The sequence below is a fragment of the Microbacterium sp. MEC084 genome (assembly GCF_004514465.2).
GTDB lineage: Bacteria > Actinomycetota > Actinomycetes > Actinomycetales > Microbacteriaceae > Microbacterium.
In genome coordinates, this window is record NZ_MYFP02000002.1 from 171,974 (window position 1) to 283,801 (window position 111,828).

General features: G+C 71.8%; 111 protein-coding genes, 1 tRNA gene and 1 pseudogene (2 of these 113 only partly in view). 32 read left to right on the forward strand and 81 right to left on the reverse strand.

The annotated features are described in order from the left end of the window. The 5 genes from glgX to dnaK all read right to left on the reverse strand — a co-directional run. Positions 1-1,254 carry the 5' portion of a glycogen debranching protein GlgX gene (gene glgX / locus B5M43_RS03435; protein WP_134745234.1) on the reverse strand. The gene continues 891 nt to the left of window position 1, outside the view, so 1,254 of the gene's 2,145 nt are visible here — the first part of the coding sequence; its start codon is at positions 1,252-1,254; its stop codon lies beyond the left edge, outside the window. 57 nt (positions 1,255-1,311) lie between these two features. Then, a complete protein-coding gene (locus tag B5M43_RS03440) occupies positions 1,312-1,764 on the reverse strand; it encodes a heat shock protein transcriptional repressor HspR (RefSeq protein ID WP_134745235.1) in 453 nt (150 codons plus the stop codon). A gap of 90 nt (positions 1,765-1,854) precedes the next feature. Continuing rightward, a complete protein-coding gene (locus B5M43_RS03445; RefSeq protein WP_055988011.1) occupies positions 1,855-2,838 on the reverse strand; it encodes a DnaJ C-terminal domain-containing protein in 984 nt (327 codons plus the stop codon). 11 nt (positions 2,839-2,849) lie between these two features. Beyond that, on the reverse strand, positions 2,850-3,503 hold the full coding sequence (locus tag B5M43_RS03450) for a nucleotide exchange factor GrpE (RefSeq protein ID WP_055988009.1): 654 nt from the start codon (positions 3,501-3,503) through the stop codon (positions 2,850-2,852). Next, positions 3,503-5,362: a molecular chaperone DnaK gene (gene dnaK, locus B5M43_RS03455; protein WP_055988007.1), complete on the reverse strand. Its 1,860-nt coding sequence runs from the start codon at positions 5,360-5,362 to the stop codon at positions 3,503-3,505. The genes B5M43_RS03450 and dnaK overlap by 1 nt, the downstream gene beginning before the upstream one ends. A 174-nt stretch (positions 5,363-5,536) precedes the next feature. Here dnaK and B5M43_RS03460 point away from each other — a divergent pair, with 174 nt between their 5' ends. Beyond that, complete coding sequence (locus B5M43_RS03460) at positions 5,537-6,934, forward strand: MFS transporter (RefSeq protein ID WP_055988005.1); 1,398 nt, start codon at positions 5,537-5,539, stop codon at positions 6,932-6,934. On the opposite strand, the gene B5M43_RS03465 is transcribed toward B5M43_RS03460, so the two are convergent. Beyond that, positions 6,935-7,468: a MarR family winged helix-turn-helix transcriptional regulator gene (locus B5M43_RS03465; RefSeq protein WP_230667601.1), complete on the reverse strand. Its 534-nt coding sequence runs from the start codon at positions 7,466-7,468 to the stop codon at positions 6,935-6,937. Positions 7,469-7,558: 90 nt separating this feature from the next. Here B5M43_RS03465 and B5M43_RS03470 point away from each other — a divergent pair, with 90 nt between their 5' ends. From B5M43_RS03470 to B5M43_RS03490, 5 genes are all read left to right on the forward strand, one after another. Beyond that, the gene (locus B5M43_RS03470; protein ID WP_134745236.1) at positions 7,559-8,170 is read left to right on the forward strand and encodes a hypothetical protein; all 612 of its coding nucleotides are present in this window, start codon (positions 7,559-7,561) and stop codon (positions 8,168-8,170) included. A gap of 187 nt (positions 8,171-8,357) precedes the next feature. Continuing rightward, positions 8,358-10,646 carry an immune inhibitor A domain-containing protein gene (locus B5M43_RS03475; RefSeq protein ID WP_230667603.1) on the forward strand — a complete coding sequence of 763 codons (2,289 nt, stop codon included), beginning with the start codon at positions 8,358-8,360 and terminating at the stop codon, positions 10,644-10,646. A gap of 92 nt (positions 10,647-10,738) precedes the next feature. Continuing rightward, positions 10,739-11,083 (forward strand): TfoX/Sxy family protein, encoded by a 345-nt coding sequence (locus tag B5M43_RS03480; RefSeq protein WP_055988001.1) that lies wholly within the window; start codon positions 10,739-10,741, stop codon positions 11,081-11,083. Next, positions 11,080-11,463 (forward strand): YchJ family protein, encoded by a 384-nt coding sequence (locus B5M43_RS03485; protein ID WP_055987999.1) that lies wholly within the window; start codon positions 11,080-11,082, stop codon positions 11,461-11,463. Before B5M43_RS03480 ends, B5M43_RS03485 begins: the two co-directional genes overlap by 4 nt. 77 nt (positions 11,464-11,540) lie before the next feature. Continuing rightward, a complete protein-coding gene (locus B5M43_RS03490) occupies positions 11,541-12,281 on the forward strand; it encodes a glycerophosphodiester phosphodiesterase family protein (protein ID WP_134745237.1) in 741 nt (246 codons plus the stop codon). 50 nt (positions 12,282-12,331) lie between these two features. Here the strand turns inward: B5M43_RS03490 and B5M43_RS03495 are convergent, their stop codons facing one another. The 3 genes from B5M43_RS03495 to dcd all read right to left on the reverse strand — a co-directional run bounded on the left by B5M43_RS03495 (position 12,332) and on the right by dcd (position 15,181). Continuing rightward, positions 12,332-13,492 carry a zinc-binding dehydrogenase gene (locus tag B5M43_RS03495; protein ID WP_230667607.1) on the reverse strand — a complete coding sequence of 387 codons (1,161 nt, stop codon included), beginning with the start codon at positions 13,490-13,492 and terminating at the stop codon, positions 12,332-12,334. A gap of 1 nt (position 13,493) precedes the next feature. Next, a complete protein-coding gene (locus B5M43_RS03500; RefSeq protein WP_055987992.1) occupies positions 13,494-14,228 on the reverse strand; it encodes a phosphonatase-like hydrolase in 735 nt (244 codons plus the stop codon). Positions 14,229-14,575: 347 nt separating this feature from the next. Then, the gene (dcd, locus tag B5M43_RS03505) at positions 14,576-15,181 is read right to left on the reverse strand and encodes a dCTP deaminase (protein WP_134745238.1); all 606 of its coding nucleotides are present in this window, start codon (positions 15,179-15,181) and stop codon (positions 14,576-14,578) included. 152 nt (positions 15,182-15,333) lie between these two features. On the opposite strand from dcd, the gene B5M43_RS03510 reads away from it, so the two are divergent. The 5 genes from B5M43_RS03510 (at position 15,334) to B5M43_RS03530 (ending at position 17,572) form a co-directional block, all read left to right on the forward strand. Further along, complete coding sequence (locus tag B5M43_RS03510; RefSeq protein ID WP_055987988.1) at positions 15,334-15,846, forward strand: hypothetical protein; 513 nt, start codon at positions 15,334-15,336, stop codon at positions 15,844-15,846. Positions 15,847-15,984: 138 nt separating this feature from the next. Beyond that, positions 15,985-16,058 (forward strand) — tRNA-Gly (locus B5M43_RS03515). 54 nt (positions 16,059-16,112) lie between these two features. Further along, complete coding sequence (locus B5M43_RS03520; RefSeq protein ID WP_134745239.1) at positions 16,113-16,679, forward strand: CDP-alcohol phosphatidyltransferase family protein; 567 nt, start codon at positions 16,113-16,115, stop codon at positions 16,677-16,679. Between the two features lie 58 nt (positions 16,680-16,737). Then, the gene (locus tag B5M43_RS03525; protein ID WP_055987984.1) at positions 16,738-17,037 is read left to right on the forward strand and encodes a DUF1905 domain-containing protein; all 300 of its coding nucleotides are present in this window, start codon (positions 16,738-16,740) and stop codon (positions 17,035-17,037) included. 46 nt (positions 17,038-17,083) lie between these two features. Continuing rightward, the gene (locus B5M43_RS03530; protein WP_134745240.1) at positions 17,084-17,572 is read left to right on the forward strand and encodes a MarR family winged helix-turn-helix transcriptional regulator; all 489 of its coding nucleotides are present in this window, start codon (positions 17,084-17,086) and stop codon (positions 17,570-17,572) included. A 1-nt stretch (position 17,573) separates the two neighbouring features. Here the strand turns inward: B5M43_RS03530 and B5M43_RS03535 are convergent, their stop codons facing one another. Both B5M43_RS03535 and B5M43_RS03540 read right to left on the reverse strand, forming a co-directional pair. Further along, complete coding sequence (locus tag B5M43_RS03535) at positions 17,574-18,080, reverse strand: NADPH-dependent FMN reductase (RefSeq protein WP_134745241.1); 507 nt, start codon at positions 18,078-18,080, stop codon at positions 17,574-17,576. Between the two features lie 46 nt (positions 18,081-18,126). Continuing rightward, positions 18,127-18,615 (reverse strand): hypothetical protein, encoded by a 489-nt coding sequence (locus B5M43_RS03540; RefSeq protein WP_134745242.1) that lies wholly within the window; start codon positions 18,613-18,615, stop codon positions 18,127-18,129. Between the two features lie 66 nt (positions 18,616-18,681). Between B5M43_RS03540 and B5M43_RS03545 the strand changes: the two genes are divergently transcribed. Both B5M43_RS03545 and B5M43_RS03550 read left to right on the forward strand, forming a co-directional pair. Continuing rightward, complete coding sequence (locus tag B5M43_RS03545) at positions 18,682-19,512, forward strand: oxidoreductase (RefSeq protein ID WP_055987976.1); 831 nt, start codon at positions 18,682-18,684, stop codon at positions 19,510-19,512. 88 nt (positions 19,513-19,600) lie between these two features. Beyond that, positions 19,601-19,942: a hypothetical protein gene (locus B5M43_RS03550; protein WP_134745243.1), complete on the forward strand. Its 342-nt coding sequence runs from the start codon at positions 19,601-19,603 to the stop codon at positions 19,940-19,942. A gap of 6 nt (positions 19,943-19,948) precedes the next feature. On the opposite strand, the gene B5M43_RS03555 is transcribed toward B5M43_RS03550, so the two are convergent. The 4 genes from B5M43_RS03555 to B5M43_RS15025 all read right to left on the reverse strand — a co-directional run bounded on the left by B5M43_RS03555 (position 19,949) and on the right by B5M43_RS15025 (position 23,813). Beyond that, positions 19,949-20,845: a DMT family transporter gene (locus tag B5M43_RS03555; RefSeq protein WP_230667614.1), complete on the reverse strand. Its 897-nt coding sequence runs from the start codon at positions 20,843-20,845 to the stop codon at positions 19,949-19,951. Then, the gene (locus B5M43_RS03560; RefSeq protein ID WP_134745244.1) at positions 20,830-22,101 is read right to left on the reverse strand and encodes a serine hydrolase; all 1,272 of its coding nucleotides are present in this window, start codon (positions 22,099-22,101) and stop codon (positions 20,830-20,832) included. Before B5M43_RS03560 ends, B5M43_RS03555 begins: the two co-directional genes overlap by 16 nt. A gap of 92 nt (positions 22,102-22,193) precedes the next feature. Continuing rightward, on the reverse strand, positions 22,194-23,582 hold the full coding sequence (locus B5M43_RS03565) for an ATP-dependent RecD-like DNA helicase (RefSeq protein WP_374198149.1): 1,389 nt from the start codon (positions 23,580-23,582) through the stop codon (positions 22,194-22,196). A 108-nt stretch (positions 23,583-23,690) separates the two neighbouring features. Next, a complete protein-coding gene (locus tag B5M43_RS15025) occupies positions 23,691-23,813 on the reverse strand; it encodes a hypothetical protein (protein ID WP_268993081.1) in 123 nt (40 codons plus the stop codon). Between the two features lie 144 nt (positions 23,814-23,957). Between B5M43_RS15025 and B5M43_RS03570 the strand changes: the two genes are divergently transcribed. Next, entirely contained in the window at positions 23,958-25,079 is a 1,122-nt protein-coding gene (locus tag B5M43_RS03570; protein WP_230667616.1) for a hypothetical protein, read from the forward strand. Between the two features lies 1 nt (position 25,080). Here B5M43_RS03570 and B5M43_RS03575 read toward each other — a convergent pair whose 3' ends face one another. Next, positions 25,081-27,051, reverse strand: a complete 1,971-nt coding sequence (locus B5M43_RS03575; RefSeq protein ID WP_134745246.1) for a cytochrome c oxidase assembly protein — start codon at positions 27,049-27,051, stop codon at positions 25,081-25,083. A gap of 109 nt (positions 27,052-27,160) precedes the next feature. Here B5M43_RS03575 and B5M43_RS03580 point away from each other — a divergent pair, with 109 nt between their 5' ends. After that, the gene (locus B5M43_RS03580) at positions 27,161-27,412 is read left to right on the forward strand and encodes a DUF6458 family protein (RefSeq protein WP_055988226.1); all 252 of its coding nucleotides are present in this window, start codon (positions 27,161-27,163) and stop codon (positions 27,410-27,412) included. 91 nt (positions 27,413-27,503) lie between these two features. Here the strand turns inward: B5M43_RS03580 and B5M43_RS03585 are convergent, their stop codons facing one another. The 6 genes from B5M43_RS03585 to B5M43_RS03610 form a co-directional block, all read right to left on the reverse strand. Then, positions 27,504-27,791: an HU family DNA-binding protein gene (locus B5M43_RS03585; RefSeq protein WP_055987964.1), complete on the reverse strand. Its 288-nt coding sequence runs from the start codon at positions 27,789-27,791 to the stop codon at positions 27,504-27,506. Positions 27,792-28,108: 317 nt separating this feature from the next. After that, entirely contained in the window at positions 28,109-28,504 is a 396-nt protein-coding gene (locus tag B5M43_RS03590) for a tautomerase family protein (RefSeq protein ID WP_134745247.1), read from the reverse strand. 85 nt (positions 28,505-28,589) lie between these two features. Beyond that, positions 28,590-30,758, reverse strand: a complete 2,169-nt coding sequence (locus B5M43_RS03595) for an alpha-galactosidase (RefSeq protein ID WP_134745248.1) — start codon at positions 30,756-30,758, stop codon at positions 28,590-28,592. 80 nt (positions 30,759-30,838) lie between these two features. Continuing rightward, entirely contained in the window at positions 30,839-32,167 is a 1,329-nt protein-coding gene (locus B5M43_RS03600; protein ID WP_055987958.1) for a sugar ABC transporter substrate-binding protein, read from the reverse strand. A gap of 22 nt (positions 32,168-32,189) precedes the next feature. Next, positions 32,190-33,110: a carbohydrate ABC transporter permease gene (locus B5M43_RS03605; RefSeq protein WP_134745249.1), complete on the reverse strand. Its 921-nt coding sequence runs from the start codon at positions 33,108-33,110 to the stop codon at positions 32,190-32,192. Between the two features lie 10 nt (positions 33,111-33,120). After that, a complete protein-coding gene (locus B5M43_RS03610; RefSeq protein ID WP_134745250.1) occupies positions 33,121-34,056 on the reverse strand; it encodes a carbohydrate ABC transporter permease in 936 nt (311 codons plus the stop codon). A 155-nt stretch (positions 34,057-34,211) separates the two neighbouring features. On the opposite strand from B5M43_RS03610, the gene B5M43_RS03615 reads away from it, so the two are divergent. The 3 genes from B5M43_RS03615 (at position 34,212) to B5M43_RS03625 (ending at position 37,590) form a co-directional block, all read left to right on the forward strand. Next, on the forward strand, positions 34,212-35,453 hold the full coding sequence (locus B5M43_RS03615) for a Gfo/Idh/MocA family protein (RefSeq protein WP_055987954.1): 1,242 nt from the start codon (positions 34,212-34,214) through the stop codon (positions 35,451-35,453). A gap of 1 nt (position 35,454) precedes the next feature. Further along, positions 35,455-36,501 (forward strand): LacI family DNA-binding transcriptional regulator, encoded by a 1,047-nt coding sequence (locus B5M43_RS03620; RefSeq protein WP_134745251.1) that lies wholly within the window; start codon positions 35,455-35,457, stop codon positions 36,499-36,501. A 69-nt stretch (positions 36,502-36,570) separates the two neighbouring features. After that, entirely contained in the window at positions 36,571-37,590 is a 1,020-nt protein-coding gene (locus B5M43_RS03625) for a sugar phosphate isomerase/epimerase (protein ID WP_134745252.1), read from the forward strand. Positions 37,591-37,703: 113 nt separating this feature from the next. Here the strand turns inward: B5M43_RS03625 and B5M43_RS03630 are convergent, their stop codons facing one another. Further along, the gene (locus B5M43_RS03630) at positions 37,704-39,167 is read right to left on the reverse strand and encodes a sugar porter family MFS transporter (RefSeq protein WP_134745253.1); all 1,464 of its coding nucleotides are present in this window, start codon (positions 39,165-39,167) and stop codon (positions 37,704-37,706) included. A gap of 312 nt (positions 39,168-39,479) precedes the next feature. Here B5M43_RS03630 and B5M43_RS03635 point away from each other — a divergent pair, with 312 nt between their 5' ends. The 3 genes from B5M43_RS03635 to B5M43_RS03645 are packed head-to-tail and all read left to right on the forward strand — an operon-like array spanning position 39,480 to position 42,441. Beyond that, complete coding sequence (locus B5M43_RS03635; protein ID WP_055987943.1) at positions 39,480-40,472, forward strand: substrate-binding domain-containing protein; 993 nt, start codon at positions 39,480-39,482, stop codon at positions 40,470-40,472. 59 nt (positions 40,473-40,531) lie between these two features. After that, on the forward strand, positions 40,532-41,587 hold the full coding sequence (locus B5M43_RS03640) for an ABC transporter permease (RefSeq protein ID WP_055987942.1): 1,056 nt from the start codon (positions 40,532-40,534) through the stop codon (positions 41,585-41,587). After that, positions 41,584-42,441, forward strand: a complete 858-nt coding sequence (locus tag B5M43_RS03645; protein WP_374198150.1) for an ATP-binding cassette domain-containing protein — start codon at positions 41,584-41,586, stop codon at positions 42,439-42,441. Before B5M43_RS03640 ends, B5M43_RS03645 begins: the two co-directional genes overlap by 4 nt. Before the next feature lie 57 nt (positions 42,442-42,498). Here the strand turns inward: B5M43_RS03645 and B5M43_RS03650 are convergent, their stop codons facing one another. From B5M43_RS03650 to iolC, 8 genes are all read right to left on the reverse strand, one after another. Next, the gene (locus B5M43_RS03650; protein ID WP_134745255.1) at positions 42,499-43,365 is read right to left on the reverse strand and encodes a sugar phosphate isomerase/epimerase; all 867 of its coding nucleotides are present in this window, start codon (positions 43,363-43,365) and stop codon (positions 42,499-42,501) included. Between the two features lie 31 nt (positions 43,366-43,396). Next, entirely contained in the window at positions 43,397-44,410 is a 1,014-nt protein-coding gene (locus B5M43_RS03655) for a Gfo/Idh/MocA family protein (RefSeq protein WP_134745256.1), read from the reverse strand. A gap of 24 nt (positions 44,411-44,434) precedes the next feature. Next, positions 44,435-45,385, reverse strand: a complete 951-nt coding sequence (locus B5M43_RS03660) for a sugar phosphate isomerase/epimerase (protein WP_055987935.1) — start codon at positions 45,383-45,385, stop codon at positions 44,435-44,437. A gap of 27 nt (positions 45,386-45,412) precedes the next feature. Next, positions 45,413-47,326, reverse strand: a complete 1,914-nt coding sequence (gene iolD, locus B5M43_RS03665) for a 3D-(3,5/4)-trihydroxycyclohexane-1,2-dione acylhydrolase (decyclizing) (RefSeq protein WP_134745257.1) — start codon at positions 47,324-47,326, stop codon at positions 45,413-45,415. Positions 47,327-47,330: 4 nt separating this feature from the next. Beyond that, positions 47,331-48,239, reverse strand: a complete 909-nt coding sequence (gene iolB, locus B5M43_RS03670) for a 5-deoxy-glucuronate isomerase (RefSeq protein WP_134745258.1) — start codon at positions 48,237-48,239, stop codon at positions 47,331-47,333. Between the two features lie 79 nt (positions 48,240-48,318). Next, on the reverse strand, positions 48,319-49,872 hold the full coding sequence (locus B5M43_RS03675) for a CoA-acylating methylmalonate-semialdehyde dehydrogenase (RefSeq protein WP_055987930.1): 1,554 nt from the start codon (positions 49,870-49,872) through the stop codon (positions 48,319-48,321). 28 nt (positions 49,873-49,900) lie between these two features. Further along, positions 49,901-50,806, reverse strand: coding sequence for a class I fructose-bisphosphate aldolase (locus tag B5M43_RS03680; protein ID WP_055987928.1), 906 nt, complete (start codon positions 50,804-50,806; stop codon positions 49,901-49,903). 1 nt (position 50,807) lies between these two features. Further along, complete coding sequence (gene iolC / locus B5M43_RS03685; RefSeq protein WP_134745259.1) at positions 50,808-51,752, reverse strand: 5-dehydro-2-deoxygluconokinase; 945 nt, start codon at positions 51,750-51,752, stop codon at positions 50,808-50,810. A 160-nt stretch (positions 51,753-51,912) separates the two neighbouring features. Here iolC and B5M43_RS03690 point away from each other — a divergent pair, with 160 nt between their 5' ends. The 3 genes from B5M43_RS03690 to B5M43_RS03700 all read left to right on the forward strand — a co-directional run bounded on the left by B5M43_RS03690 (position 51,913) and on the right by B5M43_RS03700 (position 55,182). Next, positions 51,913-52,674 carry a GntR family transcriptional regulator gene (locus tag B5M43_RS03690; RefSeq protein WP_055987924.1) on the forward strand — a complete coding sequence of 254 codons (762 nt, stop codon included), beginning with the start codon at positions 51,913-51,915 and terminating at the stop codon, positions 52,672-52,674. A 106-nt stretch (positions 52,675-52,780) separates the two neighbouring features. Further along, positions 52,781-53,983 carry a Gfo/Idh/MocA family protein gene (locus tag B5M43_RS03695; protein ID WP_134745260.1) on the forward strand — a complete coding sequence of 401 codons (1,203 nt, stop codon included), beginning with the start codon at positions 52,781-52,783 and terminating at the stop codon, positions 53,981-53,983. Next, positions 53,980-55,182: a Gfo/Idh/MocA family protein gene (locus tag B5M43_RS03700; protein ID WP_134745261.1), complete on the forward strand. Its 1,203-nt coding sequence runs from the start codon at positions 53,980-53,982 to the stop codon at positions 55,180-55,182. Before B5M43_RS03695 ends, B5M43_RS03700 begins: the two co-directional genes overlap by 4 nt. A gap of 158 nt (positions 55,183-55,340) precedes the next feature. On the opposite strand, the gene B5M43_RS03705 is transcribed toward B5M43_RS03700, so the two are convergent. The 16 genes from B5M43_RS03705 to B5M43_RS03780 form a co-directional block, all read right to left on the reverse strand. Further along, positions 55,341-56,465: an alpha/beta hydrolase gene (locus B5M43_RS03705; RefSeq protein ID WP_134745262.1), complete on the reverse strand. Its 1,125-nt coding sequence runs from the start codon at positions 56,463-56,465 to the stop codon at positions 55,341-55,343. Between the two features lie 90 nt (positions 56,466-56,555). Continuing rightward, positions 56,556-56,861, reverse strand: coding sequence for a 30S ribosomal protein S14 (gene rpsN / locus B5M43_RS03710; RefSeq protein ID WP_055987918.1), 306 nt, complete (start codon positions 56,859-56,861; stop codon positions 56,556-56,558). Positions 56,862-56,863: 2 nt separating this feature from the next. Beyond that, on the reverse strand, positions 56,864-57,034 hold the full coding sequence (rpmG, locus tag B5M43_RS03715) for a 50S ribosomal protein L33 (RefSeq protein WP_055987916.1): 171 nt from the start codon (positions 57,032-57,034) through the stop codon (positions 56,864-56,866). After that, positions 57,034-57,270 (reverse strand): 50S ribosomal protein L28, encoded by a 237-nt coding sequence (gene rpmB, locus B5M43_RS03720; RefSeq protein ID WP_055987914.1) that lies wholly within the window; start codon positions 57,268-57,270, stop codon positions 57,034-57,036. The genes rpmG and rpmB overlap by 1 nt, the downstream gene beginning before the upstream one ends. Before the next feature lie 445 nt (positions 57,271-57,715). Next, positions 57,716-58,387 carry a DNA-3-methyladenine glycosylase gene (locus B5M43_RS03725; RefSeq protein ID WP_134745263.1) on the reverse strand — a complete coding sequence of 224 codons (672 nt, stop codon included), beginning with the start codon at positions 58,385-58,387 and terminating at the stop codon, positions 57,716-57,718. Further along, complete coding sequence (locus B5M43_RS03730; protein WP_134745264.1) at positions 58,384-59,811, reverse strand: hypothetical protein; 1,428 nt, start codon at positions 59,809-59,811, stop codon at positions 58,384-58,386. Before B5M43_RS03730 ends, B5M43_RS03725 begins: the two co-directional genes overlap by 4 nt. Then, positions 59,801-60,631, reverse strand: a complete 831-nt coding sequence (locus B5M43_RS03735; protein ID WP_134745265.1) for a TIGR03943 family protein — start codon at positions 60,629-60,631, stop codon at positions 59,801-59,803. The genes B5M43_RS03730 and B5M43_RS03735 overlap by 11 nt, the downstream gene beginning before the upstream one ends. Positions 60,632-60,638: 7 nt before the next feature. Next, positions 60,639-61,667 (reverse strand): permease, encoded by a 1,029-nt coding sequence (locus B5M43_RS03740; RefSeq protein ID WP_134745266.1) that lies wholly within the window; start codon positions 61,665-61,667, stop codon positions 60,639-60,641. Then, positions 61,664-62,062: a Fur family transcriptional regulator gene (locus B5M43_RS03745; protein WP_055987910.1), complete on the reverse strand. Its 399-nt coding sequence runs from the start codon at positions 62,060-62,062 to the stop codon at positions 61,664-61,666. Before B5M43_RS03745 ends, B5M43_RS03740 begins: the two co-directional genes overlap by 4 nt. 9 nt (positions 62,063-62,071) lie before the next feature. After that, positions 62,072-62,962, reverse strand: coding sequence for a metal ABC transporter permease (locus B5M43_RS03750; protein WP_055988213.1), 891 nt, complete (start codon positions 62,960-62,962; stop codon positions 62,072-62,074). 23 nt (positions 62,963-62,985) lie between these two features. Next, positions 62,986-63,810, reverse strand: coding sequence for a metal ABC transporter ATP-binding protein (locus B5M43_RS03755; protein ID WP_230667620.1), 825 nt, complete (start codon positions 63,808-63,810; stop codon positions 62,986-62,988). A 66-nt stretch (positions 63,811-63,876) separates the two neighbouring features. Beyond that, positions 63,877-64,905 (reverse strand): metal ABC transporter solute-binding protein, Zn/Mn family, encoded by a 1,029-nt coding sequence (locus B5M43_RS03760; RefSeq protein WP_134745267.1) that lies wholly within the window; start codon positions 64,903-64,905, stop codon positions 63,877-63,879. A gap of 66 nt (positions 64,906-64,971) precedes the next feature. Next, a complete protein-coding gene (locus B5M43_RS03765; protein ID WP_134745268.1) occupies positions 64,972-66,297 on the reverse strand; it encodes a dihydrolipoamide acetyltransferase family protein in 1,326 nt (441 codons plus the stop codon). Between the two features lie 56 nt (positions 66,298-66,353). Beyond that, positions 66,354-67,343 carry an alpha-ketoacid dehydrogenase subunit beta gene (locus tag B5M43_RS03770; RefSeq protein ID WP_055987900.1) on the reverse strand — a complete coding sequence of 330 codons (990 nt, stop codon included), beginning with the start codon at positions 67,341-67,343 and terminating at the stop codon, positions 66,354-66,356. A 2-nt stretch (positions 67,344-67,345) separates the two neighbouring features. Further along, a complete protein-coding gene (locus B5M43_RS03775; RefSeq protein WP_230667622.1) occupies positions 67,346-68,494 on the reverse strand; it encodes a thiamine pyrophosphate-dependent dehydrogenase E1 component subunit alpha in 1,149 nt (382 codons plus the stop codon). Further along, positions 68,491-69,606 carry a histidinol-phosphate transaminase gene (locus tag B5M43_RS03780; protein ID WP_134745269.1) on the reverse strand — a complete coding sequence of 372 codons (1,116 nt, stop codon included), beginning with the start codon at positions 69,604-69,606 and terminating at the stop codon, positions 68,491-68,493. Before B5M43_RS03780 ends, B5M43_RS03775 begins: the two co-directional genes overlap by 4 nt. Before the next feature lie 66 nt (positions 69,607-69,672). Here B5M43_RS03780 and B5M43_RS03785 point away from each other — a divergent pair, with 66 nt between their 5' ends. Beyond that, complete coding sequence (locus B5M43_RS03785; protein ID WP_055987897.1) at positions 69,673-70,068, forward strand: phage holin family protein; 396 nt, start codon at positions 69,673-69,675, stop codon at positions 70,066-70,068. Between the two features lie 13 nt (positions 70,069-70,081). On the opposite strand, the gene B5M43_RS03790 is transcribed toward B5M43_RS03785, so the two are convergent. Continuing rightward, positions 70,082-71,374, reverse strand: a complete 1,293-nt coding sequence (locus B5M43_RS03790) for an alpha/beta hydrolase (protein ID WP_134745270.1) — start codon at positions 71,372-71,374, stop codon at positions 70,082-70,084. Further along, the gene (locus tag B5M43_RS03795) at positions 71,374-71,640 is read right to left on the reverse strand and encodes a hypothetical protein (protein ID WP_134745271.1); all 267 of its coding nucleotides are present in this window, start codon (positions 71,638-71,640) and stop codon (positions 71,374-71,376) included. The genes B5M43_RS03790 and B5M43_RS03795 overlap by 1 nt, the downstream gene beginning before the upstream one ends. 133 nt (positions 71,641-71,773) lie before the next feature. Between B5M43_RS03795 and B5M43_RS03800 the strand changes: the two genes are divergently transcribed. Both B5M43_RS03800 and purB read left to right on the forward strand, forming a co-directional pair. Then, on the forward strand, positions 71,774-72,289 hold the full coding sequence (locus B5M43_RS03800; protein ID WP_134745272.1) for a low molecular weight protein-tyrosine-phosphatase: 516 nt from the start codon (positions 71,774-71,776) through the stop codon (positions 72,287-72,289). Next, complete coding sequence (gene purB / locus B5M43_RS03805) at positions 72,286-73,668, forward strand: adenylosuccinate lyase (RefSeq protein WP_134745280.1); 1,383 nt, start codon at positions 72,286-72,288, stop codon at positions 73,666-73,668. Before B5M43_RS03800 ends, purB begins: the two co-directional genes overlap by 4 nt. Positions 73,669-73,795: 127 nt before the next feature. Here purB and B5M43_RS03810 read toward each other — a convergent pair whose 3' ends face one another. From B5M43_RS03810 to B5M43_RS03910, 21 genes and pseudogenes are all read right to left on the reverse strand, one after another. Beyond that, complete coding sequence (locus tag B5M43_RS03810; protein ID WP_134745281.1) at positions 73,796-74,518, reverse strand: hypothetical protein; 723 nt, start codon at positions 74,516-74,518, stop codon at positions 73,796-73,798. Positions 74,519-74,736: 218 nt separating this feature from the next. Continuing rightward, a complete protein-coding gene (locus tag B5M43_RS03815; RefSeq protein WP_055987891.1) occupies positions 74,737-75,132 on the reverse strand; it encodes a hypothetical protein in 396 nt (131 codons plus the stop codon). Positions 75,133-75,140: 8 nt separating this feature from the next. Further along, positions 75,141-75,803, reverse strand: coding sequence for a DNA/RNA non-specific endonuclease (locus B5M43_RS03820; protein ID WP_055987888.1), 663 nt, complete (start codon positions 75,801-75,803; stop codon positions 75,141-75,143). 1 nt (position 75,804) lies between these two features. Beyond that, a complete protein-coding gene (locus tag B5M43_RS03825; RefSeq protein WP_055988203.1) occupies positions 75,805-76,503 on the reverse strand; it encodes a hypothetical protein in 699 nt (232 codons plus the stop codon). Positions 76,504-76,599: 96 nt separating this feature from the next. Next, positions 76,600-77,238 carry a hypothetical protein gene (locus B5M43_RS03830; protein WP_055987886.1) on the reverse strand — a complete coding sequence of 213 codons (639 nt, stop codon included), beginning with the start codon at positions 77,236-77,238 and terminating at the stop codon, positions 76,600-76,602. Between the two features lies 1 nt (position 77,239). After that, complete coding sequence (locus tag B5M43_RS03835) at positions 77,240-77,941, reverse strand: hypothetical protein (protein WP_055988201.1); 702 nt, start codon at positions 77,939-77,941, stop codon at positions 77,240-77,242. Positions 77,942-78,052: 111 nt separating this feature from the next. Then, a complete protein-coding gene (locus B5M43_RS03840) occupies positions 78,053-78,316 on the reverse strand; it encodes a hypothetical protein (RefSeq protein ID WP_055987884.1) in 264 nt (87 codons plus the stop codon). Between the two features lie 20 nt (positions 78,317-78,336). Further along, positions 78,337-79,053, reverse strand: coding sequence for a TNT domain-containing protein (locus B5M43_RS03845; protein WP_055987882.1), 717 nt, complete (start codon positions 79,051-79,053; stop codon positions 78,337-78,339). Next, positions 79,053-79,754, reverse strand: coding sequence for a hypothetical protein (locus B5M43_RS03850; RefSeq protein ID WP_134745282.1), 702 nt, complete (start codon positions 79,752-79,754; stop codon positions 79,053-79,055). Before B5M43_RS03850 ends, B5M43_RS03845 begins: the two co-directional genes overlap by 1 nt. An 85-nt stretch (positions 79,755-79,839) precedes the next feature. Continuing rightward, entirely contained in the window at positions 79,840-81,609 is a 1,770-nt protein-coding gene (locus tag B5M43_RS03855; protein ID WP_134745273.1) for an ABC transporter substrate-binding protein, read from the reverse strand. Positions 81,610-81,619: 10 nt separating this feature from the next. Beyond that, a complete protein-coding gene (locus B5M43_RS03860; RefSeq protein ID WP_055987878.1) occupies positions 81,620-81,844 on the reverse strand; it encodes a hypothetical protein in 225 nt (74 codons plus the stop codon). An 85-nt stretch (positions 81,845-81,929) separates the two neighbouring features. After that, positions 81,930-82,226, reverse strand: a complete 297-nt coding sequence (locus B5M43_RS03865; protein WP_230667624.1) for a WXG100 family type VII secretion target — start codon at positions 82,224-82,226, stop codon at positions 81,930-81,932. 99 nt (positions 82,227-82,325) lie between these two features. Next, on the reverse strand, positions 82,326-86,984 hold the full coding sequence (locus B5M43_RS03870) for an FtsK/SpoIIIE domain-containing protein (RefSeq protein ID WP_230667627.1): 4,659 nt from the start codon (positions 86,982-86,984) through the stop codon (positions 82,326-82,328). 31 nt (positions 86,985-87,015) lie between these two features. After that, positions 87,016-88,398, reverse strand: a complete 1,383-nt coding sequence (locus B5M43_RS03875) for an RDD family protein (RefSeq protein ID WP_167626787.1) — start codon at positions 88,396-88,398, stop codon at positions 87,016-87,018. Positions 88,399-88,525: 127 nt separating this feature from the next. After that, positions 88,526-89,389 (reverse strand): metal ABC transporter permease, encoded by an 864-nt coding sequence (locus B5M43_RS03880; RefSeq protein ID WP_134746005.1) that lies wholly within the window; start codon positions 89,387-89,389, stop codon positions 88,526-88,528. Continuing rightward, entirely contained in the window at positions 89,386-90,126 is a 741-nt protein-coding gene (locus tag B5M43_RS03885) for a metal ABC transporter ATP-binding protein (protein WP_134746004.1), read from the reverse strand. Before B5M43_RS03885 ends, B5M43_RS03880 begins: the two co-directional genes overlap by 4 nt. After that, positions 90,123-91,046, reverse strand: coding sequence for a metal ABC transporter substrate-binding protein (locus tag B5M43_RS03890; protein WP_134746003.1), 924 nt, complete (start codon positions 91,044-91,046; stop codon positions 90,123-90,125). Before B5M43_RS03890 ends, B5M43_RS03885 begins: the two co-directional genes overlap by 4 nt. Before the next feature lie 112 nt (positions 91,047-91,158). Continuing rightward, a complete protein-coding gene (locus tag B5M43_RS03895; RefSeq protein ID WP_082542887.1) occupies positions 91,159-91,473 on the reverse strand; it encodes a hypothetical protein in 315 nt (104 codons plus the stop codon). After that, positions 91,470-92,111, reverse strand: coding sequence for an acyl-CoA synthetase (locus B5M43_RS03900; protein ID WP_134746002.1), 642 nt, complete (start codon positions 92,109-92,111; stop codon positions 91,470-91,472). The genes B5M43_RS03895 and B5M43_RS03900 overlap by 4 nt, the downstream gene beginning before the upstream one ends. 222 nt (positions 92,112-92,333) lie before the next feature. Then, positions 92,334-93,488 (reverse strand): cystathionine gamma-synthase, encoded by a 1,155-nt coding sequence (locus tag B5M43_RS03905; RefSeq protein WP_055987862.1) that lies wholly within the window; start codon positions 93,486-93,488, stop codon positions 92,334-92,336. 14 nt (positions 93,489-93,502) lie between these two features. Beyond that, positions 93,503-94,543, reverse strand: a pseudogene (locus B5M43_RS03910) (pyridoxal-phosphate dependent enzyme); the annotation flags it as partial. A 311-nt stretch (positions 94,544-94,854) separates the two neighbouring features. On the opposite strand from B5M43_RS03910, the gene B5M43_RS03915 reads away from it, so the two are divergent. Then, positions 94,855-95,376: a flavin reductase family protein gene (locus tag B5M43_RS03915; protein ID WP_134746010.1), complete on the forward strand. Its 522-nt coding sequence runs from the start codon at positions 94,855-94,857 to the stop codon at positions 95,374-95,376. A 55-nt stretch (positions 95,377-95,431) separates the two neighbouring features. Here B5M43_RS03915 and B5M43_RS03920 read toward each other — a convergent pair whose 3' ends face one another. The 3 genes from B5M43_RS03920 to pdhA are packed head-to-tail and all read right to left on the reverse strand — an operon-like array spanning position 95,432 to position 99,008. Beyond that, on the reverse strand, positions 95,432-96,889 hold the full coding sequence (locus tag B5M43_RS03920; RefSeq protein WP_055987861.1) for a dihydrolipoamide acetyltransferase family protein: 1,458 nt from the start codon (positions 96,887-96,889) through the stop codon (positions 95,432-95,434). Continuing rightward, positions 96,886-97,908 (reverse strand): alpha-ketoacid dehydrogenase subunit beta, encoded by a 1,023-nt coding sequence (locus B5M43_RS03925; protein WP_134746001.1) that lies wholly within the window; start codon positions 97,906-97,908, stop codon positions 96,886-96,888. Before B5M43_RS03925 ends, B5M43_RS03920 begins: the two co-directional genes overlap by 4 nt. Continuing rightward, positions 97,905-99,008 carry a pyruvate dehydrogenase (acetyl-transferring) E1 component subunit alpha gene (pdhA, locus tag B5M43_RS03930; RefSeq protein ID WP_134746000.1) on the reverse strand — a complete coding sequence of 368 codons (1,104 nt, stop codon included), beginning with the start codon at positions 99,006-99,008 and terminating at the stop codon, positions 97,905-97,907. Before pdhA ends, B5M43_RS03925 begins: the two co-directional genes overlap by 4 nt. Before the next feature lie 151 nt (positions 99,009-99,159). Between pdhA and B5M43_RS03935 the strand changes: the two genes are divergently transcribed. Next, entirely contained in the window at positions 99,160-99,603 is a 444-nt protein-coding gene (locus B5M43_RS03935; RefSeq protein WP_134745999.1) for an Lrp/AsnC family transcriptional regulator, read from the forward strand. Positions 99,604-99,607: 4 nt separating this feature from the next. Here B5M43_RS03935 and B5M43_RS03940 read toward each other — a convergent pair whose 3' ends face one another. The 4 genes from B5M43_RS03940 to B5M43_RS03955 form a co-directional block, all read right to left on the reverse strand. Continuing rightward, positions 99,608-99,856: a DUF4287 domain-containing protein gene (locus B5M43_RS03940; protein WP_055987855.1), complete on the reverse strand. Its 249-nt coding sequence runs from the start codon at positions 99,854-99,856 to the stop codon at positions 99,608-99,610. A 224-nt stretch (positions 99,857-100,080) separates the two neighbouring features. Beyond that, the gene (locus B5M43_RS03945) at positions 100,081-101,082 is read right to left on the reverse strand and encodes a sugar phosphate isomerase/epimerase (RefSeq protein ID WP_134745998.1); all 1,002 of its coding nucleotides are present in this window, start codon (positions 101,080-101,082) and stop codon (positions 100,081-100,083) included. 30 nt (positions 101,083-101,112) lie between these two features. Next, entirely contained in the window at positions 101,113-102,258 is a 1,146-nt protein-coding gene (locus B5M43_RS03950; RefSeq protein ID WP_134746009.1) for a Gfo/Idh/MocA family protein, read from the reverse strand. Between the two features lie 90 nt (positions 102,259-102,348). Then, on the reverse strand, positions 102,349-103,398 hold the full coding sequence (locus B5M43_RS03955) for a substrate-binding domain-containing protein (protein ID WP_055987851.1): 1,050 nt from the start codon (positions 103,396-103,398) through the stop codon (positions 102,349-102,351). A 310-nt stretch (positions 103,399-103,708) separates the two neighbouring features. Here B5M43_RS03955 and B5M43_RS03960 point away from each other — a divergent pair, with 310 nt between their 5' ends. The 3 genes from B5M43_RS03960 (at position 103,709) to B5M43_RS03970 (ending at position 107,522) form a co-directional block, all read left to right on the forward strand. Further along, positions 103,709-105,184, forward strand: a complete 1,476-nt coding sequence (locus tag B5M43_RS03960) for a sugar ABC transporter ATP-binding protein (protein ID WP_134746008.1) — start codon at positions 103,709-103,711, stop codon at positions 105,182-105,184. Further along, positions 105,181-106,239, forward strand: coding sequence for an ABC transporter permease (locus B5M43_RS03965; protein ID WP_134745997.1), 1,059 nt, complete (start codon positions 105,181-105,183; stop codon positions 106,237-106,239). The genes B5M43_RS03960 and B5M43_RS03965 overlap by 4 nt, the downstream gene beginning before the upstream one ends. Before the next feature lie 104 nt (positions 106,240-106,343). After that, the gene (locus tag B5M43_RS03970; RefSeq protein WP_134745996.1) at positions 106,344-107,522 is read left to right on the forward strand and encodes an ROK family transcriptional regulator; all 1,179 of its coding nucleotides are present in this window, start codon (positions 106,344-106,346) and stop codon (positions 107,520-107,522) included. A gap of 10 nt (positions 107,523-107,532) precedes the next feature. On the opposite strand, the gene hutI is transcribed toward B5M43_RS03970, so the two are convergent. The 4 genes in view from hutI to hutU are tightly spaced (each overlapping or abutting the next) and all read right to left on the reverse strand, a layout consistent with a single transcriptional unit that may run on beyond the window. Continuing rightward, on the reverse strand, positions 107,533-108,705 hold the full coding sequence (hutI, locus tag B5M43_RS03975; protein ID WP_134745995.1) for an imidazolonepropionase: 1,173 nt from the start codon (positions 108,703-108,705) through the stop codon (positions 107,533-107,535). Then, complete coding sequence (locus B5M43_RS03980; RefSeq protein WP_055987841.1) at positions 108,702-110,009, reverse strand: formimidoylglutamate deiminase; 1,308 nt, start codon at positions 110,007-110,009, stop codon at positions 108,702-108,704. The genes hutI and B5M43_RS03980 overlap by 4 nt, the downstream gene beginning before the upstream one ends. Then, the gene (locus B5M43_RS03985) at positions 110,006-111,214 is read right to left on the reverse strand and encodes an allantoate amidohydrolase (protein ID WP_134745994.1); all 1,209 of its coding nucleotides are present in this window, start codon (positions 111,212-111,214) and stop codon (positions 110,006-110,008) included. Before B5M43_RS03985 ends, B5M43_RS03980 begins: the two co-directional genes overlap by 4 nt. Beyond that, positions 111,211-111,828, reverse strand: partial view of a urocanate hydratase gene (hutU, locus tag B5M43_RS03990; protein WP_134745993.1) — the 3' portion only. It continues 1,035 nt past the right edge of the window; 618 of the gene's 1,653 nt are visible here — the last part of the coding sequence; the start codon falls outside the window, past its right edge — the gene reads right to left on this strand; the stop codon is at positions 111,211-111,213. The genes B5M43_RS03985 and hutU overlap by 4 nt, the downstream gene beginning before the upstream one ends.

The window sequence follows — 111,828 nt, forward strand, 5'->3', positions numbered from 1 at the left end:
GTCGTTCCACTCGACCCACGGCGGCGGCATCTTGCCGACCAGGTAGCCGTCCATCGACGTGTCCCACGGCTCGGCGATCAGCTTGACGTGACGCAGGATCGGATCCTGATCGATCGCGATGAGCAGCGCGTTCTGGAAGTCGACGTCGTAGCCGGTGCGGGTGAGCGCCGACATCAGGTCGAATCGGAACCCGTCGACGTGCATCTCGGTCACCCAGTACCGCAGGGAGTCCAGGATGAGGCGCAGCGCGAGCGGGTTCCAGGTGTTCACCGTGTTGCCGCAGCCCGTGACGTCCCAGTACCGGTCGTCGAAGCCGCCGTCCTCGGCGATCACGCGCTTGTAGAAGCCGCGGTCGTCGAAGCCGCGGAACGACAGTGTCGGGCCGTTGGGGCCGGCCTCCGCCGTGTGGTTGTAGACCACGTCGAGGATGACCTCGATACCCGCCCGGTGCAGCGACTTGACCATGTGCTTGAACTCGGCGACCTGCTGCCCACGGTCGCCGGATGAGCTGTACGACGCATCGGGGGCGAAGTAGCACAGGGTGTTGTAGCCCCAGTAGTTCACGACCCCGCGCTCGAGCAGGGCCGGCTCCGAGAAGAACTGCTGCACCGGCAGCAGCTCGACCGCCGTGACGCCGAGGTCGCGCAGGTACTCGACCACGGCGGGCTCGGCGAGGCCCGCGTACGTGCCGCGCAGGTGCTCCGGGATCCGGTCGTGCAGCTTGGTGAAGCCCTTGACGTGGAGCTCGTAGATGACCGTGTCGCGCCAGCGGCGCTTCATCGGCGTGTCGCCCTCCCAGTCGAACGACGGATCCACGACCACGCTGCGCCCGGTGTAGCCGGCGGAGTCCGTGTCGTCGCGCACGGCCGGGTCGTCCTCGCGCGCTCCGTAGATGGGCTGCTCGGCGATGATCGTGCCGCTCGTCGCGAGCCCGTACGGGTCGAGCAGGAGCTTGTGGGGGTTGAACCGGAAGCCGTTGTCGGGATCCCACGGGCCGTCCACCCGGTAGCCGTACCGCTGGCCGGGCGCGATGTCGGGAAGGGCGCCGTGCCAGATGCCCTGCGAGTGCTCGGTCAGCTCGTACTGCCGCTCGGAGCCGTCGTCGTCGAACAGGCACAGCGTCACGCCGGTCGCGTTCGGCGAGTACACCGCGAAGTTCGTGGACTCGGGCGTCCACGTCGCGCCGAGCGGCCAGTTCCGACCGGGCCAGACCTTAGCGGTCTGACCCCAGCTCGTCCAGCTCTGAGGGCTCATCCCGCCCATTCTGCCCGCTCAGTGGAACCGCTCTCTCCACCGGCGCGCGAGATGCCGTCATCCGGATCGCGCGGCGCGCCAGTTCTGCGGCGGGTGCCACAGCACGAGCTCGGCGCTGCGACGCACGCGCGTCTCCGCCCGCAGCGTCACGACCGACCCGGTCGCCCCGGCCGCGAAGACGCGCGCGCCCGGGCGGCTCTCGATCTCGGCGCGCAGGCGGTGCTCGAGCTCGGCGACGCGGCGCCGCAGGTCGCGCACCTCGTCCTCGAGGTCCAGCACGCGCGCGATCGCCGCGAGGCTCATCCCCTCGCCCGACAGCTTGGCGACCTCGCGCAGCTGCTGGATGTTGCGCGCCGAGTACCGGCGCGACCCTCCGCGCGTGCGGCTGGGGACGACGAGCCCGATGCGGTCGTACTGCCGCAGCGTCTGGGGGTGCATCCCCGCCAGCTCCGCGGCGACGGCGATCGCGAAGACGGGCGCGTCCTCATCCACGTCGTACGTGTCGCTCATCCGTCCCACCTCCTCGCTGTCCTCGCCGTGTCTCACTTCGTGCCGGAATCCGGGCCGGATTCCGGCACGAAGTGAGACATCCTCCTCAGGCTATGAGCCCTGTGCCTTGGCCATGATCTCGGCGCGCGGGTTGCCCTGCGGGCCGACCTCGACGAAGCGCTCGAGCGCCTCGCGCGCGGCGTCGTCGAGGTGCGAGGGCACCACGACCTGGACCTCGGCGAGCAGGTCGCCGGTGCCCTTCTGCGTCGTGATCCCCCGACCCTTGACGCGCAGCACGCGCCCCGACGGGGTGCCGGGGGCGACGCGCAGCTTGACCGGCTCGCCGCCGAGCGTCGGCACCTCGATCGTCGCCCCGAGGGCGGCCTCCGCAAACGTCACCGGCACCACGACGCGGAGGTTGAGGCCCTCGCGCTTGAACACCGGATGCGGCCGCACCGCGACCTCGACGACGATGTCGCCGTTCTCGCCGCCGTCGGGCGACGGGCGCCCCTTGCCGCGCAGGCGGATCTTCTGCCCGTCCGCGACGCCGGCCGGGATCTTGATCTTGAACGGCTTGCCGTCCTCGCTCTGCAGCGTGATCGTCTCGCCCTTGGCCGCGGTGATGAAGTCGATCGTGGTGCGCGCGCGGACGTCGGCGCCCTTGTGAGGCCCGCCGTAGCCGCGGAAGCCTCCCGAGGGCTGGCCGAATCCGCCCGTGCCGAACCGGCCGCCGCCGCCCTGGTTGAACATCGCGAAGATGTCGTCGAAGTCGGCGGCCGACCCGCGGTTCTGCGTGAACATGCTGAACACATCGTCGAAGCCGCCGGCCGAGCCGCCGCCCGCCGTGAAGCGCGCGCCCGAGCCCATGGCGCGGATCTGGTCGTACTCCTCGCGCTGGGCCGGGTCGGACAGCACCGAGTACGCCTCGCTGATCTCCTTGAACTTCGCCTCGGCGGCGGTGTCGCCGGGCTTGGAGTCCGGGTGATACTGCCGCGCGAGCTTGCGGTAGACCTTCTTCAGCTCGGCGGCGCTGACGTCCTTCGACACCCCCAGGACCTTGTAGAAGTCCTTCTCGAACCAGTCCTGACTGGCCATCGGCGCCTCGCTTACTCTGCCGGCACCGCGACGACGACCTTCGCCGGACGCAGTTCGACGTCGCCCAGGCGGTAGCCGACCTCGACGACCTCGAGCACGGTGGTCTCGGTCGCGCCGGGCGTCGGCTGCTGGAAGATCGCCTCGTGGTGCTGCGGGTCGAAGGCCTCGCCGGCCTCGCCGAACGCGATCACGCCGAGGCGCTCGGCCACGCCGCGCACCTTCTCGGCGATCGCGGCGAAGGGCGTGCCCTCCGCGAGGTCGCCGTGCTTCTCGGCGCGGGCGAGGTCGTCGAGCACGGGCAGCAGGCCGCGGGCGGCCTCTCCCTTCGCGCGGGCGACCTCGACGTGGCGCTGGTCCTCGGTGCGACGCCGGTAGTTGGCGTACTCCGCCTGGAGGCGCTTCAGGTCGTGCAGCAGCTGCGTCTCGTAGTCGCTCTTCACCTGCTCGGCCGCCTCCTCCAGCTGGTCGGCGTTCAGGATGTCGTCGACGGTGAGCTCGAACTCGGCCGTCTCCTCGGCGGTCGGCTCGGCACCGGCATCCGCGGTCTCCTCGGAGACCTGCTCCTCCTGCGCCTCGGGGGCGGCGGTGTCCTGCACCTCCGCCCCCTCGGCTGCGGGCCGGACCTCGTCGCCGTCGTTCACGGGCTTGCGGTCCTTGTCGCTCATCAGGCCTTCTTGTCCTCGTCGTCCTCGACCACCTCGGCGTCGATGACGTCCTCGTCGGCGGCGGTCTGCTCACCGGCGGGGGCGTCGCCCGCGGGCGCTGCCTGCTCGGCCTGCGCCTGGGCGTAGATCGCCTCGCCGAGCTTGGTCTGGCTCTGGTTCAGCTTGTCGAACGCGGTCTTCACGGCCTCGTCGTCGTCGCCGGCGAGAGCCTTCTTGAGCTCGTCGACGTCGGCCTGCACCGACTCCTTGACGTCGGCCGGGAGCTTGTCCTCGTTGTCCTTGATCAGCTTCTCGATCGAGTACAACAGGGTCTCGGCCTGGTTGCGGGTCTCGGCGGCCTCGCGGCGCTTCTTGTCCTCGGCCGCGTGCTCCTCGGCCTCGCGCACCATGCGCTCGATGTCCTCCTTGGGCAGCGAGGAGCCGCCCGTGATGGTCATCGACTGCTCCTTGCCGGTGCCCTTGTCCTTGGCGGACACGTGCACGATGCCGTTCGCGTCGATGTCGAACGTGACCTCGATCTGCGGCACGCCGCGCGGGGCGGGCGCGATGTCGTTCAGGTCGAACGTGCCCAGCGGCTTGTTGTCGCGCGTGAACTCGCGCTCGCCCTGGAACACCTGGATCGACACCGACGGCTGGTTGTCGTCGGCCGTCGTGAACGTCTCGCTGCGCTTGGTCGGGATGGCCGTGTTGCGCTCGATGAGCTTGGTCATGATGCCGCCCTTGGTCTCGATGCCGAGGCTCAGGGGGGTGACGTCGATCAGCAGCACGTCCTTGCGCTCGCCCTTGAGGACGCCGGCCTGCAGGGCGGCGCCGACGGCGACGACCTCGTCCGGGTTCACGCCCTTGTTGGGCTCCTTGCCGGTCTCGCGCTTGACGAGGTCGCTCACGGCGGGCATGCGGGTCGAGCCGCCGACGAGCACCACGTGGGCGATGTCGGACACCTTGATGCCGGCCTCGCGGATGACGTCCTCGAACGGCTTGACGGTGCGCTCGAGCAGGTCCTTCGTGAGCTCCTCGAACTTGGCGCGCGTGAGGGTCTCGGACAGCGAGACGGGGCCCGACTCGGTGAGCGACAGGTAGGGCAGGTTGATGCTGGTCGAGGTCGAGCTCGACAGCTCCTTCTTCGCCTGCTCCGCGGCCTCCTTGAGGCGCTGCAGGGCGATCTTGTCGCCCGAGACGTCCACGCCCGTCGTGGCCTTGAACTGCTGGATCAGCCAGTCGACGATCCGCTGGTCCCAGTCGTCGCCGCCGAGGCGGTTGTCACCGGCCGTGGCGCGGACCTGGATGGTCGAGAAGTCGTCGTCCTTGCCCACCTCGAGGAGGGAGACGTCGAACGTGCCGCCGCCGAGGTCGAAGACGAGGATGAGCTCGTCCTCCTTGCCCTTGTCGAGGCCGTAGGCCAGGGCGGCCGCGGTGGGCTCGTTGATGATGCGCAGCACGTTGAGGCCGGCGATCTCGCCCGCCTCCTTGGTGGCCTGGCGCTCGGCGTCGTTGAAGTACGCGGGCACCGTGATGACGGCGTCGGTGACCGTGTCGCCGAGGTACTGCTCGGCGTCGCGCTTGAGCTTCATCAGGATGCGCGCCGAGATCTCCTGCGGCGTGTACTTCTTGCCGTCGACCTCGAACGTCCAGTCGGTGCCGATGTGGCGCTTGACCGACGCGATCGTGCGGTCGACGTTGGTGACGGCCTGGCGCTTGGCGGTCTCGCCGACGAGGACCTCGCCGTCCTTGGTGAACGCGACGACCGAGGGGGTCGTGCGGAAGCCCTCGGCGTTCGCGATGACCTTCGGCTCACCGCCCTCGAGGACGCTCACGACCGAGTTGGTCGTTCCGAGGTCGATACCCACAGCACGTGCCATGTTGTTCTCCTTTCTGCTGGACAGCCGGTAAGCCTGCACGCGATCTTGAGCCGCGCTGGCTCAACTGTACTGCGGGCCGCTCGGGCTGTCAAACAAAGTTGATACACCTCGGCTCAACTTCGGCCGACCGCGTGGCGGTACCGTCCGTTCACCGCGCGGTCCTACGCTCCACTCATGACGTCCGACCCGTCCCCCGTCACCCCGCCGCCGACAGCGGACAGCGGCGCCGTGCCCGTCATGGGCCTCGACCTGCGCGAGGGACGCCCCGCGCCGAAGCGCCAGGTCTACTCGTGGGCGCTGTGGGACTGGGCGACGCAGCCGTTCAACACGGTCATCCTGACGTTCATCTACACCGCGCTGTTCCTCACGACCGACGCGTTCCTCCCCGCCGGCCTGCAGTCGCTGCCCGACGGGGACCCCGCGAAGACGGCGGGGCTCGCCGACCTGGCATCGGGCCTCGGCTGGGGCGGCACGATCGCGGGCCTGGCGATCCTCGCGGTCGCGCCGGTGCTCGGCCAGCGCGCCGACGCGGCGGGCCGGCAGAAGCTGTGGCTGGGGATCGGCACGGGCGCGCTGATCGCGTGCATGCTCGGCCTGTGGTTCGTCGAGCCCACGCCCGCGCTGTTCTGGCTGGGCGTCGCGCTCATCTCGGCCGCCACGGTGTTCGGCGAGATCGCGGCGGTCAACTCGAACGCCATGCTGATCGGCATCGCGACCCCGAAGACCATCGGCCGCATCTCCGGGCTCGGATGGGGCTTCGGCTACCTGGGTGGCATCGTCGCGCTGGTGCTGGTCGTGGTGTTCTACTCCGCCGACTGGTTCGGGCTCTCCGAGGAGGGCGGCCTGCCGTTCCGGATCATCGCGGTCGGCTGCGCACTGTGGGCCCTTGTCTTCTCGATCCCGATCTTCCTCGCCGTGCCGGAGCCGTCCCGTGGGCGCCCCGAGCGACGGGTCGGGTTCTTCGCCTCCTACCGCCTGCTGGTCCGCGACGTCGCCGGCCTGTTCCGGAACCCCGAGACGCGGCACACCGGGTGGTTCCTGCTGGCGAGCGCGGTGTTCCGCGACGGCCTGGGCGGCGTGTTCGCGTTCGGCGCCGTGATCGCGGCCCAGGTGTTCGGGTTCGAGTTCCTGGATCTGGTGATCTTCGGCATCGCCGCGAACCTGATCGCGGGTGTCTCGACGATCGTCGCCGGGCGCTGGGACGACCGCTTCGGCGCCAAGACGGTCATCGTGTTCGCCCTGTCGGCCATGGTGGTCGCGGGCCTCGCCGTGTTCTTCCTGGTCGACCTCGGCACGATCGTGTTCTGGATCGGCGGGCTCATCCTGTGCGCGTTCGTCGGACCCGCGCAGGCGGCGTCGCGATCGTTCCTCGCCCGCGTCACGCCCGCGGGCCGCGAGGGCGAGATCTTCGGCCTCTACGCCACCACCGGCCGCGCCGCGAGCTGGATGGCCTCGGCGATGTGGTCGATCCTGATCGTCGCCGGCGGAGCGACGTCGTTCGGCATCCTGGGCATCATCCTGGTGCTGCTGGCGGGCCTGCTGCTCCTGCTGCCGGTCAAGCCCGTGCGCTGATCAGCGGGGCCAGGCGTCGGCGAGGCGCCCGAGGAGGGCGGCGAGCTGCGCGCGCTCCTCGGGGGCGAAGCCCGCGAGCGCGCGCTCGACGGCCTCGACGCGCGCGCCGGTGGACTGCGCGACCGTCGCGCGGCCCGCGTCCGTGAGGGCGATGAGGGTGCGGCGCGCGTCGGCCGGATCGGCTTCGCGGCGCGCCTCGCCCGCATGCACGACCGCCTGGACGAGGCGGCTCGCGCGCGGCTGATCCACCCCCAGGCGCTCGCCGATCTCGCCGACCGACAGCGGCGCCTCCGCCGACGCGAGCGTCTCGAGCAGCCGGATCCGCGCCGCGCCGCGACCGAAGGGACCGGGGCCGAACGGGCCGGGCCCGTGGCCGTGCGCATGCCCGTGGGGCCCGAAGCCGTGGCCGCCGCCATGACCATGCGGCCCTTCCCCGCCGAAGGGACCGCCGACCGGCCCGCCCGGGCGCCGCGGCAGCCGCACGCGGGCGAGCGCATCGGCGATGCGGGCGGCGTCTGAGTCGTTCACGGCCATGCCCCCACGATACATGCGACTTGACATACATTCGAATCCATGTCACTGTGCATATACATGCCAATAGACATACAACGTGAGGAGCTCCCCATGGAGAACACGAACGACATCCCCGCCTCCGCCGACGGCCGCCCTCTGGGGTTCTGGCTGCGGGCGGTGGACGGCCTCATCGGCCGCGGGTTCGAGGCCGCCTTCGCCGGCGAGCGCGTCGACCGACGCGACTGGATGATCCTGAACGCGCTCGCGGGCGACATCGACCCGGCGCTCGCCGAGCGCATCCGCGGCCGCGTCTCGCGCCGCCCGAAGCGCCTGGTGCGCCTGGCCGAGCGCGGCTGGGTCGCCGCGGTCGACGGCGAGTGGACCCTGACCGACGAGGGCCGCGCGGCCAAGGCGCGTCTCGCCGAGAAGGTCGACGGCGTGCGCGCCCGGGTCTCCGGCGTCGTCCCCGACGAGGACTACGCGACGACGCTGCGGACGCTCGAGGCGATCGCGCGCGAGCTCGGCGGCGACGATGCGGCGGTCCTCCGATTCGGGGCCCGCGGGCACCGGCGCCGCGGCTTCGCCCACCGCGCCCACCGCGGCGACCACGGCCGCGGCTCCCGGGGCCACCGCACCCACCACCACGGCTTCGACGTCGACCACGGCCACGGCCACCACGGCCACCATGGCCACCACGCCTTCGGCGGCCATCGCGCCTGCTGAGCGGCGCTTTCGGCATGGCGGATGGGAACCTCTCCCCATCCGCCATACCGATCTACTTCTCCGAAATGACTTCCTGTGAAAGTGTGGGGAAACGACTGTGCAAGTCCCCTCCGGGCATCCGGTGGTGCCCGGGGTGCAGTCGGTGCGGACGGCCATGGTGGCCGCCCGGATCATCCCCGGAGGAACAGTGAAGACACGTACCACGTGCGCGCTCGGCACAGCAGCGATCCTGCTGGCCGGCTCGCTCCTCGCTCCGACCGCCGCGACCGCGGCACCGGCGACCGCCGCCCCCGAACCCGAGGGCGAGACCCACAGCCACAACCGCCCCGATCCGCTCGCCGAGAAGCGCACTGCAGAGAAGCAGAAGGCCGCGCAGCTCGTCGCGACGGGTGAGGCCAAGGTCAAGACGCGAGGCAAGGGCAAGGCGGCGACCGATGTGGTCGAGCTCAAGGCCGGCCAGTTCGTCGAATACGGCACCGCCGACACAGCGCAGCTGTTCACGATCCTAGTGGAGTTCGGCGACGCGATCGACGAGCGCTACCCGGACGCCCCGGCCGGTCCCGTGCACAACGAGATCCCGGAGCCCACAGCCGAGGACAACTCCACCTACTGGGTTCCGGACTTCTCGAAGGCCCACTTCGAGGACATGTTCTTCGGCGACGGTGAGTCGATGGCGGGCGTCTACGACGAGATGTCGTCGGGCCGCTTCGACCTCGCCGGCGGCGTGTCCGACTGGGTGCAGGTCGAGAACAACGAGGCCTCGTACGGCCAGACCGAGTCGCACGCCGACATGACGCGCTTCATCCAGGACACCGCGAACGCCTGGTACGACGCTCAGGTCGCAGCGGGCAAGACGCGCGACCAGATCGTGGCGGAGCTGCAGACGTACGACGTCTGGGACCGCTACGACGTCGACGGCGACGGGATCGCGAACGAGCCCGACGGCTACATCGACCACTTCCAGGCCGTGCACGCCGGCACGGGCGAGGAGGCCGGGGCACCCGAATGGGCCATCTGGTCGCACCGCTGGGCGGTCGGCCAGGACGGGCTCTGGCAGTGGGGACCCTCGGCGTACGACCCGCTGGGCGGCATCCAGATCGGCGACACCGACATCTGGATCCGCGACTACACGACCGAGCCCGAGAACGGCGGTCTGGGCGTGTTCGCGCACGAGTTCGGCCACGACCTGGGCCTTCCCGACTACTACGACACCGCGGGCGGCGAGAACGGCACCGCGTTCTGGACGCTCATGAGCTCCGGCTCGTGGCTCGGCCACGGCGACGGATCGATCGGCACGACCCCGAACCAGATGGGCCCGCACGAGAAGCTGTTCCTCGGCTGGCTCGACTACGAGACCGTCGAGCCCGGCACGTCCGAGACCCTGACGCTCGGGCCGGCGTTCCACGCCACGACGCTCGGCGCGCAGGCCGTGCTGGTCAACCTGCCCGACGGCGAGGAGTTCATCGAGGTCGGCGACGCCTACGAGGGCACCAAGCACCTGTTCTCCGGCTCGGGCGACAACCTGGACAACACGGCGACGAGCCCGGCGTTCACGGTTCCGGCCGGCGGCCAGCTGACCGCCCAGGTGAACTACGACATCGAGGTGGACTGGGACTACGCCTACCTCGAGGTCAGCACCGACGGCGAGACGTGGACCCCGGTCGAGACGAACCTGTCGACCACGACCGACCCGAACGGCCAGAACGCCGGCTTCGGCATCACCGGTGCGACGGAGGGCTGGACGACGCTCACGGCCGACCTGTCGGCCTACGCCGGCGAGACCGCGCAGGTCCGCTTCCGCTACTGGACCGACGTCGCGGCCACCGAGCCGGGCTTCCAGGTCGACGCGATCGCCGTGGGCGACGCGCTGACCACGGATGACGGCGCGAGCGACTGGACGCTCGACGGCTTCTCGGTGATCGAGGGCGGCGGCTACCACCAGCCGTACAGCCACTTCTACCTCGCCGAGAACCGCGTCTACGGCGGCTACGACACGACGCTCAAGACCGGCCCGTACAACTTCGGCTGGCTGACCTCGAGCCCGGACAAGGTCGAGCACTTCCCGTACCAGGACGGCCTGCTGGTCTGGTACGTGAACTCGCTGTACGCCGACAACAACACGTCGCAGCACCCGGGCGGTGGCGAGGCCCTGCCGGTCGACGCGCGCGCCAAGGCGCTCACGTGGCCGGATGGCACGAACGCGCGCAACCGCATCCAGTCGTTCGACTCCACGTTCGGCCTCGACAAGACCGACGCGATCTCGCTGCACCGCGAGACGGCCGACGGCCTGCAGACGCTGAACGTGCCGTCGCAGAAGGCCGTGCCGGTGTTCGACGACACCGACCCGTACGCCTACTACGACGGCTCGAACCCGCGTCACTCGGTGATCGTGGGCGGCACGGGCACGACGATCGAGGTCCTGGGCGCCAACCAGCGCAAGGGCACCATGCGGATCGAGGTGAACGCGGCGGGCTGAGCCCGTTCGACGCAGCGCGGACGCCGCGTCCCGGTTCTCCGGGGCGCGGCGTCCGTCGTTCCCGCGCCGCGACCGCGACGTACGCTGATCCCGTGGCCTACGACGAGGAGCTCGCCGACCGCATCCGCGCCTACGCGCCGGTGTCGGACGACGCGACCGAGATGAAGATGTTCGGCGGCATCGCGTGGATGCTGCGCGGGCACATGTATGCGGGCATCACGCGCTCGTCGCTCATGGTCCCGGTGGGCCGGGACGGGATGGACGAGGCGATCGCGCGCGGCGCGAAGCCGATGACGATGGGCTCCAAGACCATGGCCGGCTTCGTGACGGTCGACGACCCGACCGACGAGCAGCTGGCCGAGTGGATCGGCGCGTCGGTCGAGCGGGTCGCGCAGCTGCCGCCCAAGGAGAAGAACCCGAAGAGGGCCACGGCGTGACGTTCGATCCTTGCCCGTGCGGCAGCGAGCGCGCGTACCTGGCCTGCTGCGGCGCGCTGCATTCCGGCGCGCGGCTCGCCGAGACCCCCGAGGAGCTCATGCGCTCCCGTTACAGCGCGTACGCGCGGCACGACGCCGACTACCTGCTGCGCACGTGGCATCCGCGCACGCGGCCGGCGGCGGGCGAGCTCACGTTCGACGACCGGCTCCGCTGGATCGGGCTCGAGATCGTCGGCGCCTCCGGATCCGAGGTCGACTTCGTCGCGGTCTACGAGACCGAGCACGAGGGCGAGCGGACGATGGGCGCGCTCGCCGAGCACGCGCGCTTCGAGCGGCGCGGCGGGCGCTGGGTGTACGTCGACGGAGACGTCACGGCCTGACGCGGGGCGGCGGCGCCGACGCCTCGGACGCACAGCCCGAGATCGCCTCCGTCGTCACCACCGCGCACCGCGGCGCGATGGGCTATGCGCCCGAGAACACGCTCGCCGCGTTCCAGGTGGGCATCGAGCAGGGGTCCACCTGGATCGAGTCGGACGTCCAGCTCAGCAAGGACGGGGTTCCGGTGCTCATGCACGACACCACGCTCTCGCGCACCACGAACGTCGAGGAGGTCTTCCCCGACCGCGCGCCGTGGCGCGTCGCGGACCTCACCGTGGCCGAGATGAAGCAGGTCGACGCGGGCTCGTGGTTCGGCCCGGAGTTCGCCGGCGAGACCGTGCCGACCCTCGCCGAGATGATCGAGCAGGTCCGCACGAGCCGCTCGGGCATCCTGATGGAGCTCAAGGCGCCGGAGCTGTACCCCGGCGTCGAGCAGAAGGTCATCGACGTGTTCGAGTCCTACCCCGCGTACGTCGACTCGGCGCTCGCGAGCGGCCGCCTCGCGGTGCAGAGCTTCAACAGGGTGTCGATGAAGACGTACTCCGACCTGGCGCCGGAGACGCCGGTCGGACTGCTCGGCGCCCCCGCGGTCGCGACGCTGCCGGCGTACGCCGAGTGGGCCGACCAGATCAACCCGAACTGGGCCCAGGCCACGCCGGAGTACATCGACGCCGTCCACGCGCAGGGCATGGACGTGCACGTGTGGACCGTCAACGACACGGCCACCATGACGCGTCTGCTGGACTCGGACGTCGACGGCATCATCACGAACTTCCCCGACCGCCTCGAGAACCTGCTCCTCGAGCGCGCGAACGACTGATCGCACCTGGCCTGGATCCCCGTCGGCGTCGCGCCGGCGGGGATCCGGCGTCAGCGGCGGCGCTGCGCGTCGCGCGGGTCGATCGCCACCCGCACGGCCTTGCCCGCGGCCGCGGCCGCGAGCGCCTGGTCGACCTGGGCGAGCGGGTAGCGGGCGCTCACCAGCTCGACGAACGGGTGCTCCGCCGCGTGGTGGCGGAGGTAGCCGAGGGCGCCGTCGAGGTCCCGCGGGGTGTAGTTGTGCACGCCCCGGATGGTGGCCAGCCCGCGGACGAGCCGCTCCGGGTCCAGCGGCACCGGGTCGGACGGGAAGACGCTGCCGACCAGCACGACCACTCCCCCGACGCCCACGGCGTCGATCGCGGCCTGCACGGCGCGCGGCGAGCCGGAGGCCTCGAGCACGACGTCGAACTCCGCGGCCCCGGTGGCGGCGAGCGCGGAGTCCAGCGCCCGGCGTCCCGTCGGGTCCACGGCCTGGGCCGCGCCGAACCGGGTGGCGAGCGCGCGGCGGGCCGGATCCGGATCCGCGACGACGACGGTCGCGCCGCGGTCGCTCGCCATCGCGCACGCGGTCAGGCCGATGAGCCCGGCGCCCATGATCAGCACCGTGGCGTCGTCGACGTCGACCACCTCGTCGGCCCGCGCGAGCGCCGCCCATGCGGTGGCGGAGCCGCATGCCGCGGGCGCCAGGACCTCGGCGGGCAGCGCCTCGCCGACGCGCACGATGGTCGTGCCGGCGCGCAGGTGAGCGTGGGTGGCGAAGCCGCCCGTCAGCTCCCACCGCGGCTGGATGCGCTCGTGCCCGTACTTGACGAGCGAGCGGCACTTCTGCGGCACGCCGTGCCGGCAGCGGTCGCAGTCGCGGCAGCTGGCCATGATCGACCACACCACACGGTCGCCGACCTGGACCACGGCGCCGTCGACGGCCCGCACGCCCTCCGCCACGTCGACCACGCGGCCGACGTACTCGTGGCCGAGGACGAGCGGCGTCGGCGCGGCGCGGCGTCCTTCGACCGTGTGGATGTCCGATCCGCAGACCGTGGCCAGCTCGATCTGCACGAGCGTCTCTCCCGCGCCGAGCCCGACGCCCGGCACGGCGACGGTCTCGTGCGGGCGACCGGCGCCGGTCCACACCATCGCGAGGGCGGGCGGCGTGAGGCAGACGCTCCGCGTCGTGGGGGCGGGCGTCTGGGTGAGGGCGGGCGAGGCCACGTCAGCCCCGGTGGCGCTCGGGCAGGCCGAGGAGCGCGCGCAGCCCCGTGACGTCGTCGATCACGGCGTGCGCGCCCGCGGCCTCGAGCGCCGCGCGGTCGTGCGCCCCCGTGAGCACTCCGACCACCAGGCCGGCGCCCGCGGAGAGCCCCGAGGCCACGTCGCTCGCGGTGTCCCCCGCGACGACGATCGCGCCGACGCCGGAGACCTGCGCGACGAGCGCGGCTCCGAGCACGAGGTCCGGCGCGGGGCGGCCGCGCCCCACGTCGACGGGCGAGAGCGCCTCGTCGACGAGGTCGCGCCACCCGAGTCCGTCGAGGATGGCGTCGCGCGTCACGGGCGCGAAGCCCGTGGTCAGGACGACGCTCACGCCCGCGTCGCGCAGGTCCTCGAGAAGCTCCCGGGCGCCGGGGATCGGCTGCACGCCGTCCTCCGTGATGAGCTCGGCGTAGGCCCGCTCGAACGCCGAGGTGGCCTCCTCGGCGCGGGCGCGGTCTCCCCCGGCGAGATGCGTGAAGACGTCGATCTTCGACTGGCCCATCGTGTCGCGCACGTACTGCAGCGCCTCCTCCCAGGGCATCCGGTCGGCGACCCCGGTGCGCTCGTTGGCGCGCTGGAAGGCGCGCTCGACCACGCCGTCGTCGCGGACCGTCGTGCCGGCCATGTCGAGCACGACCAGCTCGACGGTCGACAGCGGCTGCGCGACGGGGACGGCGGCCTCGGCTACCTGGGACATGCGGTGGATCCTCTCTCGGGGCCCGCTCCGCCCGGCAGCGGATGCCAGTCGATCCGATGTCGATCCGAGAGCCGTGCCGAGAGTGGTGCGAGCGCAGTGCGCCGCCCGTCGCCTGCGCTGCCGGGACCGCCCGGGGGCGGGTCCCGGCCCGCTTCCGCCGACGGGCCTTCTCCAGCGTCGCACCCCGTACGGACCGGAATATTCCGCTCGCGGCATTGTTCAGCCGCCGTTCACCGAGCCTTCCGCGGAGGGCTCGGCGGGCGTCACGCGCCGGCCGCGGCCGCGCCGGTCAGCGGGATCGCGCGACCGTCAGGACCCGGCGGAGCCGGCGTCCGTCACGGAGACGCCTAGGACCCGGCGGAGCCGGCGTCCGTCACCGAGACGTCCGTGCGGTGGAAGCGCTGGAACGAGCGCGACGCAGTCGGACCGCGCTGGCCCTGATAGCGGTTGCCGTACGCGCCCGAGCCGTAGGGGCTCTCGGCCGGCGACGTCAGGCGGAAGAAGCACAGCTGGCCGATCTTCATCCCCGGCCAGAGCTTGATCGGCAGGGTCGCCACGTTCGAGAGCTCGAGGGTCACGTGGCCCGAGAAGCCGGGGTCGATGAAGCCGGCGGTGGAGTGCGTGAGCAGCCCGAGGCGGCCGAGGGACGACTTGCCCTCCAGGCGCGCGGCGACGTCGTCGGGCAGGGTGACCGCCTCGAACGTCGAGCCCAGCACGAACTCGCCGGGGTGCAGGATGAACGGCTCGTCGGGCTCGACCTCAACCAGGTGCGTCAGGTCGGGCTGGTCCTCGGCCGGGTCGATGAACGGGTACTTGTGGTTGTCGAACAGCCGGAAGTACCGGTCGAGCCGCACGTCGATGCTCGACGGCTGCACCATCGCCGGGTCGTAGGGGTCCAGGCGGATGCGGCCCGAGTCGAGCTCAGCCTTGATGTCGCGATCCGAGAGCAGCACGGCACCAGCCTATTGGGCGGCGCCGGCTCGAGCCGTCGCGGCGACCCCCGTCGGACCCCGTGGCACACGCCGGGCTCTCTCGTCAAGTGGGAGGCGCACGGCGGCCGGTTCGCGTTACATCGGTGATCAAGCCACGTCGGAAGGAGAAGCGCATGTCGCAGGACCAAGGCCAGACGCACACCGGAGGCGCCGACACGACGGCCCCGACCACGGCCGAGGAGGCGAAGCAGGCGGCCGCCGAGACCACCGGCACCGCCCGCGCGGAGGCGGAGGCCTCGGGCGCGAGCGCCCGCGAGGAGGCCGCCGCCACGGTCGAGGAGGCGAAGGAGCGCGCCGCGGAGGCCGCCGCCAAGGCCGAGGACGAGCTGACGGATCAGGCGGCGACGGGGCAGCACAAGGTCGCCGAGGGGCTGCGCACGGCCGGCGACAAGGTCGGGTCGCTGTCGCAGAAGGAGGGCGTGGTCGGCGATCTCGCCGGCAAGGCCTCGGAGGGCCTCAAGCAGGCATCCGACTGGGTGTCGCAGCGCGACCCCGAGACGATGATGACCGAGGCGAAGTCGTTCGCGAAGCGCAAGCCCTGGGTCGTCGCCGCAATCGGAGCCGTCGCGCTCATGGTGCTCAACCGCCTCACCCGCGCCGCGACCGGCGGCCGGAAGAAGCGCTGAGCCCGGCACCCCGGCGCCGAGCCCGCGTCCCATCGCCGAACCCGCGTCCCATCGGATGCGGGTTCGGCGATCGACCGCGGGTTGGACGAGCCTCGGATGAGCGCTGTTATGCTGGCTGACACGCGCTCCGGCGCGTACGGGGCTGTAGTTCAATGGCAGAACTTCTGCTTCCCAAGCAGACAGCGCGGGTTCGATTCCCGTCAGCCCCTCCATATGACATCCATGGATCCGCGGATGTCGTCTCGTCACCGAAGGCGGGTTCTCGGATGAGCACAGAGCCGAGCGGCGGGCGTTCGCGGGACTGGGCAACGATCCCGAACGCGATCACGCTCCTGCGACTGGCGCTCGTCGTCCCCATCGTCATCCTGCTCGTCGGCCACGGCGATCCGGTGCTGACGGTCGTCCTCCTCGTGCTCTTCGGAGGGTCGGACTGGATCGACGGCCATCTCGCCCGCCGGCTCGGACAGACCAGCAGGACCGGCGCGATGTTCGATCCGATCTCGGACCGCATCGGCGTCGTCGCGATCGTGGTGGCGCTGGTCATCGCCGGCCATCTGCAGATGTGGGTGGCCCTGGCCGTGGGGGTGATCGACATCGCGCTCACCGCGCTGTACCTGAGCGTGCGCCCGGCGCAGCCTCCGCAGGTGACGCGGCTCGGCAAGATCCGCACGGCGGTGATGATGACGGGCATCGCGCTCGTCGGCTTCGGGCTGCTTCCCGGCGCGGGGGCCGTCGCCACCGCGGGCCAGGTGATCTGCGCGGTCGGGGCGGTCATCCACGTGGTGGTCGGCGTCGGCTACATGCGCACGATCCTGCGATCGCCGCGGCGCTGAGCGCGGGCCGGGTGTCCGCACTGCGGCAAGGTCGGCACCGCGCGGTAGGGTCGGCGCCGTGATCTTCGAGTTCGAGTCGGTCGTGTTCCGGTGGCAGGCGCGAGACGACTCGCCCTGGTACTTCACCGCGGTTCCGCCCGAGCTGAGCGAGGACATCCGCGAGATCCCCCGGCCGCGCAGCGGCTTCGGATCCGTGCGCGTGCGGGTGCGGGTCGGCGAGACGGAGTGGGCGACGTCGATCTTCCCCGACTCGAAGAGCGGCTCATATGTGCTTCCGCTCAAGAAGGCCGTGCGCGAGGCGGAGGGCCTCCACGACGGCGGGAGCGTGACCGTGCGGCTGCACGTGCTCGACGCGTGAGCGCGCGCGGGCCCCGCCCCGATGGCGCGCCCGCTACCGTGGATCCATGCCCGCCGATGCCCGCGATGACGAGGTCGATCTGCTCATCGACGCGTGGTCGCGGCGCCTGCCGGATCTCGACCTGACGCCGCTCGACGTGATGTCGCGGCTGCGCCGCGCCGCAAACCGGCTGGCGAAGCTGCGCGCCGAGGTGTTCCGCGGCGCGGGGCTCGCCGCATGGGAGTTCGACGTCCTCGCGGCGCTGCGGCGCGAGGAGCCGCCGCACGAGCTCACGCCCATGCAGCTGGTCGGAGCGACGATGATCGGCAGCGCCGCCATGACTCACCGGATCGACAAGCTCGTCGAGCGCGGGCTCGTCGAGCGCCGGCCGAACCCGAGGGACGGCCGCGGGGTGCTGGTCCGGCTCTGCCCGGAGGGGTCGGCGCGCGCGGACGCCGCGATGACCGCACTGGCCCTCCGCGAGGCCGAGGAGCTTCGGGGTCTCAGCCGCGAGGACCAGGCGACGCTCGCGCGTCTGCTGCGCGTGCTCGCCTGACTCAGCCCGCCAGCACGGGCTCCAGGCGGCGCCACTCCGCGTCGAGCCACTCCGCGACGATCCGCGCGCGGTCGTCCGTCTCCGCGGCGGGGAACGCGATGCCGCGCGTGGGCACGCTGGCGCCGAGCTCCACCAGGAGGGGCCGCAGCGTGTGCTCCACCGCCAGCGTGTGCGCGGGCGAGCCGATGGTGAGGATCGGCACCGCGGCCACGCGCGACAGGCCGTTCGTGCCGTACCGGTCGAGGAACGCCTTGAGCAGTCCCGTGTACGCGCCCTTGTAGGTGGGGCTCGCCACGACGACCAGGTCCGCGGTCGCGACGTCGTCGCGGAGCACGTCGACCTCGGGCTCGGGGAAGCGGAAGATGCGGTCGGCCAGGTCCGCGAGGTCGATGGTCGGGCGCACGGTCGCGCCGGAGCGCTCGGCGACCTGCGCCGCCACCTCCTCGGCGACGACGCGCGTGCGCGACGACGGCTGCGGGTTGCCCACCAGGACGGCGATCTCGGTCATGCCCCGATCCCACCGCGTCGCGCCGCCGCGCGGCAAGGGATCCGACTCACTCGGTAACGGGGGCGGCCGCCCGGAGTCGGCCCCGCGCATCCGCCACGCACAGGATGACGACGAGCGCCACGGCGAGCGCGCTGACCGCCGCGAGCGCGTACGGCACCGGCGTGCGGCTCGCGCCGCCGATCAGGAACGCATCGGCGACCGCCATGCCCATCGGGAAGCCCGCCCAGAAGTACGCGATGGGTCCGAGCGCGACGATGCCCAGGATCCAGACCGTGGCCGTGAGCGGCCGCATGCGCCCCGCGATCGCGAGCGCGGCGAGCGCGACCGCGGCGATCGCTCCCGGTGCGAGGCACACGACGGCGGCGGTCGCGCCCGCACTATGGCTCTCGCCGCCCGCCGCGATCCCCGCGACGATCTCGTCGTGGCTCAGCCCCGGCATCGCGGCCATCGGCTCCCACACCGTGATCGACAGGATGCCGACCGCCGCGTACGCCACGGCGGCGCGCGCGGCGAGGACGGTCACCGGCTTCGTCATGGCGCCACCCTAGCCGTGGCGGTCCACGCGAGGATGGACGCACGGACTCGACGGAAGGGACCCCACATGACCGGGAACAGGATCGCGCTCGTCACCGGCGCGTCGTCGGGCATCGGCGAGGACGCCGCCCTCCGCCTGCAGGCCGCGGGGTACACGGTGTACGGCGCCGCGCGCCGCGTCGACCGGATGGCGGGTCTGAAGGAGCGGGGCGTGAGGATCCTGCCGCTCGATCTCACGGACGACGAGTCCGTGCGCGCCGCCGTGGACGCGATCATCGGCGAGTCCGGGCGGATCGACGTGCTCGTCAACAACGCCGGCTACGGGTCCTACGGGGCGATCGAGGACGTGCCCATGGACGAGGCGCGCGCCCAGATCGAGGTCAACGTGTTCGGCCTGGCGCGCCTGACGCAGCTCGTGCTGCCGCACATGCGCGCGCAGCGCACGGGCACGATCATCAACATCAGCTCGATGGGCGGCCGGTTCGTCACGCCGCTCGGCGGCTGGTACCACGCGAGCAAGTTCGCGGTCGAGGCGCTGAGCGACGCGCTCCGGCTCGAGACGCGACCGTTCGGCATCCGGGTCGTCGTGATCGAGCCGGGGTCGATCCGCACGGAGTGGGGCGCGATCGCCGCCGACACCCTGCGGCGGACGTCGGCCGGCGGCGCCTACGCCCGGGTCGCGGACCGCGTGGCCACGACGCTCGAGGAGACCTCCGGGCCGGGCGCGCGGACCTCGGATCCCGCCGTCATCGCACGGACGATCGTGCGCGCCGCGACGGCGCGCCGCCCCCGGACCCGCTACCTGGTCGGCTTCGGCGCGGCCCCGGCGGTGCTCCTGCGCCGGGTGCTCCCGGATCGGGCGTTCGACGCCGTCATCCGGCGCGTCTTCCGCGTCTGAGCGCGCGGCGTCCGCGCCGCCGTGTCAAGCCCATCCCCCGCGTCCTCGCGCCCGCCTACCGTGGGAAGCCCGGATGAAGGAGGCGACCGTGAACAGCGTGGGACCCTCGAGACACGGCGATCCGAACCTCGTGCGCAATCAGCCGGCGCTGCACACGCCGAAGCGGTGGATCTGGCTGGTGCCGGGGCTGCTGCTCGCCGTCGCGGCGATCTTCGCGTTCGCCGTGTCCATGCCGATCAACATCGCGCTCGCGTGGATCGGGATCGCGTTCGTGACTGCCGCCGCGGTCGCCCTGGTCGTCACCGCGCTCAGCGTCAGGGACGACCGGCAGCGCAACCTCGTCATGGCCGGGCTGATGGCGATCATGGCGGCCATGTCGCTGGTGCTGCTGGTCGCGATCCTGTGGGCGAACGCGCTTCCGCGCGCGTGACCCCGATCAGGCCGTCGGCTCGGCGACGGGCTCGTGGCCGGGCCGGTGACGCGAGGTCCACACCGCGCCCGCGCTCGCGATCATGACCAGCGCGACACCGGCGACCTCCAGCACCGTGAGGTGCTGGCCGAGCAGGAGGAACCCGGCGAGCGCGGCCGTGGCCGGCGCCAGGCTCATCAGGATGCCGAACGCGGCCTCCGTGAGGCGCCGCAGTGCGATCAGCTCGAAGGCATACGGGATGGTCGACGACAGCACGGCCACGGCCAGGCCCATCGCGAGGAGCTCGGGGCGCAGCAGCACCGGCCCCGCCGCGAGGATGCCGGACGGCAGCGAGATCAGCGCCCCGATCGACATCGCGAGCGCGAGCCCTTCCAGCCTCGGGAAGTCCCGGCCCACGCGCGCCTGCCCGCGGATGTAGAAGGCCCAGCTGGCGGCCGCGCCCAGCGCGCACCCGACGCCCACGGGATCGAGCCGGTCCCATCCCCCGCCACCCAGCGCGAGCACGCCGAGGAGCGCGATCGCGGCCCAAAGCCAGCGGGATCGCGTGCGCCCGACCAGGATCGACAGCGCGAGCGGTCCGAGCACCTCGATCGTGACCGTGACCCCCAGCGCGAGCCGCTCCAGCGCCACGTAGAAGAACCCGTTCATGACGGCGAGCGCGATGCCGAGCCGCGCGACCGACCACCACGCCTCGCGCGTGCGACCGCGCAGCGCGGGCCGCGCGATGGCCATCAGGATGACCGCGGAGAAGACGAGCCGCAGCATCACCATGCCGAGCGGGCCGGTGTGCGGGAACAGCAGGACGGCGATCGCGGCGCCGACCTCCTGGCACGCGAGGCCCAGCGCGACCAGGCCGACGGCAGGGCCCGAGCCCGGGCCGCGGCCGCTCACTCGATCGGGCACACGGCGCGGTCGGCGATGCGCTGGTGGTAGTCCTCGGCGGTCCAGGGCAGCCCGAACTCGGGGGCCGTCCCCCCCTCGCGCGCGGGCACCTTCGACACGATCGCCGCGAGCTCCTTCGCGAGATAGCCGACGAGGGACTCGGGAGCCGCGGAATTGTTGAGCACGACCGCGACGGTGAGCCCGTTGTCCATGTCGGCGTAGGCGCTCGTCATGTATCCCGGGACGGTCCCCTGCTGCCCGACCATGGAGCCGGCGATGAACGTGCCGCCCGCGTACTGGTACCACGAGTCGCTCTTGGTGCTGATGGGCTTCGCGTCGGCCCAGCGCGGGGCGAGCGCATCGCCGTCCTTCGCGCGGGCGGCGAGAGACGCCGTGTAGGCGCCCAGGTCGTCGATGGTCGAGACGGCGCCCGAGTCGGTGTAGCCGAAGCTCGCGGACATCTCGGTGTACTCGCGCGGAGCGACGCAGCCCGCGTCGCGGTCCTCCTGGTCGGAGTAGTAGCCGGGGAGCGCGGGTTCGCCGGGCGCCTCGGCGCGCGCGCCGGGAAGCCGGGTCTGGTCCAGGCCGAGCGGGCCGGTGACGTACCGGCGCATGAGCGCGGCGGGCGTCTCGCTCGCGGCGTTCTGCAGCGCCACGCCGAGCAACAGGTAGCCCGTGTCGGAGTCGGTGAACGCGACGCCCGCCTCGGTGCGGTCCTTGCCGAGGCCGGCGGCCGCGACCTCGCGGGCGTTCCACTCGCGCTCGGGCGTGCGGAGGTAGTTGTCCAGCAGGGTGTCGTGCGACCGCGCGAGACCCGACGTGTTGTCGCACAGCTGCTTGAGCGTGACGTCGGTCAGGTCCGGCGTGCTGGGCACGTACTTCGACACCGGGTCGTCGAGCTCGACGATGCCGTCCTCGACCATCCCGTACAGCACGTCGCATGTCATGGGCCGGGTCATCGACGCGATCCGGAACGCCATGTCGGTGCTCACCTCGGAGCCGCCCTCGTGCGCGGTGGATCCCAGACCCGTGACCCAGGCGCCCGCCCAGGGCACCCAGACGCCGACGATCGCCCCGGATGATCCGGTCGCGGCCATCGCGTGCTCGACCGCGCCCTGCAGCTGCTCGACCGTGTCGCCCGGGAGCTCGCCGCTCACCAGGTCGGGCGTGGTCGCGTCGCGCGGATCGCCGCCCGTGCAGCCGCTGATCGCCACGGCGATCGCCGCCGCCCCCGCGAGCGCCGCCACCGCGCGACGCCACCGACTTGTGATCCGCATGTCACCCCCGAGACTGGACTTCTCCCGAGTCTAGGCTGTGGCCGCCGCGAACCCGTGCGTCAAGCGGCCGACCCGGCCGGAGCCGGTTCGCCTCAGGTGGTGGCGGCCGCCGATCCGGCCTGCTTGCGGGCGGCGGCCTGGCGCTGCTCCCACACGTCCTTCATGAAGCGGCGCACGTCCTGGTCGACCCGGATGTCGCTGGGCCGCAGCGGCCGGGACAGGTACAGCCCGTCGAGCGACGTGAGGCGGCTGAGCGCGACGTACGTCTGGCCGGGCGCGAAGGCGCCGGCGCCGAGATCCACGATCGCGCGGTCGTAGGTCTTTCCCTGCGACTTGTGGATGGTGACGGCCCACGCCAGGCGCAGGGGGAACTGCGTGAACTCGGCCACGACCTCGCGGCTGAGCTTGCGCCCGATCGGGTCGTACGCGTAGCGGTACTTCTCCCACACCGCCGGCTCGACGTCGAACTCCTCGTCGTCGACTTCGACGCGCACGGTCTCGCCCACGATCCGGGTGACGGTGCCGATCGTGCCGTTCACCCAGCGCGGCGGCTCGCCCGGCGAGCCGGTGTCGTTGCGCAGGAACATCACCTGCGCGCCGACCTTGAGCTTGAGCTCCTCGTCGGCCGGGTACACGTCGCCGCGGCCGAAGTCGCCGTTCACCTCGGCCTTGGCCGTCTGCTCCCGCCCCGGCAGCTGCGCGAGGTGCTTGGCGTTGATCGCGTTGACGCGGTCGTTGCGCGTCGCGAGCGTGATGATCGGATGCTCCGGATCGTCCGGGGGCGTGCGCGCGCCGGTCGCGTTCAGGACGTCCGCGATCTCCTTCGTGACGCGCCCGTACCGGACCGCGTTGAGCATCGCCTTGAATCCGTCGTCGGCCTGACGGTGGATCTGCGTCAGCTCGCGGATGTGCAGGTGCGCACCGTGCCGTCCGAGCTCGATCAGGCCGTCGCCCTCGGGCTCCCGCCCCGCCCACACGTGCGCGTCGAAGAACCAGAACGAGCGGTAGTGGTCCGCGATGTAGCGGGCCTCGTCGCCGCGCGGCGGCACGGGCGCCAGCTGATATGGGTCGCCGAACATCACGACCTGCACGCCGCCGAACGGCTCGCCGCGGCGGCCGCGCGCCTGGCGGAGCGACCGGTCGATCGCGTCCATGAGGTCGGCGTTCACCATCGAGATCTCGTCGATCACGAGCGTGTCGATCGCGTTGAGGAGCTTGCGGGTGTTGTCGTTCTGCTCGATGTCGCTGTCGGCGATCAGGCCGATCGGGAGCTTGAACAGCGAGTGGATCGTCTGGCCCTCGACGTTCAGGGCCGCGACGCCGGTCGGCGCGCACACCGCGATCTGCTTGCGGGTGTTCCACGCGAGGTGGTTCAGCAGCGTGGACTTGCCGGTTCCCGCCCGCCCGGTCACGAACACGTGCTCGCGGGTGTCCTCGATGAGGCGGAAGAGCTCCTCCTGCTCGGACGACAGCGCGGGCATGGGATCCATCCTCCCATCCCGGCATTCGAGGACGCCGCATCACCCTCCGAGACGGGCGCCGGCCCCGGTCGCGCACGACCGGGGCCGGGTGATCCGATCCGCCTTGGATCAGCTGCCGTAGAGGGCGACCACGCCGGCGCGATCCTCGCTCGTCATCGACAGGTCGTCGGACGTGCCGTTGCACTGCGGGTAGTGCATGATCGACTCCCACAGCGCGGCCCCGCTGGCCATCGCGCTGACGACGTCGGCGTGACGGGCCCCGAACTTCGTGCTGACGCAGTCTCGCTCCCGCCCTCGACGTACGCCGAGGGGCGGACCGCGGCCGCGCCGACGGCGCTCAGGGTGAGCCGGGCGGCCCTTTCGTAGACTGGCGCAATGGATCAGGCCACGGCGAGCGCGGCGCCCGCGGCGATCCCGCAGGACGGGGCCGGATCCGCGGCGCCCCCGCGGCGCACACCGCGCCAGCAGCTCACGCGCGACCTGATCCTGCTCGGCGTTATCTTCGTGCTGCTGGCCGCGGCGATCTGGGCGGGGTTCTCGGCCCTGTACCGCCAGTACTGGGGACCGAGCGCGTTCGTGGAGCGCTACCTCGAGCTGATCGCGGAGGGACGCGCCGCCGACGCGCTCACGGTGCCGGGCGTCGCGATCGACAGCGCCGACCTCGAGGCGGCCGGCCTTCCGGTCTCGGCGAGCGAGGCGCTCCTGCGCAGCGCCGCGCTGACGTTCGGCCTGCGCGACGTCGACATCACGCAGGAGCGCCCGGTGGCGGGCGGCTACGAGGTGACGGCCGCCTACGCGATCGACGGCACCCGCGGGCAGACCGTCTTCACCGTGCGCCGGTCGGGCACCGAGGGGATCGTCCCGCGCTGGAGCTTCGAGACGAGCCCGCTCGGAATGCTGGAGGTCGGCGTGCGCGGCTCGATGCAGTTCGAGGTGAACGACTTCGAGATGGATAAGCGGCAGGTCTCGCCGGACGGCGTGGACGCCGATCCGCTCGCCCCGGTCTCGCTGCTGGTGTTCTCCCCCGGTCTCTACACGGTGGAGGTCGACACCCCGACGGCCGAGGCCGAGCCCGTGCACGTGCTCGCGGACGCCGCGCTGCGCAAGGTGCCGCTCGACATCCAGGCCCAGCCCACCGAGGCGTTCGCGGACGTCGTGCAGCAGCAGGTGGGCTCGTTCCTCGCGGAGTGCGCCACGCAGAAGGTGCTGCAGCCCACCGGATGCCCGTTCGGCATCCAGATCGACGACCGGGTGTTCCCCGAGACGCTCGCGTGGTCGATCCTCGCGACGCCCGGCGTCGAGATCGTGCCCGACGGCGCCCACTGGGCCATCTCGCCCGCGACCGGCACCGCGCACATCGAGGTCGACGTGCAGGCGCTCTCGACCGGCGCCGTCTACCACCTGAGCGAGGACGTGCCCTTCGTCATCGACGGCACGGTCGAGATCCTGCCCGACGGCACCGCCTCGATCCTCGTCGGCAGCCCCGCGCTGCGCTGAGTCAGCGACCCGCGGCGGCGTCCCTCTCCGCGATCCGGGCCAGGCGGGCGTTGTAGGCGTCGAGCTCGGCGTCCTCGGTGCGATCGGCGTGACGGTCGGCCCGGCGCTGCTGGCGCTCGTCGCTGCGGCTCCACTGGATCGCCACGATGATCGCCGTGATGAGGGTCGGGATCTCGCCGATCGACCACGCGACCCCGCCGCCGATGTACTGGTCCTCGAGCGGCGTCGGGCCCCACGTGCGGCCCATCGCCCCGAACCACTCCGGCACCATCAGGCCGGTCTGCATCATCATCGCGACGCCGAAGAACGCGTGCATGGCCATCACCACGATCAGCGTCACCAGGCGGCCCGCATACGGCATCCGGTACGGCAGCGGATCGATCCCGGTCAGCGTCATCACGAACAGGAACCCGGAGATCAGGAAGTGGGCGACCATCCACTCGTGGCCGAGGTGGTCGTACAGCGTCCAGCGGAACAGGTCGGTGTAGTAGAAGATCCACAGCGACCCGATGAAGATGCCCGCCGCGACGAGCGGATGCGTCACGACCCGGGCGAACGGGCTGTGCACGGCCCACATGATCCACTCGCGGCCCCCGCGCGTGCCGTCGTCGCGCTTCTCGACAGCGCGCAGGGCGAGCGTGATCGGCGCGCCCGGGACCAGCATGAGCGGGATCGCCATGGTCAGCAGCATGTGCCCCAGCATGTGCATGCTGAACAGGTAGTCCTGGTACGCGTTGACGGGCCCCGAGGTGACCCAGAACAGCATCAGCAGGCCGAGGATCCACAGCACCGTGCGGTACAGGGGCCAGCGGTCGCCGCGGCGGCGCAGACGGATGACGCCGGCGACGTAGAAGAAGATGCCGAAGCCCGCCGCGAACGCCCACAGCAGGTCGACGTCCCACGCGGTGAACCAGCGCTCGACCGTGAGCGCCGGCGGCAGCGGCTCGTCGGTGAGGATCTCGGCGGGCGTCGAGCTGTACGGCGTCTCGGTGAGGGGCGGCGAGGTGCGCGCCAGCGCGGCGGCCGCGCCCGACGCGACGCCCATGAACGCGAGCTCGACCGCGATGAGGGTCCAGAACACGCGCGCGGGCTCGCCGCTGGTCCGGCCGATCAGGCGGCCGCGGTACCAGGAGGCGAGCACGCCCATGAAGACCAGCGCGGCCACCTTGAGGCACACGATCGCCCCGTAGGGGGTCGCGAGCTGATCCCACGCGCCGATCGACGAGAGCGTGCGCGCGAAGCCCGACAGTGCGACGACCACGAAGGCGACCAGGGCGAGGGTCGAGTATCGCGCCAGGACCGCGCCGATGCGGCCGGCGGGCAGAACCGGGCGCAGGGCGGCCAGCGTCACGAGACCGCCGAGCCACACCCCGGCGGCGATCACGTGCAGGCTGAGCGCCATCACGGTCGCATCGTGGCTGGCGAGGTCGCCCGAATGCCCCTGCGTCGCCATCGGGACGAGCGACGCGATCGCGAGGAGGGTGGTGAGCAGGGCCGCGGTCCACGACCGGATGGCGAAGGCCAGGACGGTGACGACGGCCGCCGCGATCGTCGTGATCAGCCAGGTGCGACCGAGCTCGACCTCGGTGAGGAACGCGCCCAGCTGCGAGCCGAACTCGGGTCCGGCCGACAGCTTCGGATTGAAGGAGTCGAGGAACGTGAGGAACCCGACGGTGCCCGAGGCGACCGTGAACACGGCCGCGCCGATCGAGGCGACGTCCAGCGCGCCGTCGAACTCCCGCTCCCCCGCACGCAGGGCGTACAGCGCGAGCACGAGAGCACCGACCATGACGGCGGCCGACAGGTTCACGAGCAGCTTCGCGAGCGGCAGCCCCCAGCGCACGAACGGACCGGGATCTCCCGTGGCGAGCGGCTCGGCGGCACCGCCGTACGCGAGCGCCGCGAGGGCCGTGAGCACCGCCGCGACGAGCAGGATGACGGGCCCTGCGGCCCGCAGCGCGCGCGGATTCACCCGTCCAGCCTAGGTCGTCCGAGCGTGGCGTCGGCTGGGAGCGATCCGGCTCCGACAGCGCTTGTCAACCCCATTCACCGGGAATCGCGGCGCCCGTAACGTGACGGGCATGAGTATCGGAACCGGAGTAGTGCTGTTCGTCATCGGCGCCATCCTCGCGTTCGGCCTGGAGCTCGACATCCCGGCCGTCAACGACGACTTCATCGGCTACCTGCTGATGGGGGCAGGGGTGGTCGTCTTCATCGTCGGCATCGTGCTGCTGACCCGCCGCCGCTCCGCCGTGGAGCGCACCCGCACCGTGGGTGACGCAGGGACCTCGCAGCAGGTGACCGAGCGACGCACCGACGTCGACCCGCTGTGATCCGTTCGCGCCCGGCCGCGCGCCGGGCGCCCAGAGACACGAGAAGGGGATGCCTCCGTAGCGGGAGGCATCCCCTTCTCGATGCGGCTGCTTACTTGCCGGCGGCCTTCAGCTTCGAACCGGCGGTCACCTTGACGCGCTTGCCGGCCGGGATCTTGATCTCCTCGCCGGTCTGCGGGTTGCGGCCCGTGCGCGCGGCGGTCTCGACCTGCTCGAAGGCGATCCAGCCGGGGATCGAGACCTTCGCGCCCTTGGCGACGGCCTCGGAAACCGTGGTGAACAGGGCGTCGAGAACGCCCGAGACGGCGGCCTGGCTCTGACCGGTGGCGCTGGCGATGCTCGCGACGAGCTCGGTCTTGGTGATGGACTTGTCGGCCATGTCATCCTCCAGCGGCGCCACCAGGACGCCGCATTGTGATCAATGGACCGGCGACGGATGCCGCCGGGCGGTCGTTCGACCGCGGCTCGACAGTACCAACGCGGCCCGGAGTTCCGCGGATTCCCGCGGTTCTTCGGGCGATTCGGACGGCGTGTCGCCCCCGAATGTGACGGATGTGACAGAAGTGAACGATCTCGGCCGCGATCCGCGTGATTCCGCGGCTCGCGGCCGGTCGCAGCCGCGAGACCTCACATCCGCGTCGAGACCGGCGTCGCCGACGGCGGTCTCGACGGCGATCTGCGGTCTCGCCACCGCGCTCAGGCGCGCGGCACCGCCAGCTCGCCCGTCAGGTACTGCGCGCGGCCGAAGCCGAAGCTCCAATCCTGCGGGCCGTTCTCGACGTAGCCGATGAAGACATCCTGCGATTCCACGCCGACACCGCCCAGAGACTCGGCGATCGCCGCGTACAGCTTCTGCTTCTGCTCGTCGCTGCGACCCCGCTGCGTGAAGATCTGGATGACCACCGGGTCCGTGCGCTCGAAGCCGAGTCCCGCGTCCTCGGCCACGATGGTCGCGGCCGGGCGGGCGGTGATCACCTGGAAGCGGTCCCGCTCGGGGATGCCGTAGACCGACACGATGGCCTCGTGCACGGCCGCGGCGATCTCGGTCGAGTTTGCGCGGGAGTCACTGTGGTCGATGCGGACGAGGGGCATGGGCGGGCTCCAATGTCGGAATGTACTTTGTCCGGACATTCTGTCATATGGATGCATCGACCACAACGCGCCGGCCGGACGCCGCTCACACCCGCTCGAAGTGCAGCAGGACCGCCTGCTCGGGGCGCAGCACCGGCATCGGCAGACCGACCTCCGCGAGGAAGCGTCCCGTCGAGGTCAGGCCCTCGTCGAACCACCGCGGACCGGCGATCTGCACGAACGGGCTGATCGCATCGCCCTCGGTCGTCCGCGGGAAGTCCGCGACCGTGGGCATCAGCGGCGCGACGCGGTAGGTGTGATCCGCGTTGAGCCCGGGCACGCGAACCCGCCCGGTCACCTCGGCGACCGGGGTCGCCTGCATCACGACGGCGAACAGCGCCTCATCCGCACCGACGACTCCGTGCACGCTCAGGGCTGGCTCCACGACGTCCGCGTTCACGCGGCGCCCGGTGTGGATCAGACCGCGGAATCTTTTGTACGTCTCGATGCCGCGCCGCAGCACGTCCCGCTCTCGCTCAGATGCCTGCCGGATGTCCCACTCGATGCCGAAGTGACCGAACAGGGCGGTCACGACGCGGAACATGATGTCGTGCACGCGCCCGGTGGTGTGCGAGTGCGTGGGCCCCACGTGCGCTCCGACTAGCTCGGGGGGCAGCACGGCCTGCGTCCACCGCTGGATCGTCTGCCGCTCGAGCGCGTCGTTGCAGTCCGACGCCCACACCCGATCGGTGTGCTCCAGGATGCCGAGGTCGACCCGCGCCCCGCCCGACGAGCACGACTCGATCTCGACGCCCGGGTGTGCCTGCTTCAGCGCCGCGAACAGACGGTAGGCCGCCAGCGTCTGGGCATGGACGGAGGGCCGGCCATCGCGCCCATGCTCGGGCAGGTCGCGGTTCTGGTCCCACTTCAGGTAGGAGATGTCGTTCTCGCGCAGCAGGTGATCGAGGCGCTCGAACACGTACTGCCAGGCCTCGGGGTTCACGAGGTCGATCACGTGCTGGTGCCGCCACTCGAGCGGCAGACGGCCACCCTCGGCGAGCGACCGGGCATCCGGACCCACGATCCACTCCGGATGGCTGCGCACGACGTCCGAGTCCAGGTTCACCATCTCGGGCTCCACCCAGAGCCCGAACTCCATGCCGCGCGAGGTCACGGCCTCGATGAGCGGCGTGAGACCCTCGGGCCAGAGCGCCTCGTCGACGTACCAGTCGCCGAGACCGGCCGTGTCGTCGCGGCGCCCGCGGAACCAGCCGTCGTCGAGCACGAAGCGCTCCACCCCGATCGCCGCGGCCGCGTCGGCCAGCTCGATGAGCGGCTCGATGCGGTGGTCGAAGTAGACCGCCTCCCAGGTGTTGAGGACGACCGGCCGCGGGCGCACGCCATCCACGTCCACGTGCTGGGGGCGCGCGCGGAACCAGTCGTGGAAGCGCGCACTCACGCCGTCGATCCCTTCGGCTGAGAACGACGCGTACAGCGCCGGAGTGACGTACTCCTCCCCCGGCGCCAGCACGACCTCTCCGGATCCGAGCAGCTCGGCCGCTCCGATCGTGTGGCGGCCGTCGGCGAGCGCGTCGAAGAACAGCTCATGGTCGCCCGACCACGCGAGGTGGGTGCCCCACACGCTGCCGTGGCGGTTGCCGAAGCCGCGGGAGCCGGCGGCGAACAGCAGCGACGAGTCGTGCCCGGTGCGGCCGTGCCGCCCGGTGCGCACCCATGTGCCGCGCCGGATGTCCTGGCGCTGCGGGTGGTTCTCGCGGCACCAGCGGCCCGTGAGGTCGAGGAGTTCGGCGGCGTGCGCGGGGACGGGCAGGACGACCGCGAGCTGGTCGAGCTGGTAATCGCCCCGGCCGGTGTTGCGCAGCGTGTTGCGCGCCTCGAGCAGCCCGGACGGATGCAGCACCAGCCGCGACGTCACCTGGAGTCCGGCATCCGCGTCCTGCTGCACGATCTCGGCCAGGCCGTCCGCGGCGGTCGCCGAGACCACGCGCATCGCGGGCGAGAAGTCCCGCCCGGGGCCGTCGATCACGCGGCTGCCGCGCAGACCGGGGCGACCGAGCCAGCCGGACGACGCCTGCGGCAGCAGGCCGGCGACCACCGGGACGTCGAACGCGGAGTGCGGGATCGGATCGGTGAGCAGCTCCAGGTCCGGCACGTCGGCGCCGAGGTCGGCGCCCCAGTGGACGATCGCCGCCTCCCCCGATCGGAAGGCGATGAGCACGCTCACGCCGGCGGCGCGGAGGTGAAGGGGTGACATGGACGTTCGCTTTCGTCTCTGGGGGCGGATGTCGCAGCGCGGGGCCCGGCACAGGCCGGGCCCCGCGGGGGTGCCCGCGACTACTGGAACAGCGCGTTGACCTGCTCGTTCGCCTGATCGAAGGAGCTCACGGGCGCGGTGCCGGCCAGCACCGCGTCGGACGCGGGCTTCATGATGCCGACGACCTTCGCGGCGTTCTCGGCGATCGGGAACAGAAACGTGGTGCCCTCCTCGACGTGGACCGTGAAGGCGGAGACGTCGACGCCCTTGGCTGCGAAGGCCTCCGCGGCACGCTCGCTCGACGAGGTGATCGCGGGGAACACCACGGCGTGGTCGGCGACGACGTCCTGGCAGTCGGTCGACGCGAGGTACTCGACCCAGGCGAGCGAGCCCTCCGGGTTGTCTGTGCCGGCCCAGATGGAGTCGGCGAGGCCGTTGAACATCGAGGCCCGCTCACCCGACGGGCCGACCGGCGTCGGCGCGATGCCCACCTCGATGCCGTCGTAGCCGGTGTACTGCCCGATCATCCAGGAGCCGTGCACATTGATCGCGGCCTTGCCGGCGCCGAAGTTGTCGGAGACGGATGCGCCCACGGTCGTCTCGAGCGGCGGGACGTAGCCCTTCTCGATGAGCGACGCCCACCACGCCATGGTGTCCTGGAACTCGGGCTGGTCGTAGTTGTAGTGCGTGCCCCATGGGTTCTTATCCGTGTGCGTCCATCCGAGTGTCGCGGTCAGGAACGACCACTCCGTCTGCCCCATGCCCTCGCCGGAGCCGTTCAGGCCGAGGCCGTAGACCGCCACGTTGTCCTTGTCGAACCCGGGCTCGTCGCCGCGCACGCCGTTCTCGTCGACCGTGAGGTGCGCGATGACGTCCTCGTAGGTGCCGCCATCCTCGGGGTTCCACTCGAGCGACGCCATCTGCTCCGCCGTGATGCCCGCTTCGTCGGTCATCGCCGTGTTGTAGAACAGCGCGACCGTGTCCCAGTCCTTCGGCAGGCCGTAGCGCTTGCCGTCCTGGCCGACCCACAGGTCCGCGAGGCCCTCGTTGTAGATGGAGGTGTCGGCGTCGAGATCGTCGAGCGAGAGCAGCTGGTCCGTCTTGACGAAGTCCGGGTACTTGCTCAGGTGGTCCGTGAAGACATCCGGGGCGGTGCCGGACGCCATCCCGTTCGTGAGCTTGCTCCAGTAGTCGTCCCAGCCCGTCTGGGTCACCTTGACCTGGACGTCGTCCTGCGACGCGTTGAAGTCCTCCGCGCACTGCTGGTACGCGGGAAGCTGGTTGGCGTCCCACAGCCAGTAGTCGATGGTGCCGCTGCCGCCGCCGGAGCCGGCCGCGCCGCTGCAGGCCGTGAGCGCGAGAGCGGATGCGCCGAGGAGCGCCGTCGCTCCGAGTGCCTTCTTCTTCATGGGTTGTTCTCCTTCCGAGAGATCACTTGGTGCCGGTGAAGCCGATGGAATTCACGATCCGCTTGCCGAAGATCGCGAACAGGATGAGGACGGGCAGGGCGGACACGAGCGTGGCGGCCATGAGTCCCGACCAGTCGGGTGCGCCCTGCGGCGCCTGCGATTTGAAGACGCCGAGCCCGACCGTCAGCACGCGCGTGCTGTCGTCCGACGCGACCAGCAGCGGCCAGAAGTACTCGTTCCACTGCGTCATGAAGGTGAGCAGGGCCAGCGTCGCCAGCGGGGCGGCCGCGTTGGGGAGCACGACCTGGAAGAAGATGCGCCAGTGCTTCGCGCCGTCGAGCATCGCCGCCTCCTCGACCTCGCGCGACATGTTCAGGAAGAACTGCCGCATGAAGAAGATCGCGAACGGCGTCATGAAGAGGTAAGGCAGCACCATGCCGAGCATCGTGTTGAGCAGGCCGAGATTGCGCACGAGCAGGAAGTTCGGCAGCGCCGTGAAGATCGGAGGGATGAGGACGGTGGCCAGGAACAGGCCGAACACCTTGTCGCGCCCCTTCCAACGCAGCCGCGCGAATGCGTAGGCCGCCATCGAGCTGAAGAACACCGCGCACACGGTGGTGGCCGTCGCGAACACGGCCGAGTTGAGCAGGTAGGTCCAGAAGCTGATCGAGGCACCCGAGCCGCCCTGGGCGATGGCCTCGGCGGGCGACTGCAGGCCGAACACCCGGGCGAACGCCCCGAGGTTGAAGCCGGCGGGCAGCAGGCTCCCCGAGTGGGACGCGAGCATGCTGTTGGTGGACAGCGCGGTGCGCAGCACCCAGTAGAACGGCAGGACGCTCACGGCGACGGCGAGCGTCACCAGGATCCACGGGAACACGAGGCGCCACTGGAACCGGCGGGACCGGCGGCGGGCGGCGGTGAGGAGGGCTCGGGTCTCGGACATCTCGGGCTCCTTACGCCAGATCCGACTCGTTGCCGCGCAGCACCCTCATCTGGATGAAGGCGACGATCGCGAGGATGAGGAACAGCACGACGGCGATCGCGGAGCCGTAGCCGAACTCCTGCTCGGCGAACGCCCTCTGCCAGATGTAGAACTGCAGCACCCGGCTGGCGTTCACGGGCCCGCCCTGCGTGGTCACCGCGACCGTGTCGAAGACCTGGAACGACCCCGTCACGGTGAGGATCAGCACGAGCGCGAGCACGGGGCGCAGCAGCGGCAGGGTGATGCGGGTGAACTGCTGGAACGGGTTCGCGCCATCGAGGTTCGCGGCCTCGTACACGGTCTCGGGGATCGCCTGGAGGCCTGCGAAGATCAGCAGAGCGACGTAGCCCATGTGCCGCCAGGTGTTGATGAGCGCCTGGGTCGGGATGGCCCACTCCTGCGAGCCGAAGAACGCGACCCGCGGGAGCCCGAGGCCGTCGATCAGCTGGTTGACGACCCCGATGTTGTAGTCGAGCATCCAGAACCACAGCAGCGCCGCGATGACGTTCGCCATGAGGTAGGGCATCAGCAGCATTCCGCGGATGACCGTGGAGTGCGCCACCCGGTGCATCAGGAGGGCGAGTCCGAGCGCGACCGCCGTCTGCAGCACGATGTTGATGAGCACGTACTGGATCGTCACCACGAGGGCGTTCCAGAAGAGGGGGTCCGCGAGCAGTCGCTGGTAGTTGTCCGCCCCGACCCACTCGGGGCTGCCGAGGATGCTGTACTCGGTGAAGCTCAGGTACAGACCGCGCACGGTCGGCACGATGTAGAACGCGATGAGGCCGAGCAGCGCGGGCGCCACGAACAGCAGCGCGATCCGCACGTCGCTGCGCCCGGTGCGCAGTCGCGCGCCACCATCGCGCAGCGCGCCTCTGCGGCCGAGGACGATCGTCGTCGTTGCCATCTTCCTACTCCGTCGTGGTGGGATGGGCCGGGTTTCGGATGAAGTTACACGAGTTACCAGATCCCGGCAAGAGTCGATTCAGATGGATTATTTCGCCAGATACTGGCACCTCACGGTTCGTTGACTCGAGTAACCGAAACTGGGACACTGCCCGCATGACCTCTCAGACCTTCACCCTCGGCATCGTCGGCGCGGGACAGTTCTCCGGGCAGTTCGCGAAGCTCTTCCGCGCCCATCCGCTCGTCTCGGAGGTGTGGGTGACCGATGTCCTGCCCGAGCGCGCGGCTGCGCTCGCAGAGCGCGAGCGCCTCACCGGGACCATGCCCGACTTCGCGGCGATGCTCGCGTCACCGCTCGATGCGATCGCGATCTTCACCCAGCGCTGGACCCACGGGCCGCTCGTGGTGCAGGCGCTGCGCGCCGGCAAGCACGTGTACTCGGCCGTGCCCATGGCGGTCAGCGAGGAGGAGATCGCCGCGATCATCCAGGCGGTCTCGGAGACGGGGCTGACCTACATGATGGGCGAGACGAGCTACTACAACCCCGCGACCGTCTACGCGCGCGGGCGTCGCGCCGAAGGCGCGTTCGGGCGGATCTTCTACGCCGAGGGCGACTACGTGCACGACATGGACCTCGGCTTCTACGCCGCGTATCAGTTCAGCGGCGGCACCGAGTGGAAGCGCACCGCGAGCTACCCGCCCATGCTCTACCCGACCCACTCAGTCGGCGGCGTGCTGGGCGCCATCGGCGGCCACGCGGTGAGCGTGAGCTGTATCGGCGTGCGCGACGACCGCCGCGACGGGGTGTTCGACCGCGAGGTCAGCATGTTCGACAACGACTTCTCGAACGCCAGCGCCCTGTTCGAGCTCGCGGGCGGCGGCAGCATGCGGATCAACGAGTTCCGCCGCGTCGGCTATCCGTCTCACCTGCGCGAGTCGCGCTTCCGCTACTTCGGCACCGAGGCGAGCTTCGAGCAGCTGGTGCGGACCGCGGTGTGGCAGGACAAGCAGGGCTTCACCGATGTCACGGCGCTTCTCGAGACCCGGCCCAGCATGTCGCCCGACGACCCCTCGCTCGCCGGCGTGGATCCCGCGCTGCGCGACGCATTCATCTCGGGACTCGCCCCGGTGCACGACGCCTCGCGGCTGCCAGAGGCGCTGCGTCGCCTGCCGAGCGGGCACGAGGGAAGCCACCACTACCTGGTCGACGACTTCGCGGTCGCGGTCTCGACGCGCTCCCTGCCGCCGGTGAACGCGTGGGAGGCCGCGCGCTACACGCTGCCCGGGATCGTCGCCCACCGCTCCGCCCTCCGCGGGGGAGAACGCCTGACGATCCCCGATTTCGGGGACGCCCCGGCCGCGCCCGGCGGCGGCCTCGCGCCGGACGCCCGCGGCTAGGATGTTCGCCGTGCCCCGTTCCTCGTCGCCCGCCCCATCGAGCCGGGCGACGAGGAACGACGTCGCACGGCTCGCCGGCGTGAGCCCCGCCGTCGTCAGCTACGTGGTCAACGGCACCAAGAAGGTGGGGCCCGACACCGAAGAGCGGGTCCGCGCGGCGGTCGCCAAGCTCGGGTACCGCCCGAACCCCTCGGCCCGCGCCCTGCGGCTCGGCTCGACCGAGATGCTCGGGATGGTCATGCCGAGCGTCATCAATCCGTACTTCGCCCAGCTCGCGCACGAGGTCGAGCTCGCCGCCTCGAAGCGCGGCTACACGCTCATCACCGCGAACTCGGACTCGTCGATCGCGACCGAGCGGACCCAGCTGGAGCACCTGGCGGCGCGACTCGTCGACGGCATCTTCCTGTGCAGCAACGTCTTCGAGCCGGATCTGCGCGACCTGGAGCTCGCCAGCATCCCGGTCGTGCTGCTGAACCACAGCGCCGAGACCCCGGCCCGGGACTCCGTCGGCGTGGACCTGCTGCACGGCGCCGACCTCGCGGTCGAGCACCTCGCGTCGCATGGCTACGACGAGGTCGGCATCGTCATCGGGCGCACTTCGGGCGACGAGGAGGACGGGCGCGAGATCGGCTGGCGCGAGAGCGTGGACCGACTGGGGCTCACGCCCGGACCGGTCGCCCGCGGGCCGTTCAGCCCCGACGGCGGCTACGACGCGATGCGGCGACTGCTGCGCGCGGGCACGGTTCCGCGCGCGCTGTTCGTCAGCTCGGATCAGATGGGCCGGGGCGTGCTCAAGGCCGCACACGAGGCCGGATTGCGCGTGCCCGAGGACCTGGCGATCGTCTCGTTCGACGGCTCGGTCGACGCCGCCTACAGCTGGCCGACGCTCACCAGCGTGGCCCAGCCGCTGAGCGAGATGGCGGAGGCGGCCGTCGAGGCCCTGCTCGGGCCGCCCCACGAACCTCGTCATCTGGTGATGGACACGCGTCTGGTGATCGGCGCTTCCTGCGGATGCGGGCCTTTGACAGGACATTCTGCCAATCGCTAGCGTTGTCGTGCGCGCACCCGCGCGGCAAGGCCATCGCGCGCGCGGCGCGCACAACGAAGGAGTCGGGCGATGAAGCTGGGCGTCTACAACGCGATCCTCCACGACCGGACGCTCCCCGAGGCGATCGAGGTCGTGGCCGGCCTCGGCCTCACGGGGATCGAGATCAACACCGGCGGGTTCCTGCCCGCCGCGCATGTCCCCGCGTTCGACGACATCCTGGCCGGCGATGCCGCGCGCGACGACTTCCTCGGCGTCTTCGAGGGCACGGGCGTCGAGATCGCGGGGCTGAACTGCAACGGCAACCCGCTGCACCCCACCGCGGCCATCGGAGACAGGCATGCTGAGGACGTGCGTCGCGCCATCCGTCTGGCCGCGCGACTCGGCCAGACGCGCGTCGTCACGATGTCGGGCCTCCCCGGAGGCGAGCCCGGCGCGACCCGCGTGAACTGGGTGGTCAACGCATGGAATTCCGCGGCGCTCGACGTGCTCGACTACCAGTGGGACATCGCGGCCCGCTTCTGGCGCGAGATGGACCGCTTCGCCGCCGACCACGGCGTCAAGGTCGCGCTGGAGCTGCACCCGCAGAACCTCGTGTTCAACTCGGCGGACGTGCACAAGCTGATCGAGCTGACCGGGGCGACCCATCTCGGCGTCGAGATGGACGCCTCGCACCTCTTCTGGCAGCAGATGGACCCCGTCGCCGTCACCCGGCACCTCGGCGAGCTGATCTTCCACGCGGCCGCGAAGGACGTGCGGATCAACCGCGAGCACGCCGAGCTCTACGGCGTGCTCGACAACCGATTCCGCCGCCTCTCCCCCGACGAGAAGCGCACCAACCTCGGCGGCGACGAGTGGGCCAACGAGTGGCCGAAGGACTCCGCGTGGGACTTCGTCGCGCTCGGCCGCGGACACGACGTCGCCTATTGGACCGAGTTCCTGCGAGCGCTGCACGAGGTCGACCCCGGCATGCTCGTCAACATCGAGCACGAGGACGTGTCGCTCGGCCCGGTCGAGGGGCTCGCGGAGGCCGCCGCGGTGCTGCGCCAGGCAGACGCCGCGCTCGCGGCGTCGCTCGCCGCGAACGACTGACGCGGTGCGCACCGGTCTCGTCGGCCTCGGATTCGGCGGGCATAAGTTCCACCTGCGCACGCCCATGAGGACGCCCCCGGCCAAGTGGCCGGGGGCGTCGTCGTGCACGGGGATCAGCGGCGGGCGAGGCGTGCCTGGCGCTTCGTGACCGTGTAGATCGCTCCGGTCGAGACGGCCTCCTCGAGCGCCTCGAGGGTGCGGCCGCGCGTCTCGGGCACCTGCGTCGCGACGAAGAGCAGGGCGAGCGCGCCGACGGCGGCGAACAGGAAGAATGTACCCGTGATGCCCATGCCCGCGACCAGCGACGGGAAGTAGAGCGAGAGGAAGCCGTTCGTCACCCACAGCATCAGCACCGAGATGCCCATGCCGAGACCGCGCATGTGCAGCGGGAACACCTCGGACAGGTACACCCACACCGCGATGTTGAGGAACGTCTGCATCGAACCGACGAACAGCACCACGAGCGCCAGGATGACGAACGGTCGCGCGGGGTTGCCGACCTCGAGCGTCATCGACGCGAATCCGATCAGCAGGTGCGAGATCGTCGTCAGGCTGAGACCGATGATGAACGTCTTACGGCGGTCGAGGCGATCCATCAGCATCAGGGCGATGACCCCGCCGATCACGGCGATGACTCCCGGAGCGATGTTGGCGATCAGCGCGGCGCTCTCGTCGAAGCCGGACTCCACGAGCACCGTCTGGCCGTAGTACATGATCGAGTTGATGCCGGTGAGCTGCTGGGCGATGCCGAGGCCGATGCCCACGAGCAGGATGCGCAGCGTCCACTTGTCGGTGAAGATGCCGCGCAGATCCGTGCGCTGCTCCTCGCGCTCCTCCTGCGCGATGTGCTCGACCTCGCCGAGCTCCGCGACCGCGCGGTCGTCCGAGCGCACGGTCTTGAGCACCGCGAGGGCCTCCTCGTGGCGGCCCTTCTCGACCAGCCAGCGCGGCGACTCGGGCATCCGGAGCATGCCGACGAACAGCGCGACGGCCGGAAGCGCGCAGACCGCGAACATCACGCGCCACACCCCGGTGAAGTCGCTGAACGCGTTGCCGATGATCGCGTTGATCACGAACGCCGCCAGCTGACCGATCACGATCGCCAGCTCGTTGCGACCCGCGATCGAGCCGCGGATCTCGTACGGCGCGAGCTCGGCGAGGAACACCGGCACGACCGTGGAGGCGCCGCCGACGGCAAGGCCGAGCAGCACGCGTCCGATGACGAGGACCTCGAAGCCGGGCGTGAAGACGACCACCAGCGCGCCCGCGAAGAACAGGATCGCCAGCAGCAGGATGGTCTTGCGCCGGCCCCACGCGTCGGAGAGCCGGCCGCAGACCAGCGCGCCGACCGCGGCGGCGAAGACGAGCGAGCTCGTCACGATCCCTTCGGTGAACGGGGTGAGGCCGAGTTCCTCCGTCATGGGGCGCAGCGCGCCGTTGATCACACCGGTGTCGTAGCCGAACAACAGTCCGCCGAACGTCGCGACGAGCGCGACGAGACCGAGGCGCTTGCGGTGCGGCCCGGCGGTGAGCGGCGGGAGGGTGGTACTCGAGCCCTCCGTAGTCGTATGGGACATCCGTGACTCCTTCGTCCGTGGCGCCCGTGGCGCCGTCTCCTGCAGCCAGTCTGACAGCGTGACTTTGTCCTGTCAAATGAACAAAGCCGGGGCGGTCGACCCGATAACGAAAATGACACAATGTCTAGACAATAGGTTGACAGGGTCACGGTGTGGCTGGATCCTGTCCCCGGAACCTCGACGATGCGGTTCCCGTCCCCGGCGAGCAGTGCAGCCCCGGGACACGCATCGTCGGCCTCCGTTCGCGTCCCTCGCGAACTCCGCACGCCCCCAGGCCGAGCACAGCGCCCGGCCCACCCGAAAGGACCACCGATGACGCTGATCACACCGCGGAAGCTGCTGGGCGCCGGCGCCCTCCTCACCGCTCTGGCCGCCCTGACCGCATGCAGCGGCGGCGGCGCGCAGCCGGCCGACACGGCCGACTCCTCCGGCGGAGGCGGCGGTGACTCGGGCTACACCATCGCGATGGTGACCCATGAGACCCCGGGCGACACCTTCTGGGACAAGATCCGCGCGGGCGCGGAGCAGGCCGCGAAGGACGTCGGCGCGACGCTGCAGTACTCGAACGACCCCGCCGCGGAGAAGCAGGCGCAGCTCATCCAGACCGCGATCGACTCGGACGTGGACGGCATCGCGACCACGCTGGCCACCCCGGATGCGCTCGCGGAGTCGGTGCAGGCCGCGGGCGCGGCCGGCATCCCGATCGTGGGCTTCAACTCCGGCATCGATCAGTACAAGGACGTGGGCGCGCTGATGTACTTCGGCTCGGACGAGAACCTGGCCGGCGCGACGGCCGGCGAGCGCATCGCGGAGGCCGGCGGCAAGCACCCGCTCTGCGTGATCCAGGCCGCCGGATCGGTCGCGCTCGAGGCCCGTTGCGCCGGCGTGAAGAGCGCGGTGCCCGGCACCGAGAACATCCAGGTGAACGGCGCCGACGACTCGGCCGTGGTCGCGAGCCTGCAGGCCAAGCTGCAGCAGGACCCGTCGATCGACTACATCGTGACCCTCGGCGCACCGATCGCGATGGACGCGCTCGACGCCATGGAGCAGTCGGGCAGCGAGGCCAAGCTGATCACGTTCGACCTCAACGCCGATGCGGCGCAGGCGATCAAGGACGGGCGGATCGAGTTCTCGATCGACCAGCAGCCGTATGTGCAGGGCTACCTCGCGGTGACCTCGCTGTACCTCAAGGTCAAGAACGGCAACGACATGGGCGGCGGTCTGCCCGTCCTGACCGGCCCGTCGTTCGTCGACGCGTCGAACATCGACACCATCCTCCCGTTCGCCGAGAACAACACGCGCTGATCCCCACGGAGTGCGGGGCCGGGCAACCGGCCCCGCACTCCCCGATCCCAGGAGTCCCCATGTCTCAGGGCTATGCCTCCTCCGCGCCGGCGGAGGACTCGAACCGCGTGAAGCTCGGCTGGTCGAACCGCCTCCTCGCGCGTCCGGAGGTCGGCGCCGCGGTCGCGGCCGCCGCCATCTTCGTGTTCTTCCTGGTCGTCGCGCCCGCGTTCCGGTCACCGGACGCGTTCTTCACGATCCTCTATCAGGCGTCCACGATCGGCATCGTCGCGGTCGCGGTCGGCCTGCTCATGATCGGCGGCGAGTTCGACCTCTCCGCCGGCGTCATCGTCACCAGCGCTGGACTGTTCAACGCCCTCTTCTGCTACTACCTCGGCATCAACCTGATCGTCGGCGCCGTGCTCTCGCTGGTGTTCTCGCTCGCGATCGGCTTCATCAACGGCTACCTCGTGATGCGCACGGGCATCCCGAGCTTCCTCATCACGCTCGGCTCGTTCTTCATCCTGCAGGGCGTCAACCTGGGCGTGACCAAGCTCGTCACGGGCGCGGTCGCGAGCCCGAACATCTCGCAGATGGACGGCTACGGCGCGCTCAAGGCGATCTTCGCCGGCTCGTTCGACGTCGCCGGCGTCACTGTGTGGAACAGCGTGATCTACTGGCTGGCCTTCGTGGGCCTCGCGGCGTGGATCCTGCAGCGCACGCGTCTCGGCAACTGGATCTACGCGGTCGGCGGCAACGCCGCGTCCGCACGGGCCGTCGGCGTCCCCGTCGTCCGCGTCAAGATCGGCCTGTTCATGGCCGTGTCGTTCCTCGGCTGGTTCGTCGGGATGCACACGCTGTTCCGCTTCAACACGCTGCAGGCCGGCAACGGCGTCGGCAACGAGTTCCTGTACATCATCGCGGCGGTCGTGGGCGGAACGCTCCTCACCGGCGGCTTCGGAAACGCGCTGGGCGTCGCGATCGGCGCGTTCATCTTCGGCATGACCTCGCTCGGCATCGTCTACGCCGGGTGGGACCCGAACTGGTTCCGCGCGTTCCTCGGCGTGATGCTCGTGCTCGCGGTGCTCGTGAATCTCTACGTCAAGAAGCTCTCCACCGCCAGGAAGGTCGGATGATGACCATGTCGGACACGCCTCAGAGCGGTGCGCCGCTCATCCAGATGACGGACGTCGGCAAGAGCTACGGCGCCATCCGCGCCCTCAAGGGCATCAACCTGCGGGTCAATGCCGGCGAGGTCGCGTGCGTGCTGGGCGACAACGGCGCCGGCAAGTCGACCCTCATCAAGATCATGGCCGGCCTGCACGCCCATACAGAGGGAACGCTCGTCGTCGAGGGCGTCGAGAAGCACTACGAGTCGCCGCGCCAGGCGCTCGAGGACGGCATCGCGACGGTCTACCAGGACCTCGCGGTGGTCGGCCTCATGGAGGTGTGGCGCAACTTCTTCCTCGGCTCGGAGCTGGTGCGCTCGAAGATCCCGCTCGCCAGCATGAGCATCCGCGACATGAAGGCGATCGCGGATGCCGAGCTGCGCAAGATGGGCATCGTCGTGAAGGACCTGGACCAGCCGATCAGCGAGCTGTCAGGCGGCCAGCGCCAGTGCGTCGCGATCGCGCGCGCCGTGTACTTCGGCGCCAAAGTCCTGATCCTCGACGAGCCGACTGCCGCGCTCGGCGTCAAGCAGTCGGGCGTCGTGCTCAAGTACGTGGCCGCCGCGCGCGACGCGGGCCTGGGCGTCGTGTTCATCACGCACAACCCGCATCACGCGTACATGGTGGGCGACCACTTCGTCATCCTGAAGCTCGGCCAGGCGGTCCTCGACAAGAAGCGCGACGAGGTCACGCTCGACGAGCTGACGCGGCAGATGGCGGGTGGCGACGAGCTCGCCGAGCTGAGCCACGAGCTGCAGCAGCTCGGCGGCCGCACCGAGGCGATCCGGACGGTCGTGCAGGACACGCGCCGACGTCGTTGACGCACGAAAGAACGGGCCCGGCTCACAGCAGCCGGGCCCGTTCTTTCGTGTGCGGGGTCAGTCGATCAGCTCGCGCAGCCGCTCCAGCTGGTAGCGCGAGACCTCGTCGCGCGCCTCGTCCTCGGCGAACACGTTCGACACGATGAGCGCGTCGTCGCGGTCGAGGTAGCCGGTCGCTCGCAGCGTCGAGAACAGCTCCTGCCAGTCCACGTCGCCGTCGCCGATGCGCAGGTGCTGGTGCACGCGCACGGCGTTGCCGGGCGGGTTCGTGATGTACCGCAGACCGTGCGACCGGTGGTGGTCGAACGTGTCCGCCGTGTACACCGCGCCGAGGCGGTCGCCCAGCTCCGGGATCAGCGTGGTCGCGCGATCGCCGTAGTGGAAGGTGTGCGAGGCGACGTAGACGAAGCCGATGGCGCGCGAGTTCAGCCCGCGCAGCACGCGCCACGCCTCGAGCCCGTCCTCGACGAAGTCGTCGGGGTGCGGGTCGATGTTGAGCCGGATGCCCTCGCGCTCGACGATCGGCAGCAGCTCCTCCATCGAGGCGTAGAACGCGGCCTCCGAGTCCTCCTGCCGCTCCGGGCGACCCGAGAACTCCGTGTTGATCACGGGCACCTCGAGCTCGACCGCGAGCTCGATCACGCGGCGGAAGTTGCGCACGGCGGCGAGCCGCTGCGGCTCGTCCGGCCACGAGATGCGCTGCACGGGCAGCAGGGCCGGGATCGAGACGCCCGCATCCTTCGCCGCCTTCTTCAGCTTCGCGACGAGGTCGTCATCCGCCTTGGGGTAGCGGAAGAACGGCGCGAAGTCGGCGTGCGGCGTGAGCTGCAGGTGCTCGTAGCCCAGCCGCGCGGCGATGTCGGGGAACTCCAGCAGCCCGTGGCCGTCGTGATACGGCGTCGGGTCCAGCGCGATGCGCACCATGTCGTGTCTCCTTGTGATCCGGGATCGTCGCTCAGGCGTAGAACGCGGGCCGCTCGGCGGCCTCGACCGGCTGCACGCCGCCGTCGAGCGCGCGCACACCGGCCTCGCAGGCCAGCGCCACGAGGTAGCCGTCCCACGCATTGGGGCCGTCGACCAGACGGCCGTCGCGCACCGCGTCGACCCAGCGCTGGATCTCGTTGTCGTACGCCGCCGCGAAGCGGGTGGTGAAGCTCGTGTGCTCCGCGGTCGAGACCCGGCCGTCCTGCCACAGCTGCAGGCCCGACGGCTGGCCGATGCGGGCGATGCCCTGCTGGAACACGGCCTCGGTCGCCACCTGGTAGCCGAACTGCACGCTGACGTTCATCTCGACGTCGACCAGCACGCCGTTCTGCAGCTCGATGAGCACCAGGATGGGCTCCCGCAGTCGCTCGGGCGACAGGTCGTTGCGCCGCGGGTACTTGACCTCGACGCTCGTGATGGGCGATCCCGCGAGCCACGGCACGACGTCGAACTCGTGCACCACCGAGTCGGTGATCAGCATGGTCTGGCCGTAGCTGTCGGGCACGCTGGGGTTGCGGTGCACGCCGCGCAGCATCAGCAGATCGCCCGCCGATCCCGAGGCGATGAGCTCGCGCAGCTGGGCGTACTCCGGGTCGAAGCGGCGCATGAAGCCGACCTGGATGTGCGGCCGGTCGAGCTTCTGCTCGAGCTCGAGCACGCGCCACGATGTCTCCGAGTCGGGAGTGAGCGGCTTCTCGCACAGGATGGGCAGTCCCGCGGCGAGCGCGGGCTCGAGGACCGGCAGGTGGAACTGGCCGGGAGTCGCGATCAGGACCGCGTCGACGGCCTCCGCGGCGATCGCGTCCTCGACGCGGGTGAACGTCTCGGCGCCCGGCGCGGTGGCTGCGGCGGCCGACGCCCGCGTGGCGTCGGGTTCGATGACGGCCGCCACGCGCGCGCCGCTGACGCGGTTCGTGATGCGGGCGATGTGGTCGGCGCCCATGGCGCCGGCGCCGACGACTCCGATGCGGAGGTCCTGGCTCATGTCTTCTCCTGTGGGGGATGGTGCTCAGTGCTGGCGCGCGAAGTGCGTGCAGCCGAAGATGTGCTGGCGGGTGCGGGCCGCGATCGGGAACGGGGTGTCGACGTCGCAGCCGTACATGTCCTGCTCCACGATCGCGAAGATCTCAGGGTCGATCGCTGCGACCGCCTCGATGATCGGGCCGAGGTCCGGCACGCCGTGCGGCGGCTCGATCATGATGCCCTGCGAGACCGCCTCGGCGAACGGGACGTCGTTCTTGAGCACGTCGAACAGCAGCGACGTGTCGACCTGCTTGAGGTGCAGGTACCCGATGCGGTCGGGACGCTCCTCGATCAGCTTGAGGTTGTCGCCGCCGTAGTACGCGAAGTGGCCCGTGTCGAGGCACAGGTTGGTGTAGCGCGGGTCGGTCTCGTCCAGGAATCGCAGCACCTCGCGCGTCGTGCCGATGTGGCTGTCGGCATGCGAGTGGAACTGCTGCTTGACCCCGTACTCCTCGAACAGCGCCTTGCCGAGGCGGTCGTGGCCCGCCGCGAGCTTCGCCCACTGCTCGTCGGTCAGCGTGCGCGCCTCGAGCACCTCGCTCGTGGCGTCGCTGCGCCACAGGTCGGGGATGACCACGATGTGCTCGGCACCGAGCTGCGATGCGAGCCCGGCGACCTTGACGGCCTGGTCCCACGCGCGCTGCCACTCGTCGTCGCTCTTGTGGAAGCCGGTGAAGACCGTGCCGCCCGAGAGCTTGAGCCCGCGGCTGCCGAGCTCGTCCTCGAGCTGGTGCGGGTCGGTCGGCAGGTAGCCGTAGGGGCCCAGCTCGATCCAGGTGTACCCGGCCTGGACGACCTCGTCCAGGAAGCGCTGCCACGGCACCTGCTTCGGGTCGTCCGGGAACCAGACGCCCCACGAGTCGGGGGCCGTGCCGATGCGGAGCGCGGCGTCGTGCCGCACCGTGATGTCCGCGTCCTCGGGGATGCTGTCGGTCATTGCTGTCGTCTCCTGTGGGTGTGCTGCTCAGCCGAGCAGCGGCTTCTGCGCCTGGACCTGCTGCTCGTACTCGGTGCGGGCGGCCTGGGTCGACGCGATGGTCGACACCTCGGCGACCGGCACGTCCCACCAGCCCGCACCGTCCGGCGCGTAGATCTGCGGGTCGCTGTTGATGTGGATGAAGGTCGAGCGATCGGACGCCTTCGCCTGGGCCACCGCGGCGCGCAGGTCGTCGATCGCGCTCGCGCCGGGCTCGATCTCGACCACGTCGAGGCCGTAGCTGCGAGCGTTCATGGCGAGGTCCACCGGGAGGACGTCCTCGCCCTGGAAGTTGCGGGCCTGCGGGTCGTACGCGCGGTACTTCGTGCCGAATCGCTCGGAGCCGACGGTCTCGGACAGGTGCCCGATCGACGCGTACCCGTGGTTCTGGATGAGGATCACGATGATCTTGATCCCCTCCGCGACCGCCGTCACGAGCTCGGTGTTGAGCATCAGGTACGAGCCGTCGCCGACCATGACGATCACGTCGCGGTCGGAGCCGTCGGCGACCGCGCCGCGCTTGACGCCCAGGCCGCCCGCGATCTCGTACCCCATGCACGAGAAGGCGTACTCGACGTGGTAGCCGAGCGGATCGCGCACGCGCCACAGCTTGTGGAGGTCGCCCGGCAGCGATCCGGCCGCCTGCACGACCACGTCCTGCGGGCCGCTCGCCTGCTGCACGGCGCCGATGATCTCGGGCTGGCCCGGGAGCGCGAGCCCGGAGGGGGCGAACGCCGCGTCGACCGTGGCGTCCCACTCCGCCTTCTCCCGCGCGATGCGCTCGCCGTACTCCGGCGCGACGCGCAGACCCGCGAGCGCGTCGGACAGCTCCACCAGGGCCTCGCGCGCATCCGCCACGACCGGCAGCTGCGTGCCGTGCTTGTAGGCGTCGAACGAGGCGACGTTGATGTTGACGAATCGCACGTCGGGGTTCTGGAACGCGGTGCGCGACGCGGTCGTGAAGTCGCTGTAGCGCGTTCCGATCCCGATCACCACGTCGGCCTCGGCCGCGAGGCGGTTCGCCGCGAGCGTGCCGGTCGCGCCGACGCCTCCCAGGTACTGCGGGTGGTCCCAGTTCAGCACGCCGCCGCCGGCCTGCGACGTCCCGACCGGGATGCCCGTCGCCTCGACGAGCGCGCGCAGCTGCTCCTCGGCTCCCGAGTAGAGCACGCCGCCGCCCGCGACGAGGAAGGGCCGCTTGGCGCCGCGGATCGCCTGCACGGCGAGCGCGAGCGCGTCGCGGTCGGGGCGGGGCCGGCGGATGCGCCACTCGCGGTCCTGCAGGAACTCGAGCGGCACGTCGAGCGCCTCGGCTTGGACGTCCTCGGGGAGCGCGATCGTGACCGCGCCGGTCTCGGCGGGGTCGGTGAGCACGCGCATCGCCGCGAGCGCGATCGAGAACAGCTGCTCGGGCCGCTGCACGCGGTCGAAGAACCGCGACAGTGGCCGGAACGCGTCGCTGACCTGGATGCCGATGTCGTGCGGGTGCTCGAGCTGCTGCAGCACGGGGTCGGCCACGCGCGTCGCGAACGTGTCGCTCGGCAGCAGCAGCGCGGGCAGGCGGTTCGAGGTGGCGAGCGCCGCGCCCGTCAGCATGTTGGCCGCGCCCGGACCCACCGACGCCGCCGACGCGAACGTCGCGCGCCGGCGGTGCATGCGCGCGTAGCCCACCGCCTGGTGCACCATGGCCTGCTCGTTGCGGGCCTGGTAGTAGGGCATCAGGTCGGGCTGCTCCTCGTTCACCTGCTTGAGGGCCTGACCCACGCCCGCCACGTTGCCGTGCCCGAAGATCCCGAACACGCCGGGGATCGTGCGCTCCCGGATGTCGCCGTCGACCGTCCACTGGTGCGCGAGGAACTCCACGAGCGCCTGGCTCACGGTCATCCGCTTGGTGCTGCCCATGGGATCAGCCTTTCTTGTTCTCGTCGGTCGTGTACGGGAGCCGGGAGTCGAACTCCTGCCCGTCCCAGGTCTCGCGCACCCAGGCGTGCGCGGGGTCGTCGCTGATGAGCCAGACGCGCTCGGCGTCCGGCCCGGCCATGACGTTCAGGTAGTAGAGGTCGTAGCCCGGCGCCGCGACGGCCGGGCCGTGGTAGCCGTACGGGACGAGCGCGACGTCGCCCGTGCGCACCTGCGCGTTGATGTCGATCTCACCCGCGGGCGACGAGTAGGTGCTGAACATCCCGAAAGACGCCTCGGCCGTTCCCCGGCCACCGCCGACCCGCGACGGCGCGGTTTCGAAGTAGTAGATCTCCTCGAGGCGCGACTCGTGGCCCGGCGTGTGCTCGTCGTGCTTGTGCGGCGGGTACGACGACCAGTTCTCGGCCGGCGTGATGACCTCGCACACGATGAATCGCGCGGCGTCGAGCGCCTGGGGCGTGCCGAAGTTGTGCACCTGGCGGCTGGATGCTCCCGCACCGCGCAGCTCGACCGGCGTCTCTGTCGCCGCGATGCGGCGCGTGGGACGGATCTCGTCGGTCGGCGACGTGGCCACCGCCACGCGGCCCTCGCCGCTCAGCACCGCGGTCGCGGCCGCCGAGAGGTAGAGCACGTCGGTCGGGCCGTCGAACACGGACGCCCGCCCGGCGAGCTCGATCGTGCGCTCGTCGCCGTCCTCGGTCACGCGGACCGAGAACGAGCCGGCGAGCGGCACGACGAGCTTCTCGGCGCCGGGCTCGAGCGGGAGCCCCTCCCCCGCCGCGAGCCGCGCGACGCGCAGCCCCGTGTGCTCCCATCCCTCGATCGTGCCGTCGACGACGGTCTCCCAGCCGTCCCGCGCGAGGGATCCGCGCGGGTGGAACCAGCGTCCACTCATAGCCGTGCTCACTTCATCCCGTTTCGTCTCGCTTCGCTCGCTCAACGACCGAAGAGCTGCTCGCTTCGCTCGCCGAGTCTCAATCGTTCTGCGGGAAGCCGAGGTTGATGCCCCCGTGCGTGGCCGGGTCGAGCCAGCGGCTGGTGACGGCCTTCTCACGCGTGAAGAAGTCGAAGCCGTGCACGCCGTACGCCTTGGCGTCGCCGAACAGCGACTTCTTCCAGCCGCCGAACGAGTGATACGCCACGGGCACGGGGATCGGCACGTTGATGCCGATCATGCCGACCTGGATCTCGTTCTGGAAGCGGCGGGCAGCTCCGCCGTCGTTCGTGAAGATCGCGGTGCCGTTGCCGAACGCGCCCGAGTTGATGAGGTCGACGCCCTCCGCGAACGTCTTCACCCGGACGACCGACAGCACGGGGCCGAAGATCTCCTCCTGGTACGCGCGCGAGCTGATCGGCACGTTGTCGAGCAGCGTCGGACCGAAGAAGAAGCCGTCCTCGCGGCCGTCCACCGCGAAGCCGCGGCCGTCGACCACGACCGTCGCGCCGTCCGCCTCCGCGATGTCGACGTAGCCGGCGACCTTGTCGCGGTGCTCGCGCGTGATGAGCGGGCCCATGTCGGGCTCGCCGTCGGGGCCGCCCGCGCCGTCGCCGACGCGGAGCCGCGCGATGCGCTCCTTGATCCGCTCGATGAGCTCATCCGCGACCGGCTCGACCGCGAGCACGACCGAGATCGCCATGCAGCGCTCGCCTGCCGCGCCGTACCCGGCGTTGATCGCCTGATCGGCGACGAGGTCGAGGTCGGCGTCCGGCAGCACGAGCATGTGGTTCTTGGCGCCGCCGAGGGCCTGGACGCGCTTGCCGTGCTTCGACGCGGTCTCGTAGATGTACTGCGCGATCGGCGTGGAGCCGACGAACGAGATCGACTGCACCCGGTCGTCCGTGAGCAGACCGTCCACGGCGAGCTTGTCGCCCTGCAGGACGGTGAAGACGCCGTCGGGCAGGCCGGCCTCCTTCCACAGCCCCGCCAGCCACAGCGCCGCGGACGGGTCCTTCTCGCTGGGCTTCAGCACGACCGAGTTGCCGGCCGCGATCGCGATCGGGAAGAACCACATCGGCACCATGGCCGGGAAGTTGAACGGGCTGATGACGCCCGTCACGCCGAGCGGCTGCTTGAGCGAGTAGACGTCGATCCCGGTCGACGCGTTCTCGCTGTACGCACCCTTGATCAGGTGCGGGAACCCGGTCGCGAGCTCCACGACCTCCTGGCCGCGCAGGATCTCGCCCATCGCGTCGGACAGGACCTTGCCGTGCTCGGCCGTGATGATCTCCGCGAGCTCGCCCTTGCGCGCGTTGAGCAGCTCGCGGAACGCGAACAGCACGGTCTGGCGCTTGGCGATCGAGTAGCGGCTCCAGGTCTCGAAGCCGCGCTGCGCGGAGGCGAGCGCCTCCTCGATCTCGGCCTCGTCGGCGAGCGCGACGTGCGCGGACACCGCGCCGGTGGCGGGGTTGTACACGGGCGCGGTGCGTCCGCTCGTCGAGGGGCGCACGGCTCCGTCGATCCAGTGCCCGATCACGGGCAGGCCGGCGTCGACACCGCGGTCGGCGATGGTGGTCTCTGTGGTGCTCATGGGAAGTCCTTCGGTTCTGGAGGGGAGGTCAGACGAGCGACGGCAGGTCGGTGTGCACGAGACGCGCGGCCGTGTCGACCGCGCCGGCGACGTCGCCGTCCGGAGGGTAGAGGAGCGTCCGGCCGACGGTGAGGCCCCGCACGCCGGGGAGCGCGAGCGCCCCCTCCCAGGCCGCGAAGGTCTCGTCGGGGTCGACGCCGGAGTCGCCGCCGAGCAGCAGCGTCGGCATGGTCGTGGCGGCCATGACGCGCTCCATGTCGTCGACGACGGGAAGCTTCATCCACGTGTAGGCGCTGTCGGCGCCGAGGCCCGACGCGATCGCGACCGACAGGATGACCGCGTCGGTGCTGAGGTCGTTCACGATGCGGCCGTCCTGCCAGCGGCTCATGAACGGCTCGAGCATGATCGGCAGCCGGGCCGCGGCGGCCTGGGTGACCGCGTCCGCCGTCGCCTGCAGCGTCGGCGCGGTGTCGGCGTCGTCGAGGTTCACGCGGATGAGCGTCTTGGCGAAGTCGATGCCCCGCGCGGCCATGGTGGGCACGTCGTAGCCCGTGTAGCGGTCGTCCATCTCGAACTTCGCGCCGCGCAGCCCGCCGCGGTTCATCGACCCCACGACGATCTTGCCGTCGAGGAGCCCGAGCGCCGCGAGGTCGTCGACGATGTCGGGGGTGCCGAGCACTCCGTCGACGCCGGGGTGGCGCAGCGCGACCACGAGCCGCTCCAGCAGCTCGTAGCGGTCGGCCATCGCGGTGGCGTTCGACCCCACCGCGAGCGCGCCGCGCGCGGGGTGGTCCGCCGCGATGATGAACAGCCGGCCGTCACCCTGCAGCACCTCGCGGCGCCGCCGGGCGGCGAAGACGTCGGCGATCTCGTGCGGGCGGTGCGCACGGATGTCGCGCAGGCGATCGAAGTCGGCCGCGGAGAGTTCGGACATGTCAGGCCCCCTGCAGGATGGTCTCGACCTCATCGGCCGTCGGCATGGCGGTGGAGCACTCGCGACGCGACGCGACGATCGCGCCGGCGACGTTGGCGAAGCGCAGCGTGCGCTCGAGGCCCCAGCCCTCGAGCAGCCCGTGGCACAGGGCCCCGCCGAACGCGTCGCCGGCCCCGAGGCCGTTGACGACGTCGACGGGGTGCACGGGCACCTCGACGACCTCGTCGCGCGTCTTGGCGAGCACGCCCTTGGGACCCTGCTTGACGATCGCGATCTCGACGCCGCGCTCGAGCAGGGCGTCGGCCGCGCGCATCGGCTCGCTCTCGCCGACCGCGACGAAGCACTCCTCGCGGTTGCCGACCGCGACCGTCACCTGCTCGAGCACGGGCGCGATCTGCGCCGTGGCGTCACCCGGCTCGGTCCAGAACATGGGCCGGTAGTCGAGGTCCAGGATGGTGTGCTGGGCTCGACCGCGCGCTGCGAGCGCCGCGTGGTGGGCCTCGCGGCTCGGCTCGGCGCTGAGACCCGTGGTGGTGACCCACAGGATGCGCGCGGCGCGGACGGCGTCGGAGTCGATCTGCGTCGTGTCGACGTTAAGGTCGGGCGCCTTGGGCTCGCGGTAGAAGTACAGGGGGAAGTCGTCGGGCGGGAAGATCTCGCAGAACGTGACGGGCGTGTTCAGCGCGGGGTCGGTGCCGACGAAGCGGTTGTCGACGCCGAGTCGCGCGAGCTCCGCGAGCAGGTAGCGCCCGAACGGGTCGTCGCCGACGCGCGACACCAGCGTCGAGGCGTGGCCGTAGCGCGCGACCGCGACCGTGACGTTCGCCGCGGTGCCGCCCAGGTACTTGCCGAACGTCTCGACCTGCTCCAGGCCGACGCCGTCCTGCAGCGGATAGATGTCGACGCCGAGTCGGCCGATTGCGAGTACGTCGGTCGTGTAGCTCATCCCCTGCTCCGTTGTCATCTCGGGCGACTGCGCCCTCCGGTGATATGTCCTGACAATCTCACAAGCAAAAGGGGAATGCAAGTCCCTGCGGATGACAAACCCGCCCAGCGGTAACATTGTCGGGACATTAGGCCCATGGTGGCCGGGAGGGAGCACGGAGATGGCGATGGATCAGGCGGTGTGGCCCGACCACCTCTTCGCGGATCTGGACCGCACGGGCCCCGTCCCGTTGTACTACCAGGTGTCCAGCCGGCTCGAGTCGGCCATCCGCTCGGGCGAGATCCCCGCGGGAGCGCGCCTCGAGAACGAGATCGCGATCGGCCAGCACCTCGGCCTGTCCCGCCCCACTGTGCGGCGCGCCATCCAGGAGCTGGTGGACAAGGGCCTGCTCGTGCGGCGCCGCGGCATCGGCACGCAGGTGGTGCAGGGTCAGGTGACGCGCCAGGTCGAGCTGACGAGCCTGTACGAGGATCTGCAGAGTACGCACCACGAGCCCGCCACGCGTGTGATCGAGCGGGAGGTGCGCTCGGCGCCGGACGACGTCGCGGAGCAGCTCGGTCTTCCGGCCGGGTCCGACGTGCTGTATCTGCGCCGGCAGCGCAGCACCGACGGCGTACCCGTCGCGCTCCTCGAGAACTGGCTGCCGGCGGAGTTCACCGACATCCAGAGCGAGCAGCTGGAGGAGCGCGGGCTCTACCAGATCATGCGCTCCCGCGGCGTGGCCATCCGGGTCGCGAAGCAGCGCATCGGCGCGCGCCGCGAGCACGGCGACGAGGCGCAGCTGCTCGACATCGACAAGGGCAGCCCGCTGCTCACCATGGAGCGCGTCGCGTACGACGGGTCCGGGCACGCCGTCGAGTTCGGCCGACACTGCTACCGGCCCGACATGTACAGCTTCGAGACCACGCTCGTCGCGAAGTAGTCGCAGGCCGTTGACCCGGCACCCCTGTCTCCCTAGAGTTTGATAAGACATTCGGTCTTTTACCCGCGCTGGCGCGGGTAAGCTCACTAGATTCAAGGGAGAACCCATGGGTGACACCATCGGCGTCGCCGTCATCGGCGCGGGCATGGCGGGCAAGGCCCACGCCGCCGCCTACCGAACCGCGACGGCCGTCTACGACTCGACCCTTCCGCCCGTGCGGCTCGTGTCCATCTGCGACATGAACGAACAGCTCGGCGAAGCGGCGGCCCGCCGCTTCGGATTCGAGCGCCATGATGCGGACTGGCGCGCGATCGCCGCCGACGACTCCATCCACGTGGTCAGCGTCGTGGTCGCGAACTTCCTGCATCGCGAGATCGTCGAGGGGCTGCTCGCGGCCGGCAAGCACGTGCTGTGCGAGAAGCCGCTGTCCGACTCGATCGAGAGCGCGCAGGCGATGGCGGAAGCCGCACGCGGCGCGTCGACCGTCGCGCGCATCGGCTTCAGCTACCGCCGCGCGCCCGGCATCGCCTTCATCCGCGACCTCGTGCAGTCGGGGCGGCTGGGCGACGTCCTGCACTTCAGCGGGCGCTACTGGACCGACTACGGCGCACACCCCGACGCGCCCATGAGCTGGCGCTATCAGGGTCCCGCCGGGTCCGGCGCGCTCGCCGACGTCGGCAGCCACCTCGCCTACATCGCGGAGTTCGTGGCGGGCGACATCCTGCGCGTCCGCGGCGGACAGCTCTCGACCGTGATCACCGAGCGCCCCGTGCCCCTCGGCGCAGTGGTGGGGCACACCCGCGGGGCCGTGAGCGACGAGAAGTCCCCCGTCGAGAACGACGACTACGCGGCGTTCGGTGTGGAGTTCGCGCGCGGCGGCGGCACGCTGGAGGTCTCCCGCGTCGCGGTCGGCCACGCCAACTCGCTGTTCTTCGAGGTCTTCGGCTCCCAGGGGGCCGCGCGCTGGGATCAGCGCAACCCCTCACAGGTGGAAGTCGCGTTCCACGCGGACGACCCCGAGATCTCGGGCTATCGCACGGTCCAGCTCGGCCCTCAGCACCCCTACATCGCGGGCGGCCTGCCGATGGACGCGACCGGCGTCGGCATCGGCCAGAACGACATGTTCGTCTACCAGGCGCGCGCGTTCCTGGAGGAGGTCGCCGGCATCCCCGAGTCCGCCTCGCTGCCGCGCTGCGCGTCGTTCGACGAGGGCGTGCGCAACATGCTGCTGCTCGACGCCGTGGCGCGCTCCGCGACGGCCGCGGGCGAGTCCGTGGACGTCCCGGCACTCGCGGCGGTGGGCGCATGACGCCGCGCACACTGCGCGTCGGGCTGGTCTCGGTCGGCTGGATGGGCCGGCTCCACTCGCGGTCGTACCTCGCGGCCCGCGCGCACTACCCCGAGCTGCCCGTGCGCGCCGAGCTCGCCGTCGCGGCCGACCCCGACGCGGGCGGGCGGGCGCACGCGCTGGACGCGCTCGGGTACCAGGAGGCCGTCGCCGACTACCGCGAACTGATGGCGCGCGACGACATCGATATCGTGTCGATCTGCTCGCCCAACTTCCTGCACCACGAGGTCGCACTGGCGGCGATCGAGGCCGGCAAGCCGTTCTGGATCGAGAAGCCCATGGGCCGCACCGCGGCCGAGGCGGGCGAAGTCGCCACGGCGGCCGCCGCGCGCGGGCTCGTGAGCGCCGTCGGGTTCAACTACCGCCACGCCCCCGCGATCGCGAAGGCGCGCGAGCTCGTGCGATCGGGCGCGATCGGCGACATCACGAACGTGCGCGTCGCGCTCCTCGCCGACTACTCGTCGGATCCCGATGGCGCGCTGACGTGGCGCTTCCTGCGCGAGCGCGCGGGGTCGGGCGTGCTCGGCGACCTGCTGTCGCACGGCGCCGATCTCGTGCAGCACGTCGTCGGGCGCATCCAGGAGGTCTCGGCGCTCACCGAGACGTTCATCCGCGAGCGGCCGCTGCCCGCGGCCGGGGCCGCGAGCCACTTCTCGCGCGGCGCCGAGGGCGGCCCGCGGGGCGCGGTCGAGAATGAGGACTACGCCGCCATCCTGGCGCGCCTCGACGGCGGCGCCGTGGCGGTGCTCGAGTCGAGCCGCGTGGCGATCGGCCCGCGCGCGGAGTACACGCTCGAGGTGTACGGCACGAAGGGATCGCTGCGGTGGGACTTCCAGCGGCTCAACGAGCTGCAGCTGGCCGACTCCCACGACGGCTACCGGACGATCATGGCGGGCCCCGGCTTCGGCGACTTCTCGCGGTTCCAGCCGGGCGCGGGTACGAGCATGGGCTTCGACGACCTGAAGACGATCGAGGCGGCCCTGTTCTTGTCGTCGGTCGCCGAGGGCCGCCAGCTCGCGCCGTCGGCCGTCGACGCGTGGGCGGCGGCGACTGTGGTGGACGCCGTGCTCGACAGCGCGGAGCGCCGATCGTGGGTTCCCGTGCCGGCGGTCGCCGTGCCGGAGGCCGTCCTGCCGACGGTGGCGGCAGTCGTCCGCTGATCGACCGACCGGCCGGCGCGGGGATCGGGGGATCCCGCACCGGCCGGTAGCCGCGAGACCGCAGGCCCCTGGCGAGACCAGCGTCGCCGACGGCGGTCCGGGCGGCGATCTGCGGTCTGGGCGGCGATCTGCGGTCTCGCGCCGGCCGAGCCGGCCCGTCAGCCGTGCAGCGTGCGCAGCGCCGACACGACGTCGCTGTGCCAGCGGCGCGCGGCCGACAGCACGCCCGTGAAGATCGCGGTGTCGTGGGTCACGCCGAGGTACTGCACGGCGCTCGCGTCCACCCCCGCCACCCGCAGCGCGGCCGCGTAGGCCTCGCCGTCGCCGCGCAGCGGGTCGTACTGCGCCGTGAGGATCACCGCGGGCGGCAGGTCCGCGTGCGACTCGGCGCGCAGCGGGGACGCGTACGGCTCGTAGGCGTCGCTCTGGTGGCGCAGGTAGGTGCGCGCCACCGACCGCAGCTCGCGCCGCATCACGAAGCTCGGGATGCCGATGCCCCGCGTCGCCCGCAGGTCGATGTGCCGCCCCGTCAGGTCGACGACCGGCACCTCGAGCAGCTGCAGCCGCACGGGCAGGCGCCCGCGATCGCGGTTGGCGAGCGCGACGGCCGCGGCGATGTTCCCGCCCGCCGACGTGCCGGCCAGGCCGATCCGCTCGGGGTCGATGCCGAGGTCCGCGGCGTGCTCGAACACCCACTCCAGCGCGGCGTGCCCCTGCAGCACCGGCACGGGGTACTTGTACTCAGGCGCGAGCGCGTAGCCGACGGCGATCATGGCGACCCTCGCGTCGGCCGCGCGGCGACGATTGGCCGCGTCGGTGGTCGGGTAGTCGATGCCGCCGATGCGGAACGCGCCGCCGAAGAAGCTCAGGCACGCGGGCACGGGGGCGTCCGGCCGCCCGCCCTCGGTCGGGTAGTAGATGCGCAGGCGCACGTCGGGGGCACCCGCGACCGAGAGGATCCGGTCGATCGTGTGCACGCGCGGCGGCGGCGTGCCGACCTTGCGCAGCTCCGCCCGGTCCCACGAGAGGGCGATGCGACGGTGCTCGGCCCGGCGCGTGCTGGGGTGCGGGCGGGAGGCGCGCACGTCCTCGCGCACCTCCACGCGGGCGGCCGCCCGGGCGCGCCCCTTCTCCGCCGGCGGCGCCGTGCGCACGGCCTGCTCCTCCGCCGGACGCATGAACCAGGGCCAGCCGAGCCGCTTCTTCACGCCGTCCCAGGCCTGCGCGAGCATGTACTTGCGCTGCCGCTGAAGACGGTCGGCGAAGAACGGATCGAGCGGCATGATCCGATCCTATGAACGCAGAAGGGGCGAGGATCCTGAGATCCTCGCCCCTTCGAGCATCACATCCCGTTCACCGGGACGCGGCGGGTCTTACCAGCTCGACTTGGTCACGCCGGGCAGCTCGCCACGGTGCGCCATGTCGCGGAAGCGGACACGCGAGATGCCGAACTTCGTCAGGACACCGCGCGGGCGGCCGTCGATGACGTCGCGCGAGCGGACGCGCACCGGCGACGCGTTGCGCGGGAGCTTCTGCAGACCGAGACGAGCGGCCTCGCGCTCCTCGTCGGTCGCGTTCGGGTCGATGAGCTGCTTCTTGAGGGTCGCGCGCTTCTCGGCGTAGCGGGCGACGATCTCCTTGCGCTGCTCGTTGCGAGCGATCTTGCTCTTCTTGGCCATGATTAACGCTCCTCGCGGAAGTCGACGTGCTTGCGGACCACGGGGTCGTACTTCTTGAGCACGAGGCGGTCGGGGGTGTTGCGGCGGTTCTTCTTGGTCACGTAGGTGTAACCGGTGCCCGCCGTCGAACGCAGCTTGATGATCGGACGGATGTCCTGTGCCTTCTTGGCCATTAGAGCTTCACACCCTTCGCGATCAGGTCCTTGACGACCGACTCGATGCCGCGGGCGTCGATGACCTTGATGCCCTTAGCCGACACGTTCAGCGTGATCTTGCGACCGAGCGACGGAACGAAGTAGGTCTTCTTCTGCACGTTCGGGTCGAAGCGGCGCTTCGTCCGGCGGTGCGAGTGCGAGATGTTGTGACCGAAGCCGGGAACGGCACCGGTCACCTGGCACACAGCAGCCATAGTGGTTTCTCCTTCAATACCGTGGCGTCAGACGACGCCACCCAAGGTCTCTTGTCTGCACATGACCGACCCGACCCTTGCGGGCTGTGTTCGGGAGGGGATGCACGAACTGCGCACAGGAGTGCACGCAGACAATCGCCTAGCCTAGCACACCCGGGCGTGTCGCCTACTTTCTAGAAGCGCCTCGCACGCTCGCGCCGACGCTCCGCGCCGGACACTCGCGAGCGAGGAACGTCGCTTCGCTCCGTTCGGCAGCGCTTCGCGCTGCGTCTTGGCCGCATCCGCGGCACGCTCGCTGGGCCCCCGGCGCCGAGGCTCCGTCCGTCGCGAATGCGACGGACGGAGAAGCGCACGGGGACGCTCGCACGACGGTAGGTGATGAGAGCCGCTGCCGGTCGTTGAGCGGAGCGAAGCGGAGACGAAACGGCATCGAGCTTCCCACGGGTCAGGCGGCGCCGCGGCCCGGGCGGAACGGGGAGACCGTGGGGTCGCCGGGGATCCAGAAGCGCCAGGGGTAGGCGGCCGTGCCGGCGATGCCCGCGACGCCGACGCGCGGGCCGGTCGCGACATCCGCGAGCGGCTCCTCGAGAAGGTGGAGGCGCGCGACGGCCCCCGCCCGCGGCTCGCCCGTGATGGCGTCGATGCCGTCGTGCGCGGGGTGGCGCAGGCCGATCGCGTCCCCGAGCCGTCCCGGCCCCCGGGCCAGGTCGCGGTCGGTGCGTGCGACGCCCCTGGCCTCTCGACGGGCGCGCGCCACCTCCGTGCCGCGCACGATCTCGCCCGCGCGCAGCAGCACGCCGTCGCCCTGGCCGACCGGGCCGCACACCACGTTGACGCACGAGTGGATCCCGTGGCTGAGGTACACGTACAGGTGCCCGGCCTCGCCCCACATCGTGGCGTTGCGCGCGGTCGGGCCCATGCGCGCGTGCGATCCGGGGTCGTGCAGATCGCCGGAGCCCAGGCCGTGATAGGCCTCCACCTCGGTGATCCGCACCGCCACCACGCCGTCGGGCAGCGTCGTCTCGAGGATGCCGCCGAGCAGCCGGGGCGCCACCTCGGACGGGAGCCCGGCGAGGTCGTCGCGGGCGGCGGGCCTGTGCCCCGAGGATCCGCTCACCACGGACCCACCGTGCACCAGCTGATGTCGAACCCGCGCAGCACCGAGACCGGCTCGCCCGTGTCGAGCGCCACGATGTGGGTCTCGAGATCGCGCGGCACGGGGTGGGTGCCGACGTCGTACGGGTTGGACAGGATGTCGGGCGCCACGAGCGCGGCCACGTAGCGGCCGCTGGGCGACACGCACGACTGGAGCAGCGCGTCCTGCGACCCCACCTCGAACAGCTGGCGGGTCGCGCCGTCGTCGGCCACGTGGACGATCAGCTGGGAACCGGGCCGCGTCGGGTCGACCATCTGCTGGTACTGGCGCACCGTGCCGCCGCGGGCCTCGCCGCCCTCCGGGACCGGCACGACCGCGCCCAGCAGGCCCAGGTCGCCCTCGGGCTCGACGAGCGGCGCCTCCTCGCCCGTGGTCAGGTCGAGCGCGACGATTCCCTCCTGCACCCGCTCGACGATCGCGGTGTAGGTGCCGCGCTGGATCGCGTCGATCGTCACGGCGCCGCCGAGCCGGGTGGGCTCCGCGTCGCTCTCGGGATCCGTGAGCACGAGCTCGCCGTCGAAGCCGATCATCAGCAGCGCCGAGGAGTCGGGCACGAACCGCCAGCGGTCGACGCTGACGGGCTCGCCGCCGACCTCGATGGGCCGCGGCTCGGCCTGCGGATCGCCGAGCTCGGCCGTGAACAGCACGCTCGCGTGCCCCTGGCCGCCCGGATCCGAGTAGGTGTAGCCGACGAGGTCGCCGCGCTGCGACACCTGCAGCCCCTGCACGATGCCCTCGCCGGGCAGCGCGAGCTCCGTGACATTCCCGCCGTCACGATCCATCACGTGCAGGGAGGAGACCTCGTCCTCGACCGTCGCGACCACGAGCCGTGTGGATGTCGCACGGAAGTCCTCGATCACGGGCGCGGAGTACACCGCCACGGCCTGCTCGCCGTCGATGCCCGAGCGGAACACGGTGTCGTCGCCCTCGGGGTCGCGCTGCAGCAGGAACACCTCGGCCGGCGGTGTGCGGAAGCTCGTCCGGAGCGTGGCGGCCGGGCCGCCGCCCTGGGACCGCGCGCCCTCGACCGTGACGGTGTACTCGGTGTCGTCGTCGAGCGGCACGCCGAAGCGCACGCCCACGCTGCGCCCGACGGCGTCGACCGTGAACGGCGCGGCGGGCGTGACGCTCACCTGGGACGGATCGATCTCCTCGAGGGACTGGTTCACGGTGAGGATCACGCGGGAGCCCGCCACCTCGATCGCCGAGGCGGGATCTGCCTGCACCTCGCTGATGCGCGGCCCCTGCGCCAGGCTCACGGCGGCGCCCGCGCCGCTCAGCAGCCCGAGCGCGGCGAGCACGCCCACGAGGGTCAGCGCGAAGCGGCGCAGCCCCGCCCTGCGACGGTCGCGGCGCTCGTGCGAGCGGGTCGCGTCAGTACTCATACGGGTCCGACGGCTCCGGGATGGAGGAGATCTCGCGCGGCTCGATCAGGAGGGCTCCGGACGCGTCGGTCGTGACGATGCCGTCGACCTGGATCCAGCCGCCCACCTCGACCGCGTCGCGCCAGTCGGGCGACACGACGGGGACGGAGGCCGGCTGCGCGTCGATCACGCAGTGCGTGATCACGAGGCGGCCCAGGCGGAGCGCCTCGGCGTTGCCCTCGTCGGGGGTGACGAAGCCCGTCAGCGTGACGTGCGTGCCCTCGTAGGCATCCGGGCTGGTGGCGCTGGAGAACACGGACGCCCAGTCGCCCACGCCGAACTCGCTCGTGTCGGCCGCCGCCAGCAGCACCTGGTCCGCGCCGGCGAACAGCGGCGCGGTGCCGGTGTCGCGCGCCATCGCCAGGTCCACGGACAGCGACGCGGGCGGCAGCACGAGCGCCGCGACCGCGACGGCCGAGGCCAGCACGCCGCCGGTCGCCGTGGCGGCGCGAGACAAGGAGAAGGCGGCGGGACGAGGAGAATGCGGCGCGGATCGTCCTGGTGCCGCGGATTCCTCCTCGGCTCGGGCGCCGTGCGCGTGGTCCGCCGCGTGCCCATGGTCGTGCCCGTGGTCGCCCTCCGCGCCCAGCGGCAGGACGAACGAGGCGACCGCGCCGATCAGCGCGAGCACGGCCATCCCGACCGCGAACCACGTCTGATCCGGGTTGATGTACAGCGCGAGGCGGTCGGTGACGGCCAGCCCGAGCGTGACCACCGCGAGCACGGCGGCGAGCCCGACGCCGAGCCAGCGCGTGCCGACGGATCCCCAGCGGTCGGTCATCCGGTGATCAGACAACGAGGTTCACCCCGATCCCGATCGCGAAGGCCGCGAGCAGCACGACCGCCACGATGCCGGCGAGCGTGCGGGTCGTGAAGGTCGTGCGCATCAGCGCGAGCATCTTCACGTCCACGAGCGGGCCCACCAGGAGGAACACGATCAGCGACCCGGGCGAGAAGGTCGAGGCGAACGACAGCGCGAAGAACGCGTCGACGTTCGAGCAGATCGCCACGGTCATGGCCAGCGCGGTCATCGCGACGATCGACAGCACGGGGTTCGAGCCGATCGCGAGAAGCGCGTCGCGCGGGATGACCACCTGCACGGCGCCGGCGATGGCCGATCCGATGATCAGCGCGGGCATCACGGCCCGCAGCTCGACGATGAACTGGGCGATGCTGCGGCGGCCGCGTCCGCCGGTCTCGTGCGCGACGACCTCGCACGTGTCGAGGAACCGACCGGTCAGGAGGCTCATCGGGTCGGGGTGACGGCTGTAGATCCAGCCGATCAGGTTCGCGATCAGCCAGCCGCCGACGATCCGGGCGATCAGGATGCCGCCGTCCCAGCCGAACGCGGCGTGCGTCGTGATGATCACGATCGGGTTGACGATCGGCGCGGCCACCAGGAACGTCAGGGTCTCGGCCGGCGTGATCCCGCGCATCAGCAGGCCGCGCGCGAACGGCACGTTGCCGCACTCGCACACCGGGATGAGCATGCCGAGCAGCGACAGCACCGCGCGCCGCGCCCATGCCCGCCGCGGCATGAACCGCTCGATCGCACTGGCGGGCACCCACACCTGGACCGCGATCGAGAGGATCACGCCGAGCATCACGAACGGCAGCGACTCGATCAGCACGCTGAGCGCGAGCGTCAGCCCGTCCTGCACGCGGGTCGGCAGCGCCTGCGGGAACAGGGCGGGCGCGAACACGTCGAGCAGCACGAGCACGCCGATCGCGGCCACGCCGATGCCGGCCCCGACCGCGATGCGGGTGGCCGGGGAGGTGGTCGGCGCCGGGGCGCCGCGATCGCGGGTGAGCGTCATGCCTTCCCGGCGGCGCACGACTCGCACAGGCCGAAGATGTCGACCACGTGCTCCGCGTCGCGGAAGCCGTGGCGCGCGGCGGTGTCGTGGGCCCACTTCTCGACGGCGGTGGCCTCGATCTCGACGGCCAGCCCGCACGAGCGGCAGATCAGATGGTGGTGATGCCCGCTCATGGTGCAGGCGCGGTAGAGCGCCTCGCCCTCGGGGCTCTGCAGCGAGTCGGCCTCGCCCGCGGCCGCGAGCCCGGCCAGGGCGCGATACACGGTGGCCAGGCCGATGCCGGTGTTCTCGTCGCGCAGCGCGGCGTGCAGGGTCTGCGCGCTCACGAAGCCGCGCGCGTCGGCGAGCGCGTCCCGCACCCGCTCGCGCTGCCACGTGTTCCGCTGCACCGCCATGGTCCGAGTCTACGGCGCGGGGCTTGCCGGAACCTGGGCGGCCGGCGCCGCCTCGGCGGCCACGCGCAGCGCGCGCTCCCGGCGCCAGGCGACCACGCGGCACACCACGTAGATGAGGAACGAGATGGTCGTGATGTACGGACTGACCGGCAGCGTTCCGGCGATCGCGAGCAGGATGCCTCCGACGGCCGACGCGAACCCGAACAGCGCCGCGAGCAGCGGCACGGCGACCGGGCCATGGCTGACCCGCATGGCGGCGGCGGCGGGCGTGACGAGCAGCGCCATCACCAGCAGGGCGCCGATGATGTGCACGGCGACGGCCACGATCAGGCCGAGCAGCAGCATGAACACCAGGCTGACGAACCGCGTCGGGACGCCGCGCGCGGCGGCCGCCTGACCGTCGAGCGAGTCGAAGCGCAGCGGGTTCCAGACCAGGATCAGCCCGACGAGCACCACGAGCGAGATGCCGATCAGCCATCCCAGATCCGGGCTCGAGACCGACACGATCTGGCCGGTCAGCAGGCTGAACCGGTTCGCGCTGCGGCCCTCGTACAGCGACAGGAACAGGATGCCCAGGCCGAGCCCGAAGGGCATGAGCACGCCGACGATCGAATTGCGGTCGCGCGCCCGGGCGCCCAGGACGCCGATGAGTGCGGCCGCGGCGACCGCGCCCGCGAGGGATCCCACGACCACGCTGCCGCCGAACAGCAGGGCCGCGGCCGCGCCGGCGAACGACAGCTCGCTCACGCCGTGGACCGCGAACGCCATGTCGCGCTGCATGATGAACACGCCGATCAGGCCGCCCACGATGCCGAGCACGGCGCCCGCGATCACGGAGTTGGCGACCAGCTGCAGCAGCGCGCCGTAGTCGTCGAACGAGAAGACGTCGCCCCAGTCCAGCGCCGGGACGACCGGGGCGCCGGTCACGCCGCGCCCGCCTCGGTCTCGATCGCGGTGAGCGGCACGTCGCAGTGGTCGTCCGCGTCGGGCACGCCGACGACGACCAGCCGGCCGCCGGCGCGCAGCACGTGGACGGGCGCGCCGTACAGGTCGGTGAGCACGTCGGAGCGCAGCACCTCGTCGGGCCGGCCGAGCGTGAAGCGCCCTCCCGCGATGTACAGGATGCGGTCGACGTGCCCGAGGATCGGGTTCACGTCGTGCGTCACGAACAGCACGGCCGCGTCGCGCTCGTGCCGCTCGCGGTCGATGATCGCGGTGACGGCCTGCTGGTTGGCGAGGTCGAGGCTCGACAGCGGCTCGTCGCACAGCAGCAGCGTCGGCTGGTCGGCCAGGGCCTGCGCCACGCGCAGCCGCTGCTGCTCGCCGCCGCTGAGGAGGCCCACCGGGCGATCGGCGTAGGCGGTCGCGCCCACCCCGGCGAGCAGCGCGTCGACGCGCTCCCGGTCACCGCGGCGCGGCACGGGCAGTCCGAAGCGCGGGCCCTGGATGCCGAGCGAGACCAGGTCGCGGGCGCGCAGGCTCGTGCCCGGCGGCAGCGGTCGCTGCTGCGGGATGTAGCCGATGCGCCGGTCGCCGCGGCGCACGGGCGATCCCCCGACGCGGATGTCGCCGGCGCTGAGCTCCTGCAGGCCGAGGATCGACCGCAGCAGCGTGGTCTTGCCGGATCCGCTCGGTCCCAGCACGGCGACGAACTCGCCCGGCTTCACCGACAGATCCAGCCCCGACCACAGCTCGCGCCCGCGCAGCCGGAGGGCTGCGCCGGAGATCTCGAGCACGGGCGCGGACATGGCGACAAGCCTATCCCTGGTCATGAGAATCGTTCTCGGTGCGAAGCGCCGAGGCGAGGGTGCGCCTCAGGAGGAGAGCGCCTGTTCGAGGGCGTCGACGTTGGCGGTCATCCACTCGATGTAGGTCTGGTCGTCGGCGAGCAGCTCGCTGAGCTCGACCACCGGCACGCCTGCGGCCTCGGCCGTCTCGATCACCCGGTCGGTCTCGGCACCGCCGGTCTGCGCGTTCGCGAGGACGACCGCGACCTCGCCGGACTCGATCACGCGGGTGGCGTCGAGCAGCGTGGCGGGAGCGACGTCCTGCCCCTCCTCGACCGACTCGGCGAAGCCCTCGGGCGTGACGTCCGCGAGGCCGGCCGCGGCCGCGAGGTAGCCGCCGATGGGCTCGGTCAGGAACACGCCCTCGCCCTCATGCGTCGCGGAGAGCGACTCGAGCCGCGCCTCGAGCGCCTCGAGGTCGGCGATCAGCGCGTCGCGGTTCGCGGCGAGCGCCTCGGCGTCGACGAGGTCAGGCAGCTCGTGCTCGATCTCCTCGGCCAGGCCCTCGACCAGGTCGACCATCGTGTGCGGGTCGTACCAGACGTGCTCGTTGAAGCCCTCGATGTGGGCGTGCTCCGCGTGCTCGTCGGCGGGTTCCTCCGCGTGCTCGTCCTCCGCGTGCTCCGCGTGCTCCGCGTGCTCCTCCTCAGTCTCGCCGGCGTGCTCGTCCTCGGCGTGCGCCTCCTCCTCGCTCTCGGCGCCGGGGTAGTCGTGCGAGAACGAGACGGCCTCGATCACGACGGCGTCGCCGCCGAGGAGGTCGTCCATGAACGGGTCGTAGCCGCCGCCGTTCTCGATCACGAGAGTGGCGCCCTGCACCGTCAGCCGATCGCGGGCGCTCGCCTCGTACGAGTGCGGATCCTGCGTCGCGTCGTCGATGACGGCCGTCACCTCGGCCGCGTCGCCCACGAGCGCCTGCGCGATCGACGCGTACACGTTGGTGGACGCGACGATCGGGGCGGACTCCGCGCCCTCGCCCGACGTTGACGCGCAGCCGGCGAGCACGACGCCGGAGGCGGCGAGGAAGGTCAGAGGAAGGGCACGGCGAAGCAGCATGCCCTCCAGCCTACGCGTAATGAGAATCGTTCTCAAACCGGCCCCGCGTTTCAACCGTGCGGGCAGCTACTCCACTAGCAGCGCGGGCTCCTCCAGCACGGCGGCGACGTCGGCGACGAAGCGGCTGATGGCGTCGCCGTCGACCACGCGGTGGTCGAACGAGCCCGAGACGGTCGTGACCCAGCGGGGGCGGACCTCGCCGTCGACGACCCACGGCTTCTGCCGGATCGCGCCCATCGCGATGATCGCGGACTCGCCGGGGTTGATGATCGGGGTGCCCGCGTCCATCCCGAACACGCCGATGTTCGTGATCGTGATGGTGCCGCCCTGCTGGTCCGCCGGGGTGGTCTTGCCGTCGCGGGCCGTCACCGTGAGCTTCTCGAGCGCCTTGGCGAGGTCGCGCATGCTCAGGTCCTGCGCGTCCTTGATGTTCGGCACGAGCAGGCCGCGCGGCGTGGCGGCCGCGATGCCGAGGTTGACGTAGTGGCGCACCAGGATCTTCGCGCCGTCCTCGCCGTCGACCCACGCCGAGTTGATCATCGGGGTGCGGCGCGCAGCCCACAGCACCGCGCGCGCGACGATCAGCAGGGGCGACACCTTCACGTCGGCGAAGTCCGGCGACGCCTTGAGCCGCTTCACGAGCTCCATCGTCCGGGTGGCGTCGACGTCGGTCCACACCGACACGTGCGGCGCGGAGTACGCCGAGCCGACCATCGCGCTCGCGGTCGCCTTGCGGACGCCCTTGACCGGGATCGCCTCGACGCGGGCGTCATCGGCGACCGGCGCGGCGGCCGGCGTCTCGACCGGGATCTCCTTCTCGCGCACCGCGGGCCACTCGGGCGTCGAGATGTTGCGGAACACGCTCGCCTGCTGCGCGTGCTTGAGCACGTCCTCGCGGGTGACCTCGCCCGCCGGGCCCGACCCGGCGACCTCGCCGAGCGCGACGCCGAGGTCTCGCGCGAGCTTGCGGATCGGGGGCTTGGCGATCACGCCGACCGACGACGCCACGGGCTTCTCGGGCTTCTTGCGCCGCCGGGTCTTCGCCTCGCCGCCGGTGCCGTAGCCGACCAGCACGGAGCCGCCGCCGGCCTCGGGCTGCTGACCGGGGCCGGTCGGCTCGTGCGCGTCGCGCGCCGCGGCCGGCGTCTCGTCGGCGGGGACCACGGTGATGATGGGCGCGCCGACCTCGACCGTGTCGCCCTCGGCGACCAGGAGCTCGCCCACCGTGCCCGCGAACGGGGACGGCAGCTCGACGAGCGACTTGGCGGTCTCGATCTCGGCGATCACGTCGTCGACCGCGACCGTGTCGCCCGGGGCGACGTGCCACGAGACGATCTCGGCCTCGGTCAGGCCCTCGCCGACGTCGGGGAGATGGAAGGTCTGCATCGTCAGGTCCTCAGATCAGCTGGGTCGTGGAGCGACGGGGTCATCCGTCGGGTGCGGCGCTCTCAGTATGCGAGCGCCCGGTCGACGGCTTCCAGCACGCGGTCGGCGTCGGGAAGGTAGACGCCCTCGAGCTTCGCGGGCGGGAAGGGGGTGTCGAAGCCGGAGACGCGCAGCACCGGCGCCTCCAGGGAGTAGAACGCGCGCTCGGCGATCGTGGCGGCGATCTCGCTGCCGACGCTCGCGCTGCCCGGCGCCTCCTGCACGACCACGGCGCGGCCCGTGGAGCGCACCGAGTCGAGGACGGGGCCGTAGTCGATGGGCGACAGCGAGCGCAGGTCGACGACCTCGCAGCTGGTGCCCTCGGCCTCGGCGAGCGCGGCGGCCTGGAGCAGCGTGGTCACCATGGCGCCGTGGCCGACGAGGGTCACGTCGGTGCCCTTGCGGACGACGCGGCTCGCGTGCAGCGGCAGCGCGCGCGCCGACGTGTCGACCTCGCCCTTCTGCCAGTACTTCGACTTGGGCTCCAGGAAGATCACCGGGTCGGTCGAGGAGATCGCGTCCTGGATCATCCAGTACGCGTCGTTCGGCGTCGAGGGGCTGACGACGCGCAGGCCCGGCGTGTGGGCGAAGTACGCCTCGGGGCTCTCCTGGTGGTGCTCGACCGCGCCGATGTGCCCGCCGTACGGGATCCGGATGACCACGGGCAGCGACAGCGCGCCCTCGTGACGGTAGGTCAGCTTCGCCAGCTGCGTGGTGATCTGGTCGAACGCCGGGAACACGAAGCCGTCGAACTGGATCTCGACGACCGGGCGGAAGCCGTTCATCGCGAGTCCGATCGCGGTGCCGACGATGCCCGACTCGGCCAGCGGGGTGTCGATCACGCGGCGCTCGCCGAACTCCGCTTGGAGCCCCTCGGTCACGCGGAAGACGCCGCCGAGGCGGCCGATGTCCTCGCCCATCAGCAGCACGCGGTCGCTGCCCGCGAGCGCGGCGCGCAGGCCGGCGTTCAGGGCCTTGCTGAGGGTCATGGTCTGCAGGTTCTCGGGAGCCATGCTCACGCGCCCTCCTCGAACGAGGCCTCGTAGTCGGCCAGCCAGCGGCGCTGCTCGTCGATCAGCGGGTGCGGCTCGGAGTACACGTGCGAGAAGATCGCGTCGCGGCCCGGCGCCTCGAGCTGGGTCGTGCGCGTGCGGGCGTCCGCGGCGAACGCGGCGGCCTCGTCGTCGACGCCCTGGAAGAACGCCTCGGACGCCCCCCGGCCCTCCAGGTACGTGCGCATGCGCGTGATCGGATCGCGCTCGGCCCAGGAGCGCTCCTCGTCGCTGGTGCGGTACTTGGTGGGGTCGTCGCTCGTCGTGTGGGCGCCCATCCGGTACGTCACAGCCTCGATCGCGCGGGGACCGCGCCCCGCACGCGCGTCGTCCAGCGCGAGCTTCGAGACGGCGTAGCTCGCGAGCACGTCGTTGCCGTCGATCCGGATGCTCTCCATCCCGTACCCGCGGGCCCGGTCGGCGAGCGGCACGCGCGACTGGGTCGCGACCGGCACCGAGATCGCCCAGTGGTTGTTCTGCAGGAAGAAGACCTGCGGCGTCTGGTAGCTCACGGCGAACACCATGGCCTCGTGCACGTCGCCCTGGCTCGAGGCGCCGTCGCCGTAGTAGACGATGACGGCCTCGTCCCGCTCGGGGTCGCCCGACGCGTGGCGGCCGTCGAACGCGATGCCCATCGCGTAGCCCGTGGCGTGCAGCGTCTGCGAGCCCAGCACGAGCGTGTACAGGTGCGTGTTGCCGTTCTTGGGGTCCGTCGGGTCCCAGCCGCCGTGGCTCACGCCGCGCATCAGCTTGATGATGTCGACGGGGTCCACGCCGCGGATGGTCGCCACGACGTGCTCGCGGTACGAGGGGAACACGTGGTCCTGCGCGCGGGCGGCCCGCGCGGATCCGACCTGCGCCGCCTCCTGCCCGTGCGACGGCGGCCACAGCGCGAGCTGCCCCTGCCGCTGCAGCAGCGTGGCCTGGCGGTCGAACGCCCGGATCACCGCCATGTCGCGGTAGAGCTGCTCGAGCTCGTCGTCGCCGAGGGCGTCCACGATCGGCAGGTACCGCTCCGCCGATGCGGACGACGCGATGCGCCCGTCCGCGTCGAGGATGCGGACGGTCGGGTCGGTCTCAGCCTCTGTCAGAGGGACGTCTGCCGAAGTCACCGTTCCACGCTATCCGCGGGTCCACCCGAACCCGACGGAACACTCGGGACAACGGATCGGGCGATCCCTAGGACCTTCTCCACAGACTCATGCTCCCCGATCGATATGCGCACGCCCTCGGGGAAGGGGCGCACGATGATCCCTGCGGCGTCGAACGCGCTCGCGACGGCCTGCGAGTCGTCCGACGGCAGCCAGACGAAGTTGCCCTGCGCGTCGGGCACGGGCCAGCCCATCTCCCGAAGCCCGGCGGCGAGGCGGTCGCGACGGGCGACGAGCTCGTCGACCCGCGCGTCGATCTCCGCCTGGTGCGCGAGGCTCGCCACGGCGGCGGCGACCGACTGGGCCGTGACCGACAGCGGCGTGACGGTGCTGCGGGCCGCGTCGAGCACCCGCGGGTGGCCGATCGCGTAGCCCACGCGCAGCGCCGCCAGGCCGTAGGCCTTGGAGAACGTGCGCAGCACCACGACGTTGGGGTGCGCCTCGAACACGCGCTCCCCCAGGCCGTCCACGGCGTCGGGATCGCGCACGAACTCGGCGTACGCCTCGTCGAGCAGGATGAGCACGTCGCCCGGGACCTTCTCGACGAACGCCGCGAACTCGGCGCTCGTGATGATCGGCCCGGTCGGGTTGTTGGGGGTGCACAGCAGCACCACGCGCGTCCGCTCCGTGACGGCGGCGGCCATGGCGTCGAGGTCGTGCCGGCCGTCGGGCAGGTTCGGCACCTGAACGCCGGACGCGCCGGCGATCAGCACGAGGCCGGGGTACGCCTCGAACGAGCGCCACGAGTAGACGACCTCGTCGCCCACCGTCGCGGCGGCCTGGATGAACGCCTGCAGCAGGGCCACGCTTCCGGCGCCGATCAGGACGCCGTCGGGCTCCACGCCGTACCTCTCCCCGAGGGCCTCGCGCAGCCTCGCGGCCGTCGCGTCGGGGTAGCGGTTGAACTCGGTCGCCGCGCGCGTCGCCTCCAGCACGGCGGGCAGCGGGTCGAAGGGGTTCTCGTTGCTCGAGAGCTTGAACCCGTTCGGGTCGGCCGGTCGCCCCTGCCTGTACGGGGGCAGCGCGGCGATCTCGGGGCGGATGCGCGGAAGGACCGGCTCATCGGGGGTCATGCGGGCAGTCTATTTCTCCGCCGTCCCGAGGATGCCGTGGCGCCGGCCGGGTGCCACACTGGGGCCATGCGCTTCCTGGTCCGCGTGCTCGTGAACGCCTTCGCCATCTGGGTGGTGACGCTCATCCCCGTCCTGCAGGTGACGGTGACCCCGTTCGCCCCGGGCGGCGACCTGCAGCTCGTCCTCACGCTGCTGGCGGTGGCCGCGATCTTCGCGATCGTCAACAGCGTCATCGGAACCGTGATCCGGATCGTGGCCTTCCCGCTCTACATCCTGACCCTCGGGTTGATCTCGCTCGTCGTGAACGGCTTCCTGCTGTGGCTGACCGCGGTCATCACGGGCTCGTTCGGATGGGGCCTCGAGGTGGGCCACTTCTGGTGGGGCGTGGTCGCAGCGTTCCTGATCACGGTCATCAACTGGCTGTTCGGGATCGTCCTGCGCCCGCAGAAGAAGGACGACTGAGGCCGGAGACCCGTCAGCGCGGGTCGCCGGCGCGCTCGGCCGCGTACTCCACCGACTCGACGCGCTCGGCCTCGGCCAGCGCGGCGAAGCGGTCGGACGCGGCGGCCAGCCGCGGGTCGGCGGAGGCATCCACCTGTTCGGCCATCCGCTCGTACGACTCGCGGCTGTGCGCGTCCATGCCGAGGCTCCACAGCTCGGGTCCCGGGTCGTGGGTGTCGTGCACGACCACGCTGCCGGGAGCTCCGCCCGCGATCGGCGCCCCGCCGTGCGTGAGCCCCGTCCCGACCGGATCGTCGCGGTTGCGGAGCGTCACGCTCAGCGTGTCGGGCGGCGCGACGACGCTGACCGGGGACCCGTACGTCACGAGCGTCGCGACCCGGTACTCGCGCTGGAGCGCGAGCTGCGAGGCGATCATGCCGCCCTGCGAGTGCCCGAACGCGTGCACGGTCGCTCCGGGCTTCGCGCCGGCATCCCGCAGCGCGGCCCGCACGGCCTCGTATGACGCGGCGGGCATCCCGAAATACGCCCCGAGGTTCGATCCGGTGTCGAGCGCCTCGCTGCCGCCGCGCGCCAGGGTCCGCGTGCCCGAGACGTAGACGGCGTACTCGGCGGGCCGGTCCGCGAACGTGTACTTCTCGACCCGGATGAGCGCATGGGCCGTGTCGGGGATGCGCCGGAGCCCGTCGGCGACGCCCATGGCGGGCCGGTCGACGCGCGTGCCGTACCCGGCGACCCGCACCGCGTCGGCCCGCCCGACCAGGCGCGCATCCGGTCCCACGACGCCCCTGCCGAATCCGCGCACCAGGTCGAGGGCTGCGGCACCCAGCAGGGTCGCGACGAACCCCGGGATGCCGTCCATGCCGAGCGACGACTGGGCCAGCAGCTCCTTCGCCCAGTCCTGCTCCCACTCGCGGGTCACCCGGTCGGCCTCGGCGAGCGCGCCGGGGCTGCGGGCCTCGGCCGCGAGGATCCGCTCCTCCCAGGCCCGCACGGCCTGGATCCGCTCGCGCCCGCGGGACGTCTCGAACGACATCCGCGTCCTCGCCTCGACGATCTCGTAGACGTCGGCCATGCGGCGCAGCTCGCCCGCGATCGCCCGCGCGCCGTCCGCCGCGGTCGCCGCGTCCCGCGCGATCGACTCGACCGACCCCTGGTCCAGCGGGAACGGCGTGGCCGACACGGCCCCCCAGGCCCGCTGCCGCGCCTCCTCGAAGCGCGTCGCGGCGGTCTCGAACCGCACGGCTGCGTCGCGCAGCGACTGCGTGTCGACCGCGACGACCGAGCCCGAGCCGATGTCCAGCGCCATCACGCCTCCTGCCCCGCGCCGCCCGCGTGGACCATGCCCTGCCAGCGCAGCGCGGACGCCGCGTGGGCGCAGCGCTCGGCGAGCGCGACGGCCCGGACGCGGTGCTCCTCGGCCGCCTCGTGGAACCGGCCCGCGGCCTCCGAGCGCCAGGCCGTCGCGTCGCGCCCCGCGGCGAGCGCCGCCGCGGCGGCGTCGATCTCGGCCTGGGTCTGCGCGAGCAGGTCGCACGCGCGCGCCGCGAGGTCGTAGCCGGGGATGTGCGCCATGCCCCCACCCTGCCGCGGCGGGCGGCCTCGGCGGACGCGCCGCCGCTCCGCTCGGCACAAGGCGCTCTCGCGGGCCGCTGTGGACGGACGATGGCACTCACGCGCGGTCCGTCGGAGCGGCAGAATGGTCGGCATGCCCGGTCCGGACCCTTTCCGCGTCGTCTTCGTGTGCACGGGGAACATCTGCCGGTCGCCCATGGCGGAGGTGGTCTTCCGCGACCTCGCCGAGCGCGCCGGCCTGGCCGACCGTGTGCTCTCCACCAGCGCGGGCACCGGCGACTGGCACGTCGGCGAGCGGGCCGACGGTCGCACGCTCGCCGCGCTCAGCCGGCGCGGCTATGACGGCTCGACCCACCGGGCGCGGCAGTTCAGCGTCGAGGCGTTCCACGACAACGACCTCGTGGTCGCGCTCGATCGCAGCCACGAGCGCATCCTGCGGCAGTGGGCGCACGACCCCGGGCATCGCGACCGCATCTCGCTGCTGCTGTCGTTCGATCCGTCCGCCCCGGGCCCGGATGTGCCGGACCCCTATTACGCCGACGACGGGATGTTCGACCACGTGCTCGGTATGATCGAGAGCGCCAGCCGGGCGCTGTTTCGCCAGCTCGAACCCGCGATCCGTCCGCCTCGAACCGGAGGACTCCCCTGACCGCTCTGCCAGCCCAGCCCCTGAGCCCCCTCGACGGCCGTTACAAGGCCGCCGTCTCGCCCCTGGGCGAGTACCTGTCGGAGGCGGGCCTGAACCGGGCCCGCGTCGAGGTCGAGGTCGAGTGGCTCATCACGCTCACCAATCACTCGCTGTTCGGCACCACGCCGCTGTCGCAGGACGAGAAGTACCAGCTGCGTGCCCTGTACCTGGCGTTCGGCCAGGCCGAGATCGACTGGCTGGCGGAGCGCGAGGCGATCACGCGCCACGACGTCAAGGCCGTCGAGTACCTCGTGCGCGATCGCCTGAGCCGCCTCGGGCTGGACCGGATCGCCGAGCTCACGCACTTCGGCTGCACGAGCGAGGACGTCAACTCGCTCGCGTACGCGCTCATCGTCAAGCGCGCGGTCGCCGACGTGTGGCTGCCCGCCTACAAGGCGGTCATCCAGAAGCTCCGCGAGCTGGCGCTCGAGCACGCCGACGCCCCGATGCTGTCGCGCACGCACGGCCAGCCGGCGACGCCCACGACGATGGGCAAGGAGCTCGGCGTGTTCGTGTGGCGCCTCGAGCGCGTGCTCGCGCAGATCGAGGCAGGCGAGTACCTGGGCAAGTTCAGCGGCGCGACCGGCACGTGGTCGGCGCACCTCGCCGCCGCGCCCCAGGTGGCGTGGCCGAACGTGGCGCGCGAGTTCGTGGAGTCGCTCGGCCTCACGTTCAACCCGCTCACGACGCAGATCGAGTCGCACGACTGGCAGGTGGAGCTGTACGACCGCGTGCGCCACGCGGGCGGCATCCTGCACAACCTGGCGACCGACATCTGGACGTACATCTCGCTCGGCTACTTCGCGCAGATCCCCGTCGCGGGTGCGACCGGGTCGTCGACCATGCCGCACAAGATCAACCCGATCCGGTTCGAGAACGCCGAGGCGAACCTCGAGCTGGCGTCGGCCCTGTTCTCGTCGCTCGCGCAGACGCTCGTCACCTCGCGCCTGCAGCGCGACCTCACCGACTCGACCACGCAGCGCAACATCGGCGTCGCGTTCGGGCACTCGCTGCTCGCGCTCGACAACCTCACGCGCGGGCTGGGCGAGATCTCGCTGTCGCGCGACGTGCTGCTGGCCGACCTCGACGCGAACTGGGAGGTGCTGGGCGAGGCGATCCAGACCGTGGTGCGCGCGGAGGTCACGGCCGGCCGCTCGACCATCCAGGACCCGTACGCGCTGCTCAAGGAGCTGACCCGCGGCCGCCGCGTCGGGGCCGAGGACCTCGCCGAGTTCGTGCGCGGCCTGGAGATCGGCGACGAGGCCAAGCAGCGCCTGCTCGAGCTGACGCCCGCCACCTACAGCGGCCTGGCCGAGCAGCTCACGCGCTCCAAGCTCTGATCCGGGCGGTCACCCCGAGCCAGCCTGACGCGGCGCAAGGAAGAGTGCGCGGCACAAGGAGGATCATCCTGATCCCGGCCTTGTGTCGCGCACTTCTCCTTGTGTGGAGTCGGCGGATGACCCCGGGTCAGTCCTCTTCGCTGTCGTTCTGGTTGCGGAGCGCCTCGTCGTCCAGGAGCGCGAGGTCGGCGCGCGTGACGAGCTGCGACGTGACCGCGTACTCGACCAGCCGCGCGCGGCGGTTCGTGGCCAGGCGGCCGGGACCGCCGCGCAGGCCCTGGACGCCCATCCGGTCGAGCTTGTCGCAGACGTTGTCGAGCTTGCGGTTGAACTTGCTCATGGTCCAGCCGAGGCGCTGGGCGGCGGCGCTGGAGGACGGCAGCTCGCTCATGCTGACGCCCTCGCGGCGCAGCATGGGCTCGGCAAGGGCGACGATCAGCAGCTTCTGCAGGGGCGTGAAGCTGACGGGCATGACCGTGGTCTCGCCGCTCATGGACGCCTCGATCTGGCTGGAGACGGCGTACTGCGCCTCCTCCGTGTAGAGCGTGAGCTCGTACGTCGTGGGGCCGGCGGTGAAGACGACGACGCTCTGCGCGAAGACGATCGGCATGCGCGCGCCGGGCGACAGCCACGACTGGACGGCGCCGCCCGCGCTCGAGATGGTCGCGGCCAGCCGCGAGCCGACGTTCGCGAGCCACCACAGGCCGTCGTGGTACTGCAGCTCCAGGAACTGGCGATGCAGGTACTGGTTGTCGTCGATCTCGAGGTCGCCCTCGCGGCCGACCACGAACGGACGGCCGATCGGCACCTCGTGCCACTCGCCCGCGAACTCGACGCGCAGCGGGGCGATGCGCCCCGGCATGGTGTTCACCTCGACCTCGTCGAACGGTCCCGTCGATGCGCTCAGATCCGTCAAGATGCGACCCCCTCGCCTGACATATTGCCACCGGACGGCGGCGAAATGCGGACGACGGTCCGCGATGCGCGCGTTCAGACCGCCCGGAAGCACCCTACCCCGCGGGGACGAGGGCATTCCTGCCGCCCCTTCCCCGGGGGCGCCGGCGGGCGTCAGTCGAAGGCGGGGCGCAGCTCCTCGCGGATCGCATCGATGTTCGCGGGGCTCACCTTCCACCGCTCGGTGTCCGTGTCCTCGAAGGTCACGCCGTACCGGCCGGTGGTGCTGTCGAACTGCACGAGCAGCTTGATCGGCAGGGCGTCGTCCGGCCCGAAGTACCCGGCGAGGTACCGCTCCACCTCCGGACGCACCGCGCGAGGGCTCACGGTCACGGCCGAGATCGTCCCGTCGGGCGAGTACGCGTAGCCGTAGGCCTGGAAGAACCGGCCCTCGTTCAGCCCGAGCACCAGCGAGAACGACTCCCAGTCGTCCGCGGCGTCCTCGAGGTTCTCGATGAGCGCCCGGATCAGCGCGACGCTGGCGTCCTCGGTGAGCTGTTCGTCGGTCATGGAGCTCCTCACAGTCTCGGCATGTCGGCGGTCTTCACACGATCGAACACCGCTCCGGCGACATTGTCGAACTCAGGCCGGTTGCGGTAGACGACCTCACCGGTCGTCGGGTTCGTGACGGAGTACTTGACCGAGAACGAATCGGGCCGCACGGCACCCGGCGGGAAGACGTCGATCGAGTAGTCGACCTGGTATCCCCGGTTCACCCAGGCGGCCCACTCGTTCTCCATGGTCTTCCAGGCGCCGATGTTGAGGTTGCCGGCCTGGGGCGCGATGCCCTCGTCGGGCGTATCGCCGAAGAACCGGTGCGCGCCGAGGTGTCCGCCGTGATCGCCCTTGTCGCCCAGGCGGCCGATCTCGGTCGCATTGTCCCGGCGGGTGGACGAGCCGAAATCCTTCTTGACGGTGCCGGTCTCGGAGATGGGGCGGCCCGTGTCGCGGTCCCAGATCGTGGTCTTGCGGTTGGGCCCGTTTCCGAGATCGGTGCGCGTGCGCCTCTGCGGCGTGTCGGGCTTGTCGGTGAACTTGTCCTGCTTGCGCGTGCGGCGCACGAAGTCGTCCAGCTGGTCCGCGTGGTTCTTCGCCAGCTGCGGCAGCTTCACGTCCGCATGCCGCGCACCCCGCACCGCCGCCTCCGACAGGCTCTCGAAGATCGGCTTGAACTTCCCCACCTCAATCACCCCCGAAGTTCAACGCCTGGAAATCCGAGAAGAACCGCGACGTCACCGTCTGAATATCCGCCCCATGCATCTTCATATCCGCCTGCGCCTGCTCCAACGCCGCCAGATCCGCCGAGAACTCATCCGAATCCCCGCCCTGAGCCTCCACCATCGGCGCATCCAGAATCGCGTCCACCACCGCCGGCAGCTGCTCCCCCAACGGCTCGATCACCATCGGCGCCAGCTGATTCAACAGCTGCTCCACCACCACATCCACCGCCGCATTCAACAGCTTCTTCTTGATGATCAGCATCGCCCCCGCACCCGCCGCCGTGAACGGATTCGTCAGCATCGCCACCAACGCGATCATCGTCGTGGTCACATCCGCGATCACCTTGATCTTCAACGCGAAGATCGCATCCGCACCCACATCCATCGCCGACGCCGCCGGCGGCATCAGATCCACCAGCTTCTGCAGATTCTGCGAACGATTCGCATTCCACGCCGCCACATACGCCGGACCCGCCTGACCCACCATCGCCCCGGCCAGATCACCATTCACCTTGCGATCCACCGCCTGGATCGCCGACTCCAGATCCGCCCCATACGCCCGCAGCAGATCCGCACCCCGGCGCACCTCGTCCTCATCGATGTCCGGCCACTCGAAGCCCAGCTTCTCCATGACCCACACCAACTCGTTCGGCAACATCATCCCCACGGCGCCACCTCCTGGGTCGACTGTACGAAGGGGGCGCCGAGCCGACCATGGGCACCGCATCCCCGGTGCGACCTGCCCATGTCGTGCCGCTCAGTCGCCCGGTCGGTCGATCTCGATGCTCACGAACCGCGAGTCCGGGATGGCCTTGACGGTCACGGTCGCGCCGTCGAGCGCGCCGGGCTCCAGGCCGAGCCGCTGCTCGAGCTCCACGCGGCTGAGCGCCCGCAGGTCGCCCGCCTGCGAGGCCGGCGCGAGGAACCTCATGTCACCCTTGGACGTCACGCCGTACTCGTCCGGGCTGCTCTGGCCGATCGCGTCCTCGTAGAGCTCCTCGCGGATCTGGCCGGGCACCTTCTTCGGCACGCCCTCGACCTCGTCCAGCACGTCGCCCGGCACGGCCTGGAGCTCCTTGGCCACGGACGTGCCGGCGTCTCGGAACGGGTCGTAGTCGTCGGACCGGTGGCGGGGCCGGTGGTCGAGCGACGCCAGGCCGCGCGCCACGTCCTCGCGGACGTCGTAGTCCTTGCTGTGCGACGTCGGCCCCTTGCGGTCGCCCCGGTGCTTCGCATCGCCGGCCGCACGCCGGTCGAGCCCGCGGATGGCGTCGGCGTCGGCGCGGTGCTTGCCCCCGCGCTTGCGGAACGCGCCGGCGAAGCCCTGCTTGAACTCGCGGCCGGCGCCGTCCACGGCGTCGACGATCTCGCGGATCACGACCTTCAGGCTGCTCATGTCAGGCTCCCGAGATCTGCAGGTTGGCGAGGTCGGCGAGCAGCTGATCGGTCAGCAGCTCGACGTCGGCGGCGTGCGCGTCCATGTCGGCGGCCGCCTGGTCGAGGGCCTCGAGGTCGGCGTAGAACTCGTCGGCGTCGCCGACGGTCGCCTCGACGACCGGGGCGTCCAGCAGGGCCGCCACGAGCCCCGGGACCTTCTCGGCCAGGGGCTCGACCGCGAGCGGCAGCACCTCGTCGATCACCTTCTCGAGCGTCGCCTCCATGGCCATGTCGAAGAGCTTCTTGCGCGCGAGGATGAGGACGGCCGCGCCGCCCGCGCCGAAAGGGCCCGCCGCGAGGAGCGGGATCAGCTGCGCGAGCGTGATCGTGACGTCGGCGATCACCTTGATCTTGAGCGCCAGCACGATGTCGGCGGCGATGTCGATGCCGACCGCGGCCGGGCCCAGCACGTCCAGCAGCTTCTGGACGTTCTGCGACCGGTTCAGGTTCCAGCCGTTCACGTGCGCCGCTCCGGCCTGTCCGCGCATCGCCGCGGCGATGTCGCCGTTGATGCGGCGATCCGCGGCCTGGACGAGGGCCTCCATGTCGTCGCGGTACGCGCGCACCAGGTCCGCGGCGCGGCGGACCTCGTCCTCGTCGACGTCGGGCCACTCGAGCCCCATCTTGTCCATGATCCAGATCAGCTCGTCCGGCAGCATCATGCCCACGGCCCCACCTCCGCGGAGGACGTTACGGACTGCTCACGGTCGCGACCATGGGGAGCGCACCCCCGGGTGCCTCCTGCCCATGGAGGTCGGCCCGCCCGGGGTCCGTCACTCGTCTTCTGCGAGCAGCTCCCGCGCGCGAGCGCTCTGCCTCAGCTTGAGGAGCATGTACTCGAGCGCCTCGGACTCGTCGGTGAACGTGCGGAACGTGGCCGGCACGACCGTCGCCCGCTCGGTCGTGAGGTAGACCGCCCACTCGGATCCGCGCGGCTCGAAGACGACCGCGTCCTCGTCGATCGACTCCTCGTCCAGGAACAGGGCGTCGACGAGACCCTCGTCGGCGATGATCTTCTTCAGCTCTGCGCGATTCATCGCGGGTGCTCCCGTCGTGGTCATCGGATCTCCCGGATCATCCCGAGCTGCTGCAGCAGGTTCGGGGAGAGCGGCAGCAGGTCCTGCACGGCGCCACCGGGCTCCCCGAAGGCCGGGGCGGCCTCGCCGCGCTGCACGCTCGTCATGTCCGTGAGGCTGCCGCCGTACTTGGCGAGCAGCGCGTCGATCTTCTCACGCGTCGATTCGCTGGCGTTCTGGTACGCGTCGGGAAGCTCCGAGAGGTCGCGCGTCCACTCGTACTGGTGGTACGCGCTCGGGTTCTCCTCGTAGGGAAGCGATCGCGAGCCGTAGGAGAACGGTCCGTCGCCGGGAACCGGAGACACGTAGCGGCCGCCGGGACCGCCGTAGCGGTCGAACACGTCGCCTGCGCGGGGCGTGTGATCGTGCTTGATCGGGTCGCCGTTGCCGTCGAGCCGGAAACCCCCCTTCGGCGCCTGGCTCCAGTCGATCTTGCCGTCGGGCGTCAGATTGGACGGCTTCGGCACCAGCTCGTCGCGCCGGGCGTGCAGCGGCAGGTACCCGCGGCCGCCGGTCACCCGGGGGCGGCCGTCCGCACGATGCGACGGCTCGTACCGGTCCTGGCCGCGCACCTTGCGCACGACGTCCTTCAGGTGATCGCTGTGGTTGTCGCCGAGCTGGTGGAGCCGGGCGTCCGCGTGACGGAAACCGCGGAGCACGGCCTCCTTGACCTCCCGGATGACGGGCTTGATGGACATCAGTCGTCACCCCCGAAGTCGAGCGCCGAGAACTCCGCGAAGAACGTCGACGTCACCTGCTGGATGTCCGCGCCGTGCATCTTCATGTCGCCCTGCGCCTGCTCCAGGGCTTCGAGGTCCGCGTAGAACTCATCCGAGTCACCCGCCTGTCCCTCCACCATCGGCGCGTCCAGGATCGCATCCACGAGCGCCGGCAGCTGCTCCGCCATCGGCTCCACGACGAGCGGAGCGAGCTGGTTTATCAGCTGCTCCACCACGATGTCCACGGCCGCATTGAGCAGCTTCTTCTTGATGATCAGCATCGGACCCGCGCCCGCCGCCGTGAACGGGTTGGTCAGCATCGCCACCAGGGCGATCATCGTCGTGGTCGCATCCGCGATCACCTTGATCTTGAGCGCGAGGATCGCGTCCGCCGCGACGTCCATGCCCGAGGCGGCGGGGGACATCAGGTCGAGCAGCTTCTGCAGGTTCTGCGACCGGTTGGTGTTCCACGCGCTGACGTACGCCGGCCCGGCCTGGCCCCGCATCGCGCCCGCGAGGTCGCTGTTCACCTTGCGGTCGACCGCCTGGATCGCCGATTCCATGTCCGACGCGTAATTGCGCAGCAGAACGGCGCCCTTGCGCACCTCATCCTCATCGATGTCCGGCCACTCGAAGCCCAGCTTCTCCATGACCCACACCAACTCGTTCGGCAACATCATGCCCACGTGAAGACCTCCCCGCTCGAGGGTAGGCGGGGCGGCGCCGGCGTCACCATGGGGACAAAGACCCGCGGTCGCGCCGCGTCTACGGCGCCGGCGCCCACTGGACGGAGTCGTGGGTGAGGGGCGCGACCGGCCCGGATCGGCCGGCGACGCCGGTCACGTCGCGGTCTGCGATCGTGATCCGGGGGTTCGCGGCGAGCGGCAGGGCCACGGCGGCCCGCACGATGGTCGCCTCGATCGCCGCGCGCACGTCGCGCGCCTCGTACACGTCGGCGGTCCGCGCGAGCCGCGCGATCAGCTCGTCGCGCTCGGGGTCGGCGTGCCGCGTGACCGACGCCGCGCCCTCGGCGCCCCACTGCGCGGCGATCTCGGCCGGGGTCTGCGGGATGGGCACCCGCGCGATCGCGGCGTCCCAGTCGCGGTCGGCGAGCGCCGCGGCGTAGTCGTCGCTGCCGCAGTCGGCGATGCCCCACCCCGCCTCGGCGCCCGCGTCGCGCAGCGCCGCGAACGCGCCGGAGGCGAACGCGCTGCGGCGGTCGTAGAGCACGCAGACCCGCGTGCCCGGAGCGACGCCGACGGCCTGACGCTCCTCCTCCGGCTGGCCCGCGGGCTCGCCGAGCGTCTGCGCGAAGCCGGAGTCCTCGTTCGCGATGTCGTACGCGCGGGATCCGGGCGCCGTCACCATCGAGGTCGAAGGCGGGTACACGGACGCCCACTCGCCCGCCCCGCGCTCCACGAGGTCGCCGCGGGGCACGCCGTGCAGGAACGCGGTGCGCACCGCGTGCTGCGTGAAGATGCCGCCGGGATTCAGCATCAGGGCCCAGACCGTGCCGTCGTGCTGGGCGTCCACGGCGAAGTCCGTCCGCTCCAGCTCGCGGATGGGAGCCCGGTTCTCCGAAGTGGGCGCCACCTGCACGACGTCCAGCTGCTCGCCGATCGCGGCGACCGGGTCGTCACCGGGGGGCACCAGGCGGACGCGGGCGAACTGCGGCGTGGGCGCTCCGCGATACGACTCGTTCGGCACGAGCACGACGCTCTGGCCCGCCTCGTCCTGCTCCACCTGCTGCACGCGGAACGGACCGCTCGACAGCAGCAGGTGCGGGGGCAGCTCGCCCGAGGGATCGAGCGCGAAGCCCTCGTTCCACACGTCGGCGAGCCGCTCGAGCGCGTCGGCGTCGCCGTCGCGGACCGCGGCGACGACCGCCTGCTTGGCCTCCATGTCGTCGTCGAGTCCGAACGCCAGCCGCCCCGCGACGTGCGCCGGCACCGACACCGCCAGGGCGTGCTGCCAGTCCACGACCGGCTCCTCGAACGTCACCTCGATCGCGCGGGCGAACTCGTCGACCGCGGGCGGTGCGGCCGAGCGACGCAGCCCGCTCGGCACCACGTCGAACCACGGCACGCCCGGCACCGGCCGGTAGACCCCCTCCGCGTCGCGATGCGCCTCGGGGTCGAAGGACTCGGGGGCGAAGAAGCCGGACGCCGCCGCCCAGCCGAGCAGGAGGTCCGCCGCGTCGAGCGGGATGCCGTCGGACCAGGACGGCTCCGCGAGGTCGTACCGGACGGTGAACGGATCGTCGTCGACGATCGTGACGGAGCCGAAGCCCTCGTCCGGAACCAGCTCGCCGTCGATCAGGTCGCCGAAGCCGGCGCGCGTCAGTTCCGCGACGTCGAGGTCGCCGGGCGTCGCGTGCGTGATCGCCTGGGCGTTGACGCCGGTCAGCTCGCCGGTCCATCCGACGACGATCTCGGAGCCGGGGACGACGGTCGCGGGCTGGGCGGGTGCGCAGGCCGCGAGGCCGGCGGCGAGCGCCAGGGCGAGCGGCGCCGCGACGGCGCGGTGTGCCGTCATGGCTCCACCGCTACGCGAGGTCGGCGCTGTCGTCGTTCTCGGCCATGGCGCGGTAGGGCTCGCTCTCCTCGCTCTCGAGCCACGCGCGCGCGTGCTCGATGAGCACGGCCGGCGACTCCTCGGCCTCCTGCGCCGTGGCGAACGGCCCGAGCACCTCGTCAGAGGGGCGCTCGTCCGCGCGCTCCACCAGCTGCGTCCGCAGGTTGTACCAGTAGTAGGTCTGTGCCCCGCTCATATCCCGATCCTATTCAGCCCCAAGAGGAGAGGCCGTGGCGCCGGTCGTCGCGACCGGCACCACGGCCTCCGGTGTCGTCCTCGGCTCAGGCGCCGCCGGCCATGCCCGCGTCGGTGTCGCGGATCTGGTCGGCCATCTTGTCGAGCGCGTCGGCCATGTCGTTCACGGCCTCCGACGCGTCGTCCAGGCTGCTCGTGAGCTCCTGGTAGGCGGTCTGGTAGGCGCCCGAGGCGTTCTCGGTCTTGAAGCCGTCCTCGACCAGCTCGTCGATGATGCCCTGCAGCTCCTTCAGCGTGTCGCCGATGCTGCTGCGGCCGTCGCGCAGCTTCGCGGCGGCGCCTTCCATCTCGCTATAGGTTGCACCGAAATCGTGTCCGGCCATGAATTCCTCCCAGCGGTTCTTCGTTCAGGCCCCATGGCCTCCTGCGATGAGGCTAGCCAACCCGCAAGCCCTGGCCCACGGGGAGCCGTACCCAGGGCATCAGTCCCCATGCGCGGGCGCGACGGGGGCGCCTCCCGCGGCGCCGGCGGGGGCCGGATCCGCGGCCCGCCGCGCCCGTCGCGACTCGGCGGCCGCACCGGGGTCGGCGGGCTCCGAGGCGGGGCGCTGCGCGGGCGCGGGCGGCGTCGCGGGCGCATCCTCGGGCACGAAAGGCACCTGCATCGTGACGGCCTGGCCGGCCTGCACGAAGATCCCTCGCCCGGCCGGGAAGTCGCTGCGCTTGACCCGGCCGAACGGCATCTTGAAGATCGCGTCGCCGTCGTAGGTGTCGGGCTTGAGCACGATGCCCTGGCGCCCCACCTTCCACTCGCCGAGCACGCCGATGCTGCCGCTCGCGCGGCTGATGTCGGCCTCGCCGACCAGCAGGTGGTCGCTGTCCGCGACGGCCTGCAGCAGCGCGCGCATGGGGCGGTCCGCGGCGCCGTCGGCGAGGTGCGGGATGTCCTCGATCACGATCATGATCCGGTCGGTCGTGGACTCGTCCGCGACCAGCGCGGTCAGCTCGGTCGCGAGGTCCTTCTCGTCCTCGGGTCGCGTCGCGCTGCGGACCCACGGGCGGAAGTCCTTGAGCTGCGCGCGCCGGCTGCCGAAGTGGTACAGCTTCACGTCCGGATCGAAGCGCTCCATGGCGACCACCAGCGCCTTGAGCGTGTTCGTCTTGCCCGAGGCGGGCGGCCCCGCGACGACGAACGATCCGAGGGGCTCGAAGCCGCGCGCGCTGAGCGTGTCGTCGGCGATGCCGAACACCGGCAGCCCGTCGACCGTGGCGGGCACCTCGTCGGTGCGGACCTCGAGGGGCAGGGCGCCGATCTCGGGCAGGTCGCGCACGCCCTGCGCGCGCAGCCGGTCGCCCAGCTCCGTGAGGATCTTCGTCTGCTCCACCGCGTTGGGCGTGCCGCCGAGCACCGCGATCTGCGCCTCGTGCCCGTCGATGATCGCGCGGCCCGGCACGGACTGGTCGTCCAGGATGTCGCGGGGCGTGCCCAGCAGCATGTACTGGCTGGGCTCGGCCATGCGCAGCACCACGCGGCGCGAGATGTTCGCCGACACGGCGCTCGGCACGGCGTTGCCGCGGTCGGCCGTGATCACGGTGTGCACGCCGAGCGGACGGCCCTCGCCCAGGATGCGCAGGAACGTCCGGTAGAACGGTCCGCGCCCCGCCGCGACCTCCCAGTCCTTCTTGAACTCGGGGTAGTTGTCGATCAGCAGGATGATGCGCGGCATCGAGGGGTCGACCAGGTCGCGGTACTCCTGCACGGTGGCGGCGCCGGCTGCCGAGAACGCGCTCGCGCGACGGTCCATCTCGCCGTCCAGGGTGCGGAACAGGCGCTGGATGCGGTCGACGTCGGCGCCGTCCAGCACCGAGCCGACGTGCGGCAGCTTCGTCAGCGACCCGAGGGCACCCGAGGCGAAGTCGAGGCAGTACACCTGCACCCGGCCGCGGTCCGGGCGCATGCCGGCCGCGGTGGCGATGGTCTTGAGCACGGTCGACTTGCCCGATCCGGACGTGCCGTACACGACGAGCGAGCCGTCGCGGTCCGGGACGAACGCCGCGGCCTCCTGCAGCTGCCGCTCGGGCACGTCCACCATCGCGATGGGGATGCGCCCGTCGCCCTCCACCTCGATGTCGCGCAGATCGACGACCGGGGCGAGGTCGTCGAGCCAGGGGCGGCGCGGGCGCGGCAGCGCCGCGACGTCGGCCGCGCGGATCACCGTGCTCACGATGCGCTTCTGGTCGTTCGGGCCGAGGTCGTGCTCGTGGGCGTCGGACTCGGCGGGGCGGTCGGGCTCCCACTCGGCGGTCGTGCCGAACCCGAGCTGGGCAACGCGCACCTCGACCGGCACGGTGTCGTCGGTGGACGTCCATCCGCCGGCGTAGGCGGACTGGAAGGGGACGAGGCGGCCGGGGCCGGTCTTCGCGATCGCGCGGCCGGGGATCGACGGCGGGAACGTCGCGGCGATCTCGTCGTCGACGACGTCGCGCGAGTCGGACTCGTCGGCCATGCGCAGCGCGATGCGGAGGTTGGTGTTGGCGCGCAGGTTGTCCTTGATCACGCCGGCCGGGCGCTGCGTCGCCATGATCAGGTGGATGCCGAGCGAGCGGCCGCGCTGGGCGATGTCGACCACGCCGTCCACGAACTCCGGCACCTCGCTCGCCAGGGCGGCGAACTCGTCGATCACGAGCACGAGCGCGGGCGGCGTCTCGGGGTCCTGCCGCTTCTCGAGCTCGAGGAGGTCCTTGGCCTTCTTGCGGTTGAACAGGTGCTCGCGGTGGTGCAGCTCGGCGCGCAGGCTGGTGAGCGCGCGCCGCACGAGGTGCGGGCTGAGGTCGGTGACGAGACCCACGCAGTGCGGCAGGTCGACGCAGTCGGCGAAGGCGGAGCCGCCCTTGTAGTCGACGAACAGGAACGTGACGCGGTCGGGGCTGTGCGCCGACGCCATGCCGAGCACCCAGGCCTGCAGGAACTCGGACTTGCCGGCGCCCGTGGTGCCGCCCACCAGGGCGTGCGGGCCCTGGGACCGCAGGTCGAGCGTCATGGCGTCGGTCGCGCCCTGGCCGATGATGGCGCGCAGCGACCCGGCCTTCTTCAGGCGAGGGCGCGGGCCTGGGGTGCGGTCGATGATCGTGTTGTTCTGCCGCCAGCGCTCGATGACGGCGTGCGGGTCCTCGGCGATCTCCTGGCCGACGAGCGGCAGGAACATCACGGAGTTGGGGATGTCGGACGCGTCGTGCACGACCGTGCTGGCGTCCACGACGGGCGCGAGCCGGCGCGCCAGCATCTGCATGTAGCCGTTCGACACGCCCTCGACGCGCACGTGCTCGAGCAGGTCGCCCGTGCGGACGAGGCCGACGCGGGCGTCGTCCAGCCCGCCCGTGACGTCGATGTAGCTGCGGCACACGGCGGGCAGCGACTCGACGGTCGGCGAGAGGAAGACCGCGTGCACGCCGTGGTCGGCGCCGCGCTCGAGCACGTCGGTCAGGCGCGCGCGGTCGACGGGGGCGTCGCTCGTGACGAACACGATGACCGAGACCCGCGGCCGCTGCGCGTGGTCGTTGGCGGCGCGCGCGACGTCCGTGCCGTAGACGAGCGGGTTCCAGTCCTCCTTGAACGGGCCGCGCGGCTCGGAGGATCCCCCGCTCGCGCGCAGCACGTACTCCTCCAAGGCGCTGAGCAGGGCGGTGGAGGTGGGCGCCGAGTCGGCGAGCGCCTGGCTCTTGAAGGGGCTGGTCTCGCTCGTGGTGTGCGGCAGCCACTTGATCCAGTCGAGCTCCTCGATCCACGTGGTGTCGGCGAACGCGACCGTGACGACCTCGTTGGGCGCGTGCAGGCCGAACAGCTGGACGGCGATGCCCCGCATGGTGTCGGCGACGGGCGCGTGCGGGCCTGCGATGCCGATGGATCCGGCGGCGGGGAGCGTGTCGAACACGGGCACGTCGTCGACATCCGCGTAGCGCTCGCGCAGCCGCTCGACGCGCTCGATGTACTCGGGCAGCCCGTCGGGCTGCTCGAAGTCGCCGATCGTGTTGCGGGCCGGCAGGCGGCACGTGCCGAGGCGCAGCGCCAGGAAGTTCCAGTGCTCGGGGCGCCGCGTCCACAGCATGGGCCCGAGCCGCATGGCGTGCTCGAACACCTCGGCGACCGGCGGGGCCTCCTCGTTGCGGGCCTTCTCCTCCTCGGGCTTGCCGCGGAAGAGGTCCTCCTCGAGCTTCTCGAACTGCCGCTCGAACAGCAGGAACTCGTGGTTCGTCTGCTTCTTGCTCTGGACCGATTGGTTGATGATGTTGCCGAGCGCCATGAGCGGGGTCATGACGATCATCAGCAGGGCGCGCGGGTTGCCGTTCATCGAGTACAGCGCGATGCCCATGATGATCGGCGCGATCAGGATCGGCCACGGGAACAGGCGGCCGATCTTCTCGGTGGGCAGGCGCGGCGCCTTGAAGGCCGTGCCGGGGTAGCGCACCTCGACGCGCGGGCTGCGGTTGAACAGCAGCCCGCCGCCCCGCTCCAGCACCGGATCGCCGCCGGCCGTCCCGTCGAACGCGCGCGCCAGGTACAGGACGAGTGTCGTGGCCCCGATCACGAAGGGCTTGCCCGGCTCGATGCGCACCCGCTGCACCGAGACGCCGTCGACGATCACGCCGTTGGCCGAGTTGAGGTCCACCAGCTCGGCGTGCGCGCCGAGCTCGAGGCGGGCGTGGCGCTTGGACACCATGGGGTCGGCCAGCACGACGTCATTGCCCGCGTCGCGTCCGATGAAGACGTGCCCCGCGGCGACGCGGAACTCCTGACCGGCGAGCGGCCCGTCGGTCGCGCGCAGCACGCCCACGGCGTCGCGCTGCCCCTCGGGGAGGGACGGGATGTGGTGCGGACCGAGGTTGACGACGGACGCCGCGAAGCCGGATCCGATCGGCGCCTCGCCGATCGGCACGTCGGGCTGCAGCGGCTGGAGCGCCTCGCCCGTGGGCGGCGCCACGGCGAGCGTGAGCACGTCGGCCTCGGAGGCCGCGACCGTGCGCGCCGGGTCGGCCTCGGCGATGTAGCGGGCGACATCCCCCGCGGTGGCGGTCGAGTCCGTCGTCACGACGATGTCGACCGGCTCCACCCCCTGGCGGTGCAGCGTCAGCTTGAGCCTCATGCGTGATCCCCCGTGTATGTGCGCGGCGCGGTCATACTCGCTCCACCGCCGCGGTCCTGTCCCCGATCCGCACCACATCGCCGGCCGCCGCGGTCGCCGAGCCCCCGGGCGCGAGCGGGTGCTCGACGCCCCCGCGCAAGACCGCCGTGCCGTTGGTCGAATGGCAGTCGACGATCTCGAGGCCGCCGTCGACGGGGCGCACGACCGCGTGCGTCTTGGACAGCGAGCGCGTCTCGTCGGCGATCGCGACCGCCTGCGCGCCCGCGGCGATGCCCGAGGGCTCGGGCCGGCGGCCCAGCACGATCGCCTGCGACACCAGGACGTGCTGGCCGTCGTCGAAGCGCAGCAGGAACCGGGCCGGCTGCCTGGCCGGGGCGGCCGGGGTGACGGCGGCGGCCCCGATCAGCACCTCGACGGGCAGCTCCGGCGCGGGGCGCGCGGGGGCGGCGGGTGGGGCGGGCGGTGGCGGGGCGGGCTGGGCAGCGGTCGGCGCGGCCGGTGCGGCCGGGACAGCGGCCGGGATGTCGGCGGGGGCGGGCGGCGGCGCGGGCTCGGCCGCGTCCCGGAGGCGGTAGCCGCCGAGCACGGGCTTCCCCTCCTCGCCCACGACCGGTGCGACCGGGGCGGCGGGGAGATCCGTGAGGCCGACCTGGGGCCGCACACCCCCGTCGTAGGGCTTCGCGGCGCCGATCACGCCCGCGCTGAGGCGCCCCCCCGGCCGGTAGCCCGCCTGGGCCACCGGGTCGGCCGACGTCGCGAGCGAGGGCAGCGGCGCCCGCTCGGCGATCGGCTCGGCGCGCACCATCTTGCGCGCGACGCGCATCCGCTTCTCGTCATACGGGTTCAGGCCCTTGCGGACGTCGACGAGCCACAGCCGGCCCGCCTTGTCGTGCCAGGCGCGGCCGCGGCGGTCCGGGTCGAGCACGGGCAAGATCAGGAACAGCGGCAGGCCGAGCGGCAGGATCGCGACCGCCGACAGCACGAGGTCGCGCAGCAGCACGCGCCCCACGCCCGGGCGCTCGAGCGTCAGGACGTTCACGGACCGGATGCCGGCCACGGCCTTGCCGATCGTCAGGCCCCGGCGCCCGTGCAGCACGAGCTGCACGACGAGCAGGATCAGCGAGAGCAGCACGCTGACGCCGGCCATGATCACGGCGAGCACGAACTGCGGGTGGTTGACGAATCCGTACAGCGAGATCGACCCGGAGGTCAGCTTGAGCAGCAGCGGGAGGGCACCCAGCAGAAACGGCAGCTGCAGCACGAGCCAGATGACCGCGTCGACGAGGGCCGCGAGCGCGCGGCGGCCGTAGGGCGCGCGCACCAGCCCGAGGGCGGCGGCGTAGGCTGGATCGGGCCGCCCCTGTGCGTCGACGCCCTCGATCGGACGGGTCTCGTCGTCGATTTCCCAGATCACGCCGTCGGCCCCCTCCTCCCGTTCCGCGCACGGCCCGCGGACAGGCTCCACAGTACCCACCGCGTGCCGGCGCGACCGCGCCGCGGGGCCCGCGCGGGGACCTCTCCCCTGGCCGCGCCCGGCCGCGTCAGCGCGCGCGGGCCGCGGCCCTGCGCCGCGCGCTTCGGCGGAGCACGCCGTGGCGCGGCGCGAACAGGTAGACAAGCGCGAACACGACGCCCTGCACCACGACCACGAGGCCTCCCGGCGACGCGTCGAGCCAGTAGCTCAGGTAGATGCCGACGACCGAGGACGCCACCGCGAGCGCGGGCGCGATCACGAGCATCCGCCCGAACCGGTCGGTGAGCAGGTGCGCGGTCGCGCCCGGGATGATGAGCATCGCCACGACGAGCACGACACCGACCACCTGCAGGGCCACGACCGACGTGAGCGCGAGCACGCCCAGCAGCATGGCGCCCAGCAGGCGGGGCGACAGCCCGATCGCGAACGCGTGCGTCGGGTCGAAGGCGAACAGCGTGAGGTCGCGCCGCTTGACCAGCAGCACCGCGAGCGCCACGGCCGCGAGCACCGCGACCTGGATGAGCTCGGCGGCGGAGACGCCCAGGATGTTGCCGAAGATGATGTGGTTCAGGTCGGTGTTGCTCGGCGTGACCGAGATCAGCACGAGACCGAGCGCGAACAGCGTCGTGAACACGATGCCGATCGCGGCGTCCTCCTTGACGCGGCTGGTGCCGCGCACGACGCCGATCAGCGCGACGGAGAGCAGCCCGAACACGAGCGCGCCCAGCGCGAACGGGGCGCCGACGACGTAGGCGAGCACGACCCCGGGCAGCACGGAGTGCGAGACGGCGTCGCCCATGAGCGACCAGCCGACCAGCACCAGCCAGCACGACAGCAGCGCGCACACGATCGCCGCGACCACGGTGGTGGCGAGCGCGCGCAGCATGAAGTCGTACTGCAACGGGTCCAGGATGAGGTCGAGCGGGCTCATGCGGCGTCCTCCCCGCCGCGCGGCTCGAGCCCGAACACGCGCGCGAGCGCCTCGGGCCGCAGCGCCTCTGCCACCGGGCCGTGGAACAGCACGCGATGCAGCAGCAGCACCGCGTCGTCCGCCAGCTCGGGCAGCGCGTGCAGGTCGTGCGTCGACACCAGCACCGTGCGGCCGTCGGCGGCCAGGTCGCGCAGCAGCCGCACGATCGTGCCCTCGGAGCGCTTGTCGACGCCCGCGAAGGGCTCGTCCAGCAGCAGGATGTCCGCCTCCTGCGCGATGCCGCGCGCCACGAACGCGCGCTTGCGCTGCCCGCCGGACAGCTGCCCGATCTGGCGGTCGGCGAGGGCCGAGAGCTCGACGCGCTCGAGCGCCTCCGCGACCGCCGCCCGATCGGCCGCGCGCGGCCGGCGCGTGATGCCCGTGCGGCCGTACCGGCCCATCATGACGACGTCGCGCACGGACACGGGGAAGGACCAGTCGACGTCCTCGCTCTGCGGCACGTAGCCGATCCGGCCGCGACGGCGCGCCGACGCCGGGTCCGCGCCGTCGAGCAGCACGGAGCCGCGCTCCGGCCTCAGCTGCCCCGTGATGGTCTTGAACAGCGTGGACTTGCCGGATCCGTTCATCCCGACGAGTCCCGTGACGCGGCCGGCGGGCACGCTCAGCGAGACGTCGTCGAGCGCGAGGACGTCGCCGTAGCGGACGGTGACGTCGCGCACCTCGATCGCGGCGCTCATGATCCGCCGCCCGTCAGGGCCTCGACGATCGTGTCGGCGTCGTGGCGGATCAGGTCGAGGTAGGTCGGGACGGGCCCGTCCGGCTCGGACAGGGAGTCCACGTAGAGCACGCCGCCGAACTCGGCGCCGGTCGCCTCGACCACCTGGCGCATCGGCCGGTCGGAGACGGTCGACTCGCAGAACACGGCCGCCACGCCGTTGCCCTCCACGAACTCGATCGCCGCCGCGATCTGCTGCGGCGTCGCCTGCTGCTCGGCGTTGACCGGCCAGATGTACGCCTCCGCGAGGCCGGCGTCGCGGGCCAGGTACGAGAACGCCCCCTCGCACGTCACGAGCGCCCGCTCCCCCTCGGGCAGCTCGGCGAGCGCCGCGACCAGCTCGTCGTGCACCTGCTGCAGCTGCGCCGAGTACGCGGCGCCGTTGGCCTCGTAGTCGTCCGCGTGCGCGGGGTCGAGCTCCGAGAACGCCTCGACCATGTTCGCGACGTACGTCTGCACGTTGAGCGGGCTCATCCAGGCGTGCGGATTCGGCGTCCCGGCGTACGCGTCGCCCGCGATGTCGACCGGCTCGACGCCCTCCGACACGACCACGTGCGGCACGTCGACGGACTCCACGAACTGCGCGAACCAGGCCTCGAGGTTCAGCCCGTTGTCGAGGATGAGGTCGGCCTCGGCGGCGCGCCGGATGTCGCCCGGCGTCGGCTCGTAGCCGTGGATCTCGGCGCCCGCCTTGGTGATCGACTGCACCGAGAGGTGATCGCCCGCCACGTTCTGCGCGATGTCGGCCAGCACGGTGAACGTCGTCAGCACCGTGGGGCGGTCGTCGGCCGGATCCGCAGAGGAGCCGCACGCGCTCAGCACCGGCGCGAGGACGAGGATCAGCGCGAGCGAGCGGACGACGGCGTGACGATTTTTAGGCATACCGAAACTTTAGGATTTCGGGTCGCCGAAAACAACCCCCGATCGAGGCGCGGCGCCTCCGGAAGGAGGTGGGCGCGACTGAGCGCGCGGGGCGGTCGGGGTCCGACCGGGGTCAGCGCTCGGGCCGGTCGCCCTCTGCGTCGTCCTGGTCCTTGGGCAGCAGGACGGGCCGGTCGACGGTCTCGCCGTGCTGCGCGGGATCGACCACGAGCAGCAGCATCGCCAGGCCCAGGGCGACGACGATGAACGAGACGCCGGCGGCGATCGCCGCGACGGACCAGGCGTGCGCGACAGCCTCGCCCGGCAGCGCCTGGAACGCGCCCATGGTGGTCGCCGTGACCAGCCCCGCGAACAGGGCGGCGCCGAACGCGATCCCCAGCAGCTGGGCGGGGCGCATCAGGTCGCGGCGGGTGGGCTTGTCGGTCACGGTCGATCCTCCTGGGGCGCGGCGGCCGCGGTCTCAAGGCTCGCGGGCTCGGACGGGGCCGGCGAGAGCCCGGCGATGCCCAGGAAGACCGCGACGATGGCGGCGTAGCCGCCGAACAGGCCGACCGCGATGGTCGTGCCCGTGAGCGTGAAGGCGCCCGCCTCCTCGATCGAGTAGGTCAGCGCGTACTCGGGCCGGACGAAGATCAGGATCGCGCCGAGCAGGATCGTGAGCCCGCCGACGACGACGGCGTCGCGGGACTCCGATCGGCCCAGCCGGGCGCGCTGCGTGATCCCGATCGCGAGCTCGACGATGCCGGCCAGCAGGGCCCACCCGATCAGGACGACGAAGAGCAGCGTCTCGGAGCGCAGGGCGACCGCGCTCGCGGCCATGCCGGCGGCGAGGTGGACGGCGCCCAGCAGCACGGGCGCGCCGCGGTGCCCGGCGGGAGCGACCAGCCAAGCGGCCAGTGCGAAGACCATGGCGGTCGCGATGCCGAAGCCGCCGAACACGGCCAGCCCCACCTCGTGCGAGTGGTCCGGCGAGAACGTGATCATGAGCGCCGCCACGGCCGCGAACAGCGCGCGCAGCAGCTGCACGTGACGCGGGGTCATTCGCAGGGGCGCGGCGGAGGGCATGACGGATCCAGGATCTCTTCGAGCGGGACCCACCCAGTCTAGTTGCGGGATCCTGACGAGAACGTGCGCGGACGGCTCATCCGGCCGACTGTCGTGCGAGCGCAGCGAGCGTGCCGCGGATGCGGCCAACCGCAGCGCGAAGCGCTGCCGAACGGAGCGAAGCGACGTTCCTCGCTCGCGAGTGTCCGGCGCGGAGCGTCGGCGCGAGCGTGCGAGACGCTCCTAGAAGGAGAGGGCGGCGTCCAGGTCCGCGAGCAGGTCGTCGACGTGCTCGATGCCGACCGAGAGGCGCACGACGTCGTCGGGGACGGCGAGCTCGGTGCCGCGGACGGACGCGTGCGTCATCTCGTCGGGGTAGTTGAGGAGCGACTCCACGCCGCCGAGCGACTCGGCGAGCGTGAACAGGCGCGTCGACTCCGCGAAGCGGCGCGCGGCCGCGCCGTCGCCGAGCGCGAGCGACACGATGCCGCCGAAGCCGGACATCTGCGCGGCGGCGATGTCGTGGCCGGGGTGCGACGCGAGGCCGGGGTAGTACACGCGGGCCACCTTCCCGTGCCCGTCGAGGTACTCGGCGATCGCCTGCGCGTTGGCGGTGTGGCGCTCCATCCGGACGGCGAGCGTCTTGATGCCTCGCGTCGTCAGCCACGCGTCGAGCGGGCCCGAGACCCCGCCGACGGCGAACTGCAGGAACTTGGCCTTCTCGGCGAGCTCTTCGTCGGCGAACACCAGCGCGCCGCCGACGACGTCCGAGTGGCCGCCGAGGTACTTGGTGGTCGAGTGCACCACGACGTCGGCGCCGAGCGCGAGCGGCTGCTGCAGCGCGGGCGACGCGAACGTGTTGTCGACCACGACCAGGGCGCCCGCGGCGCGGGACTTCTCCGCCAGGGCGCGGATGTCGGTGATGCGCAGCAGCGGGTTGCTGGGCGTCTCGACCCACACGACCTGGGGAGCGCGCTCGGCGAACGCCGCGTCTACCGCGGCCGGGTCGCTCAGGTCGACCACGCGCAGCTTGACGCCCCACGGGCCGAGCACGCGCGCGAGCAGGCGGTAGGTGCCGCCGTAGACGTCGTTGCCGAGCAGCACCTCGTCGCCGGGCTGCAGCACGGCGCGCAGCAGCGCGTCCTCGGCCGCGAGGCCCGACGCGAACGACAGAGCGCGGGCACCGCCCTCGAGCGCGGCCAGCTGGGTCTCGAGCGCGGTGCGCGTCGGGTTGCCCGAGCGGCCGTACTCGTAGCCGCCCCGCAGGCCGCCGATGCCGTCCTGGACGTACGTGGTGGAGAAGTGCACGGGCGGGATGACCGCGCCCGTGGGGCCGTCCGGCTCCTGTCCGGCGTGGACGGCTGCGGTCTCGAAACGGGCGTCGTGCGAGGCGGTCATGCGGCGCTCCCGGGGGTCTCGTGGCGGTTGGTCTTGGTGGCCTCGGCGAGCTGGGCCGTCAGGTCGGCCGGCACGAGCGACTCGGGCGTCTCGACCTCGAAGCCGCGCTCGGTCATCCAGCGGTCGTTGAACACCTTGCCGAGGTACCCGCGGCCGTGGTCGGGGAGCAGCACGACGACGATCGCGTCGGCGGGCAGGTCGCGCGCGGCGCGCAGCGCGCCGGCCACGGCCATGCCGCTCGATCCGCCGACGAGCAGCCCCTCCTCGCGGGCGAGGCGGCGGGTCATCGCGAACGAGTCGGCGTCCGACACCGCGACGATCTCGTCGACCACGCTCGGGTCGTACGCGCCGGGCCAGAAGTCCTCGCCGACGCCCTCCACGAAGTAGCCGTGCACGTCGTCGTGGCTCGCGGCCGAGTAGATCGAGCCGACCGGGTCGATGCCGACGATGCGCACCGCGCCGCCCGACACCTCCTTGAGGTAGCGGCCCGTGCCCGTGATGGTGCCGCCCGTGCCGACGCCCGCCACGAAGTGCGTGACGGTGCCCTCGGTGTCGGCCCACACCTCGGGGCCGGTGGTCTCGTAGTGGCTGCGGGGGCCGTTGAGGTTCTCGTACTGGTTGGGCTTGAACGCGCCGGGGATCTCGCGCGCAAGCCGGTCGGACACGCTGTAGTACGACAGCGGGTCGCTCGGCTCGACGTCGGTCGGCGTCACGACGACCTCGGCGCCGTAGGCGCGCAGCACGGCGCGCTTGTCCTCCGACACCTTGTCGGGAACGACGAAGACCATCCGGTAGCCGCGCTGCTGCGCGACCAGCGCGAGGCCGACGCCCGTGTTGCCGCTGGTCGGCTCGACGATGACGCCGCCCGGCTTGAGCTCGCCCGACGCCTCGGCCGCGTCGATGATGTTGGCGGCGATCCGGTCCTTCGAGGATCCGCCGGGGTTCAGGTACTCGACCTTCACCAGCACGGTGGCGGCGATGCCCTCCGTGACGTGGTTCAGGCGGACGAGCGGGGTGCGGCCGACCAGGTCGGCGACGGAATGTGCGTAACGCAAGGGCGTGTCCTCAGGATGGCCGCGGCCGGCGGTGCGTGGACGCGGGAACGGTCGGTTGTCGGTGGGGTGCGCTGGGCGCGGGCTCTCAGCGACGACAACGACAGGTCTGCACGGACCCAGCGTACCGCGGGCCGGATGACGCCGGACCCGCGTGACATCCGCTCCCCCGTGGCGCTTCGGTGTCGAACGTTTCGTAATAAGTCGCCCGCCGGCGCCCGCCCGCGCGGGCCTCGGTAACGTCTCGGTCCATGAGCGAGAACCAGGCGGCCCTGGCGCGCGACGTCCGTGAGGCCTCGCGCCCCGCGGGCGCGATGCTGTCGGTCCCCGGCGCGCTCGACGCCGAGCAGTTCAAGGCGATCTGCCGCGGCCACCCGGGCGGGGTGTCCGTGATCACGGCGCAGGGTCCCGACGGGCCCGTGGCGTTCACCGCGACCTCGGTCGCCTCGGTGAGCGTGGATCCGCCCATCCTGATCTTCTCGGTGTCCTCGCTGTCGTCCGCGGCGCCGTCGATCCTCGCGGCGGACTCGGTGGTCGTCCACCTGCTCGACGCCGACGACGTCGACCTCGCGAAGCTCGCCGCGACGAGCGGCGTGGACCGCTTCGCCGACACGTCGGCGTGGACGCGCCTCCCCACCGGCGAGCCGGTGTTCCCCGGCGTGCGCGCGTGGACACGCGCCAAGGTCGTCAGCCACCTCGAGGCGGGCGGATCGACCGTCGTCGCGGTGCACGCGCTGCAGGGCCAGATCAACCGCGGCGCCGAGCACGAGGCCGGCCCGCTGGTCTACCACAACCGCACCTGGCACAAGCTCGGCGCCCACTCGCGCCTCGACTGACGCCCCTTACTCGTGGGCGCGGGAGCTGCGGATCCCGCGCCCCACGAGTGTCCGGCTACAGCCGCGCGTAGAGCGACAGCGGGGACTCGATCGCCGACACCACGCGGCGGAGGAAGCCGGACGCATAGCCGCCGTCGCACACGCGGTGGTCGAACACGAGCGACAGCTGCGCGATGCGGCGGGGCGTCATGACGCCGTCCACGACCCACGGCTTCTCGATCACGCGGCCGATGCCGAGGATCGCGACCTCGGGGTGGTTGATGATCGCGGCCGAGCCGTCGACGCCGAGCGCGCCGTAGTTGTTCAGCGTGAACGTCGATCCGGTGAGGCGCTCGGGCGGCAGCTTGCCCGCGCGCGCGAGCTCGGTCGTCTCGCGCAGGGCGGCGTCGAGGTCGCGCACCGTCATCCGGTCGGCGCGCGGGAGCATGGGCACCATCAGCCCGCGTTCCGTGTCGGTCGCGACGCCGAGGTTGACGCCGTCGAAGGTCAGGATGTCCTCGCCGTCGAGGCGCCCGGCGAGCAGCGGGAACTCCTCGAGCGCCAGCAGCACGAAGCGGGCCAGCAGCGCCGTGAGCGACGGCGGACGCTCCCCCGGCGCCGCCATGGCGGGGCGGAGGCTCCACAGCTCGGTCGCGTCGACGTCCACCCATACGGTCGCCTCGGGGATCTCGGCCCGGCTGCGGCTGAACTTCGCGGCGGCCGACCGGCGCAGCATCGACATCCGCTCGCGGCTCGCGACCTGCAGGTCGCCCGCAGGCGCGGGTGCGGTCTGACGGGTCTGCGGTGCGGATGTCGGCGCGGCGGCCCCACCGGGCGCCGTCAGCCCCGCCGATCCGTCAGACGACGCGGCGTTGGCGGCGCGCAGCACGTCGGCGCGCGTCACGACCCCGTCGGCGCCGCTCGGGCGGATGGTGGTGACGTCGAGCCCGAGGTCGCGCGCGAGCCGGCGCACCAGCGGCGAGCGCACGGGCGGCTTGGCGGGCGCATCCGGTGCCGTGTGTCGGGTCGGCGGGGCGGATGTGCGCGTGTCGGCCGCAGGAGGCGACATCCGCACCGCCGGCCCGACGGACGGGACGCGGCGCGGGCGGCGACGCCGCGCGCCGGCGCGGTGCTCACTCGTGCCGTAGCCGATCAGGACGTTGCCGGATCCGGCCCGCTCCTCGGAGCGGTACGCCTCGAGCTCGGTGCGGTCGGGAGTGGGCTCGGGGCGTTTCGACTCGGTCGCTTCGCCCCCTCGCTCAACGAGCACGGCAGCCGCCGGGGCGTCGGCGGCGACCTCGAGCACGGGCTGCCCGACGGCGAGCATGGTGCCGGGCTCGCCGTGGAGCGCGACCACGGTGCCGGCGAACGGCGAGGGCAGCTCGACCACGCTCTTGGCGGTCTCGACCTCGGCGATCGCCTGGTCGACGCGCACGTCGTCGCCGACCTGCACGAGCCACTGCACGAGCTCGGCCTCGGTCAGCCCCTCGCCGAGATCCGGCAGACGGAACACCTGCGTGGTCGCGGTGGTCATCGGTCCTCCCAGTTCAGCGTGTCGATCGCGTCCAGCACGCGGTCGACGTCGGGCAGGTGGAAGTGCTCGAGCTTGGGCGCCGGGTAGGGGATGTCGAACCCGGTGACGCGGCGCACGGGCGCCTCGAGGTGCTCGAAGCAGTGCTCGCCGATGCGCGCGGCGAGCTCGGACGCGACGCTCGCGAAGCCCTGGGCCTCGGCGATCACGACCGCGCGGCCCGTCGAGCGGACGGCCGTGAACAGCGTCTCGTCGTCGCACGGCGTGAGCGTGCGCACGTCCACGACCTGCACGCTGCGCCCCTCGCTCTCCGCGACCTCGGCCGCATCCAGCGCGACGCCCACCGAGCTGCCGTAGGCGATCAGCGTCACGTCGGCGCCGGGCCGCGCGACGCGCGCGTGCCCGATCGCCGCGGGCGCGGTGACGTCGACGGGCGCCTTGGACCAGTACAGCTTCTTCGGCTCCAGGAAGATCACGGGGTCGGGGTGCTCGATCGCGGCGCGGAGCAGGCTGTAGGCGTCCTGCGGCGTCGCCGGGCAGACGACCGTGAGGCCCGGGGTGTGCGCGTAATAAGCCTCGGACGAGTCGCAGTGATGCTCGACGCCGCCGATGCCGCCGCCGAACGGGATCCGGATGACCATCGGCAGCCGGATGGCGCCCCGCGTGCGGTTCGCCATCTTGGCCGCGTGGCTCACGATCTGCTCGAACGCGGGGTAGGCGAACGCGTCGAACTGCATCTCGACGACCGGGCGCAGGCCGTTCATCGCCATGCCGATCGCGGCGCCCACGATGCCGGACTCGGCCAGCGGGGTGTCGAAGCAGCGGTGCTCGCCGAAGCGCGCCGCGAGGCCGTCCGTCACGCGGAAGACGCCGCCCAGCTTCCCGACGTCCTCCCCCATCACGAGCACCGAGCCGTCGGCCTCCATCGCGTCGGCGAGGGCCCGGTTGATCGCGCCCGCCATGGTCATCGCGGGGGCCTCCTGCGCGGCGACCTCCGTGCGGGTGTGCTCGATCATGCTCATGCGCCTGCCTCCTCGCGTGCCAGCTCGTCGCGCAGCTGCGCCCACTGGGCGTCGAGCTGCGGCGTCCGCTCCGCGTGGACGAAGCGGAACAGGTCCTCGGGGTCGGGATGCACCTCGCGGTTCATGGCGTCGCGCATCGCCGTCGCCGTGCGCTCGGCCTCCTCGGCGAACGCCGCCTCGGTCGCGTCGTCGAGCGCTCCCTCGGCGAGCAGGTGCGCGCGCATGCGGCGCAGCGGATCCCGCTCCTCCCACGCCCGGACCTCCTCGCGATCGCGGTAGCGCGTGTCGTCGTCCGCGTTCGTGTGCGCCTGCATCCGGTACGTGTGCGCCTCGATCAGCGCGGGCCCGCCGCCCTCGCGCGCGTTCTCGACCGCGTCGCCGAGCACCGCGAGCAGGGCCGCGACGTCGTTGCCGTCGACGCGCTGGCCGGGCATGCCGTAGCCGATGGCCTTGTGCGCGAGCGACGGCGCAGCGGTCTGCCGCGACAGCGGCACCGAGATCGCGAACTCGTTGTTCTGCACCAGGAACACGACCGGCACGTGGAACACGGCCGCGAAGTTGAGGGCCTCGTGGAAGTCGCCCTCGCTCGTGGCGCCGTCGCCGCACATCGCGAGCACGACGGTGTCCTCGCCGCGCGACTTGGCCGCGAACGCCACCCCCACCGCGTGCAGCAGCTGGGTCGCGAGCGGCGTGGCGTGCGGCGCGATGCGGTGCGCGCGCGGGTCGAAGCCGGCATGCCAGTCGCCGCGCAGCAGCACGAACGCCTCCTCGGGGTCGACCCCCCGCGTGATCACGGCGACCGAGTCGCGGTAGGTCGGGAAGAGCCAGTCGCCGTCGCGCAGCGCGAGCGCGGCCGCGACCTCGCAGGCCTCCTGCCCGTGCGACGACGGGTACACGGCGAGCCGGCCCTGGCGCACGAGCGCGTTCGCCTGTTCGTTGATGCGGCGGCCGCGCACGAGCGCGCCGTACGCCTCCAGCAGGCGCTCGGTCGGGGGCGCCGCGTAGCGGTCGTCCTCGGTCAGGTGCCCGTGCTCGTCGATGAGCCGGACGGGATGCTCGCGCGGCAGCAGATCCGTGCGCAGGGCGTCGGGGGCGTCCATGAGTTCCTCCACGTCGTCGTAGATGACTCCAGGATGCGTCGCGCGGGGCAATCCGTCTGCCCCCGTCGATCCATCGCGAGACGGATTGCCGAGCAAGCGGCATGTTGTGCACATAGCGTCCAGGATGGACTGGAGATTTGGGGGGCCTGCGATGGAGCTGGATCAGACGGACCGGGCGATCCTCGCCGCGCTGCGCCACGACGGCCGCGCGTCGATCAGCGACATCGCGGCGAAGGTCAAGGTGTCACGGGCGAGCGCGTACGCGCGCGTGAAGAAGATGGAAGACACCGGCGTCATCCGGGGCTTCACGGTGCGCACCGATCCGATCCTCGAGGGCATGCACGCGAGCGCGTACGTGGGCCTCAACGTCGAGCAGGCCGACTGGCAGGACCTGCGGGAGCGGCTGACGCGCATCCCCGAGGTGCACCACGCGGCCCTGCTGGGCGGCGACTTCGACGTGCTGCTGCTGGTGCGCGCCCGCGACAGCCGCGACCTGCGCCGCGTCGTGCTGGAGGAGTTGCAGGGCATCCCCGCGGTGCGCTCGACCCGCACGTTCATCGTGTTCGAGGACATCCCCACGATCGCCGAGGCCTGAGCGGCTACTTCGCGAGCGCCGCCTTCGCGTAGGCGACGATCGCGTTCGCGTGGCCGTGACCGAGGCCGTGCTCGTCCTTGAGCCATGCGACGACATCCATGTGCGATGCGCCGTCGAGCCGCTCGACCACGAGGTCGAGCCACTCCTGCATGGGCCTGCCGTACGTCTTCTCGATGTTGGGGAAGTAGGAGGCGGGCCCTTTGACCTTCTCGCCGGGCGCGATCACCGGCGCGCTCACCCTGTGCTCAGCCATGCGCTCACGCTATCGGGATCGGCCGCCCGGGGCGTGTCCCAGTTCACGCCCGTCTGAGCCCGACCGTGTCCCAGTCTGGGCCGCTATCGGGCGGCCATTCGGGCATCAAGTGGGACATGGGCCACGGACGGCGGGTTCGACGATCACTCCCCCGTCGAGCCGGATGACGAGGGCCCGGGCGGATCGCGACGATCCCACCGCGGGCCCTCGGCCGTCCCCCTCGCTCAGCGGCTGCTGAACGCCGCGTCGAACGCGGCCTCCGGCGCCGCGAACGCGTTGCGGCGCACGAACTCGAGGGCCTCCGGCGCGCCCTGCAGCCGGTCCATGCCGGCGTCCTCCCACTCCACCGAGATCGGGCCGTCGTAGCCGATGCTGTTCAGCGCCCGGAACGACGCCTCCCACGGCACGTCGCCGCGACCGGTGGACACGAAGTCCCACCCCCGGCGCAGGTCGGCCCACGCCAGGTGCGATCCCAGGCGCCCGTTGCGGCCGTTGCCGACGTTGAGCTTCACGTCCTTGCAGTCGACGTGGTAGATCCGGTCGCGGAACTCCAGGATGAAGCCCACGGGGTCCAGCTGCTGCCACACGAAGTGCGACGGATCCCAGTTGAGCCCGAATGCCTCCCGGTGCCCGATCGCCTCGAGCGTGCGGACCGTCGTCCAGTAGTCGTACGCGATCTCGGACGGGTGCACCTCGTGCGCGAAGCGCACGCCGACCTCGTCGAACACGTCCAGGATGGGGTTCCACCGGTCGGCGAAGTCCTGGTACCCGGCGTCGACGGCCTCCTGCGAGACCGGCGGGAACATCGCCACGTACTTCCAGATCGACGACCCGGTGAAGCCGACGACGGTCTTCACGCCCAGCTTCGCCGCCAGCCGGGCGGTGTTCTTCATCTCCTCGGCCGCCCGCTGCCGGACCCCCTCGGGGTCGCCGTCGCCCCACACCCGATCCGACAGGATGTCGCGGTGCCGCTGGTCGATGGGGTCGTCGCAGACGGCCTGGCCCTTGAGGTGGTTCGAGATGGCCCAGACCTTCAGCCCGTGCCGCTCGAGCAGGTCGAGCCGGTCCCTGATGTAGTCGTCGTCGTCCCAGCGCCACGGGTCGAGGTGGTCGCCCCAGCAGGCGATCTCGAGCCCGTCGTAGCCCCAGCCGGCGGCCAGGCGCGCGACCTCCTCGAGCGGCAGGTCGGCCCACTGGCCGGTGAAGAGTGTGACCGGTCGCGTCATCGCGTTCCTCCGTTGTCTCGTGCGTGCGGTCTATCGGTCGTCGTCGGCGGGCGTCCACGCGCTGCCCGACTCCGAGCTGCGCAGCACCGCGTCGAGCACGCGCTGCACGTGCAGGCCGTCGGCGAACGACGGCTCGGGCTGCGTTCCCGCGTGGATGGCGCCCACGAAGTCGTTCACCTGGTGCGAGAAGCCGTGCTCGTAGCCGAGCATGTGCCCCGCCGGCCACCAGGGCTCCAGGTACGGGTGCTCCGGCTCGGTGACCAGGATGCGCCGGAAGCCCTGCTCGGTCGGCGGCAGGGTCGCGTCGAAGAACTCCAGCTCGTTGAGGCGCTCGAGGTCGAACGCGAGGGCGCCGAGCGACCCCGAGATCTCGATCCGCAGCGCGTTCTTGCGGCCCGTCCGGAACCGGCTCGCCTCGAACGACGCGAGGGCCCCGGATGACAGCCGGCCGGTGAACAGGGCGACGTCGTCGACCGTGACGCGCCCCCGCGCCGCCGACGCCGTGCCCGAGAGCCCGACGCCGTGCTCGAGCAGCGGGCGCTCGCTCACCAGGGTCTCGACCACCCCCGACACGGTCGTGACCGCCTGGCCGGTGATGTACTCGGTCAGGTCGACCGCGTGGGCGCCGATGTCGCCCAGTGCCCCCGATCCGGCGCGCTCCTTCTCGAGGCGCCACGTCATCGGCGCCTCGGCGTCCGCCAGCCAGTCCTGCAGGTACTCGGCGCGCACCTGCCGGATGTCGCCGAGCCGGCCGGCCGCGACGAGATCGCGCGCGAACGTGGCGGCGGGCACGCGGCGGTAGGTGAAGCCGACCATCGAGCGCACGCCGCGCTCGGCCGCCGACGCGGCCGCGGCGGACATCCGCTCGGCCTCCTCGACCGTGTTGGCCAGGGGCTTCTCGCACAGCACGTGCTTGCCGGCCTCGAGCGCCGCGATGGCGATCTCGGCGTGCGTGTCACCCGGGGTGACGATGTCGACCACGTCGACGTCGTCGCGCGCCACGACCTGGCGCCAGTCGGTCTCGGCCTCGCGCCAGCCCCACTTGCGGGCGGACGCCTCGGGGTCGCTGCGCCCCACGACCACGGCCATCTCGACGCCGAGCGGCAGGTCGAAGAACCGGGGCGCGACGCGCCATCCCTGCGAGTGCGCGGCCCCCATGAAGCCGTGGCCGATCATGGCGATGCGGAGCGTGTCGGACATCGCTCAGCTCCTCTCTGCGGAGGTGGGCGGGGCGCCCGCCCGGTGGACGGGCGCCCCGGACGGACATCAGGACTCGAAGGCCAGGTCGATGAACTGGTCGACGTTCTCCTTGGTGACGACCGGCGCGTCGAGCACGATCCGGTTCGGCACGCTCGGCGTGATCAGGTCGCTGACGGTCTTGCCCTGCGCGATGAGGCGGGCGAGCGCGATGCCGTCGGCCGCCTGCGTCGACGGGTAGATCACGGTGGCCTTCAGGACCGAGTCGTCGGCCTGGATGAGTTCCATGGCGTTGCGGCTGCCTGCGCCGCCCATCATGAGGAACTCGTCGCGGCCCGCGGCCTCGATCGCCGCGAGCACGCCGACGCCCTGGTCGTCGTCGTGGTTCCACAGGGCGTCGATCTGCGGGTTGGCCGACAGCAGCTGCGAGGCGGCGGACTCGCCGCCGGCGACGGTGAAGTCGGCCGCGACGCGCGCCGAGACCTCCAGGCCGCAGTCCTCGAGGGCGTCCGCGAAGCCCTGCGAGCGGTCCTGCGTGAGGGGCAGCGAGTCGATGCCCGCGATCTCCGCGACGACCGCGTCGGGGTTGTCGCCCACCTGCTCGCAGATGTACGTGCCGGCGCTGACGCCCATGCCGTAGTTGTCGCCCAGGATGGTCGCGCGCGCCGCGAAGGGGCTCGAGAACTCGCGGTCGACGTTGATGACGGGGATGCCGGCCTCCATCGCCTGGATCGCGACCTCGGTGAGCGCCGCGCCGTCCGTGGGGAGCAGGACGATCGCGTCGACGCCCTCGTTGATGAAGGTCTCGACCGCGGCGATCTGCGCGTTGGCATCGTTCGTCCCCTCGGCCATGCGCAGCTCGACGTCGTCGAAGCTGTCGGCGGCGGCCTGCGCCCCCGAGTTGATCGCACCGAGCCAGCCGTGGTCGGCGGCCGGCCCGGAGAACCCGATCACGACCGTGTCGCCCGACTCGGCGTTCTCCTCGCTGGACGTGCCCTGGTCGACGACGTCCTCCTCCTCGGTGCCCGTGCCCGTGCAGCCCGCGAGGAGTCCGATGCCGGCCAGCACGGCGGCGCCGGTGAGCAGCAGTCGCGTGCGCGGCTTCCAGTGTGAGCGCATGTTTCCTCCTTGAAATCCGATGCGGCCTCGACAGTGTGGGCGCCGGAGGCGGAGCTCGCCGGGCAGCCGTCCACGCTGACGCGCTCAAGCTAGCAGAACAGATTGCGCCAGCGACAGCTTTTGTTTTCCATCCGACGAAAGTCGCATGACGATATCTCGCGCGAGAAATCAAGCGTCAGCCGCCCGCTCCGGCGATCGGTGCCTCTGGATGGCCGGTTCGATCCGGGTATCGACACAGGGCGGGTGGCCGCGTTATGTTCGGCGCGTGATCAAAGTCGACCATGCACCGGCATTACTCGACGTCCGGGGAGTGACCAAGGCGTTCGCGGGTGTCCAGGCCCTGCGCGGCGTCGACCTGCAGGTGCTCCCGGGCGAGGTGCACTGCATCCTGGGCCAGAACGGCGCCGGCAAGTCGACGCTGATCAAGACGCTCGCGGGCGTCCACCGCCCGGACGAGGGCGAGATCCTGTGGATGGGCGAGAGCGTCGACATCCCGACGCCCGAGGCGGCACTCGAGCTCGGCATCGCGACCATGTACCAGGAGCTCGACGTCGTGGACGGCCTCACGATCGCCGAGAACATCTTCCTCGGGCACGAGCTGGCGCGCGGCGGCTTCACCCGCCGCTCCGAGGCCGCCGCGCGGACGCGCGAGCTTCTGAAGCGCCTCGGCCACGGCCGGCTCTCGCCCCACACCGAGGTCGGGCGGCTGAGCGCCGCCAACAAGCAGATCGTGAGCATGGCCCGCGCCCTGTCGCACGACATCAAGCTGATCATCATGGACGAGCCCTCGGCCGTGCTCGACGCCGAGGAGGTCAAGAACCTGTTCGGCGTGGTCCGGGAGCTCACCGCCGCGGGCATCGCGGTGATCTACATCACGCACCGGCTCGAGGAGATCCGGCAGATCGGCGACCGCATCACGGTGCTCAAGGACGGGCGCTCCACCGCGAGCGGCCTGCCGGTCGCCGAGACCCCCACGCGCGAGCTGATCACGCGGATGACCGGTCGCGAGGTCGAGAACGTCTTCCCTCCCGCCGTGCCCGTGCCGGGCGAGGCGCCAGTCGTCCTCGAGGTCGAGGACCTGGGCCTCGCGGGCGTGTTCCGCGACGTGTCGTTCTCGGTGCGGGCGGGCGAGATCGTCGGGCTCGCGGGCCTGGTCGGATCGGGCCGCTCCGAGATCCTCGAGACGGTCTACGGCGCGCGCCGGGCCACCGCGGGCACCGTGCGCGTGGGCGGCCGGCCGCTGCGGCGCGGCTCCGTGGTGTCGGCGGTATCCGCCGGCGTCGGCCTCTCGCCCGAGGAGCGCAAGAGCCAGGGGCTCGTGCTGGACGAGCCGATCTTCGTCAACGTGACGCTCTCGTCCATGTCGCGGTTCGCCAAGGCGGGCTTCCTCGACGAGCGCGCCGAGCGCCGTGCGGCCGAGGAGCAGATCGCCGCACTGGAGCTGCGACCCGCGGATCCCGACCGGCCGGCGATGACCCTGTCGGGCGGGAACCAGCAGAAGATCCTGCTCGCGCGCTGGCTCGTGCACGGCACGCGCGTGCTCCTGCTGGACGAGCCCACGCGCGGCGTCGACGTCGGCGCGCGCGCCGAGATCTACGGGCTGATCCGCCGCCTCGCGGCCGCGGGCAACGCGATCGTCATCGTCTCGAGCGAGATCGAGGAGGTGCTCGGCCTGGCCGACACCGTGCTCGTCGTCGCCGACGGCCAGGTGCTCACGACGCTGCCCGCGTCGCAGATCGACGAGCACGGCGTGCTCGACCTCGTCATGAAAGGAACCGCCGCATGAGCGAGCAGACCACGACCGCGGCCGCCACCGGCCCCTCGCCCGCGCCCGCGGGCGGGCCCGTGCGCGGCGCCTCGGCGCGCGCCGGACTCGCCGGCATCCTGTCCGGATCCGTGGGCCGCAACCTCGGACTGGTCGTCGCCCTGCTGCTGCTCGTGATCGTCGGCGCGATCACGGCGCCCGACACCTTCCTCGGGGTGTCGAACATGCTCACGGTGCTGCGGCAGGCGTCCATCATCGGCGTCATCTCGATCGGCATGACGCTCGTGATCATCGCGGGCGGCATCGACCTGTCGGTCGGCTCGGTGCTGGGCCTCGCGTCGGTCGTCGCGACGCTCGCCGCCGTGCAGGACCTGGTCGACCAGACGCACTGGATCTTCATGGTGCTGATCGCGCTCGGCGTCGGGCTGGGCGCCGGGCTGATCAACGGCATCGTCATCGCCTACGGCAAGGTCGTGGCGTTCATGGCGACCCTCGCGATGCTGGTCGCGGCGCGCGGCCTCGCAGAGATCCTCGCCGAGCGGCGCACGCTCGTGGTCGGGGACCGCGGGTTCGTCAGCGCCCTCAACCAGGATCTCCTGGGTGTCGACATCCTGATCTGGATCTTCGCTCTCGTCGCGATCGGCGGCTGGGTGCTGCTGAACCGCACCACGTTCGGCCGCCGCACGGTCGCGATCGGCGGCAACCGCGAGGCTGCGCGCCTGGCGGGCATCGACGTGCGCCGGCACACCATGTGGCTCTACGCCATCGCGGGGCTGTGCGCGGGCATCGCCGCGGTCATGATGCTCGGCCGCACGACGGCCGGCACGTCGACCCACGGCCAGCTGCTCGAGCTGGACGCGATCGCCGCCGTGGTGGTGGGCGGCACGCTGCTGGTGGGCGGACGCGGCACCGTGACCGGCACGGTGTTCGGCGTCCTGATCTTCGCGACCCTGTCGAACGTGTTCGTGCAGAACAACCTGTCGTCCTCCGTGCAAGCCGTCGCCAAGGGCGTGATCATCGTGATCGCGGTGCTGCTGCAGCAGCGCTTCGCCAAGCCCACCGGTCGCGCGTCGTAGTGTCGGCACTTCCGTCGACGCGGACGGGCCTTCGGCTGCCGCGCGTCGCATCCCGCCGCACCTTCGGCGCCGAGACCGCGAAGTTAGACTGAAGCGTGGGGAATATGAGCACCGCGACGAGCACGAACGTGTCGGGCGTGTCCCAGCTGTTCCAGCTTCTGCGCGACGGCGTCCCCCGCACCCGGGCCGAGCTCGCGAAGGCCACGGGACTGGCGCGCTCGACGATCGCGGCCCGCGTCGACGAGCTGATGCGCATGGGCCTGATCATCCCGATGGCCGAGGCCGTGTCGACCGGCGGACGCCCGCCGTCCCGCTTCGCCCTGAACCCCGAGGCCCGCGTCGTGCTCGCCGCCGACCTGGGCGCCTCGCACGCCACGCTCGCCGTGAGCGACCTGGCGGGGAGGATCATCGCGCAGCACAGCGAGCCGCTCGACATCGCGCTGGGGCCCGAGCCCGTGCTGACGTGGGTGGTGGACAACGCGTCCGCGCTCATGGAGCGGATCGGGCGATCGCGCACCGAGCTGGCCGCGATCGGGATGGGCGTGCCCGGACCCGTCGAGCACTCGACCGGTCAGCCCGTCAACCCGCCGATCATGCCCGGATGGGATCGCGTCGACGTGCCGGGCTGGGTCCGCCGGCATCTGGATGTGCCCGTGCTGGTCGACAACGACGTCAACATCATGGCGCTCGGCGAGCGCGCCACCGCCTGGCCTGCGGTCGACCACCTGATGTTCGTGAAGGTGGCCACGGGCATCGGCTCGGGGATCATCTCGGGCGGCGTGCTGCAGCGCGGAGCGCAGGGCATCGCGGGCGACATCGGGCACGTGCAGGTCGCGCGCGGCGCGGGCGTCCCGTGTCACTGCGGCAACCGCGGCTGCCTCGAGGCGCTCGCGTCGGGGCCCGCGATCGCGCGGGCGCTGCGCGAGCAGGGCATCCCGGCCGAGAACGGCGACGACGTGGTCGACCTCGTCAAGCGCGGCAGCATCGACGCGATCCAGGCCGTGCGCCAGGCCGGCCGCGACATCGGCGAGGTGCTGACGACCGCGGTGAGCCTCGTGAACCCCTCGGTGATCGCGATCGGCGGATCGATGGCCCGCGTCGGCGAGCACCTGATCGCCGGGGTGCGCGAGGTCGTCTACACCCGCTCGATCCCGCTCGCGACCGAGCACCTGTCGATCGTGCAGTCCGCCGCCGCGCAGAACGCGGCCGTGCTCGGGGCCAGCATGCTCGCGATCGAGCACGCCCTGTCGCCTGAGTCGCTGCACGCGTTCGTCGCGGCCTGAGTAGGCAGGATCAGCCGCGCGGCACCTCGGCTCCGCCGCGCCAGACCCGGTGGGTGAGCTCCATGCCGGGGCGGTAGGCGAAGTGGGAGACCGACGGGGCGTCGATCGCGTGCAGGTCAGCGCGGAAGCCCGGGGCGATCCGGCCGACGGCGTCGTCGCGCCGCAGCGCGACCGCACCGCCTGCGGTCGCGGCCCACACGGCCTCCTCCACGGTCATCCGCATCTGCAGCACGGCGGTCGCGACGCAGAAGGCCATCGACGTGGTGTTCGACGTGCCGGGGTTCGCGTTGCTAGCAAGCGCGACCGTGGCGCCGGCGTCGATCAGCTCGCGCGCGGGCGGGAAGGGCTGGCGCGTGCTGAGGTCGCACGCCGGCAGCAGGGTCGCGACCGTGTCGGATGTGGCGAGCGCGTCGACGTCGGACGCCGAGAGGTGATTGCAGTGGTCGACCGACGCCGCCCCGAGCTCGACCGCGAGCGCGACGCCCTCACCCGGCCCCAGCTGGTTGCCGTGCACCCGCAGACCCAGCCCGGCGCGGCGCCCGGCCTCGAGCACCGCGCGCGACTGCTCGGGGGTGAAGGCGCCGGTCTCGCAGAACACGTCGATCCAGCGGGCGTGCGGCGCGACCGCGTCGAGCATCGGTCCGGTCACGAGCGCGACGTACTCGTCGGCGTCCGTCCCGGGCGGCACCACGTGCGCGCCGAGGAACGTGACGTCCGACGTGATCTCGGCCGCGAGACGGGCCAGGCGGGCCTCGCCCTCGACGTCGAGCGCGTATCCCGTCTTGACCTCGAGCCACGTGGTGCCCGAGCGCAGCGCGACGTCCCGCGCACGGGCCGCGGCGGCGCGGAGCTCCTCGTCGGACGCCCCCCGCGTGGCGGCCATCGTCGTGCGGATGCCGCCGGCCGCGTACGCGTGCCCGGCCATCCGGTGCTCGAACTCCTCGGACCGGTCGCCGGCGAACACCAGGTGCGTGTGCGAGTCCACCCAGCCGGGGAGCACCGCGCGCCCCTCGAGGTCCGTGCGCCGGTCGGCGTCGGGGGCCGCGGCCGCGCGCCCGACCCACGCCACGCGCCCATCGTCGACCACGAGCGCCGCGTCGCGGATGCGCCCGCCGAGGCCGGTCTCGACCGCGGGGTCGTTGGTCGTGAGCTCGGAGATGCCCGTGATCAGCTCGCTGGTCATGCGTCCTCCTCGAAGATGCCGTCGACGATCTCGCCGAGGCGGCGCGCCACCGCGGCGGCATCGACCTCGACCGCGGCGCCGCCGACCACCGTGCGGCGCACGTCGGCGGCGGTCGCGGTGAGCGCCACCTGCAGCGGCTCGCTGCCGGCGGTGCGCAGCGACCGGTCGTCGAGCTCGACGAGGTCGAGCGGGCCGCCGAGGCGCGCGGGCGCGGGAAGCCCCAGCGAGCCGTACCCGCCGTCGGCGCCGATGCGCCACAGCAGGTCGGGGGCCAGGCGCCCGCGGCTGAGCGAGCGCAGCCGCTCCCCCGCCTCGAGGCCGCGCAGCTCGAGCAGCGCGTCGACGACCGCGTTCTGGTCGGAGCCGACCGCGAGCCGCACGCCGGCGCGGACCAGCTCGGCGGCCGGGCCGATCCCGTCGCCGAGGTCGGCCTCGGTGGTGGGGCAGAACACGGCGTGCACGCGCGCGGCGCCCAGCAGCTCGATGTCGCGCGGGGTCAGGTGCGTGGCGTGCACGACCGACAGGCGATCGCTCAGCACGCCGTCCTCGGCGAGCACCTCGGTCGGCGTCAGGCCGTAGGCGCGCACGCTTGCCTCGTTCTCGGCCGGCTGCTCGGACAGGTGGATGTGCAGCGGGACGTCGCGCGGCAGCTCGGCCGAGATGCGCCGGATGTCGCCGCGCGGCACCGCGCGCACGGAGTGGATCGCGGCCCCGAGCGTCACGAGCGGCGACCGTCCGGCGAGCGTCTCGCGCAGCGCGTGCCAGCGCTCCAGCCACCCGGCGGCGTCGCCGTCGCCGAAGCGGCGCTGCTCGGGCGACAGCGCCTCGCCGATCCCCCCGGCGAGATAGCACGTGTCCAGCAGCACCAGCCGGATGCCCGCCGCCTCGGCGGCATCCGCGAGCGCGAGCTCCATGGCGTGATCCGGGTACGGCGTCCCGTCGGGGCGGTGGTGCACGTAGTGGAACTCGCCGACGGCCGTCCATCCGCCGAGCGCCATCTCGCGGAACACCGCCGTCGCGAACTCGCGGTAGAGATCCGGATCCAGGCGCGCCGCGGCGCGGTACATGGCCGAGCGCCAGGTCCAGAACGACCCGCTCTCGTGGGTCCGGCCGCGCAGGGCGCGGTGGAAGGCGTGCGAATGCGCGTCGCCGAGGCCGGGCACGGCGAAGTCGAGCGCGACCGCCCCGGGCGGCGGCGCGTCGGCGTGGCGCTCCCCCACCACGAGACCGGCGTCGTCCGCCTCGAACAGCACGCCGCGCAGCACGCGTCCGTCGCGCAGCAGGCGATCCACCCAGACGCTCACGACAGCTCCCGGATCGACTGTGCGAGAGCGTCGACTCCGGCCGCGACGGCCGCGTCGTCGGCCCCCTCCTCGGGCGCGTGCGAGACGCCCGACGGGTTGCGGACGAACAGCATCGCGGTGGGCACATGGGCCGAGAGCACGCCGGCGTCGTGACCGGCGCCGGTCGGCAGCACGGGCACGCCGCCCAGCGCGGCCGCGAGCCGATCGCGCAGCACGGGGTCGAAGCGCACCTCCGCACTGTACGACTCCTCGACGACCGACGCCTCGCAGCCCTCGGCGGCGGCGACCTCGGCGACCTCGGCCGCGACCTCCTCGACGATCGCGCGGGTGTCCGCCTCCGACGACGCGCGGACGTCCATCCATGCGGCGACGCGCGACGCGATCACGTTCGTGCCGCCGGGGATGGGCTCCAGCCGCCCGATCGTGGCGCGCGCGCCCGACCGGCGTGAGGCCGCGCGACGCGCCGCCGTGATGGCGGCCGCGGCGGGCAGCATCGGATCGCGCCGATCGGCGATCTCGGTCGTGCCGGCGTGGTTGCCCTGACCGCGCACGTCCACGCGCCAGCGGCCGTGCTCCAGGATGGACGACGCCATCGCGACCGGGGCGTCCAGGTCGATCAGGCCCTTGCCCTGCTCGACGTGCAGCTCGACGAAGACGCCGATGCGCGACAGCGCCTCGTCGTCGCGGCCGAACGACGCCAGCCCCGCGTCGCGCGCGGCATCCGCGAAGCTGCGGCCCGTCGCATCCCGGAGCGCTCCGGCGCGCGCCGGATCGATCGCGCCCGACAGCAGCCGGGAGCCGAGGCAGGCGATGCCGAAGCGCGAGCCCTCCTCCTCGGCGAAGACGACGATCGCCAGGGGGCGGGCGGGCGCGAAGCCCTCGGCCTTCAGGCGGGCGACCGCGTCCAGCGCGCTGACGACGCCCAGGGGGCCGTCGTGCGCGCCGCCGCCGGGGACAGAGTCGAGGTGGCTGCCCGTGACGATGGCGTCGGGGCCGGGCTCGCCCCACCACGCCCAGAGGTTGCCGTTGCGGTCGGTCTCGACGCCGAGGCCGAGGCGGGTGGCGCGCTCGACGAACCAGTCGCGCAGCGTGCGCTCGGCGTCGTCGAACACGTGCCGCGAGTACCCGCCGCGGCGCGGGTCGCGGCCGATGCCCTCGATCTCCCGCAGGAGACCGAGGGCGTCGAAGGCCGCGGGAGCGGTCACTCGCCCTCCCACATCGGCACGCGCAGGCCGCGCTCGCGCGCGATGTCGGCCGCGTGCTCGTAGCCCGCGTCGACGTGCCTCATGACGCCCGTGCCGGGGTCGTTGGTCAGCACGCGCTCGAGCTTCTGCGCGGCCAGCGGGGTGCCGTCGGCGACCGTCACCTGGCCCGCGTGGAGGGAGCGGCCGATGCCGACGCCGCCGCCGTGGTGCAGCGACACCCAGGTGGCGCCCGAGGCCGTGTTGAGGAGGGCGTTCAGCAGCGGCCAGTCGGCGATCGCGTCCGAGCCGTCCTTCATCGCCTCGGTCTCGCGGTACGGCGACGCGACGGATCCGGAGTCGAGGTGGTCGCGCCCGATCACGATGGGCGCCGACAGCTCGCCCGACGCGACCATCTCGTTGAACTTCAGGCCCGCGAGGTGCCGCTCCTTGTAGCCCAGCCAGCAGATGCGGGCGGGCAGGCCCTCGAAGTGCACCTTCTCGCCGGCCTGCGTGATCCAGCGCGCGAGCGCGGCGTCCTCGGGGAAGAGCTCGAGGATGGCGCGGTCCGTCGCCGCGATGTCGGCCGGGTCGCCCGAGAGCGCGGCCCAGCGGAACGGGCCGCGGCCCTCCTCGAA

Bases quoted from the DNA above. Each gene is read 5' to 3' on its own strand.
- B5M43_RS03440 (WP_134745235.1), bottom strand. From the start codon at position 1,764: ATGAGCGACACGTACGACGTGGATGAGGACGCGCCCGTCTTCGCGATC.
- B5M43_RS03445 (WP_055988011.1), bottom strand. From the start codon at position 2,838: ATGGCCAGTCAGGACTGGTTCGAGAAGGACTTCTACAAGGTCCTGGGG.
- B5M43_RS03450 (WP_055988009.1), bottom strand. From the start codon at position 3,503: ATGAGCGACAAGGACCGCAAGCCCGTGAACGACGGCGACGAGGTCCGG.
- dnaK (WP_055988007.1), bottom strand. From the start codon at position 5,362: ATGGCACGTGCTGTGGGTATCGACCTCGGAACGACCAACTCGGTCGTG.
- B5M43_RS03460 (WP_055988005.1), top strand. From the start codon at position 5,537: ATGACGTCCGACCCGTCCCCCGTCACCCCGCCGCCGACAGCGGACAGC.
- B5M43_RS03465 (WP_230667601.1), bottom strand. From the start codon at position 7,468: ATGGCCGTGAACGACTCAGACGCCGCCCGCATCGCCGATGCGCTCGCC.
- B5M43_RS03470 (WP_134745236.1), top strand. From the start codon at position 7,559: ATGGAGAACACGAACGACATCCCCGCCTCCGCCGACGGCCGCCCTCTG.
- B5M43_RS03490 (WP_134745237.1), top strand. From the start codon at position 11,541: ATGGGCTATGCGCCCGAGAACACGCTCGCCGCGTTCCAGGTGGGCATC.
- B5M43_RS03500 (WP_055987992.1), bottom strand. From the start codon at position 14,228: ATGTCCCAGGTAGCCGAGGCCGCCGTCCCCGTCGCGCAGCCGCTGTCG.
- B5M43_RS03510 (WP_055987988.1), top strand. From the start codon at position 15,334: ATGTCGCAGGACCAAGGCCAGACGCACACCGGAGGCGCCGACACGACG.
- B5M43_RS03520 (WP_134745239.1), top strand. From the start codon at position 16,113: ATGAGCACAGAGCCGAGCGGCGGGCGTTCGCGGGACTGGGCAACGATC.
- B5M43_RS03530 (WP_134745240.1), top strand. From the start codon at position 17,084: ATGCCCGCCGATGCCCGCGATGACGAGGTCGATCTGCTCATCGACGCG.
- B5M43_RS03535 (WP_134745241.1), bottom strand. From the start codon at position 18,080: ATGACCGAGATCGCCGTCCTGGTGGGCAACCCGCAGCCGTCGTCGCGC.
- B5M43_RS03540 (WP_134745242.1), bottom strand. From the start codon at position 18,615: ATGACGAAGCCGGTGACCGTCCTCGCCGCGCGCGCCGCCGTGGCGTAC.
- B5M43_RS03545 (WP_055987976.1), top strand. From the start codon at position 18,682: ATGACCGGGAACAGGATCGCGCTCGTCACCGGCGCGTCGTCGGGCATC.
- B5M43_RS03560 (WP_134745244.1), bottom strand. From the start codon at position 22,101: ATGCGGATCACAAGTCGGTGGCGTCGCGCGGTGGCGGCGCTCGCGGGG.
- B5M43_RS03565 (WP_374198149.1), bottom strand. From the start codon at position 23,582: ATGCCCGCGCTGTCGTCCGAGCAGGAGGAGCTCTTCCGCCTCATCGAG.
- B5M43_RS15025 (WP_268993081.1), bottom strand. From the start codon at position 23,813: ATGGCCAGCGGGGCCGCGCTGTGGGAGTCGATCATGCACTACCCGCAG.
- B5M43_RS03570 (WP_230667616.1), top strand. From the start codon at position 23,958: ATGGATCAGGCCACGGCGAGCGCGGCGCCCGCGGCGATCCCGCAGGAC.
- B5M43_RS03580 (WP_055988226.1), top strand. From the start codon at position 27,161: ATGAGTATCGGAACCGGAGTAGTGCTGTTCGTCATCGGCGCCATCCTC.
- B5M43_RS03585 (WP_055987964.1), bottom strand. From the start codon at position 27,791: ATGGCCGACAAGTCCATCACCAAGACCGAGCTCGTCGCGAGCATCGCC.
- B5M43_RS03590 (WP_134745247.1), bottom strand. From the start codon at position 28,504: ATGCCCCTCGTCCGCATCGACCACAGTGACTCCCGCGCAAACTCGACC.
- B5M43_RS03595 (WP_134745248.1), bottom strand. From the start codon at position 30,758: ATGTCACCCCTTCACCTCCGCGCCGCCGGCGTGAGCGTGCTCATCGCC.
- B5M43_RS03600 (WP_055987958.1), bottom strand. From the start codon at position 32,167: ATGAAGAAGAAGGCACTCGGAGCGACGGCGCTCCTCGGCGCATCCGCT.
- B5M43_RS03605 (WP_134745249.1), bottom strand. From the start codon at position 33,110: ATGTCCGAGACCCGAGCCCTCCTCACCGCCGCCCGCCGCCGGTCCCGC.
- B5M43_RS03610 (WP_134745250.1), bottom strand. From the start codon at position 34,056: ATGGCAACGACGACGATCGTCCTCGGCCGCAGAGGCGCGCTGCGCGAT.
- B5M43_RS03615 (WP_055987954.1), top strand. From the start codon at position 34,212: ATGACCTCTCAGACCTTCACCCTCGGCATCGTCGGCGCGGGACAGTTC.
- B5M43_RS03620 (WP_134745251.1), top strand. From the start codon at position 35,455: ATGTTCGCCGTGCCCCGTTCCTCGTCGCCCGCCCCATCGAGCCGGGCG.
- B5M43_RS03625 (WP_134745252.1), top strand. From the start codon at position 36,571: ATGAAGCTGGGCGTCTACAACGCGATCCTCCACGACCGGACGCTCCCC.
- B5M43_RS03630 (WP_134745253.1), bottom strand. From the start codon at position 39,167: ATGTCCCATACGACTACGGAGGGCTCGAGTACCACCCTCCCGCCGCTC.
- B5M43_RS03635 (WP_055987943.1), top strand. From the start codon at position 39,480: ATGACGCTGATCACACCGCGGAAGCTGCTGGGCGCCGGCGCCCTCCTC.
- B5M43_RS03640 (WP_055987942.1), top strand. From the start codon at position 40,532: ATGTCTCAGGGCTATGCCTCCTCCGCGCCGGCGGAGGACTCGAACCGC.
- B5M43_RS03645 (WP_374198150.1), top strand. From the start codon at position 41,584: ATGATGACCATGTCGGACACGCCTCAGAGCGGTGCGCCGCTCATCCAG.
- B5M43_RS03650 (WP_134745255.1), bottom strand. From the start codon at position 43,365: ATGGTGCGCATCGCGCTGGACCCGACGCCGTATCACGACGGCCACGGG.
- B5M43_RS03655 (WP_134745256.1), bottom strand. From the start codon at position 44,410: ATGAGCCAGGACCTCCGCATCGGAGTCGTCGGCGCCGGCGCCATGGGC.
- B5M43_RS03660 (WP_055987935.1), bottom strand. From the start codon at position 45,385: ATGACCGACAGCATCCCCGAGGACGCGGACATCACGGTGCGGCACGAC.
- iolD (WP_134745257.1), bottom strand. From the start codon at position 47,326: ATGGGCAGCACCAAGCGGATGACCGTGAGCCAGGCGCTCGTGGAGTTC.
- iolB (WP_134745258.1), bottom strand. From the start codon at position 48,239: ATGAGTGGACGCTGGTTCCACCCGCGCGGATCCCTCGCGCGGGACGGC.
- B5M43_RS03675 (WP_055987930.1), bottom strand. From the start codon at position 49,872: ATGAGCACCACAGAGACCACCATCGCCGACCGCGGTGTCGACGCCGGC.
- B5M43_RS03680 (WP_055987928.1), bottom strand. From the start codon at position 50,806: ATGTCCGAACTCTCCGCGGCCGACTTCGATCGCCTGCGCGACATCCGT.
- iolC (WP_134745259.1), bottom strand. From the start codon at position 51,752: ATGAGCTACACGACCGACGTACTCGCAATCGGCCGACTCGGCGTCGAC.
- B5M43_RS03690 (WP_055987924.1), top strand. From the start codon at position 51,913: ATGGCGATGGATCAGGCGGTGTGGCCCGACCACCTCTTCGCGGATCTG.
- B5M43_RS03695 (WP_134745260.1), top strand. From the start codon at position 52,781: ATGGGTGACACCATCGGCGTCGCCGTCATCGGCGCGGGCATGGCGGGC.
- B5M43_RS03700 (WP_134745261.1), top strand. From the start codon at position 53,980: ATGACGCCGCGCACACTGCGCGTCGGGCTGGTCTCGGTCGGCTGGATG.
- B5M43_RS03705 (WP_134745262.1), bottom strand. From the start codon at position 56,465: ATGCCGCTCGATCCGTTCTTCGCCGACCGTCTTCAGCGGCAGCGCAAG.
- rpsN (WP_055987918.1), bottom strand. From the start codon at position 56,861: ATGGCCAAGAAGAGCAAGATCGCTCGCAACGAGCAGCGCAAGGAGATC.
- rpmG (WP_055987916.1), bottom strand. From the start codon at position 57,034: ATGGCCAAGAAGGCACAGGACATCCGTCCGATCATCAAGCTGCGTTCG.
- rpmB (WP_055987914.1), bottom strand. From the start codon at position 57,270: ATGGCTGCTGTGTGCCAGGTGACCGGTGCCGTTCCCGGCTTCGGTCAC.
- B5M43_RS03730 (WP_134745264.1), bottom strand. From the start codon at position 59,811: ATGAGTACTGACGCGACCCGCTCGCACGAGCGCCGCGACCGTCGCAGG.
- B5M43_RS03735 (WP_134745265.1), bottom strand. From the start codon at position 60,631: ATGACCGACCGCTGGGGATCCGTCGGCACGCGCTGGCTCGGCGTCGGG.
- B5M43_RS03740 (WP_134745266.1), bottom strand. From the start codon at position 61,667: ATGACGCTCACCCGCGATCGCGGCGCCCCGGCGCCGACCACCTCCCCG.
- B5M43_RS03745 (WP_055987910.1), bottom strand. From the start codon at position 62,062: ATGGCGGTGCAGCGGAACACGTGGCAGCGCGAGCGGGTGCGGGACGCG.
- B5M43_RS03755 (WP_230667620.1), bottom strand. From the start codon at position 63,810: ATGTCCGCGCCCGTGCTCGAGATCTCCGGCGCAGCCCTCCGGCTGCGC.
- B5M43_RS03760 (WP_134745267.1), bottom strand. From the start codon at position 64,905: ATGCTGCTTCGCCGTGCCCTTCCTCTGACCTTCCTCGCCGCCTCCGGC.
- B5M43_RS03770 (WP_055987900.1), bottom strand. From the start codon at position 67,343: ATGGCTCCCGAGAACCTGCAGACCATGACCCTCAGCAAGGCCCTGAAC.
- B5M43_RS03780 (WP_134745269.1), bottom strand. From the start codon at position 69,606: ATGACCCCCGATGAGCCGGTCCTTCCGCGCATCCGCCCCGAGATCGCC.
- B5M43_RS03785 (WP_055987897.1), top strand. From the start codon at position 69,673: ATGCGCTTCCTGGTCCGCGTGCTCGTGAACGCCTTCGCCATCTGGGTG.
- B5M43_RS03790 (WP_134745270.1), bottom strand. From the start codon at position 71,374: ATGGCGCTGGACATCGGCTCGGGCTCGGTCGTCGCGGTCGACACGCAG.
- B5M43_RS03795 (WP_134745271.1), bottom strand. From the start codon at position 71,640: ATGGCGCACATCCCCGGCTACGACCTCGCGGCGCGCGCGTGCGACCTG.
- B5M43_RS03800 (WP_134745272.1), top strand. From the start codon at position 71,774: ATGCCCGGTCCGGACCCTTTCCGCGTCGTCTTCGTGTGCACGGGGAAC.
- B5M43_RS03815 (WP_055987891.1), bottom strand. From the start codon at position 75,132: ATGACCGACGAACAGCTCACCGAGGACGCCAGCGTCGCGCTGATCCGG.
- B5M43_RS03825 (WP_055988203.1), bottom strand. From the start codon at position 76,503: ATGATGTTGCCGAACGAGTTGGTGTGGGTCATGGAGAAGCTGGGCTTC.
- B5M43_RS03830 (WP_055987886.1), bottom strand. From the start codon at position 77,238: ATGAGCAGCCTGAAGGTCGTGATCCGCGAGATCGTCGACGCCGTGGAC.
- B5M43_RS03835 (WP_055988201.1), bottom strand. From the start codon at position 77,941: ATGATGCTGCCGGACGAGCTGATCTGGATCATGGACAAGATGGGGCTC.
- B5M43_RS03840 (WP_055987884.1), bottom strand. From the start codon at position 78,316: ATGAATCGCGCAGAGCTGAAGAAGATCATCGCCGACGAGGGTCTCGTC.
- B5M43_RS03845 (WP_055987882.1), bottom strand. From the start codon at position 79,053: ATGTCCATCAAGCCCGTCATCCGGGAGGTCAAGGAGGCCGTGCTCCGC.
- B5M43_RS03850 (WP_134745282.1), bottom strand. From the start codon at position 79,754: ATGATGTTGCCGAACGAGTTGGTGTGGGTCATGGAGAAGCTGGGCTTC.
- B5M43_RS03855 (WP_134745273.1), bottom strand. From the start codon at position 81,609: ATGACGGCACACCGCGCCGTCGCGGCGCCGCTCGCCCTGGCGCTCGCC.
- B5M43_RS03860 (WP_055987878.1), bottom strand. From the start codon at position 81,844: ATGAGCGGGGCACAGACCTACTACTGGTACAACCTGCGGACGCAGCTG.
- B5M43_RS03865 (WP_230667624.1), bottom strand. From the start codon at position 82,226: ATGGCCGGACACGATTTCGGTGCAACCTATAGCGAGATGGAAGGCGCC.
- B5M43_RS03870 (WP_230667627.1), bottom strand. From the start codon at position 86,984: ATGAGGCTCAAGCTGACGCTGCACCGCCAGGGGGTGGAGCCGGTCGAC.
- B5M43_RS03880 (WP_134746005.1), bottom strand. From the start codon at position 89,389: ATGAGCCCGCTCGACCTCATCCTGGACCCGTTGCAGTACGACTTCATG.
- B5M43_RS03885 (WP_134746004.1), bottom strand. From the start codon at position 90,126: ATGAGCGCCGCGATCGAGGTGCGCGACGTCACCGTCCGCTACGGCGAC.
- B5M43_RS03890 (WP_134746003.1), bottom strand. From the start codon at position 91,046: ATGCCTAAAAATCGTCACGCCGTCGTCCGCTCGCTCGCGCTGATCCTC.
- B5M43_RS03900 (WP_134746002.1), bottom strand. From the start codon at position 92,111: ATGCCCTCCGCCGCGCCCCTGCGAATGACCCCGCGTCACGTGCAGCTG.
- B5M43_RS03905 (WP_055987862.1), bottom strand. From the start codon at position 93,488: ATGACCGCCTCGCACGACGCCCGTTTCGAGACCGCAGCCGTCCACGCC.
- B5M43_RS03915 (WP_134746010.1), top strand. From the start codon at position 94,855: ATGCTGTCGGTCCCCGGCGCGCTCGACGCCGAGCAGTTCAAGGCGATC.
- B5M43_RS03920 (WP_055987861.1), bottom strand. From the start codon at position 96,889: ATGACCACCGCGACCACGCAGGTGTTCCGTCTGCCGGATCTCGGCGAG.
- B5M43_RS03925 (WP_134746001.1), bottom strand. From the start codon at position 97,908: ATGAGCATGATCGAGCACACCCGCACGGAGGTCGCCGCGCAGGAGGCC.
- pdhA (WP_134746000.1), bottom strand. From the start codon at position 99,008: ATGGACGCCCCCGACGCCCTGCGCACGGATCTGCTGCCGCGCGAGCAT.
- B5M43_RS03935 (WP_134745999.1), top strand. From the start codon at position 99,160: ATGGAGCTGGATCAGACGGACCGGGCGATCCTCGCCGCGCTGCGCCAC.
- B5M43_RS03940 (WP_055987855.1), bottom strand. From the start codon at position 99,856: ATGGCTGAGCACAGGGTGAGCGCGCCGGTGATCGCGCCCGGCGAGAAG.
- B5M43_RS03945 (WP_134745998.1), bottom strand. From the start codon at position 101,082: ATGACGCGACCGGTCACACTCTTCACCGGCCAGTGGGCCGACCTGCCG.
- B5M43_RS03950 (WP_134746009.1), bottom strand. From the start codon at position 102,258: ATGATCGGCCACGGCTTCATGGGGGCCGCGCACTCGCAGGGATGGCGC.
- B5M43_RS03955 (WP_055987851.1), bottom strand. From the start codon at position 103,398: ATGCGCTCACACTGGAAGCCGCGCACGCGACTGCTGCTCACCGGCGCC.
- B5M43_RS03965 (WP_134745997.1), top strand. From the start codon at position 105,181: ATGAGCGAGCAGACCACGACCGCGGCCGCCACCGGCCCCTCGCCCGCG.
- B5M43_RS03970 (WP_134745996.1), top strand. From the start codon at position 106,344: ATGAGCACCGCGACGAGCACGAACGTGTCGGGCGTGTCCCAGCTGTTC.
- hutI (WP_134745995.1), bottom strand. From the start codon at position 108,705: ATGACCAGCGAGCTGATCACGGGCATCTCCGAGCTCACGACCAACGAC.